The 115,343-nt window shown below is 61.1% G+C and carries 94 protein-coding genes and 4 pseudogenes (1 of these 98 running past the window's edge); 37 read left to right on the top strand and 61 right to left on the bottom strand.

All coding sequences use genetic code 11. The features are described from left to right. The 3 genes from VMP31_RS00260 to VMP31_RS00270 all read right to left on the bottom strand — a co-directional run. Window positions 1-916, bottom strand: a 916-nt coding sequence (locus tag VMP31_RS00260) for a zinc-dependent alcohol dehydrogenase family protein (RefSeq protein ID WP_325502896.1), incomplete at its 3' end; no start/stop codon positions are given. A gap of 154 nt (window positions 917-1,070) precedes the next feature. Then, a complete protein-coding gene (locus VMP31_RS00265) occupies window positions 1,071-1,373 on the bottom strand; it encodes a metalloregulator ArsR/SmtB family transcription factor (protein ID WP_325323537.1) in 303 nt (100 codons plus the stop codon). Between the two features lie 57 nt (window positions 1,374-1,430). Next, the gene (locus VMP31_RS00270; protein ID WP_325502898.1) at window positions 1,431-1,784 is read right to left on the bottom strand and encodes a hypothetical protein; all 354 of its coding nucleotides are present in this window, start codon (window positions 1,782-1,784) and stop codon (window positions 1,431-1,433) included. Between the two features lie 551 nt (window positions 1,785-2,335). Between VMP31_RS00270 and VMP31_RS00275 the strand changes: the two genes are divergently transcribed. Both VMP31_RS00275 and VMP31_RS00280 read left to right on the top strand, forming a co-directional pair. Next, window positions 2,336-2,620 (top strand): DUF4113 domain-containing protein, encoded by a 285-nt coding sequence (locus VMP31_RS00275; RefSeq protein ID WP_325502900.1) that lies wholly within the window; start codon window positions 2,336-2,338, stop codon window positions 2,618-2,620. Between the two features lie 29 nt (window positions 2,621-2,649). Then, window positions 2,650-3,397 (top strand): annotated as a pseudogene (locus VMP31_RS00280) (transposase); the annotation flags it as partial. Window positions 3,398-3,405: 8 nt separating this feature from the next. Here VMP31_RS00280 and nfsB read toward each other — a convergent pair. The 3 genes from nfsB to VMP31_RS00295 form a co-directional block, all read right to left on the bottom strand. Continuing rightward, window positions 3,406-4,059: an oxygen-insensitive NAD(P)H nitroreductase gene (gene nfsB, locus VMP31_RS00285; RefSeq protein ID WP_325502902.1), complete on the bottom strand. Its 654-nt coding sequence runs from the start codon at window positions 4,057-4,059 to the stop codon at window positions 3,406-3,408. A gap of 72 nt (window positions 4,060-4,131) precedes the next feature. Further along, complete coding sequence (locus VMP31_RS00290; protein WP_325502904.1) at window positions 4,132-5,313, bottom strand: L-dopachrome tautomerase-related protein; 1,182 nt, start codon at window positions 5,311-5,313, stop codon at window positions 4,132-4,134. Window positions 5,314-5,360: 47 nt separating this feature from the next. After that, the gene (locus VMP31_RS00295; protein WP_325502906.1) at window positions 5,361-6,371 is read right to left on the bottom strand and encodes a zinc-binding alcohol dehydrogenase family protein; all 1,011 of its coding nucleotides are present in this window, start codon (window positions 6,369-6,371) and stop codon (window positions 5,361-5,363) included. Window positions 6,372-6,482: 111 nt separating this feature from the next. On the opposite strand from VMP31_RS00295, the gene VMP31_RS00300 reads away from it, so the two are divergent. Beyond that, entirely contained in the window at window positions 6,483-7,409 is a 927-nt protein-coding gene (locus tag VMP31_RS00300) for a LysR family transcriptional regulator (RefSeq protein WP_325503066.1), read from the top strand. Between the two features lie 236 nt (window positions 7,410-7,645). Here the strand turns inward: VMP31_RS00300 and VMP31_RS00305 are convergent, their stop codons facing one another. From VMP31_RS00305 to VMP31_RS00325, 5 genes are all read right to left on the bottom strand, one after another. Then, entirely contained in the window at window positions 7,646-7,852 is a 207-nt protein-coding gene (locus VMP31_RS00305) for a hypothetical protein (protein WP_325502908.1), read from the bottom strand. A 38-nt stretch (window positions 7,853-7,890) separates the two neighbouring features. Continuing rightward, entirely contained in the window at window positions 7,891-9,951 is a 2,061-nt protein-coding gene (locus VMP31_RS00310) for a pyridoxamine 5'-phosphate oxidase family protein (protein ID WP_325502910.1), read from the bottom strand. Window positions 9,952-10,001: 50 nt separating this feature from the next. Continuing rightward, the gene (locus VMP31_RS00315; RefSeq protein ID WP_325502911.1) at window positions 10,002-10,631 is read right to left on the bottom strand and encodes a glutathione S-transferase; all 630 of its coding nucleotides are present in this window, start codon (window positions 10,629-10,631) and stop codon (window positions 10,002-10,004) included. 179 nt (window positions 10,632-10,810) lie between these two features. Continuing rightward, window positions 10,811-11,713, bottom strand: a complete 903-nt coding sequence (locus VMP31_RS00320; protein WP_325502913.1) for a LysR family transcriptional regulator — start codon at window positions 11,711-11,713, stop codon at window positions 10,811-10,813. Window positions 11,714-11,716: 3 nt separating this feature from the next. Further along, on the bottom strand, window positions 11,717-12,613 hold the full coding sequence (locus VMP31_RS00325; protein WP_325502915.1) for a LysR family transcriptional regulator: 897 nt from the start codon (window positions 12,611-12,613) through the stop codon (window positions 11,717-11,719). 436 nt (window positions 12,614-13,049) lie between these two features. Between VMP31_RS00325 and VMP31_RS00330 the strand changes: the two are divergent. Then, window positions 13,050-13,150: pseudogene (locus VMP31_RS00330) on the top strand (IS5/IS1182 family transposase); the annotation flags it as partial. Between the two features lie 225 nt (window positions 13,151-13,375). Here the strand turns inward: VMP31_RS00330 and VMP31_RS00335 are convergent. The 4 genes from VMP31_RS00335 to VMP31_RS00350 form a co-directional block, all read right to left on the bottom strand. After that, on the bottom strand, window positions 13,376-14,521 hold the full coding sequence (locus tag VMP31_RS00335) for an ATP-binding protein (RefSeq protein WP_325502917.1): 1,146 nt from the start codon (window positions 14,519-14,521) through the stop codon (window positions 13,376-13,378). A 497-nt stretch (window positions 14,522-15,018) separates the two neighbouring features. Then, on the bottom strand, window positions 15,019-15,609 hold the full coding sequence (locus tag VMP31_RS00340) for an antibiotic biosynthesis monooxygenase (RefSeq protein ID WP_325502919.1): 591 nt from the start codon (window positions 15,607-15,609) through the stop codon (window positions 15,019-15,021). Between the two features lie 211 nt (window positions 15,610-15,820). Further along, window positions 15,821-16,108, bottom strand: a complete 288-nt coding sequence (locus VMP31_RS00345) for an alpha/beta hydrolase fold domain-containing protein (RefSeq protein WP_325503068.1) — start codon at window positions 16,106-16,108, stop codon at window positions 15,821-15,823. Between the two features lie 313 nt (window positions 16,109-16,421). Then, window positions 16,422-17,051 (bottom strand): LysE family translocator, encoded by a 630-nt coding sequence (locus VMP31_RS00350; RefSeq protein WP_325502921.1) that lies wholly within the window; start codon window positions 17,049-17,051, stop codon window positions 16,422-16,424. Window positions 17,052-17,149: 98 nt separating this feature from the next. On the opposite strand from VMP31_RS00350, the gene VMP31_RS00355 reads away from it, so the two are divergent. Then, window positions 17,150-18,622, top strand: coding sequence for a PLP-dependent aminotransferase family protein (locus tag VMP31_RS00355; RefSeq protein ID WP_325502923.1), 1,473 nt, complete (start codon window positions 17,150-17,152; stop codon window positions 18,620-18,622). 200 nt (window positions 18,623-18,822) lie between these two features. Here VMP31_RS00355 and wrbA read toward each other — a convergent pair whose 3' ends face one another. From wrbA to VMP31_RS00425, 14 genes are all read right to left on the bottom strand, one after another. After that, window positions 18,823-19,422: an NAD(P)H:quinone oxidoreductase gene (wrbA, locus tag VMP31_RS00360; RefSeq protein WP_325502925.1), complete on the bottom strand. Its 600-nt coding sequence runs from the start codon at window positions 19,420-19,422 to the stop codon at window positions 18,823-18,825. Window positions 19,423-19,579: 157 nt separating this feature from the next. Next, window positions 19,580-20,194, bottom strand: coding sequence for an AraC family transcriptional regulator (locus tag VMP31_RS00365; protein ID WP_325502927.1), 615 nt, complete (start codon window positions 20,192-20,194; stop codon window positions 19,580-19,582). Between the two features lie 108 nt (window positions 20,195-20,302). Then, a complete protein-coding gene (locus VMP31_RS00370; RefSeq protein WP_349255720.1) occupies window positions 20,303-20,914 on the bottom strand; it encodes a response regulator transcription factor in 612 nt (203 codons plus the stop codon). Between the two features lie 23 nt (window positions 20,915-20,937). Next, the gene (locus VMP31_RS00375; protein ID WP_325502930.1) at window positions 20,938-24,111 is read right to left on the bottom strand and encodes a sensor histidine kinase; all 3,174 of its coding nucleotides are present in this window, start codon (window positions 24,109-24,111) and stop codon (window positions 20,938-20,940) included. Next, a complete protein-coding gene (locus VMP31_RS00380) occupies window positions 24,077-24,880 on the bottom strand; it encodes an alpha/beta hydrolase (protein WP_325502932.1) in 804 nt (267 codons plus the stop codon). The genes VMP31_RS00375 and VMP31_RS00380 overlap by 35 nt, the downstream gene beginning before the upstream one ends. A 24-nt stretch (window positions 24,881-24,904) precedes the next feature. Continuing rightward, window positions 24,905-26,503 carry an MFS transporter gene (locus tag VMP31_RS00385; RefSeq protein WP_325502934.1) on the bottom strand — a complete coding sequence of 533 codons (1,599 nt, stop codon included), beginning with the start codon at window positions 26,501-26,503 and terminating at the stop codon, window positions 24,905-24,907. Window positions 26,504-26,505: 2 nt separating this feature from the next. After that, on the bottom strand, window positions 26,506-28,344 hold the full coding sequence (locus tag VMP31_RS00390) for an amidohydrolase (protein WP_325503070.1): 1,839 nt from the start codon (window positions 28,342-28,344) through the stop codon (window positions 26,506-26,508). A gap of 143 nt (window positions 28,345-28,487) precedes the next feature. Then, window positions 28,488-29,063, bottom strand: a complete 576-nt coding sequence (locus tag VMP31_RS00395; protein WP_325502937.1) for an antibiotic biosynthesis monooxygenase — start codon at window positions 29,061-29,063, stop codon at window positions 28,488-28,490. Window positions 29,064-29,383: 320 nt separating this feature from the next. After that, complete coding sequence (locus VMP31_RS00400) at window positions 29,384-30,514, bottom strand: low temperature requirement protein A (RefSeq protein ID WP_325502939.1); 1,131 nt, start codon at window positions 30,512-30,514, stop codon at window positions 29,384-29,386. 106 nt (window positions 30,515-30,620) lie between these two features. Next, window positions 30,621-31,307, bottom strand: coding sequence for a hydrolase (locus tag VMP31_RS00405; RefSeq protein ID WP_325323833.1), 687 nt, complete (start codon window positions 31,305-31,307; stop codon window positions 30,621-30,623). A 372-nt stretch (window positions 31,308-31,679) separates the two neighbouring features. Continuing rightward, window positions 31,680-32,573 carry a pirin family protein gene (locus VMP31_RS00410; protein ID WP_325502941.1) on the bottom strand — a complete coding sequence of 298 codons (894 nt, stop codon included), beginning with the start codon at window positions 32,571-32,573 and terminating at the stop codon, window positions 31,680-31,682. 406 nt (window positions 32,574-32,979) lie between these two features. Further along, a complete protein-coding gene (locus VMP31_RS00415) occupies window positions 32,980-33,684 on the bottom strand; it encodes a glutamine amidotransferase (RefSeq protein WP_325502943.1) in 705 nt (234 codons plus the stop codon). Next, window positions 33,681-34,709, bottom strand: coding sequence for a homoserine dehydrogenase (locus tag VMP31_RS00420; RefSeq protein ID WP_325502945.1), 1,029 nt, complete (start codon window positions 34,707-34,709; stop codon window positions 33,681-33,683). Before VMP31_RS00420 ends, VMP31_RS00415 begins: the two co-directional genes overlap by 4 nt. Before the next feature lie 19 nt (window positions 34,710-34,728). Next, a complete protein-coding gene (locus VMP31_RS00425; RefSeq protein WP_325502947.1) occupies window positions 34,729-35,151 on the bottom strand; it encodes a VOC family protein in 423 nt (140 codons plus the stop codon). A gap of 103 nt (window positions 35,152-35,254) precedes the next feature. Between VMP31_RS00425 and VMP31_RS00430 the strand changes: the two genes are divergently transcribed. Beyond that, the gene (locus VMP31_RS00430; protein WP_325502949.1) at window positions 35,255-36,175 is read left to right on the top strand and encodes a LysR family transcriptional regulator; all 921 of its coding nucleotides are present in this window, start codon (window positions 35,255-35,257) and stop codon (window positions 36,173-36,175) included. Window positions 36,176-36,233: 58 nt separating this feature from the next. Here the strand turns inward: VMP31_RS00430 and VMP31_RS00435 are convergent, their stop codons facing one another. Beyond that, the gene (locus tag VMP31_RS00435; protein ID WP_325502951.1) at window positions 36,234-36,500 is read right to left on the bottom strand and encodes a helix-turn-helix transcriptional regulator; all 267 of its coding nucleotides are present in this window, start codon (window positions 36,498-36,500) and stop codon (window positions 36,234-36,236) included. Then, entirely contained in the window at window positions 36,500-37,825 is a 1,326-nt protein-coding gene (locus VMP31_RS00440; RefSeq protein ID WP_325502953.1) for a type II toxin-antitoxin system HipA family toxin, read from the bottom strand. Before VMP31_RS00440 ends, VMP31_RS00435 begins: the two co-directional genes overlap by 1 nt. Before the next feature lie 604 nt (window positions 37,826-38,429). Between VMP31_RS00440 and VMP31_RS00445 the strand changes: the two genes are divergently transcribed. From VMP31_RS00445 to VMP31_RS00495, 12 genes and pseudogenes are all read left to right on the top strand, one after another. Then, on the top strand, window positions 38,430-38,630 hold the full coding sequence (locus VMP31_RS00445) for a hypothetical protein (protein ID WP_325502955.1): 201 nt from the start codon (window positions 38,430-38,432) through the stop codon (window positions 38,628-38,630). A 76-nt stretch (window positions 38,631-38,706) separates the two neighbouring features. Beyond that, on the top strand, window positions 38,707-39,132 hold the full coding sequence (gene cdd, locus VMP31_RS00450; protein WP_325502957.1) for a cytidine deaminase: 426 nt from the start codon (window positions 38,707-38,709) through the stop codon (window positions 39,130-39,132). 44 nt (window positions 39,133-39,176) lie between these two features. Continuing rightward, window positions 39,177-40,436, top strand: a complete 1,260-nt coding sequence (locus VMP31_RS00455; RefSeq protein ID WP_325502959.1) for a NupC/NupG family nucleoside CNT transporter — start codon at window positions 39,177-39,179, stop codon at window positions 40,434-40,436. A 107-nt stretch (window positions 40,437-40,543) separates the two neighbouring features. Then, the gene (locus VMP31_RS00460) at window positions 40,544-41,329 is read left to right on the top strand and encodes an outer membrane protein OmpK (protein WP_325502961.1); all 786 of its coding nucleotides are present in this window, start codon (window positions 40,544-40,546) and stop codon (window positions 41,327-41,329) included. A gap of 83 nt (window positions 41,330-41,412) precedes the next feature. Then, on the top strand, window positions 41,413-42,186 hold the full coding sequence (gene deoC / locus VMP31_RS00465) for a deoxyribose-phosphate aldolase (protein WP_325502963.1): 774 nt from the start codon (window positions 41,413-41,415) through the stop codon (window positions 42,184-42,186). Between the two features lies 1 nt (window position 42,187). Further along, a complete protein-coding gene (gene deoA / locus VMP31_RS00470; RefSeq protein ID WP_325502965.1) occupies window positions 42,188-43,510 on the top strand; it encodes a thymidine phosphorylase in 1,323 nt (440 codons plus the stop codon). After that, a complete protein-coding gene (locus VMP31_RS00475; RefSeq protein ID WP_325502967.1) occupies window positions 43,507-44,727 on the top strand; it encodes a phosphopentomutase in 1,221 nt (406 codons plus the stop codon). The genes deoA and VMP31_RS00475 overlap by 4 nt, the downstream gene beginning before the upstream one ends. Before the next feature lie 15 nt (window positions 44,728-44,742). Further along, window positions 44,743-45,453 (top strand): purine-nucleoside phosphorylase, encoded by a 711-nt coding sequence (deoD, locus tag VMP31_RS00480; protein ID WP_325502969.1) that lies wholly within the window; start codon window positions 44,743-44,745, stop codon window positions 45,451-45,453. A gap of 48 nt (window positions 45,454-45,501) precedes the next feature. Then, window positions 45,502-45,576, top strand: a pseudogene (locus VMP31_RS23305) (hypothetical protein); the annotation flags it as partial. A gap of 15 nt (window positions 45,577-45,591) precedes the next feature. Beyond that, the gene (locus VMP31_RS00485; protein WP_325502971.1) at window positions 45,592-45,759 is read left to right on the top strand and encodes a hypothetical protein; all 168 of its coding nucleotides are present in this window, start codon (window positions 45,592-45,594) and stop codon (window positions 45,757-45,759) included. A 362-nt stretch (window positions 45,760-46,121) separates the two neighbouring features. Further along, the gene (locus tag VMP31_RS00490) at window positions 46,122-50,372 is read left to right on the top strand and encodes a PAS domain S-box protein (RefSeq protein WP_325502972.1); all 4,251 of its coding nucleotides are present in this window, start codon (window positions 46,122-46,124) and stop codon (window positions 50,370-50,372) included. Further along, a complete protein-coding gene (locus VMP31_RS00495) occupies window positions 50,350-50,979 on the top strand; it encodes a response regulator transcription factor (RefSeq protein ID WP_325502974.1) in 630 nt (209 codons plus the stop codon). The genes VMP31_RS00490 and VMP31_RS00495 overlap by 23 nt, the downstream gene beginning before the upstream one ends. Before the next feature lie 47 nt (window positions 50,980-51,026). Here the strand turns inward: VMP31_RS00495 and VMP31_RS00500 are convergent, their stop codons facing one another. The 6 genes from VMP31_RS00500 to VMP31_RS00525 are packed head-to-tail and all read right to left on the bottom strand — an operon-like array spanning window position 51,027 to window position 57,699. Continuing rightward, window positions 51,027-51,494, bottom strand: coding sequence for a type IV pilin protein (locus VMP31_RS00500; protein WP_325502976.1), 468 nt, complete (start codon window positions 51,492-51,494; stop codon window positions 51,027-51,029). Next, window positions 51,494-55,270 (bottom strand): pilus assembly protein, encoded by a 3,777-nt coding sequence (locus VMP31_RS00505; RefSeq protein ID WP_325502977.1) that lies wholly within the window; start codon window positions 55,268-55,270, stop codon window positions 51,494-51,496. The genes VMP31_RS00500 and VMP31_RS00505 overlap by 1 nt, the downstream gene beginning before the upstream one ends. Before the next feature lie 44 nt (window positions 55,271-55,314). Continuing rightward, window positions 55,315-55,764, bottom strand: a complete 450-nt coding sequence (locus tag VMP31_RS00510; RefSeq protein ID WP_325502979.1) for a pilus assembly PilX family protein — start codon at window positions 55,762-55,764, stop codon at window positions 55,315-55,317. Window positions 55,765-55,772: 8 nt separating this feature from the next. Continuing rightward, window positions 55,773-56,768 (bottom strand): PilW family protein, encoded by a 996-nt coding sequence (locus VMP31_RS00515; RefSeq protein ID WP_325502981.1) that lies wholly within the window; start codon window positions 56,766-56,768, stop codon window positions 55,773-55,775. Beyond that, window positions 56,765-57,226, bottom strand: coding sequence for a type IV pilus modification protein PilV (gene pilV / locus VMP31_RS00520; protein ID WP_325502983.1), 462 nt, complete (start codon window positions 57,224-57,226; stop codon window positions 56,765-56,767). The genes VMP31_RS00515 and pilV overlap by 4 nt, the downstream gene beginning before the upstream one ends. Beyond that, on the bottom strand, window positions 57,223-57,699 hold the full coding sequence (locus tag VMP31_RS00525; RefSeq protein WP_325502985.1) for a GspH/FimT family pseudopilin: 477 nt from the start codon (window positions 57,697-57,699) through the stop codon (window positions 57,223-57,225). Before VMP31_RS00525 ends, pilV begins: the two co-directional genes overlap by 4 nt. A gap of 1,316 nt (window positions 57,700-59,015) precedes the next feature. On the opposite strand from VMP31_RS00525, the gene VMP31_RS00530 reads away from it, so the two are divergent. From VMP31_RS00530 to VMP31_RS00550, 5 genes are all read left to right on the top strand, one after another. Further along, on the top strand, window positions 59,016-60,821 hold the full coding sequence (locus tag VMP31_RS00530; RefSeq protein WP_325502986.1) for a diguanylate cyclase: 1,806 nt from the start codon (window positions 59,016-59,018) through the stop codon (window positions 60,819-60,821). A 269-nt stretch (window positions 60,822-61,090) separates the two neighbouring features. Then, a complete protein-coding gene (locus VMP31_RS00535) occupies window positions 61,091-61,501 on the top strand; it encodes a GGDEF domain-containing protein (RefSeq protein WP_325502988.1) in 411 nt (136 codons plus the stop codon). Between the two features lie 297 nt (window positions 61,502-61,798). After that, window positions 61,799-62,440: a response regulator transcription factor gene (locus tag VMP31_RS00540; RefSeq protein ID WP_325502990.1), complete on the top strand. Its 642-nt coding sequence runs from the start codon at window positions 61,799-61,801 to the stop codon at window positions 62,438-62,440. Between the two features lie 285 nt (window positions 62,441-62,725). After that, window positions 62,726-63,820, top strand: a complete 1,095-nt coding sequence (locus tag VMP31_RS00545) for a hypothetical protein (RefSeq protein ID WP_325502992.1) — start codon at window positions 62,726-62,728, stop codon at window positions 63,818-63,820. Window positions 63,821-64,659: 839 nt separating this feature from the next. After that, window positions 64,660-67,527 carry a bifunctional diguanylate cyclase/phosphodiesterase gene (locus VMP31_RS00550; protein WP_325502994.1) on the top strand — a complete coding sequence of 956 codons (2,868 nt, stop codon included), beginning with the start codon at window positions 64,660-64,662 and terminating at the stop codon, window positions 67,525-67,527. A 37-nt stretch (window positions 67,528-67,564) separates the two neighbouring features. On the opposite strand, the gene VMP31_RS23310 is transcribed toward VMP31_RS00550, so the two are convergent. The 8 genes and pseudogenes from VMP31_RS23310 to VMP31_RS00585 form a co-directional block, all read right to left on the bottom strand. Further along, a complete protein-coding gene (locus VMP31_RS23310; protein ID WP_414705410.1) occupies window positions 67,565-68,446 on the bottom strand; it encodes a methyl-accepting chemotaxis protein in 882 nt (293 codons plus the stop codon). Then, window positions 68,423-69,523, bottom strand: a pseudogene (locus VMP31_RS23315) (HAMP domain-containing protein); the annotation flags it as partial. The gene VMP31_RS23310 and the pseudogene VMP31_RS23315, both read right to left, overlap by 24 nt. A 131-nt stretch (window positions 69,524-69,654) precedes the next feature. Beyond that, on the bottom strand, window positions 69,655-70,392 hold the full coding sequence (locus VMP31_RS00560; RefSeq protein WP_325502997.1) for a hypothetical protein: 738 nt from the start codon (window positions 70,390-70,392) through the stop codon (window positions 69,655-69,657). Then, entirely contained in the window at window positions 70,393-72,801 is a 2,409-nt protein-coding gene (locus VMP31_RS00565; protein ID WP_325503072.1) for an efflux RND transporter permease subunit, read from the bottom strand. Window positions 72,802-72,844: 43 nt separating this feature from the next. After that, entirely contained in the window at window positions 72,845-73,870 is a 1,026-nt protein-coding gene (locus VMP31_RS00570; protein ID WP_325503074.1) for a WD40/YVTN/BNR-like repeat-containing protein, read from the bottom strand. 147 nt (window positions 73,871-74,017) lie between these two features. Further along, window positions 74,018-75,379, bottom strand: a complete 1,362-nt coding sequence (locus VMP31_RS00575) for a DUF1329 domain-containing protein (protein ID WP_325502999.1) — start codon at window positions 75,377-75,379, stop codon at window positions 74,018-74,020. Window positions 75,380-75,397: 18 nt separating this feature from the next. After that, window positions 75,398-77,044: a DUF1302 domain-containing protein gene (locus VMP31_RS00580; protein WP_325503001.1), complete on the bottom strand. Its 1,647-nt coding sequence runs from the start codon at window positions 77,042-77,044 to the stop codon at window positions 75,398-75,400. Window positions 77,045-77,247: 203 nt separating this feature from the next. Beyond that, window positions 77,248-78,015 (bottom strand): coniferyl-alcohol dehydrogenase, encoded by a 768-nt coding sequence (locus tag VMP31_RS00585; RefSeq protein WP_325503003.1) that lies wholly within the window; start codon window positions 78,013-78,015, stop codon window positions 77,248-77,250. Between the two features lie 282 nt (window positions 78,016-78,297). Between VMP31_RS00585 and VMP31_RS00590 the strand changes: the two genes are divergently transcribed. From VMP31_RS00590 to VMP31_RS00600, 3 genes are all read left to right on the top strand, one after another. Next, complete coding sequence (locus tag VMP31_RS00590) at window positions 78,298-80,136, top strand: sigma-54-dependent Fis family transcriptional regulator (RefSeq protein ID WP_325503005.1); 1,839 nt, start codon at window positions 78,298-78,300, stop codon at window positions 80,134-80,136. Between the two features lie 568 nt (window positions 80,137-80,704). Continuing rightward, the gene (locus VMP31_RS00595) at window positions 80,705-81,787 is read left to right on the top strand and encodes an aromatic ring-hydroxylating dioxygenase subunit alpha (protein WP_325503007.1); all 1,083 of its coding nucleotides are present in this window, start codon (window positions 80,705-80,707) and stop codon (window positions 81,785-81,787) included. Continuing rightward, window positions 81,784-82,737: a PDR/VanB family oxidoreductase gene (locus VMP31_RS00600; protein ID WP_325503009.1), complete on the top strand. Its 954-nt coding sequence runs from the start codon at window positions 81,784-81,786 to the stop codon at window positions 82,735-82,737. Before VMP31_RS00595 ends, VMP31_RS00600 begins: the two co-directional genes overlap by 4 nt. 176 nt (window positions 82,738-82,913) lie before the next feature. Here VMP31_RS00600 and VMP31_RS00605 read toward each other — a convergent pair whose 3' ends face one another. The 4 genes from VMP31_RS00605 to VMP31_RS00620 form a co-directional block, all read right to left on the bottom strand. Then, the gene (locus VMP31_RS00605; protein WP_325503011.1) at window positions 82,914-83,645 is read right to left on the bottom strand and encodes a GntR family transcriptional regulator; all 732 of its coding nucleotides are present in this window, start codon (window positions 83,643-83,645) and stop codon (window positions 82,914-82,916) included. A 54-nt stretch (window positions 83,646-83,699) separates the two neighbouring features. Continuing rightward, window positions 83,700-84,359, bottom strand: a complete 660-nt coding sequence (locus VMP31_RS00610) for a TetR/AcrR family transcriptional regulator (protein ID WP_325503013.1) — start codon at window positions 84,357-84,359, stop codon at window positions 83,700-83,702. A 246-nt stretch (window positions 84,360-84,605) separates the two neighbouring features. Next, window positions 84,606-85,541 carry an alpha/beta hydrolase gene (locus tag VMP31_RS00615; RefSeq protein ID WP_325503015.1) on the bottom strand — a complete coding sequence of 312 codons (936 nt, stop codon included), beginning with the start codon at window positions 85,539-85,541 and terminating at the stop codon, window positions 84,606-84,608. Window positions 85,542-85,564: 23 nt separating this feature from the next. Beyond that, window positions 85,565-87,007 carry a coniferyl aldehyde dehydrogenase gene (locus tag VMP31_RS00620; protein WP_325503017.1) on the bottom strand — a complete coding sequence of 481 codons (1,443 nt, stop codon included), beginning with the start codon at window positions 87,005-87,007 and terminating at the stop codon, window positions 85,565-85,567. Window positions 87,008-87,345: 338 nt separating this feature from the next. On the opposite strand from VMP31_RS00620, the gene VMP31_RS00625 reads away from it, so the two are divergent. Next, a complete protein-coding gene (locus VMP31_RS00625; RefSeq protein ID WP_325503019.1) occupies window positions 87,346-87,837 on the top strand; it encodes a MarR family winged helix-turn-helix transcriptional regulator in 492 nt (163 codons plus the stop codon). 128 nt (window positions 87,838-87,965) lie between these two features. On the opposite strand, the gene VMP31_RS00630 is transcribed toward VMP31_RS00625, so the two are convergent. The 10 genes from VMP31_RS00630 to VMP31_RS00675 form a co-directional block, all read right to left on the bottom strand. Beyond that, entirely contained in the window at window positions 87,966-89,213 is a 1,248-nt protein-coding gene (locus VMP31_RS00630; protein ID WP_325503021.1) for a thiolase family protein, read from the bottom strand. 2 nt (window positions 89,214-89,215) lie between these two features. Further along, window positions 89,216-91,021, bottom strand: a complete 1,806-nt coding sequence (locus VMP31_RS00635; protein WP_325503076.1) for a feruloyl-CoA synthase — start codon at window positions 91,019-91,021, stop codon at window positions 89,216-89,218. A 354-nt stretch (window positions 91,022-91,375) separates the two neighbouring features. Then, on the bottom strand, window positions 91,376-92,824 hold the full coding sequence (locus VMP31_RS00640; RefSeq protein WP_325503023.1) for an aldehyde dehydrogenase: 1,449 nt from the start codon (window positions 92,822-92,824) through the stop codon (window positions 91,376-91,378). 94 nt (window positions 92,825-92,918) lie between these two features. Further along, window positions 92,919-93,749 (bottom strand): p-hydroxycinnamoyl CoA hydratase/lyase, encoded by an 831-nt coding sequence (locus VMP31_RS00645; RefSeq protein ID WP_325503025.1) that lies wholly within the window; start codon window positions 93,747-93,749, stop codon window positions 92,919-92,921. A gap of 516 nt (window positions 93,750-94,265) precedes the next feature. Next, window positions 94,266-94,661 (bottom strand): 4-carboxymuconolactone decarboxylase, encoded by a 396-nt coding sequence (gene pcaC, locus VMP31_RS00650; protein ID WP_325503027.1) that lies wholly within the window; start codon window positions 94,659-94,661, stop codon window positions 94,266-94,268. 119 nt (window positions 94,662-94,780) lie between these two features. Next, window positions 94,781-96,133 (bottom strand): 3-carboxy-cis,cis-muconate cycloisomerase, encoded by a 1,353-nt coding sequence (locus VMP31_RS00655; protein ID WP_325503029.1) that lies wholly within the window; start codon window positions 96,131-96,133, stop codon window positions 94,781-94,783. Between the two features lie 36 nt (window positions 96,134-96,169). Beyond that, window positions 96,170-96,778: a protocatechuate 3,4-dioxygenase subunit alpha gene (pcaG, locus tag VMP31_RS00660; RefSeq protein ID WP_325503031.1), complete on the bottom strand. Its 609-nt coding sequence runs from the start codon at window positions 96,776-96,778 to the stop codon at window positions 96,170-96,172. Window positions 96,779-96,788: 10 nt separating this feature from the next. After that, on the bottom strand, window positions 96,789-97,508 hold the full coding sequence (pcaH, locus tag VMP31_RS00665) for a protocatechuate 3,4-dioxygenase subunit beta (protein ID WP_325503033.1): 720 nt from the start codon (window positions 97,506-97,508) through the stop codon (window positions 96,789-96,791). A 118-nt stretch (window positions 97,509-97,626) separates the two neighbouring features. Then, window positions 97,627-98,559, bottom strand: a complete 933-nt coding sequence (gene pcaQ, locus VMP31_RS00670) for a pca operon transcription factor PcaQ (protein ID WP_325503035.1) — start codon at window positions 98,557-98,559, stop codon at window positions 97,627-97,629. A gap of 29 nt (window positions 98,560-98,588) precedes the next feature. Next, on the bottom strand, window positions 98,589-99,458 hold the full coding sequence (locus tag VMP31_RS00675) for a helix-turn-helix domain-containing protein (protein ID WP_325503037.1): 870 nt from the start codon (window positions 99,456-99,458) through the stop codon (window positions 98,589-98,591). Between the two features lie 138 nt (window positions 99,459-99,596). Between VMP31_RS00675 and pobA the strand changes: the two genes are divergently transcribed. The 4 genes from pobA (at window position 99,597) to VMP31_RS00695 (ending at window position 105,437) form a co-directional block, all read left to right on the top strand. Next, window positions 99,597-100,781 (top strand): 4-hydroxybenzoate 3-monooxygenase, encoded by a 1,185-nt coding sequence (gene pobA / locus VMP31_RS00680; RefSeq protein WP_325503039.1) that lies wholly within the window; start codon window positions 99,597-99,599, stop codon window positions 100,779-100,781. Between the two features lie 261 nt (window positions 100,782-101,042). Continuing rightward, a complete protein-coding gene (locus VMP31_RS00685; protein WP_325503041.1) occupies window positions 101,043-101,906 on the top strand; it encodes an MBL fold metallo-hydrolase in 864 nt (287 codons plus the stop codon). A gap of 10 nt (window positions 101,907-101,916) precedes the next feature. Next, window positions 101,917-103,659, top strand: a complete 1,743-nt coding sequence (locus tag VMP31_RS00690) for a TIGR01244 family sulfur transferase (protein ID WP_325503043.1) — start codon at window positions 101,917-101,919, stop codon at window positions 103,657-103,659. Further along, the gene (locus tag VMP31_RS00695; RefSeq protein WP_325503045.1) at window positions 103,656-105,437 is read left to right on the top strand and encodes a SulP family inorganic anion transporter; all 1,782 of its coding nucleotides are present in this window, start codon (window positions 103,656-103,658) and stop codon (window positions 105,435-105,437) included. Before VMP31_RS00690 ends, VMP31_RS00695 begins: the two co-directional genes overlap by 4 nt. Window positions 105,438-105,524: 87 nt before the next feature. Here VMP31_RS00695 and VMP31_RS00700 read toward each other — a convergent pair whose 3' ends face one another. Further along, window positions 105,525-106,421 (bottom strand): GIDE domain-containing protein, encoded by an 897-nt coding sequence (locus VMP31_RS00700; RefSeq protein WP_414705409.1) that lies wholly within the window; start codon window positions 106,419-106,421, stop codon window positions 105,525-105,527. A 3-nt stretch (window positions 106,422-106,424) separates the two neighbouring features. Then, complete coding sequence (locus VMP31_RS00705; RefSeq protein WP_325503047.1) at window positions 106,425-106,997, bottom strand: LemA family protein; 573 nt, start codon at window positions 106,995-106,997, stop codon at window positions 106,425-106,427. Window positions 106,998-107,200: 203 nt separating this feature from the next. On the opposite strand from VMP31_RS00705, the gene VMP31_RS00710 reads away from it, so the two are divergent. The 6 genes from VMP31_RS00710 to VMP31_RS00735 form a co-directional block, all read left to right on the top strand. Then, window positions 107,201-108,538 (top strand): imelysin family protein, encoded by a 1,338-nt coding sequence (locus VMP31_RS00710; protein WP_325503049.1) that lies wholly within the window; start codon window positions 107,201-107,203, stop codon window positions 108,536-108,538. Between the two features lie 388 nt (window positions 108,539-108,926). Continuing rightward, the gene (locus tag VMP31_RS00715; RefSeq protein ID WP_414705411.1) at window positions 108,927-110,366 is read left to right on the top strand and encodes a di-heme oxidoredictase family protein; all 1,440 of its coding nucleotides are present in this window, start codon (window positions 108,927-108,929) and stop codon (window positions 110,364-110,366) included. Between the two features lie 10 nt (window positions 110,367-110,376). Beyond that, window positions 110,377-111,438, top strand: coding sequence for an imelysin family protein (locus VMP31_RS00720; protein ID WP_325503053.1), 1,062 nt, complete (start codon window positions 110,377-110,379; stop codon window positions 111,436-111,438). 9 nt (window positions 111,439-111,447) lie between these two features. Next, window positions 111,448-112,542 carry a DUF1513 domain-containing protein gene (locus VMP31_RS00725; protein WP_325503080.1) on the top strand — a complete coding sequence of 365 codons (1,095 nt, stop codon included), beginning with the start codon at window positions 111,448-111,450 and terminating at the stop codon, window positions 112,540-112,542. A 355-nt stretch (window positions 112,543-112,897) separates the two neighbouring features. Further along, window positions 112,898-114,523: a methyl-accepting chemotaxis protein gene (locus tag VMP31_RS00730; RefSeq protein WP_325503055.1), complete on the top strand. Its 1,626-nt coding sequence runs from the start codon at window positions 112,898-112,900 to the stop codon at window positions 114,521-114,523. A gap of 192 nt (window positions 114,524-114,715) precedes the next feature. Next, window positions 114,716-115,343: the 5' portion of an efflux RND transporter periplasmic adaptor subunit gene (locus VMP31_RS00735; protein ID WP_325503057.1), read on the top strand. It continues 503 nt past the right edge of the window; the window shows 628 of its 1,131 coding nt (coding positions 1-628); the start codon lies at window positions 114,716-114,718; its stop codon lies beyond the right edge, outside the window.

The raw sequence follows: 115,343 nt of genomic DNA on the forward strand, positions 1-115,343 counted from the left end.
GGCTCTCCAGCCGCGCATGGGCGAGCCCAAGGTCGGCCAGCGAATAGACCGCGCCAACGTGCGGGCGCAGCTGACCGCGCTCTACCAATGTGCTCAACTCATCCAGCTTGCCGCGATTTTGTCGGGTGAACACGAAGTGATAACTGGCGTTCTTGCCCCAGGCCTGCACCAGGTTTTGCGGCTTTGCAATGTCCACAATCGAGACCACACGGCCCAGTTGCGCGAGCGCGTCGGGGCTACGCGTCAGTGTGTCGCCGCCGATGGTGTCGAACACCACATCCACGCCGTGGCCGCCGGTTTCCCGAAGGATGGCGTCGACGTAATCTTCTTTTTCGTAGTCGATCAGCACATCGGCACCCATGCTGCGTGCGAACTCAAAGTTGGCTTCGCGCACGGTTGTGAAGACCCGCGCCCCAATGGCTTTTGCCAACTGGATCGCGACATGACCGACGCCTCCCGCGCCGCCGTGGATCAGAATGCTTTCCCCCACCCTGAGCGCCACACGCCCGATCAGTGCTTCCCACACCGTTCCGCCGACCAGGGTCAGACTTGCTGCCTCAAGATGGCTCAGTGATTGCGGCTTATGCCCGATGATGTTTTCGGCCGCAACGTGGTACTCGGCATAGCTGCCTGGGCCGTCGAATATTTGCGGGGTGTACCAGACCTCGTCTCCCGCAGCGAAGCTCGTCACACCCGGCCCGACTTCTTCGACAACGCCCGATACGTCGTGTCCGGTAATAGCCGGCAGTGGCACCAGGTCGGCATAGTCGCCACGTCGAACCTGATAATCCAACGGGTTGATGGAGGTTGCGTGTACACGCACCAGGACTTGTCCCGCACCTGGCACTGGCTTGGGCACGTCGCTAAGTTCGAACGACTCCGGGCCGCCAAATGATTTCAGTATCATCGCTTTCATTGTAAAACCTCGCTTCTGAAAAAAGGGATATAGGGATTTTTCGATATACAAGAGCAAAGAAATTCAGGAGTTTTTCCTATGATCTCAGTTCATTGTGAATCCTCGCTTCGGCAAAAAGGGATATCGAGAAATCCAGATATGACAAGTTAAATAATTACAGCTCCTTGCCTATGAGCTCGGCAAGAGCCCTGATGTTTGCTTCATTGCGCTTGTAATAGGTCCACTGCCCGATGCGACGGACTTCGACCAGACCCACTCGCTGCAGCGTCGCAAGGTAATCGGACACCGTCGACTGCGACAGGCCGACGCCTTCTTGAATACTGCTGACACAGACGCCCACCGTATGAACGTCCCCTTCGTCCTGTGGAGGGAAGTTCTTCACCGGGTCCTTCAATCCCTTGAGGATTTCAAGGCGAGTACGGTTTGAGAGGGCTTTGAATACATCGATCATGTTCATGGCCGTGATGATATCGACATTTTCCGATATGTCAATACACAAGCAAACCCTTTCGCGTCAGCCATGAGCATGCCCGGTGCGATCACTGCCAAATACTGCCAGTAGCTTACCCAGTGGCGTGCGCTCGAAACCACCTTCAGCAATACGTTCGCCGAGGGGGGTACGCTCGAAGCCACCTTCAGCAATACGTTCGCCAAGAGGGGTACGCTCGAAGCCACCTTCAGCAATACGTTCGCCGAGAGGAGTACGGTCGAAGCCATTTTCCGAAACTTTACGGTCGAAGGCTGTTGCTTCCTGGACGGTCGCAGCGCCTTGCGCTTCCCCCAGCAACGGCTGTGGGCTGGATGGCGGAACGGCGAATGCAGACGAAGCCACGTTGGCCAGGATGACACTTGCTAGTAACTTTCTCATGATGTTGTCCTCGGTAGGAGTGGTTACGGAACCTAGGCTACAGACGAGGACGAGATGGACAAACGCGAGCGTATCAATAGTAATATTTGACAATCGTGATAACGGATTGCTCGCCGTTAATTAATCTTGTAATCCAATAATATGATTCGATGGAGCTGATAGATAATGGCTTTCAAGGTTTGAATTAACCGGACGAGAGGAGAAACTGTTGGCGGTTATAGATCAGTCCCGGAGTCGGACCACTGCCGCGCGGTGGGGATAAAGATAGGGAGCTGTTCGCCGTAGCTACACAACTGCCGGTTAAGGTCCAAGTCGCTGATGACTGGCAGGCCAAGGTTAACTATAAAGGCCGCGTTACCCTACGCCCCGTGTCGGTGCCCACCGACGATACCCGAGAGACTCTGGCGTTCGCCCAGCAGGAGCTGGTGCAGATCTAGCGGCCCGGCTGTCGGTATTCGAAATGCACCATCCTGCTCATGGATCTGAGTCAACGCGGTAAGCTATCCCCTGACCTGTTCGCGCCAGCAGCATGCTGCGGTGCCGAGCGCCTGATGGCCGTGATCAAGCAGGTGAACCGAAAAGAGGGCCGCGGCACCCTGCGCATCGGCAGTGTTCCGACACCGCAAGCTGGGGCGATGCGCCGTGAGATGCGTAGCCAGCGCTTCACCACGCGCGGGGAAGAAGTTATAGGGGCGTGGATAGAAGAGCTATTCGCTTCCGGCCCTGGTCAGGGCGTCGGCATGGGGCGGCTGTCGGCTGATACAGTTGAAAAAGTAGCAGCTCCCCATGCATTCGGCAGAATTGCTCTGCCAGCGGGCGCGGAGCGATCAGCATGATGTGACAGTTACCGGGAGGACAGCAGCGCCTGTTCTGCTCGCTCAATCTGGATGATCACGTCCCAGCCCAACACCGCCTGCGCAGCATCGACCGGTGCCTGGATCTCTCTGACCTGCGCCCTCACTTGGCCGCCTTCTATAGCCCCATTGGGTGCCCCTCGATAGATCCGGAATTGATGGTGCGCATGCTGGTCGTCGGCTACTGCTATGGCATCAGTTCCGAGCGGCGATTGTGCGAAGATGTGCACCTGAACCTAGCCTATCGCTGGTTCTGCCGGCTGGGTCTGGAAGACGAAGTTCCTAATCACTCGGCCTTCTCGAAGAATCGCCACGGCCGCTCCCGTGGCAGCGGCCTTTTCCGCGGGGTGTTCAATAAGGTACTGCGGCGCTGCATAGCGGCCGGGCTGATCAAGGGTGAGGGTTTCGCCGTCGACGCCAGCATCATCAGGCAGATGCCAGCCGGCAACGTGGGGTGGCGGGAGATGAGGTCGATTGGCGTGACCCAACTCTTAGCAGCCGCGCCGTGCGTGAGTATCTTGAAGTTCTTGATGAAGAGGCGCAGCCTGAAGTTCTTCCCAAGCAAATTTCGCTCACCGATCCTCAGTCCCGTTGGACAGCAACTCCAGGCGACCCGGCCTACTTTGCCTACTCCACGAATTACCTGATCGACACTGAACACGGCGTGATTGTGGATTGGAGGTGCCCCCGGCACATCGTACCGCCGAAGTCGATTCGATCAGGACGATGGGCGAACGTGTCGAAGCGCAGTTCGACCTAAAGGCACCTCAAATGTAAGTGAACACCTTCGCAGCCGACAGGCGCGACTTGGGCAAGTCGGCGTTGAAGTCGGCTTCGTCACGGTAGCCAAGCGCGACCAGCACCAGGCTGGTTAGCCCCTGTGCCCGCAGTCCCAATTCCTCGTCGAGCCTCTTAAAGTCGAAGCCTTCCATAGGCGTAGCGTCCAGACCAAACGCGGCAGCGCCTAGCAGCAGGGTTCCTAACGCAAGATAGGTCTGCTTTTCCATCCAGTGCTGCAGGTCCTTCTGGTCGTAGCGATGCAGGGCGACGTAGCCGCGGCGGGCGTTGTCCTGCCCTGCCTTGGCGTCTTCGCTGTGGAAGCGGCCGTCACGGGCTTCTTGCTCCAGCAACGCCTGCAGATGTGCTTCAGTCATGTCGTTGCGACTGCAGAGCACGACAACGTGAGAGGCCTTGAGAACCTTGGGCGCATTATAGGCGAAGCCACCTTCGGTTCCCTTGGCAATACGCGCCTTGCCCTCGTTGGTGGATGCAACAACAAAATGCCAAGGCTGGGAGTTGACCGATGATGGGCTGTGGCGCAGGTGCTCGAGCAACGCGTCGATGGACTCCTGCGGGATCTTGCGGCTGGCGTCGAAGGCTTTGGTGGTATAGCGGCGTTTGGCGAGGCTTACGAATTCCATGTTGTCAGCTCCAACTACGTGTTGTGATTAGGGATTACCAGCAGGCGTCGGCGGCCTGCTCGCAGCAGGCTCTCAGTGAGTGGGTGCGGGCGCAGCGTCAATCTTCACCCGCAGCAGGCTGTAGGGCTTGCTGCGCAGGTCCTGACCATTATTGAAACCAGGCGAGCGATGGAGCTGGTTGACAGTGAAATACAGGTAGCCGTCCGGGCCGATGGAAAGGGTGTCCGGCCAGAGCACCCTCGGGTCATGGACGATGGTCTGCCACGTTCCGTCGGCCAGACGCTTGCGAATCCCGTTGTGCTCATAGCCAGTGGCGTAGATGGCACCCTCGGCGTCGGCCTCGAGGCCATCGGCGGCACCCTTCTCACCCAGATCACGTACGGCCGACTGCAACTGTGCCTCGCTCACGTCAGGGTCGCGCAGCAGTGCGGTAGGCGCGGCGTATAGGTGGCGGCTGGACAGCGGAGAGAAATAAAGGACGCTACCATCGGCAGACAAAGCGATGCCATCGGAAGCCACACTTAGTGCTTTTGGCTTGCCGTCGGCCCCCTTACTCAGCAGTGCCGGCTTACCTTCTACGACCGGTACGAAAGCCGGATCGACGGACGTCTGCGCCGCACCGCTCAGGCGACGGCTGGCTTTACCGGTGGCGATATCCATGACAATGATGCCGCCGGGGCCGGACACGGGCGAATCGGTCACGTACACCGTCCCTTGCTTGCCCACCCGGAAGTCGAAGCGCATGTCGTTAACATAGGTGCTCGGCAAGATCACTTCAGGCGGAAACACCAGGATCTTGACCACCTGGTTGCTGGCAAGATCAATGGCCACCAGCTTTGCGCCGCCAGGGCGCGGCGTGGAGAATTCCGGCGCGGCGGTATCCAGCACCCAGACACGCCCCTTGCCGTCGGCGACCACGCTTTGCACGCTGATAAACCTCTTGGCCGGGTCGTACGGATCTTCGGTATTGATGGCTGCATTGGGGTAGGGCTGCACCTTGCCGTCTCGAATTTCACCAACGGTGAAAGGCACGGCGTCGCCCCAGCGTGGGAAATTGACGAAGATGCGTCCGGTCTCGCTGACGGTCACGCCGGTGGGCATGGCATCATGGAAGGCAAACACCTGGTCAATCACACCGACCGGCCGGTCCGCTGCAGCACTGGCCGGCAGCGGCTGCAGCTGCGTGGCAAAGGTTGCTGGGCTGACAAGCGTCAAAGCTAGGATGGTGCGGCGAAACCGAGTTTCGATACACATTGTTGGATCTCCTACCCGCCCTGCGGACGCTGGGATGCATGGATAATTTAAAAGCCTTCTAGGACGATCTTGCCCCTGGCCTTGCCGCTTTCGATCAGTGCATGCGCACGCCGCAGGTTCGCCGCCTCGATGCGCCCGAAATGCTCACCGACAGTCGTCTTCAGTACACCGCCGTCGATCAGCTCCGCCACGCGGTTAAGCAACTGGTGCTGCTTGATCATGTCGTGCGTCTGGTACAACGAGCGGGTGAACATTAGCTCCCAGTGCAGCGCCAGCGATTTGCGCTTTAGCGGCACTACGTCGAGCACGGCCGGATCGTCGATGAGTGCCAGATGACCCTGAGGCCGCAAGATCTCGATCAATTGTGGGAGGTAGCTGTCGGTATGGGTGAGGCTGATGACATGATCCACCGCCTCGATACCGATGCGCTGTAGCTGTTCAGCCAGCGGCTGACTGTGGTCGATCACATGGTGCGCGCCCAGGGAGCTGACCCACTCCTGCGTTTCCGGGCGCGAGGCGGTGGCGATCACGGTCAATTCAGTCAGCTGACGGGCAAGCTGCGTCAGAATCGAACCCACGCCACCCGCGGCACCCAGGATCAATAGATTCTGACCAGCGCCACCGTGCTCATCGATGCCCAGGCGATCGAACAGCAGTTCCCAAGCAGTGATCGACGTCAGCGGCAATGCGGCGGCACTGGCATCATCCAGGCTGCGCGGCTTGCGTCCCACGATGCGTTCGTCGACCAGGTGCAACTCGCTATAGCTGCCGGCGCGATCGATGGCACCGGCATAGAACACCTCGTCGCCGGGCTGAAACAGCGTCACTTCGGCACCCACGGCGCGAACCACTCCGACCGCATCCCAACCGAGCACTCTGGGCTGCTCGGTAGCGCCTTTTCCGGAGCGGACCTTTGTATCGACCGGATTCACCGCTATGGCCATGACCTGCACCAGCAGGTCGCGCGGTCCCGGGGTAGGTTCCGGCAGCTCGCTGTCGAACAGCGCCCGAGGGTCGTTGATCGGCAGGCCGTGTTCGGTGAAGACGATGGCTTTCATATGAGTAATCCTTGGGGGTCTGGTACAAGCGAAACGTGCGGTCATCTTCGTCTTCCCATACTTCTCGAAAAAGATCCAAAATCCACCAACACCTTCACCGCAGGAATGAAAATGGTTCGCTTCGAAGACCTCCAGCTGTTCGTGCGCACAGCCTCGCTGGGCAGTTTCTCCAATGCCGCCCGCGAGGTCGGCCTGCTACCGGGCCAGGTGGCCGCGGCGATCAAGCGCCTTGAGCGCGCCCTGGATGTCCGTCTGTTCGCTCGCTCCACGCGCAGCCTGCGGCTGACTGCCGAAGGTGAGCAGTACCTACCGTTCGCCCGCGAGGCGCTGGATACGTTGCGCGAAGGCCAGGATCGGATACGCCGGGAAAGCACCCAGCTGCATGGTTTGCTGCAGGTCTCCGCGCCGTCAGACCTAGGGCGCAACCTGCTGCTGCCATGGATTTCCGAGTTCCGTCGCCAGCATCCAGCGCTCAGCCTTCGCCTGCTGATATCCGATCAAGTGGCTGATGTATTTCGCGACCCGGTGGACGTTGCCCTGCGCTACGGCGTGTTTGACGATGCGAGCTGGGTGGCCTTGCCGCTGGCTCCCTGGAATCGCCGTGTCCTGGTGGGCGCTCCGGATTATTTGGAGCGTAACGGCAGACCTCAAAAGCCCGCCGATCTGAGCCAGCACCGCTGCCTGCTTTATTCGCTCAATGGACGCGCGCATGACCGCTGGCGGCTAGGTGACCAGACAGTGCAGGTCGCCGGCCCACTGTTCAGCAACGACGCAGACATCGTGCGACGCTGGGCGGTCGCGGGTGAAGGCCTGGTCTACAAATCCTGGCTGGACGTACGCGACGATATCGAGGCGGGACGGCTAGAGGCACTGCTCGCCGAGTATCAAGGTGAGCCCACACCACTGAAACTAGTGTGCCCGCATCGCAAGCAGTATTCGCCGGCCGTCCAGCAATTGCATGCACTGCTGCGAGGTCGTCTCGACCCGCTGAAGCATGAACTGCCACCTCTCGCGTCTGATCCTGGTTCAAACGCATGACTGGGGGCTGAAAACCGCCTGCCAGAACTAGCAGAGCATCGCATAGGCCTGGCCGCCGAGAAGCTGCAGCTTCAAACCAGCTGCGATAGCTTCATCACGTCGAGCGCTATATGCCCCTCAGCGTCCACGGGAAGCGTTGTCGGCTGAGTAATCGAAGCACTTCCCCCCGTTCCACAAACCTATGTGCACATGCACCATCGCCAATAAATACTTGCCCACATCCGCCACGCCAGTGTTCAGACCACCCCCTGCGTGCCATTCAGTAGGAGCGCCTGCGCTTCGGCACGGCTGGTGATGAACTCCGGCCGTTGCGCCATTTCGTGCCCAGGGTATAGGCCAAGGCCACTTTTCCGGATCACGGCTGTTTCAGCCCTGCGGACTTTCAAAGTGGCGGACTCACGGGTAAAGGGCAGCAACGGTAAACACGCTTCAACGCTGGACATGGCGGTGGCTCGTGTTATTGAGGGAGCGGAATAGCCGACTAAAGATCAAGCACCAGGGGTTGGACCCCGCCTTCCTGCTCTGCCGGTACAGCACAGCAGATCAGCACGCTGCCGCTCTCCGGCATTTGCGCCGGTAGATTGGGGTAATGCACGTTGCCGCTGACCAAGCGTGTTTTGCAGGTGCCGCAAGAACCGCCACGGCAGCTGAAGTCGGGGTTCAGGCCACGACCTTCCGCCAGTTCCAGCAGGCTGCCACTGCTCGGTGTCCAACGCGCCTCTTTCGCCGAGGAAGCGAAATAGACAGGTACGGGCGTGCTGGCGGCGGGTAGCTGAGCCGGTGCAGCAAGCTGTTCGACCGCCAGGCGTTGCAGTGTAGAAGGGCCGAATGCCTCGGCGTGGATGCGCTCATCAACAATGTTCAGTGCACGCAACCCGTCGTACATGGCCTGAAGAAAGCCGCCGGGGCCGCACAGGTAAAAATCGTAATCATCCAGCGGCAGCCGCGCCTTTACCTGGGCAAAGTCGAGGCGACCTGTTATGTCGAAATCGCGGCCAGCAACGGCGTCCGAACCTGGGTTGCTTAGTGCGCGGTGGATATGCAGCCGCTCGGTATCGCGCGCCTGCAGCGCCTTGAGTTCTGCCTGGAACGGCAGGTCCTCCAGGGTTCTGGCGCTTTGAAACAGATGCACATGGCGTTGCCGCTGCTGCTGAACATTCTGCGCGGCCAGCTCCCGGAACATCGAGAGCAAAGGCGTGATGCCAACCCCGGCAGCGATCAACACCACGGGGCGCTCGGTTTCCTCGGTCAGAGTGAAGCTGCCCATAGGCGGGCGAACCTCCAGCACATCGCCCACCTGTACATGGTTATGCAGGTGATACGAGGCTGGCCCCTGTGCCTTGACGCTGATGCGGATATGCCCGTCCGACGGCGCGCTGGAGACGCTGTAGGTACGGATCAGCGGCGCCTCAGCGCCAGGTACGTGTAGGCGCACTGGCACGTGCTGCCCTGGAGTGAACGCCACCGCTGCTGTCTCCAGCGGTTGGATATAGAACGAGCGGATGTCCTGACTCTCTTGCTGCACCTGGGTCACGCGCCATTGTTGCCACTGCCGGCGTTGCTCGTTCTGACGCAGCTTCTCGTCCGCCTCAGCCCAGGTGCCGGTGGCCAGGCTGGTCGGTGCGTAATCGTGAAATTCCCAGCGCAGCGATGTTGCAGCCGGACGTAATACTGCCTGCTCGACATCGAAGGTCCAGAGGCGCTCGGCACTTTCAAACGCAGTGATCATCGGGCCATCGAGAATCAGCTCGGTACGGCCGGTGAGTTGCAGCATGTCGCCGCTGGTGAAATCGACAAACAGCAAGCCGGCGACAGGATTGACCTGCAGGTTGCCCAGGGTGTTGAAGAACAGGTTGCCGGCGTAATCGGGGATGGTCAGCCGGTTGCCTTCGACTTTGACAAAGCCGGCGCGGCCGCCGCGATGTGAAACATCCACCGAGCGACTGTGCGCGTCATGGTCGAAGTAGCTGGCGATAAAAAAGGTGTCGGCCGCGCGGATCATCTCAGTGGTGCGGGCATTCAGTGCGTTGAAGTCCTGGCGCATGGCGCGGTTCTTCAGCGGCTCCGGCGTGCGGCTATAGCCGCGTGCCTGGATGTACTTGGGGCAGTTGCCGTAGGAGTGTTCGACCGCAACGGCAAGTCTATCGGCAGAAACCTGCTGGATCACCCCGTTGATGCGATTGCGCCGACGCGTATGCAGTTCGATACCGAGCAGGCCGATGGCCTGGCCGGGTTGCAGGCCGCTGGCGGCAGGGTCCTGCGCCTCGGGTTGTACGGCCAATAGCAACTGCTGCGGGTCGGGCGAAGTGACGAAGCCTTCCGGTCCCTCAAGCAGAGTCGCCCAGGGCCGCTGCTCTGCATCGACCGCGCCGACCACCATAAATGGCAGTTGCTGGTAGAACTCGCGGTGCTGGTCGGGCATGTAATCGCGGATGACTTTCTGCCCAATCACCTCCATGCGTTCGGAGACGCCGTAGATGTCCTGCAGCGTTTTTTCCCCGGCATGCCAGGGCGAGTGACGGTGCTTGGGCAGATGATCCATGGAACGCGCTCCTCAAGAGGGCTGCCGGGCACCCGGCAGCCAGTGCGGGCTCAGTTGGTTTGCAAGCCGGCTGCAGTACGCTGCATGGGCACGAAGCAGGGAAGCGCTTCTACCCGTTCCAGCCAGGCGCGCACATTCGGGTAGGCCTGCAGCGAGACATTACCTTCAGGCGCATGGGCGATATAGGTGTAGTTGGCGATATCGGCGAGGGTGGCGGTATCGCCTGCCAGGAAAGGACTGCTGGCCAGTTCGCCGTCCATCACCTTGAGCAGGGCATGGGAACGGGCGATCACCTCCTCGGCATTTAATGGCGCACCAAACACCGTGATCAGCCGCGCAGATGCCGGGCCGTAAGCCAGCTGACCTGCCGCCACCGAGAGCCAACGCTGAATGCGCGCGGCAGCCAAAGGCTCTTCAGCCAGCCACTTACCGTCGCCATATTTCTTCGCCAGATACACAAGAATGGCATTCGAGTCGCTGAGGATGGTGCCGTTATCATCAATTACCGGCACTTGCCCAAAAGCGTTGAGGGCCAGGAATTCGGGCTTTTTATGTGCCCCATTGGGGATGTCGACAAATACCAGCTCGGTGGGCAGTTGCAACAGTGAGAGCAACAGCTCGACGCGATGGGCATGGCCTGAAAGAGGGACATGATAGAGCTTGATGGCTGGCTGAGACATGGGGTGGCTCCGTGTGGGGTCAGGGAAGTCAGCGCGGCGTCAAACCAGGTCGGTGGCTCTTGCGCTGGTCGAGCAATGCTGCGCCTGCTCGCGGCCAAGCAGAACCCCCATGCAGAGCAATGCATAATTTCGTTTTCTAAAATAATGCGGTGGTCAGCTGAGGCGACGACCTTGCGGCGTTAGCCAGTGAATGCCGGATGAGCGCGCAGCCTTGGCGTGGCGAAATCGATAAAGGTGCGCACCCGCGCCTCGGCCCGGCGAGCATCGCGGTAGATCAACTGCACGGGCAGGTCCTGGCTGGCAAAGTTGCTCAGTACCGGATCGAGCAAGCCGCTCTGCAATTCATCGTGCGCCTCAAAACTCATGCAGCGAATCAGACCCAGCCCCAGGGTTGCGGCATGGATGGCGGCGCGCTGAGTCGTGCAGGTCAGCACGGGCGCGGGCTTCACCAGGCGCGTGGCGCGCTCGCAACGAAAGCGCCACTCGTTGTGCTGGCCTGCCTCCGTGGTCAGCACGCTGCGGTGTGCTTTTAGGTCGTCCGGCGTCTGCGGGCGACCCCACTTTGCCAAGTAGCCGGGAGCGCCGCAGACAACCGGTCGTACCCTGCCCACCGGCATGGCGAAGCCGGAAGAATTCGGCATATGCCCCACTACCAGGGCGATATCAATTCCCTCCTCAAGCAGTTTGGGCACGCCTTCGCTGGCCCGGGTGACCAGCTGCACGTCGGGGAACGCCGCCAGATAGTCGAGGGCGATAGGCATCAATACCTGCTGATCCATCAGCAGCGGTAAAGATAGGGTCAACCGACCGGCAGGGCACGCATGCAGGCCGGCGGCAGAGCGTTCGGCAACGGCGGCTTGTTCGAGTATTTGCCGACAGCTGACGGCGAACTGCTCGCCCGCCGGGCTCAGATCAACGCCGCGCGGCCCGCGAATAAGCAGACTGTTATTCAGCCGTGCTTCCAGTGCGGCGATGCTGCGCATGATGGTTGCGGGCGACTGATCTAGCAGGCGCGCGGCCGCTGCCAGGCTGCCGGCTTGCACCACGGCGGCGAACACCTGCATCTGCCGATAACGGCTCATGGGTTAAGCACCCTCGCCTCTTTGCAGAGCAGGGTCTTGCAGGAAGCGGCTGGTACAGAAATCGACAAAGGTGCGAACCTTGGCGGGCACTCGTCCGCCGCCTTGATGGAGCACATGCACCGGTATTGCCGCTGCCTCAAAGGTATCGAGGATAATCTCCAGCTCCCCTTTCGCGACCAGCTCGGCCACCTGATACGACAGCACCCGCGTCAGCCCCCAGCCCAGGCGCACGGCATTGATCGCCGCCTGATTGGAACTCACCATCAGGCGCGGTTTGGGGTGCAGGGTAAGAGAGCTTGTGCCCAGGTTGAACTGCCAGTCGGTGAGCAGGCTGCTGGCCGAGGACATCACGATGGGCGCGGCCATGACCTCCTTGGGCTCCAGCGGCCGACCAAAGCGCTCGAGAAAGGCCGGCGAGGCGCAGATAACCGGGCGAATATGCCCAACCTTGATGGCCTGCAAGCCGGTTTCCGGCAACTGGCCAATGCGGATGGCCACGTCCACGCCCTCTTCCACCATATTCACCAGGCGATCCACCAACAGCGCATTGATCGCCACCTGCGGATGCGCCGACAGGTACTCGGTAATCAGCGGAATCAGGTACAGCTCGCCGAACATCACCGGTGCCGTCACGGTGAGGTTACCCCGTGCACGAATACTGCTGCCGGTGGCCAACTCTTCGGCTTCGTCCAGACCCAGCAGGATGCGCTTGCAGTCTTCCACATAGCGCCGACCCGCCTCGGTCAAGCGCAGGCTACGCGTGCTGCGCGCCAATAGCAGCGTGCCCAAGCGCTTCTCCAGCCCGGCAATCAACCGGGTCACGCTGGGCGGCGACATGCCCACCAGCTTGGCACCGCCGGCAAAGCTTTCCGCCTCAGCAACGGCCAGCAGTACCTTCATTTCCTGAAACCTGTCCACACTCACCGCCCAGCTAAGAGACACTTATTAGGAATCAGCGTACCCGATATGCGAGCTGTAGCCTGATATCCCGGGGTCGCAGCGGATTTTCTGCCCAATAAGCTTTCCTTATCCTAAGGCTCATGGCTGTAGGTAGCGCTGGTGTTCAGCTGTTTGCTCATTGGACAGTGCGGTCATGGATACTCTATTCAGGCAGGTCGTTCATGGTGTCCCTGGTTCGATTCCCTTTAACAGAAAGGTTGACAGCAAGTGCCGCATGATTCATCGGGTCAACTGACGTTTGAGTTCACTGACCCGATATCCCCTAGCAAAAAATATCATCAGCCCTGCCATGTACGACCTCGCCCCTACTACCCAGACAGTTACTGGCTACGAGAAGCCAGCGGAGGCATGCGTTTCTTTCTAGGGAAGCGCCGGTTACAAGAAGCTGAGCAAGCATCGCTCGCGGTACAAAGCCAAGCGCAAGATCGAGAAAGCCAAGGCCCAAGTGCGCGATTCAAACATCCGTTCCGGGTGATCATGTAAAGAGGCTGCGCCCATTCCCCTGTCATCCATTCAAAAAAGTGATTCGCCAAGCGAGCTCTGCACGGGTGAGCTGCACATCACAGTAAGCCATGTTGATACCTCCGATCCCGCATTGTGTAGCGGATGTTGGTTGGGCATGCCATGCCGGTGGTCGTCAGGAATCCTTAACGAATAGGAGGAATGCGGCAGCGACTAGGACGCGAACTAGGTGTACGGCTGTCATCGGTGTGAGCTCATTGCGAGTCTTTCCCAGTGAAGCCAGCGACGTCTGCGAGTTTGCTTTTGGCGGTAGGCCAGCGGTCCGGTCAGTGTCAGTTGAACGTGACTACCCCGGCCCGGTGCGCTGTGGACATTGAGCGTACCGCCGATCTTAGCGGCGTGCTCGTACATGCCTTTCAGGCCCCAGCGGTCACCCGATTTAGTAGCTTGCAGATAATCAGGGAGAATTCCACAGCCGTTGTCGATCACTCGCATTTCAAACTGTCGCGGGTTGTAGTCCAGCTCAACCCGCACCCTACTGGCATGGGCGTGACGAAAGGCGTTGCTAACGGCCTCTCGTGCCAGTTGATAGAGCTCGTCGCAGACCACAGGGTGCAGCACGTATGGCTCGCCGGCCACCACCACCAGGTAGCTAATATCTTGATGAGCTAGTGACTGCTCTAGATTGCGCAGTACATGGGCCAGGTCGACAGAGTCGTGCTGCACGTTGCGCAGGTCGTACACCCTGTCACGCCCTTCGCTAAGCATCTGATCGGCACGGTCCAGGGCCCTTTCTAGCTGACTGCGGGCAGGCTGATCGGCGGGAAGGCTTTCTGCCACGGCCTGCACATGCAGTATCAACCCATGTATACCCTGTAGCAGAGTGTCGTGCAGCTCGCGGGCGATGCGTTCTCGCTCGCTATGGCGCTCTTGCAGGCAAGTACGCAGGCGATTAGCTACTAGCCGCATGTTGATGCGATAGATCAGATGCAGCACGCAGAGTAGTGTGCCCCCAGCGAATACCAAGAACATCGGATGACGATGGAGTACCGGGGCGATGCTGAAGTCCAGTTCGGCGTCCTTTACGCTGGGCACACCATTCTGGTTGAGAGCCCTGACTCTGAACCGGTACTCGCCTGCTGGTACGTCGGTGTAGATCGCTTCTCGCTGGAGGCCAGCGATGTGCCAGTCGTGGTCGTAACCGTCGAGGCGATATAAAAAGTGTAAGCCATCGGTAGTGGACAGGCTGTGGGCGCTGTAATAGATAGCCAGCTGTTGACTCTTTGCCTGCAATTCTGGTTTTGGCTTGAGTGAGACCGTTTCGTCGTCGACTACCAGTGATTCGATACGCACTTTAGGTGGAGAGCTGCTCTGCAGTGTACGCATGGGGTCGATGCCGACAGCTCCTTTTTGGGGCACGAACCATCGCTGGCCTTGGCTGGTACTTACCGCAGTAGGCAGAGCCAGAGCGAGATGGGGATCATTGGCCAGGCCGTACGACGCTTGTGCCAAGGCGTGGATCGCCTCTCGGCCCAGATCGACGGGAGGTGCCCCCCGGCCTGGGATGGAGCGGAGGCCGTCGTTGCATAGTCCACCCCATAGGCCGTCGTCGCTGCTCAGCAGGCCAGGGCTGCTGTCATTTAGCGTCCAACGACGATGTTCTAGTTGCTCCAGGTCGCGCCTGTCCGCCAGACCGCATGTGCAATATAGCAATAGGTATAAAGCAACCAGCGCCATCAGCGGTTGGCGCAGAGAAGCGACTGACTGATTAGACGCGTTCAAGCTGATTTTGCGCCCACTCGAATTTGTAGTCGGCAATTTACCCCCGGCCGGGTTAGCTGCTCAGCCAGTTGCTGGGCATGGCATGGCCTACTCACCTCCAGCTAACTAGACATCGAGTTTGCGTTCTGGCTTTTCTGGACAGCGAAGAGCCGCGTGGTGATGGGCATGAACAGATACACCACGAGCAATACGATGCTCAGGGTGATCACTACGTTGCTCGGCAGATATCCTTCGAGCCAGGGAATGCGTTGAGACAGCGGTTGCCAGAGCAACGGTGCGAGTATGCTCAGCGCCAAAGTCACCAGTAGGATCACCAGAAAGTTCATGCAGGTCTGTTTCCAGCGTGGTAGCGGCTCTTGGTCTGAATGCGGCACGAACCACAAGGTCTTGTCCTGAGCGATTTCCAGCTGGTCGCCGGAGTGCAGTAGTGGCTCGACTTCGGCGATCAACTGGCGTCTTTGTTCCGAATTGATCCAGTTCTGCAGCTGTTCCAGGCTGGCAAAGCGCAGCACGCAGATAAACTCTGCCATGGAGGTCTGGCGGCTGCTCGCCACGTTCACGCCCAGGTGGCCGGGGTACTGGCTGGCAGTAGTGATGATGCGCCGCAACCAAGCTTCGTAACGTGATACACGGCACGGACGAACCTGATGGCGCACCACCAGGGTGACTGTTTCTGACTGCGTCTTTCTCATTCGGGAGACTCTGCTCGACGTCTCGTTTTTGTCGATCCAGCAGCGCGCTTCGATGAGTGCTGCTGGTTGATAAAGATCATCTGGCTGTTCTGCGGGGTCAGGACTTCGGTTTTCGGATTGCTCATAGAGGCTGCCTGTCAGTGATGCAATGGTCTTTGCAAGCGCCCTTCCGGCTTTCTGTCGCGGTGCCTTCGGGTAGGCGAGAGGACAATTACAGAGCGGGCGGCACCTGGATTGGACGGTTTTGCTGCTTTGGTATCAGGTTGCGGTTATCAATCCAGGTGCTCGCGTAGCGCAGCAGTGACCGTTGCGCCGGAGGCGTCCAGACTGGGCCATAGGCCTCGCCCTCATAACGCAGCACGTTCATCTCAGTGGTCCGTATTAGTGTTGGCGGCAGCTGATCCGGGCTGGTGCGCAACGGTGATACAACCATCTTGGTTTGCAGCTTCGAGTCAGTGGTGTAGTTGCTCCAGAACCATTCCATTATGCCGCGGAGCAGTAAGAGCTTTCTGTAGCTGGTTAAGAAGGTGTTGTTGAAACCTGCATCTTATTGGGGGGTATGTAACTCGATGATTTGCTACTAACTGCACCTCTATTCGTGAGGCCGCAGAATAGATCTTCTTTTGGCATTGCTGTCCCACTTCGGCATGCATGCGAACATTTCTCTAAGTGACCGTTTTGTGAGGCGGCCTGACAATGCAATACCGAACCACTTGGCTAAGCGCGCCTGTAACGTCCAGAGCGGGTTACTCTCCTGCCAAATACCTACCAGAGCGCCTGAGATGAAAGTGGTGGTGCCGACAATCCGTAGATCATTCAAAAGCACTAATACCCATGACTACTCCACTAATAATTATTACACCACCGCTAGCGCGCTTACTCCAAATAGCCACAGAAGGGGCAGCCAACCGCCCTGCCACCTTGCCTGCCGTTAAAACGTAAACGCTTGACGCCAAGAGCTTGACAAGAACAAATAGCAGCACGAGTGAAAACAAGTTTCCGACTTGCAGGCTCTGAGGATTTTCCACAAACTGTGGTAGTAACGAGGAGAAAAAAAGAATTTTCTTCGGCTTACTGATCCCTGCCATGAAAGATCTTCCCCAGAGTACTGGTATACGCTCACCGGTTACTTGCGGCGCGCAGCCTACTCGATTACTTTTGACTATTAGGAGAATATGTAAACCTAACCACAGGAGGTATATCGCACCTGCGAACTTTATGAGTGTGAGAATGTTTGGATTTGCTAGTAGTAATGAGCCGATACCCAGCAGCGAGCAGCTCGCAAGCACTGCAACAGCTAATAGATTTCCTGTGTAAATCAAGATTACCCGGCCTGGGCTATATATCAGGACATTATTCACTAAAAAAATTGTCGATGGACTAGGTGACCCAGCCTGAGTGGCAGCGATCATCGTGAACAGCAAATATTCCGTGAGCGACATATCAAGCACATTAGGGATTTCTTTGGGGCGGTTCGCTACAATATGTGCAAGGTGGCCCAGCAGATAGGGCCATATTAGAGAGATTTATATGGACCATTATGGGCAAAGGTAAGCTTCCATCTGGTGTGGACCTTCCGCTTCCAGTGAGCTCGCCCGGCGTAACAAAGCAAGATCGGGCTTACCAAGCTATACGAGATGCGATCCTGAAAGGTCTGCTGCAGGCGAATGATCGGTTACCGGCGACACGAGCTCTCTCGAAACGTTGGTGTGTAGCGCGCGGCACTCTGGAGAGCGTATTCGAGCGGTTGCAGCTCGAGGGTTACATCGTTCGCAAGGTTGGTTCTGGTAGCCATGTCAGTGCAATTATGCCGGACAGCTATCTGAGGGCCGTCAGCGATGGCGAAGCTGCTCTGAATGAGCCGATAGAGGCCGAGGAAGTGGTCGTCCGGCAGGTACGGGATTATCGGGCACGGGTCGGGGTTCCTTTTGTCGCACGCTTGGCCAGCCCTTTGCTTATTTCGCCTGCTGAATGGGCTGCGCACCTACAGCGGGCAGTGGCTACGATAAAGCCCGAGCAGATGTGCAATGTCGAACCACAGGGTGCTTCGGTCTTGCGCCACCAGATAGCTAAATACTTGCGCAATCATCGTGGAGTTGACTGTCGCGCCGAGCAATTGCTCATTACCAATGGCATCCGTCATAGCATTGACCTGGTGGCTCGCTGCGTACTAGAAAAAGATGATTATGTATGCGTCGAAGACCCTGGTTACCCTGCAGTCCACCGGATATTTGAGAAAGCAGGAGCCAACCTGTTGTTTGCCCCTATCGATCATGAGGGTGTCAACTTGCGTGGCATATCTAGGTCAGCTAAATGTCGTCTTGCCTATGTCACGCCAGCTCATCAGTCACCTCTTGGAGTGATCATGTCGGCCACCCGTCGCCTGGAACTGCTTGACTGGGCGCAGCGCCAGAATGCTTGGATTATCGAAGATGATTACGACAGTGAATTCAACTATCAAAGTGCACCACTGCCCGCATTGAAATCTATTGATTCGACGAACCGTGTCATCTACTGCGGCAGCTTTAATCAGGCGCTATTTTCAAACTTGAGGCTGGGTTATATTTTGGCTCCACCGGAACTACATCATCGTATCCTGGCTTTGTGGCATACGATAGGACGTAGTGTAGGAGTATCAGAACAGTTTGGTCTGGCGGAGTTCATGCGAGGCCCCGCGTTCTTGAGGCATATACGCCGTGCTCGCAAAGAGTATCAAATTTTGCGTGACATTGTTCTTGATACGTTGGTTACTGAAGCGCCGGGCCGCTATCGCATTACTGGTGAACATGCTGGTTTTCACTTAATACTATGGTTGTCCCCGGACCACGACGAAGAAGTATTAGCCAATGGAGCAGAAAAGCTGGGATTGGTACTCCAGCCGCTTCGAAACTCCTGCCACGAGATCGATTTGCCCTCTGCATTTATATTGGGTTTTGCAGCTTTGACTCGAACGCAGGCAAGGTACGCTGCTCATCAACTTGCACGCCTACTGATTGCTACTCCGTTAGCATGAAAACGTTCGAGTAGGCTTGTCACGCTTACAGGGGCGAGCTGAAGCTAAGCTTGTACTCACCTGTTATCTCACGGTCGCCTATGACCGCTTTTTGGGCAGTTCTTGGTTTTGCGCATCTGGGGATTGCGCATACCTTCCTTAGTATGGATGTTGTTTTAGAGCTTCCCTAAGGAAGCTCTAAGCGGGGAATGAACTTGGTTTTAGCCGTGCAGCTTTGATGCGATTCGAGCAACGTGCTCGCCCTGATGGCGTGCGATTTCCAGCTCACGGTCATCCGGCTGCCGAGAACCATCGCCACCGGCGATGGTAGACGCACCATAAGGCGTGCCGCCTCCTACTTTCGAGATATCGAACAGTGCTGGGGTGGTATAGCCGATTGGCACGATGATCATTCCGTGATGAGCAAGTGTGGTCCAGGTGGAGGCAATGGTCATTTCCTGGCCACCGCCCGTGCCGGTTGAGGTAAACACGCTGGCGACCTTTCCAGCCAGAGCGCCCTTGGCCCAGAGGCCACCGGTTCGGTCGAGGAAGTTGCGCATTTGTCCGGACATATTGCCGAAGCGAGTCGGAGTGCCGAAGATGATTGCATCGAAATTTTCCAGTTCCGACGGCTGTGCCTCTGGTGCGCTCTGATTGGTCTTGCCGCCCGCTGCAGCGAAGGCTTCTGGGCTCATCGTTTCAGGGACCCGCTTTACCACAACCTCTGCCCCTGGAACGCTGCGCGCCCCTTCGGCGATCTTGTTCGCCATGGTCTCAATGTGGCCATACATGGAGTGATAGAGCACTAAAATTTTAGCCATTGCTAGTTCCTCATTTCTGTAAGTTTGCGCTGCCTGAAACACCCGTGATTCGGATGTAAATCTATTTAGTTCGCCCCTCTCTCTAGGCTCCGCCATACCACACAGCACAGTTTGGATTAGCGCTGGCGGCAAGCCCTTGAGCTTCGATAGCCCTGCGCTATGCGTTGCACACTGAGGCCCTAACAATGGCCAGTGCTCTGGGGGTGGAACTGGTCTGTTCCTCGTATAACCCGGCATCGCACAAGCGTCGCCAAGCCTGAGGTGTAACCCCGATCTGGCGGCGGAAGGTACGGATGAAATGAGATTGGTCACAGAATCCATGGCTGTGGGCGATGTCGGTCAGCGAGGAGTCGGTCGTGAGCATGATCTGTCGCGCAGATTCGATGCGGCGACGTGCGACGTAAACCAGCGGCGTTACACCAAAGGTATTTTTGAAAGCATGCGAGAAGTAGCTGACACTCAGGCTGAGAACAGCAGCCAACTGATTTGTGCGTATTGATGAGTCGAGGTTCGCGTCGATGTAGTCAACCACCCGTTTAGTTTGCCAACTGGATAGGCAGCCATGGCGGCTTTTTAACTGACTATCGCTCTTTTGCAACATGACCAGGGCGCGGGTCAGGCATAGGCAGGCTGAGTCACGGTCAATGCTCAGGTGCGCTTGAGCATCGCTAAGCAATTGCATGACGCCGTCATAAGCTTCGTCGGAAATACAGCGCTGAGTCTGGCTGTCTACTGCGGTTGCCGGGGTAACGGCATGCAAGGTGGCACGCATGGCGGTGCTCCACTGTGGATCTATATGTCCATGACACCATGCTATGCCGTGCACTGATCGTGCATAAGACAACAATGGGGGGGGCGCGCACCCCTCAAAAGTGGGGTATTACACAGTGATGATGCCGCGCTGAATGCCGAGAGTGACCGCATGGGTGCGATTGCTGGCACCCAACTTGTCCATGATGCTTCTTAAATGCCCCTTGATAGTGTCCTCCGTGATCATGAGTTCCGCGGCGATTTGCTTGTTGGGTTTACCCATAGCCACACATTGCAGAACCTGGATTTCACGAGCGGTCAGGCAGTCGTGGCTTAGGTGATCAGCCAGTTCAACAGCTATCTCTGCGGGGAAATGGCTGTTGCCTGCAGCAATAGAGCGGATGGCATCCAGCAACTCCTTGCGCAGGCTACTTTTCAATAAGTAGCCGATAGCTCCCGCCTTGATTGCATGTAATGCCCGTACATCACCCCGATAGGTGGTCAGAATGGCAATGCGCGCGCAAGGAAACTCGGCGCGAATGGCATGAATCGCCTCGATGCCATCCATCTCGGGCATTTGTAGATCCATCAGGGTGACGTCCGGGCGCAGCGAGCGAAATAGCTGAAGCGCTTCGCAGCCATTGGTCGCCTCGCCGACCAGCGCTATGTCTGATTGGGCTTCAAGGACGGCGGCTATACCCTCGCGCAGCAGAGGGTGGTCATCGACGACCAGCACGCGTATCTGTTCATTCTCTGGGTGCACACTTAGGGCCTCAATTGGGTCAATACACGTAGCCACTGGCTGAGACGTCGCGGGATACGTCGATAGGCCGTTAATGCGGGTACAGTCAGTTGAATTTCAGTGCCACTGTGGGCGCCTCTTTGAATAGACAACCGCCCGCCGATTTTTTCGGCCCGTTCCAGCATGCCGTGTAAACCCCAGTGATTGGGGCGGATATTGGGCGGCAGATACTGTGGGTTGATGCCGCTACCATTATCGCCAACGCTCAGCTGAAATGCGTGTTTGGTGTAGACGATCTGGATTTCCACGTTCTGCGCATTGGCATGTCGAAAGGCGTTCATGATCGCTTCACGGCCTATCCGGTAGCTTTCTTCACCGACTATAGGGTGCAGTGGCAGTGGCGTGCCGTGGCTGCTCAGGGTAAAGCGCGTACTGCCTTCTAGCTGCAGCTCACTCGTGACAGCGGCAAATGCATCGATCAGGTTCAGAGCCGGCTCGTTCAGATCACGCAGATTATTCACCCGCTCTCGCGCCTCCACCAAAACCTGATCTGCGCGGTCTAGCGCTCTCTCCATTTTGGATCGTGCTGGATGAGTGCTGGGGATTTGCTCAGTGGCGGCCTGGAAACTCAACATAAGGCCCTGCACACCCTGAAGCAGGGTGTCATGCAGTTCACGGGCGATTCGCTCGCGCTCGGCATGTCGTTCCTCAAGGCGGTCACGCAGATGTTGTGCTGCACGGCGAATATTGAAGCGATGCAGCATCCACAAGATGCTCGCTACTGCCAGACCGCTCAGTATCATGAATAGTGGAGTGCGGTAGAACACGGGTCGAATACTGAAGCTCAGCACGGCCTCCTCGGTGCTCAGCAGCCCATCCTGATTGGAGGCTAATACGCGAAATCGATAGTCCCCAGGGCCGAGCTCCGTGTAGATGGCGCTACGTTCTGAACCCGCGTGCTGCCAGTCCGTGTCGAACCCCTCCAACAGATAGCGAAAGTGCAAGCCTTGCATGCCTGAGAGGCTGAGCGCTGTATAAGAGATTTCGATGCTTTTAGGCTCTGCTCCCAGCTGTGACAACTCACTGGGTTCGGGTTCCTTACCATCCACGTTGAATGATTGGATGAACACCTTGGGCGCGGCTTTACTCTGCACATAGCGTGTTGGATCAATCGAGGTCACGCCCTTGCTGGTGCTAAACCATAGACGTCCATCCGTACTGCGCACGGCAGTGGGTAGTGGGAGCACTTGGTGTGGGTCGTTGGCCAGGCCACCCATCACCTCATAGCTGCGGTAACCTATGTGGTAGTGCGGGTCAGCGATAGCGCGCTTTAATTCAGGGGCGGTCAACTGGTAGACCCCGGCTTTGCCATGCAGCCAGAGATCATAGCCACCATCGCCTTCGGGTTCTCTGGGAGGCACGGCTAGAATCGCGTAGATATTGTCGAACAGCCCATTGTCCGGTAGATGAAGGCTGTGGAAGCGCTCACCATCGAAGAAGGCTACTCCACGCTGGCCACCCACCCAGGTGAGACGGCCCTGATGCAGCATCGCGGTGACATGACCCACCTTTAAGCCTTCGTCTGCTCCCCAGTGCCGCTGTCCCTTGTCGTCCTGAGTCACGATCAGGTTATTGCGGTAGCCGAACCAGAGCCTGCCAAGAGGATCGGTGGTGGCGGTAACAGGCATGGATTGGCTTGGTTCTGCACTAGGCGGCGCAACCATTGACCAGTGCCCGCCTCGAAGAACGAACAGCCCCTTGCGGTTGATCGAGACCCACAGGTTGCCCGCTGGATCGAGCGTCATCGCGCGGACGGCTGAGTCCAGCGCATCCTGGGTTGGCAATGAGGCGACTCGCTCGATTTTGTCTCCTTGCGCACGCCAGATACCTTTGCTGCCAGCCATCCAGATATCACCGTTAACATCACCGAAGGCATTACTAATCGGTGCCGGTATATCCAGAGTAGCCAACCCTGTGCTGCTCAGGCGCATTGCCGGTAAGTTGCTGGTACCTGCCCAGATACTGCCTGCCGCACCGGCAACCAATGCGAAATTCTGAGCGTTGTGTGGAAATGCGGCCGAGACCATCGCACTTGGCCGAAAACGGTCTAGACCGGCGCTAGTGCCCACCCAAATATTGCCGTCGACATCTTCGAGTATTGGGAGAACGTTATCTGCACTCAAGCCATCCTTGGCCATAAACGCTTCTTGGTGATTGAGGGCGTCAGTTATCGATAGCACGTTGAGGCTGGCAGAGGCTGGCACATAGCGAACGCCCTTACCGCTGGTACCCACCCATAGCGCCCCGGCGCTGTCGAATAACAAACCATTAGCACCCTCTATTACGGTCACCTGGGTCGCCGCATCGCCTTCGCTTGGCACGATTCGGCGCAGCGAACCACCATAGCGTTCGGCCATCCAGATGGCCCCATCTGGAGCCTGAGCCATTTGACTCACCCAACCAACCGCAATGCCTGCATCGACAAACGCTCGGGCACCCGACGGCAGGTAGAACAGGCGGTCTTCATTGGCTGCCCATAGCGTTCCATCGCGGTCGAGGAGTACCGCGCGGGCATGTCGTCCCGGAAAGTTCCAGTCGCTACCGATACGTTGCCAGGCGTTACCGTCAAACCGTGCCAAACCATCATTGGCGGCGATCCAGACTGCGCCACTGTGATCCTTGGCGATGCTATAGACCACTCCGCCAGGCAACCCTGCGCTGACTGGGTAAGTGGTTATGCCCGTGTCGGTGATCAGGCTTATGCCACCCGCACGAAGACCGGCCCACAAGCCTTCGTCCGCCGCCTTGAGGGCAGAAATAATGCCAAGCGGACTGCCGTCAGGCGGGGCATAGCGCGCGAAGTCCAGGCCATCAAAGCGATAGAGCGAATCGTTGGTTCCGAGCCAGAGATAACCGTCTCGGGTCTGAGCCAAAGCCCCGACCTGGCTAGGGCCCTCATCGGCGACGGTCCAACGGTGGTGCTCCAGCTTGTCCAGTAAGTAGTCGGAGGCCATTACCGCCGAACTAACCCATTGCAGGCAAACCAATAGCGCACAGCATGCCAATGCCGTGCGGGTGCGCCAGCGTTTTCCTGGGGTGACCATCTGCTGATGGGTTGGGGAAGAGCCCAATACGCTAATCACCGCGCGAACCTGAAACAAATCAAAAACGACCCAGCTGATTTTGCGCCCATTCAATTGTGTAGTCAGCTATTTGCTCCCAACCGGGTTCGACGATAAGCCAGTGGCTGTACCCGGCAAAGCACTTGAACGAGGTGCTGGCCGCAGAGCGGTTGTAGTGCCGATAGTTCGACGTCACCACGCATGGCCGTATGCTGTGATCGTTCTCGGCGGCGATCAACAGCAGCGGTGCTCTGCGGTCATTGGCACAATCGACATAGGTGCCAATGCCGAAAGCCGCTTCAAAGAAAATCCGCCCCGGTGCCGGCACGATATGGTTTGCATATAGCCGCGAAAGATCCTGGATCGCCATAGCCTGGGTAAGTTCTCGTAGCGGAAAATATATGACTCGCTTCCAGCTGCCCCAAGCCATGCGCATGGGTATCGCCCTGTAGAGAACGCTCAGGCGAGGTATTACCCCGCGAGGGGGGATCGCTGCAATCGAAACGCCGGCACAGCCAAGACCACGATCCAACAGCATCTGCACGAGCAGACCGCCCAGCGAGTGGCCAATCAGCAAGGGCGGCTGAGGCATGCGCCGAATCAGCGCTGCATAGTGCTCAATAATTTGTCTGATCCCAAGCCGTGGGAAGTCGATATGTGGCGCGTTGCGCAGCCTCTCTGGCGGCCCCTCCGATAAGGGCCAGGGGGGTGCAGTACAGGTGTAGCCGCATGCCCGATAGCGTCTGGAGAAATTATCCCAGACGGCGGCAGACAGCCATTCGCCATGTATGAATAGCACGGTTGTATTCATCCCTGATCCCATGCGCATGTGATTGCGGTTCATGCGTTGACTCCTTGGTGAATGCGCTCAGGTGTGGGACTTAGTGGGGGTCAGGTAGTGATGAATGTGTATGGCGACTCCGACAGCCTGGAACTGGCGAGCCGCAGCCTCGATGCGTTGTTCGGCACGGGTTACCCGGCCGTGGTGGCGCAGATGTTCAAGCCAGGACTCATCAAAGAAAAACTCCAGCCAACGTTGCGGATGCTCACTGTCCTGGACCAGCCCCCAGGAAAAGGCACCATTGCGCATGCGCATGCTGCGTACATCCTGCATGGCAAGGCGAAACTGTTCTGCCTGCGACGGGTCGATTTGGTACTCAAGGGTGACCATTACTGGGCCGCGTTCCTGGTCCTGCTCGTCGCTCAGAATGGGTGCAGGCCAGTGCAGGGACGGCGCCAGGTCTTCGGCCTCGGTGACCGGCAAATGGAAGTGCAGGGTCAGCACGATGCCCACCAGCAGAACCCCGCCTGCGATCAGCAGGGTGAGGCTGATCGACAGGTGGCTGGCGACGAAGCCCCACAGCGCGCCCCCGGCCGCCATGCTGCCGAAGAACACCAGGATGTATACCGACAGTGCCCGCGCCCGCACCCAGTTGGGTACGGAGGTCTGTGCTGCCATTTGCAGGCTCGACAACACGGCGATCCAGGCCGCGCCACTGATCATCATCACCGGTATCAGCCAGTACAGGTTGCGCACCCCGGCCAGCGCGGCAAGCACCAGGGCGTAGAGCAGGCTGGAGCCGGCCACCAGGTGATCGGGGTTCACCGCATCACGGATGCGTGGCAGTAACGTAGCGCCGAGCACTGCACCGATGCCGACACTGCCGAGCAGCAGGCCGAAATCGCTGGCGCTGCCGTTCAGTTCAGCGCGCACGATCAGCGGCAGCAGCGACATGCCGGCACTGGCACCGACGAAGAATGCCGCCGACCGCACCAGCACCGCTTGCAACGGCCGAGAGCTGCGGCTGTAGCGCCAGCCTGCGCGCATGGCTCCGAGCAGCCGTTCCGCCGGGAACAACGCAGGTGTCTGTTCGCGTTTCCAGGTGTACAGCACCGCCATCACCGCGAAGAACGACACGGCGTTCAGCGCGAAGGTGGCCCAGGGGCCGCTCATGCTGACCAACACCCCAGCAATCGCCGGCCCGATAGCGCGGGCGACGTTGATGCCGAGGCTGGACAGGGCGATGGCCGAACCGAGGTCGCGCTTATCGACCAGTTCGGGCGTCAACGCTGACCATGCGGGCATCATCAATGCAGTCCCCACGCCCATGCCCAGGGTCAGGAGGAGCAGCAGCGCGACGGTCATCATGCCGTTGAGCGTGAGCAAAGCCAGGAGCATCGCCACCGCGGCCATCCACACTTGCACCATAAGCAGGTAGCGACGCTTGTCGACGATGTCGGCCATGGCTCCCGCTGGAAGAGCAAGAAAGAACATCGGCGCTGAGCCTGCAACCTGCACCAAGGCAACGTGCATGGGGCTGGCTGACAGCGTCGTCATCAGCCAGCCGGCCCCTACCTCGTGCATCCAAGTGCCGATGTTGGAGGCAATGCTGGCCAGCCATAGCCAGCGGAAAGTGCTATGGCGCAGCGCGCTCCAGGGGGAGCGCTTTTCGATAGTCGTGTCCATGCTCAGAAAGCGAAGCAGGAGCAGCCGAAGGCACCCCAGAAGCCTTGGTAGTCACTGACGGGGACGGATGACCGGCGCACCTTGTCATGGCTGTGCGCATGCACCGCGCAAGGGCCTGAGCATTGGTGCACCTGAGTCAGCAGCGGTGAAGCGGGACGCCAGTGGCCGGGTACCTTGGCAACCGGTGACCAGTCCGGCATGACCGGCAGGCTCGGCGGCGACAGCTGGTCGAATTCCGCGGCACCGTAGACCACTTTGCCGTCGACGACGGTCAGCACCGATTCGATCCACTTGATCGCCTCCTCCTCGACACTGAAGAAGTCCGCCGACAGGGCCGTAAGGTCCGCCAGTTGCCCGACCTTGATCTGGCCCTTCTTGCCTTGCTCTGACGAAAACCAGGCACTGCCATGGGTAAACAGCTGCAGGGCGGTGTCACGGGATAGCCCGTTGGGGTAAAGCTCCAGCCCTCCGACAGTTCGGCCGCTGACCAGCCAATAAAGCGAGGTCCAGGGGTTGTAGCTGGAGACGCGAGTTGCATCAGTCCCCGCACCAACGGGTACGCCTTCGGCCAGCATGCGCTGAATTGGCGGAGTCTGTTCGGCGGCCTTGCTGCCGTAGCGGTCGACGAAATACTCGCCTTGGAAGGCCATGCGATCCTGAATGGCAATGCCACCGCCAAGGGCGCGTACCCGCTCGATATTCTTCGGGCTAATGGTTTCAGCGTGATCGAAGAACCATGGCAGGCCGTTGAAGGGAATGTCGCGATTGACCCGCTCGAACACATCGAGCATCCGCGAAATGGATTCGTCGTAGGTCGCGTGCAGGCGGAACGGCCAACGCTGCTCCACCAGGTGACGCACCACGGGTTCCAGGTCCTGCTCCATAGTCGGCGCAAGGTCTGGGCGAGGTTCGAGGAAGTCTTCGAAGTCTGCGGCAGAGAACACCAGCATTTCGCCGGCACCGTTGTGCCGGAAGAAGTCATCGCCATCGCCAGGCTTGACCATGCCGCTCCAGTTCTTGAAGTCGGTCAGCTCTTCCTTGGGTTTCTGGGTGAACAGGTTGTAGGCGATGCGCACGCTCAACTGGTTGTGCTTGGCCAGCTCGCGAACCACTTCATAGTCGTCCGGATAGTTCTGAAAACCACCGCCAGCATCGATGGCACTGGTCACGCCAAGGCGGTTGAGTTCGCGCATAAACTGGCGTGTCGAGTTGACCTGGTATTCCAGCGGCAGCTTTGGCCCCTTGGCCAGGGTCGAGTAGAGAATCATCGCGTTAGGTTTGGCTACCAGCATGCCGGTGGGTTCGCCATTGCTGTCGCGGACAATCTCGCCGCCCGGCGGGTTCGGCGTGTCGCGGGTATAGCCGACAACCCGCAATGCCGCACGGTTTAGGAGGGCGCGGTCATAGAGGTGCAGGACGAATACCGGCGTATCGGGTGCGGCCTTGTTCAATTCGTCCAGGGTAGGCAGGCGGCGCTCGGCGAACTGGAATTCATTCCAGCCCCCCACGACCCGAACCCATTGCGGAGCAGGCGTGCGATCAGCCTGATCCTTGAGCATCCGCAACGCGTCGACGAGAGATGGAACACCCTCCCAGCGCAGTTCCAGGTTGTAGTTCAGCCCCCCACGAATCAGGTGCAGGTGCGAGTCATTGAGACCTGGGATCACCGTGCGCTTTTGCAAGTCGACAACCTGAGTTGCATCACCGCGGACCGCCATGGCCTCTGCGTCGCTGCCCACGGCAATGAATTTCCCGTCCTTGATGGCCACAGCTGTTGCTTGCGGCTTTTCACGATCCACGGTGTGCAGACGGCCGTTATAAAGGATCAGATCGGCTTTCATGGAACCTCCCGGAGGGTTGGCGAAAGAGCTGCCGGCGGCACCGGCAAAAGGCAGGGCAGACCAGAGTGCTCCCGCTGCGCCGAGAACTGAGCTGGTAGCGAGAAACTGGCGACGGCTTTTGTCTGACAGATCTTCACTCATGATCATTCCTCGCGGCGTTGCGGGTTGAGCCAGGCAGCTAACCAGCGGGTCATCATCGGCATGAAGAAATAGACCACCAGCAGCACGATACTCAGCGTGACCACCACCGCGCTGACGGGATAGGTGCCTAGCCAGGCAATGTGTTTAAAGATGGGCTGCCACAGCTGGGGCACTATCAAACTGAGCGGCATAATGACCAGGAAGGTCACACAGGCCTGCTTCCAGCGTGGCGGAGGCTGATGCTCTGAGGCAGGTACGAACCAGAACTCACGGGCGCTCGATACTTCGATCTGATCGCCGTCGGCGAGCAAAGGCTTTACCTCGGCGATCAACGCCTGGCGATCACTCGAATCCAGCCAGCCCTGCAAGTGCTGCTTGCAGGAAAAGTGCAACACGCAGGTGAACAGAGGCAGTCCATCGCTGTGGCTGCGGAATACATCAATACCCATATGCCCGGCATAACGGCTTGCCGTATCGATGATGCGCCGCAGCCACGCTTCGTATTGCCGCTCATGTCCGGCCTTAACCCTGTGCCTGACAACCAGGGTGGCCGCCTCATTGACCGTATCTACGTCCATATGGACTCCTGTAATGGATGAACGCCTTGTGGCACCTGGTGTGAAGGGACTCACATCCCCCAAGGTCTATTGCAGGTGGTCGTTGAGCGCGGTGCCTGCCTGGAGCATGGATGCGCGTACGGCAGGGACCTGGGTGTTACGGCGGGTAGACCCGAACTCGTTTATCCGCGGTGGTACGGTGCTGGTCTCACGGCATGTAATTTCATATTTATGGGGTTTATGTTCGCGTAGGACTTTGGAGGGGGATTGTACGAATGTGCGGTTTTGGGACGGCACTGCTGCTGTATGGGCGAGGGATATGACTAAGCGCATAGCAGGAGCTAATGGCAGTTGGCTTCAGAGGCATAACGGTTGCGCAACAGCACGCTGAGGATGGTAAGCACGGCGACTATCTCCAAAGAGAGAAATAGCGGTGCCAGAAGGGTAAGAAGGGCAAAGCCGGGCAGTATGAGTCTGGATATCCCGCGGAGCAGGAACAGGTCACGGATGAGCCAGATGCCAAATACATACATGCTGATCGGCACACATATAGCGTAGAGCGCCAGCGTGTTGCTTATCGAGCTACTGCCCGTCTCGCGGTCAACGAGCACTGCAAAGCCGCAGCCTAGTGCGGCCCCAGCCATATAAATCAACGCGTGCCCATACCCCCAATACAAGGCGTGAGGTAAAGCCCTGTCCTTGATTTGCTCCTGCTTGGAAAAATACAGCCACCACAGCGCAAAAATAATCAGCAGCGATAACAGAGTAATGCGCAGCAGTGGTGAGCTGATGCGGCCGGAGTCGGCTGCTGACAATGCCAGGGAGCCGGCCAGTATGGTTTCACCCATGACGATGATATTGAACAGCCCATACCGTTCTACGATGTGGTGCTTGTTCCAGGGTGTTTCGCCCCTGCTTTCAGCGATGACGGGAACGCAGAGCTCGAGCAGCGCGCCTACTGCAAAACCTACGAAGAACAATCCAGTCCCGCCCTGCGGCATCAGCATGAATGCCAGCCAGTAACCTTGAACCAGCAGCAAGCCAGTGGCGTAGAGTTGGGTGGTGGTTTTTCTCGCGCTGTCGTGTCGGCGCGCCCTTAACCAGAGCGCAGCCAGCGGCACTCGCATGATCACGAATCCGACGACAATCAGGTCTAGATCCCGCGAATCGAAAAGGCGCTCTACACCGACCGCAACGGTCAAGGCTCCTGCCATGATGATGAGCGTCAGTGCTCGGTAAAGTGCATCGTCATTGTCGTAGGCCGATGCGAACCAGGTGAAGTTCATCCAACCCCACCAGATGGCAAAGAAAGCCGCGATGAAGGTGGCAATGCCTTGGGTAATGTGTCCGGCCGTTATTGCATGGTGCAAACCAGCGGCTGCAGAGGCGATAGCGATGACGAACACCAGATCGAAGAGTAACTCCAGCGGCGTGGCTGTGCGGTGAGGTTCTTCAGGGTCGCGAGGATGCATGGGTAGCACCCCGGAGAGCAAAAAACGGCGTATACCCATGGTGTAGCCGCTACCGGAGTCCATTGATTTGAAGTCGGGTCGACCTGTCGTGCCGACCCGGCAGAGGTCAGATCTTCGCCGCAACAGGCTCCAGCGTCGGTCCGTGTGTTACGCGCTCTGGCGCCTTGTGCACCATGGTGTAGGCGTAGTCGACGCCCATTCCATATGCGCCAGAGTGCTCTTTGACCAATGCCATAACGGCGTCGTAGGTGTCGCGGTTCTTCCAGTCACGCTGCCACTCCAGCAGAACTTGCTGCCAGGTAACTGGGACAACTCCAGCCTGAATCATGCGTTGCATGGAGTAATCGTGCGCAGCTTGGCTGGTACCACCCGAGGCGTCGGCCACCATATAAATTTCATAGCCGGCATCATGCATCGCGGACAGTGCGAAGGTTGTATTACAGACCTCGGTCCACAAGCCAGAGACGATAACTTTGTTACGGCCATTCTTTTTCAGCGCATCGCGTACTTTCTGGTCATCCCAGGAGTTCATCGAGGTGCGCTCAAGAAGCGGTGCCTCAGGGAACACGGCCAGTAATTCCGGGTAGGTATGGCCCGAAAAGCTTTCTGTTTCGACCGTGGTGATGATGGTTGGGATAGAGAAAATCTTCGCAGCCTTGGCCAGGCCGACCGTGTTGTTCTTCAACGTCTGCCGATCAATGCTTTGTACCCCAAATGCCATTTGTGGCTGCTGATCGATAAAGATCACTTGGCAATTGCTGGGTGTCAGCACTTCGAGTTTTGGATTGGTCATTTCAGTCACCTGATGTGTGTTCGCGCGTGAATGCTGATGATCGCCATGGCGTAAACACAGGGCTGAAGCCATGGCGATGCCGTAGAGAGGCCAACTTTTAGTAGGCCCTCAGTCCCTCAATCCTGCTGAAAGGCATAGCTACTATCCCCAGAGCGGCTGTCTGCGAATTGGACAGGCTTACGGTTCTGGAACATTTATGCGGTTAATGGATTGGGGGCGCGAAATTGGTTTCTGCAAGCCCTGCTACCGCCTATGCCTTTTCTGGTTGATGGCGATGCGTTCCTTCCGTGGGATCGAGCATGTTGCGCTCATCTGCAGCCGTCTGGGCGTTGGTATCTATTGCCAGGCGACTGTCTTGGGTCATGCGGCCGCTTATGGCATGGCTGGCGCAGGCGGGGTTGGATCGTCCGGCAGCGGGATAAATTCCGCGTCGTCTGCGTCCGGAAGCTTCATCCTTCCCGCCTTCCAATCTGATGCCGCCTGAGCGAGTCGATCCTTCGAGGATGACACGAAGTTCCAGTAGATGAACCGTTCGCCAATCGGCTCGCCGCCAAGGACCATCACCGTAGACTGCTTTAATGCCCGGACGCGCGATGCGGCAGGACCGAGTACCAGCATCTTGCCGGTCTCGTAGCGTTGTCCGTCCAGCTCCACCTCGCCCATTGCGACGTAGAGCGCACGCTCCTTGTGGCCGTTGGGAATCTCGGCGGTTGCGCCCGGCACCATGTCAAGATGGGCGTAGAACAGCGGCGAATGTGTCTCGGTAGCAGCCGTCAGGCCATAGGCGCTACCTGCAATCAGCCGACCTGTAATGCCGGCGTCGCTCCATTGCGGCAGATCAAGCCCCGAATGATGCGAGAAAGACGGGGCGATCTCCTCCTGTTCGGTCGGCAGGGCGACCCAGGCTTGAATCCCATGTAGATGATCGCCTTGTGCCCGCCCGCGCTCCAAGCGCTCGCTATGTGTGATGCCGCTACCTGCGGTCATCCAGTTGACTTCCTGTGGCCGAATCGCTTGCTCGTAGCCGAGGCTATCACGATGCATCACCTCGCCAGCGAACAGGTAGCTCACGGTCGAGAGGCCGATGTGCGGATGCGGGCGAATATCGATGCTGCGATCGCTACCCGGTGCCATATCGAATGGCCCCATATGATCGAAGAAGATGAAGGGACCGATCATGCGCTGCGTGGCGGACGGCAATACGCGGCCGACCTCGAAGCCGCCGCCGAGGTTGTGACGTCGCTGTTCGATGATCATTTCAATCATGTTGTATCTCTTGATGGATGCGGGTACATCCCGGTAGACCCTGACTTGCAGGTATCGGCCGACTCTGTTGAAAAAGTTGGCCTCGGTTACCACGATAGAAAGATGGCACCTGAGGTTGAAGTCTTGAAAACCAGGAGGTTGTGCAGCATTGCTACTATCTCCAGAGCGGCCGCCTGAGAATTGGACAGGCTTACTCTTCTGGAACATTTATGCGGTTAGTGGATTGCGCTAGCGCAATGGGTTTCTGCAAGCCCCTCTACCGGCTGTGCTTTTCTGGCTGAGCGCGATGCGTTCCTTCCATGGGATCGAACATTAAGATGCCACCAAGGGCCGCCTTTAACAGCAATACGCCGACATTGATCGGCTTGGCCAGCCCTTAGGGGGCAGCATTTAAGTGCGTTCGAAACTATTGTTCTATCCCCGCTAGCCATTGCTCCAGAAGGATGCCCCCGGCTTTCTCGAGGTCGTGTGCATAGAGCTTTGCATCGCGACGCAGGGTGACGGGGTCGATGCCTGACGTGGCCAGCTCACTCGCATGCCCCAGTAACCAGTGCTCGAATCGTGCGCCACGGACTTCGGGATGAAACTGCAGACCGAGTACGTTTGGCCCGCGGGAGAAGGCCTGATTGCGGCACAGTGGAGTGGAGGCAAGCAGGCTGCAGTCTTCCGGTAGATCAAACGTGTCGCCATGCCAGTGCAGAACGGGCACGTCGCGCAACGCAGCGAGGGGCTGATGTTCGAGGGCGGGTGCCAGGTCAAGGGCTGACCAGCCGATCTCCTTGGCCGGCCCAGGATAGACGCGCGCACCCAGAGCGGCGGCCATCAACTGCGCGCCGAGGCAGATGCCGAGCGTCGGTCGGTCAGCCGCCAGGCGTTCTCGCAATAGCTCTAGCTCGTCGGAGACGAGCGGATAGCTGGCGTGGTCGTAGACGCCAATCGGGCCGCCAAGGACCACCAGAAGGTCTGCATCAAGCGGGTCGAGCAGGCCGAGATCGCGCTCCGCCGCTTCGACGTACTCGATGGCGTAGCCGGCTGTGCGCAGGGGCGCCTCGAAGCTGCCCAGATCTTCGAAGCCGACATGGCGGATGGCTTGCACGGTACGCAGGGTCATGATGAGTGTTCCGCAACAGAGGAGGACCGCGCAGTCCTGGCCATGAGAATGTGTTCGAAGTCCTTCAACGCGGCCGCTGCGGTGGCGACCGGCTCAACGCCGCAGCCGATTGCCAGCGTCTCGCCCATGGCGTCGCTGCTGATGCGGATCGCCTTGCTCTTTCCGCTGACGTGGGCGAACGGGTCGGACAGTGGATAGGTCTTGATGCCGACGCTGGCGCGAATCGCACCGTCTGCGCGGGTGAGGCTGCCGACCAGCTTGGGAACGAGCCCCCTCTCTCGCCACGCCTCGATGCGCTCTGCCGTGACCGACTGAATACCCTCGACCACCAGGTCGTCCATCGTCAGGTCAGCACCAAGACCAAAGTTGGCGAGCAGCAGGAGCTTGCACGCGGTATCCCAGCCTTCCGTGTCGTTGCGCGGGTCAGCTTCGGCGAAGCCTCCCGCCTGCGCTTCACGCAACGCCGCATCGAAGCCGAGGCCCTGCGTGCTCATGGCGTCAAGCAGGTAGTTGGTGGTGGCGTTGAGGATGCCCTCGATGGCGAGCACCTTGCAGCCGGCCAGGCTATGGTCGAGCAGATCGAGTGTCGGCAGGGCGGCGGCCGCCGCACCACTGAGTTTGAGCATCGCCCCCGAGGCCTGCGCGAGTTCGCGCAATTGTCGCCCACTGTGAACCAGGGCACCCTTCGATATAACGATGCAGTCCTGGCCGGCCGACAGCGCCGTACGAAGGTAGGCAAGACCCGGCTCGCCGCTGCGAAAATCGCTCGGCCCGGCCTCGATAAGAACGTCTGCGCCGCTCGCCATCACAAAATCCGGCCCTGAAAGACCCGCCTGTAGCGCATCCAACTGGTTCGCTTGCAGGCCGTTCGCGTCAGCCATACCCGCACGTGATCCGCACACCGCGACCAGGCGAACGTCCACGCCGTAAACCTGGCGATAGCGCTCGCGTCGGGACAGGAGCAGGTCGGCTGTGGCACGTCCGACGCCGCCGAAGCCGGCGATTGCAACCTTGAGCGTTTGCATGAGTTCGCTCCTTTCGCCTCTACTTGGCAAACAGATTGTTGATGTCGGCAAACGCCTTCATTTCGACCGCGTTACCGCTTGGGTCCTTGAAGAACATCGTGGCCTGCTCACCCGGCTCGCCCTTGAAACGGATATAGGGTTTGATGATGAAGTCGACACCCGCCGTGGTAAGCCGCTCGGCTGCCGCTTGCCAATCCTGCATCGGCAAGATCACGCCGAAGTGGCGGACCGGCACACCATGCCCGTCTACCGCGTTCGCCGGTACGGCGCTGGCTTCACCGGGCGTGAGGTGGGCCACGATCTGGTGACCATAAAAATTGAAGTCGATCCATTCCGACGAACTGCGACCCTCGGTGCAACCAAGCAGGTTGCCGTAAAAGTCGCGGGCGGCTGCCAGGTCATCAACCGGAAACGCCAGGTGGAAGGGGCATAGCGCAGTCATTTAGGTATCCCTCGTTGGTGAATGGGATCAGCGTATCCGGCGACAATATTCATGAAAAACGATATGTTCTGATCACGAGCAAAACGAAAAGTTATCAATCACCATGATCACCGAACTTCGTACCCTGATCGCTATAGCACGCCATGGCACATTCAGAGCCGCAGGTGACCGGGTCGGGCTGACCCAGGCTGCTGTCAGCGGCCATATGCATAGACTGGAGGAAACACTCGGCTTCACTCTGTTCGACCGCACGGGGCGCTCGGCTACGCTGAACGCCGCCGGCCTGCGCACGCTTGCCCGCGCCGAGGCGCTGGTTGCCGGTTTCGATGCGCTTGGGGAGCCTACAAGGGACGAGGAGTGGGCCAAACCGCTGGAGATTGGAGCGATCTCCTCGGTGCAGGCGACTATCCTGACGCGGGCACTGGTGCCATTCCGTCAGCGCTTTGCGAACTGTCGAGTAAACCTGTCACCGGGCGTCTCGCTACGCCTGATGGATCGGGTTGAAGCGGGCGAGCTCGATTTGGCCATCCTCATCCGCCCCGCCTTCGAGCCACCCCGGGAGCTGGAGTGGGTACCGCTGGCATGCGAGAACTATGTCCTGCTGATTGCCCAGGGTGTGGTGGGCGACGATTGGCGGGCCGTGCTCTCCGAGCAGCCCTTTATCCGCTATAACCGCTCTTCGTTCGGCGGGCGGCAGGTAGAACGCTTTCTGCGCGATAGCTCACTAGCGCTTCAGGAGTGGATAGAGGTCGACGATATCCAGGCAATGCTCTCGATGGTTGAAAGCGGCCTCGGGGTCGCCGTGGTGCCGTTGACGGAGACGATCCTGCCGCTGCCGCCAAGCGTTCGTGCAATCCCCCTCGGCCCCGAACCAATCCATCGCGAGATCGGCGCCCTTTACAACAAGGTCAAACACTCGACTGCCGTGGCGGGCTTTATCGAATGTTTGCAGGGCGCAGGTGTGGATTTGAACCTGCCAGCTAGTGGACCCCAGCCTGTCTGTGATCTTAAAGGGAAATTGTGAGCCTATTGGCTATCTGGTTTTTGATGGTGAGAGCTTAATTTAAGCAGCTACCCAACGTTCAGCGCGAGTTCCTTGGCACGATACCAACCTGCATACCGAACGGGTTAAACACGCTATTCAAGGTCTGAACGGTCGGGTTGCTTTCGTCATGTTCGAGCTGACGCAACGCACGTAGGGACAGCTTACACATCTGTGCGAACCTTGCCTGCTGCAACCCCGTCACGTCCTTGCGTAAACGCCTAACTGCCTCGCCGATAGTGATTTCGCCAGAAGCCAGCTGCTTCTGTAGCTCGATGAGAATCCGATTTCGTTCGAGAATATCCATTAGATGAGCCCCCAGTTTTTGAGCCGCTGAGGCAGATCTCGCAACGCTATGCGCGGATGGTTCATTGTCGCCGCGGGCAATTCATCAGCACTCAGCAAGTCAGGCAAAGCCAGGAATGTTTGTGCTGCGGCCCTGAGCCGCTGAAATAGCTCATCAGGCTCGATCCACTCAGCAGCTTCATCGCAGGCAGCTTTCCAGTCGACCTGACCGGCCACCTCAATCTGCTTTGGCCATTTTGTTGTTCGCGTTACGCCTTCATCATCCATGACCATGGGAGCCAGATCATAGATTGGGGCCAGGCTCACGCCTTGCGCCGTCCTAATGATGGAGGTGTTTCGGCCATGATTATCTGAGTTCCCAAGAATCTGATTCAGTAAATCACGCCGCATGTACTCGAATACCAAATCACCCACCTGTTCGGCCTGTCCAACGCTTTGCCATAACGCGACCAAGTTTCGTAGCACATCCGAATGCGACAGATAACTGCCAGCTTCGACTACGCCTGACAGTGAATACATCGACTCAACAGCGACACGATTCACGCCGCCAGGACCAACCCCCCGATCAAAGCGATGCATCCACAGGCTGGGCTTCTTTCCTTCCTCCAAAGCCAACCCTTCGGCGGCTATGGTATCGAGCCCCAACTGCTGAACCGCTCGATAAAAGCAGTACTCGCTGCGGAGGATGTCCTGATCGGTCTGACTGGCTTTGTTGCGTGCGAATTTCACAAACCAGTGCTGGACAGCATCTGCATCGGGCAATACAGCGTCGGGATGCAATGCGCCATGGCGATCTTCAGTTAACAGTAGCTTTGGTGCCTCACCGCCTGCTCCAGTAGCACCGCCAATTGCAGCTCCCTGCTCATAGGCATACTCCAAAAAACGTGAGTCGCGGCTGACCACTTCGTCTCGCGTAAAACCCAACACAGGACCGCCTGCGATTGCGCCTGCCGACTCCTTGATGCGCAAAGTTCCAATAGGCGCAGGCGTACAGCGCCCCAACAGAAACAAATCCAGGCTCATGCCCTCCGGTCGCTCACCACTCAAACGCTTCAGCAAAAAGCGTCTAGCCGCTCCAGCAGGCAAGATATCGAAGAGAAAGGCCGGAGCCTTCTTACTCCGCCAAGAGTCCCAACCCAAAGGTAAAGTGGCACTGACCGCGCCATTCAGACGCGTGCTAATCGAGTCGAGGGAGCCCACTAGATAGCCCTGCTCGTACCCATACGTACAAGGACCATCCAACCCTAGATCAGGCTGCTCGAAACCAATCCCCATGGCGTCCTGCCATTCACCACCCGCATAGATTTGTAGAGTGAGCTTGTACATAGCGATCACCGGCAACTTAATGCCTAAAACCTTAGCCAAGCCACAACAAAAAGGCAATTAACTGCCGATAAAGGCCATGAAACAGTCGAAAATAGGCACTTTAATACCCATGAAACTCTATGCTTAGTAGGCATACCCCCCAGCACAGCGTAGGCTCAACTCCGTAATGAGAATTTGAACCCGCAATTTGGATTCGCTACGTGCCTCTTGACGAAGGGCTCAAGGTTTCTATTCTCGGGGCCGTGACTGTATGAATTCCAACAAATCACTGGCGAAAGGCAACTGGCCTAGAAGCAAGACATTGGTGAGCGTGTGTGCGCTATCCAAGGAGTCCATCCTTACTCCATTCAATAAGCGGCTCAGCCGGATGAAGTTTCGTTAGCGCAAGCGCGTATCCGAAGCGCAAGCACATCTGGCCTTTGACAACTCATTAGCACCTCCCCGCCCCTCGTCGTGGCGCAGATCATCAAGAACTGCGCCACATTCGCAATCAAAAATGGCGCAGTTCTGAAAACTGCGCCAATAGATTGCATGAAGGTGTGCTAGCGGGCTACGGGCTGCGACCATCGGAGTTCATGTCCTGGAAATCGCTCCAGGGATACTGATGAGTTCAAGGTTTGCCAAAGCAGCCCCATACGCCCATTGCCATCGGCAAAGGGTAGGCACCTTCGGCCCCGACTCTATTTTTTCTGCTATTACTTACGCCTTCGCACCAAAAGCTGTCTCTCCTGACAGCTTTTCTGTTTTGGTGCACGCTTTTGGCTACGGCAGCACGGCGCGTGGTGAGGAAGTGCAGCAATACTGAGCCTCTCCGAGTTGGCACGCGGCTTGCTAATTCTGACCTTACGGACAAGTTATGTAGATTTTATTAAGGACAGTCAGTGAACAATAACGACCCAATACTCGATTCCCATCCCCGCCTGAAGGAATTGCTCGCGGTCGCCATTCAGGCTTCCGAGCGGGCCTACTGCAAGTACTCCGAGTTTCCCGTGGGTGCCGCGCTGCTGACTGCCGATGGGCAAATCATCAGCGGTTGCAACGTGGAAAACGCCTCCTACGGTCTGACCAATTGCGCCGAGCGTACCGCGCTGTATGCCGCCATCGCCCAGGGCCATGCGCCGCGCAGTTTCAAGGCGCTGGTGGTCTACGCACCGAAAATGGCCGAGATCTCTCCCTGTGGTGCCTGCCGTCAGGTGATCAGTGAGCTGCTGGCCGCCGATTGCCCAGTGTATTGCTGCGGCAGCAGCGCGGACGCTTACCGGCTCTGGTACAGCGAGCAGTTGCTGCCCGGCGCGTTCAGCTTCTAACTAATCCCCCTTTATTTCCCTACTGATTGCGGGAGCTCAGCCCTATGAGCCTTATAGGTATTGTCGTTCTGTTGGCGATCGCTATCGCCTTCTCCAGTAACCGCCGGGCGATTCGCCTGCGCACCGTGATCGGGGCCTTTCTGATCCAGGCAGGCCTCGGGGCCTTTGTGCTCTACGTGCCTTGGGGCCAGGATGTGCTGTCGGGTATTTCCGGGGCGGTGTCGTCGCTGCAGGGCTATGCCAACGAGGGCATCAGCTTTCTGTTCGGCGGCCTCAGCAGCGACAAGATGTTCGAGGTGTTCGGCAACCAGGGCTTCGTTTTCGCCATCCGGGTGCTGCCGCTGATCGTGTTCTTCAGCGCCTTTATCGCCGTGCTCTACTACCTCGGCGTGATGACCCTGGTGATCCGCGTGATCGGTGGTGCGCTGCGCTGGGCGCTGGGCACCAGTCGCACCGAATCCATGTCGGCCACTGCCAATATCTTCGTCGGCCAGACCGAGGCACCGTTGGTGGTGCGGCCGTTTATCCCGCGCATGACCCGCTCCGAGCTGTTCGCAGTGATGGTCGGCGGCCTGGCCTCGGTGGCTGGTTCGGTGCTGATCGGCTACGCCAGCCTGGGCATCGAGCTCAAATACCTGATCGCTGCCAGCTTTATGGCCGCCCCCGGCGGTTTGCTGATGGCCAAGCTGATGGAGCCGGAAACCGACCAGCCGCAGGACGACCCGCGCGACATCGACGAGTTGGTGCAGGACAAGCCGATCAACGTGCTCGATGCCGCCGCCAGTGGTGCGTCCAGCGGCCTGATGCTGGCGCTGAACGTGGGTGCCATGCTGCTGGTGTTTATCGCCCTGATCGCCGTGTGCAACGGCCTGCTCGGCTGGGTCGGGGGCTGGTTCGGCTATCCGGAGGTGAGCTTGCAGGCACTGCTCGGCTATCTGTTCGCGCCGCTGGCTTTCGTGCTCGGCGTGCCCTGGAGCGAAGCGGTGCAGGCCGGCGGCTTTATCGGCCAGAAGCTGGTGCTCAACGAGTTCGTCGCCTACATCGATTTTGCCCAGTACATCGACCCGATCAGGGCCGCCGAACGAGGCGTGGAGGTGCTGTCGGCGCAGACTCAGGTGATCGTCACCTTCGCCCTCTGCGGCTTCGCCAACCTGTCGTCGATCGGCATCCTGCTCGGCGGCCTCGGCGTGATGGCCCCCAACCGTCGCCAGGAACTGGCCCAGCTCGGCCTGCGCGCGGTGCTCGCCGGCAGCCTGTCGAACCTGATGAGCGCGGCCCTGGCCGGCGTCTTCGTAATGCTCTGAACCCTGACCGAAGCCTGCCCGGCGCTCCCCAGGGGCCGCCGGCCAGGCCCCGTTTTTCCCACAAAAGCCTCGCCGCACCGGCGCAGCCCGTCAACAAGGAGAACATCGTGCTGAAAAGAACCCTGATTGCCGCACTGACCTTGGCCATTCCCACCGCCCACGCCGATGGCACCTGGGAGCCGATCTGGTCGTTCGCCAACGTGTCGCTGAACTACCTGGACTGGTCGCAGGGCACCGAAGAGCGTACCGCCAGCAATGCCAGCAAGGGCGACTTCTTCTTCCTCGAGCTGGAAGGAGGCGCCGGCTACAAGTGGGGCGAGTTCTACGGTTTCGTCGACCTGGAGAACCCCGACAGCGACCGCAGCGAGCACGATGGCCGCGACAACCGCCGCAGCGCCGCCAAGGTGACCTCGCACATGTATCTCGGCGATTCGCCGTTCTCGCTCTACCTGCACGTCTACGACTTCCGCGACTACGGTTTCGACGTACGCGAGCAGGACCAGATTATCGGCCTTGGCTACCGCCACACCTTCGCCAATGGCCTGTGGTTGAAGTCCTTCCTCGGCGCGGCCCACGTCAACAGCAACAGCTACAGCGGCCAGAACGGCTATATGCTCGGCTGGGTCGCCGGCTACGACTTCACCCTGCTGGAGCAGAAGCTCAGCGTGACCAACTGGCACGAGCAGACCTTCAAGCGCGACCGCGGCTACATCGAGGACAACTACGTCAACGGTAGCGCCGGCGAACTGGGCACCAACGGGGCCGTGTCGCTGTGGTGGCTCCCGGTTCCGGCAATCACCGCCGGTGTGCAATACCGCTATGCGCACAACAAGCTGGGCACCCCGGACGCTTATCAGAACGCGATGATCTACACCCTTAAATACAATTTCTAATAACCTCGATACTCGAAGCACGGGTGCCCTGCCGCTGCGGGGCAGCCAACACTTCTATTTTGCTGCCCAAAGAGATTTCCGCCATGGATATGGAACTACAACTGGCTCGCCAGGCGATCGGCCTGCTAGACCTGACCTCGCTCAACGACGATGACGACGAGGCGCGCATCCGCGACCTCTGCCGGCGTGCCCTGACGCCCGCTGGCCCGGTGGCGGCGGTGTGTGTCTACCCGCGCTTCGTCACCCTCGCCCGGCAAACCCTGAACAGCCTCGGCGGCCAGCAGGTGCGGGTCGCCACAGTAACCAACTTCCCGGCCGGTGCCGCGGATGTGGACGCCGCCGCGGCGCAGACTCGCCAGGCGGTGGCAGCAGGCGCGGATGAGGTGGATGTGGTCTATCCCTATACCGCGCTGCTCGCCGGCGATGCCGAGGTCGGCCGCGCCCTGGTGCGCGCCTGCAAGGCGGCCTGCGGCGAGGCTGTGCTGCTCAAGGTGATTCTGGAAACCGGCGAGCTGCGCGACCCGGCGCTGATTCGCCAGGCCAGCCTCGATGCCATCGCGGCCGGTGCCGACTTTATCAAGACCAGCACCGGCAAGGTGACGGTGAATGCCACCGCGGAGGCCGCGCGGCTAATGCTCGCGGCCATCGCCGAGAGCGGTGGCACGGTAGGCTTCAAACCGGCCGGCGGCATCCGCACCCTGGCCGATGCGCGGCTCTATATCGAACTGGCCGGCGAGCATCTGGGCACAGAATGGGTGACCCCTGCGCACCTGCGCCTGGGCGCATCCAGCCTGCTCGACGACCTGCTCCAGCACCTCGGCCGGGCAGCCGCGGGCAGCAGCAAGGGAGGTTATTAAGATGTGGTTGCCCCAGGAAATAATCCGTCGCAAACGCGATGGCAAGGAACTCGACCCGGCGGATATCCAGCGCTTTGTGCAGGGCATCCAGGATGGCAGCCTGAGCGAGGGGCAGATCGCCGCGTTCGCCATGGCCGTGCTGCTCAAGGGCATGAACCTCGCTGAACGCATCGCCCTCACCCAGGCCATGCGCGACTCCGGCCTGGTGCTGGCGTGGAATCTGCCCGGCCCGGTGGTGGACAAGCATTCCACCGGCGGCGTCGGCGATTACGTCAGCCTACCGCTGGCACCGCTGCTGGCGGCCTGCGGTTGCTATGTGCCGATGATCTCCGGGCGCGGCCTGGGCCACACCGGCGGCACCCTGGACAAGCTGGAGAGCATCCCCGGTTACTGCACCCAGCCGGAGCCCGAGCGGCTGCGCCGGGTGGTAGCGGAAGTTGGCTGCGCAATTATCGGCCAGACCGCCGATCTCGCCCCGGCGGACAAGCGCCTGTACGGGATTCGCGATGTCACCGGCACGGTGGAGTCCATCGACCTGATCACCGCCTCGATCCTGTCGAAGAAGCTCGCCGCTGGGCTCGATGTGCTGATCATGGACGTCAAGGTCGGCAATGGTGCCTTTATGGCCGACCCGGACGATGCCCAGGCCCTGGCCGAAAGCATCGTGGCGGTGGCCAATGGTGCCGGGGTGAAGACCCGCGCGTTGATCACCGACATGAACCAGCCGCTGGCGCGCAGTGCCGGCAACGCCCTGGAGGTGGAAGAGGCCCTGGCCCTGCTCAGCGGCGAGGTGCGCAGCCCGCGCCTGTGGCAGGTGACCCTGGCCCTGGCCGAGGAAACCCTGGTGCTCGCCGGTCTTGCCGCCACCCAGGAGCAGGCGCGCGAGCAGCTGCTCGAAGCCTGGCGCAGCGGCGCGGCCCTGCAGCGCTTCAACGATATGGTGGTCGCCCTCGGCGGCCCAGCCGATCTGCATCAGCAGCCCTGGCAGCACATGGCCGTCGCGCCGCTGGTGCAGCCGGTATATGCCGAGACCGCGGGCGTGGTGCAGGCGGTCGATACCCGCGGCGTCGGCCTGGCGGTGATCGGCCTCGGTGGCGGACGCCTGCGCCCGGAGGACGCTATCGACCACGCGGTCGGCTTCAGCCAGCTGGCGCTGCCGGGCGAAACCGTTGATGACGAGCGACCGCTGGCCATGATCCATGCCCGCGACGCCGCCAGCTTCGCAGTGGCCGCCCAGGCCCTGCGCGCCGCTTATAGTCTGGGCGACGCCGCGCCGGCGCAAAGCGCGCTGATCAGCGCCCGCATCCTGGAGAACGGACAATGAGCAAGGCCCTGCTGCTGGTTCTCGACTCCTTCGGCATCGGTGCCAGCGCCGACGCCGAGCGTTTCGGCGACACCGGTGCCAATACCCTGCTGCACATCGCCGAAGCCTGCGCCCGTGGCGAGGCGGACAACGCCGAGCGCCAGGGCCCGCTGCAACTGCCCAACCTGGCGCGCCTCGGCCTGGGCCACGCCGCCGCGCTAAGTGGCGGCAGCTACCCGCCCGGCTTCAGTGCGCAGCAGCCAGTGATCGGTGCCTACGGCTACTGCCGCGAGCTGTCCAGCGGCAAGGACACCCCCTCCGGGCACTGGGAAATGGCCGGCGTACCGGTGCTATCAGAATGGGGCTACTTCGGCGCGCAGTTCCCGCCGGAGTTGCTCGAAGCATTGATCGCACGCGCAGGCCTGCCGGGCATCCTCGGCAACTGCCACGCCTCCGGCACCACCATCCTCGAGCAGTACGGCGAGGAACATATCCGCAGCGGCAAACCGATCTGCTACACCTCGGCCGACAGCGTGTTCCAGATCGCCGCCCACGAGCAGCACTTCGGCCTGGAGCGGCTCTATCAGATCTGCGAGATCGCCCGCGAGCTGTGCGACGCCTACAACATCGGCCGGGTCATCGCCCGACCATTTGTCGGCGAGCACGCCACCAGTTTCCGCCGCACCGGCAACCGTCACGACTACGCCGTGCCGCCGCCGGCACCAACCCTGCTCGACCGTCTCTGCGCGGCCGGCGGCCAGGTCTACGCGGTGGGCAAGATCGGCGACATCTTCTCCCATCGCGGCATCAGCAAGCTGTACAAGGCCGACGGCAACCACGCGCTGTTCGACACCACCCTGCAGGCGCTGCACGACGCGCCGCCGCGTACTCTGGTGTTCAGCAACTTTGTCGACTTCGACATGCTCTATGGCCATCGCCGCGATATCGCCGGTTATGCCCAGGCTTTGGAGGCGTTCGACCGCCGCCTGCCCGAGCTGTTGGCGGCGATGGCCGCGGACGACCTGCTGATCCTCTCCGCCGACCACGGCTGCGACCCGAGCTGGCCGGGCAGCGACCATACCCGCGAGCATGTGCCGCTGCTGGCCATAGGTGCCGGCGTGCGACCCGGCAGCCTGGGCGAACGCGGCAGCTTCGCCGACATCGGCCAGAGCCTGAGCGATTTCTTCGGTCTGCCGCAAGGCAGCTACGGGCAGTCCTTCTGGCCTGCCAAAACCTGATTTCTGGAGCACCCCATGGCAACCCCTCATATCAGCGCCCAACCGGGCGATTTCGCCGAAACCGTCCTGATGCCCGGCGACCCACTGCGGGCAAAGATGATCGCCGACACCTACCTGAGCGAGGTGCGCCAGGTCAACGGCGTACGCAACATGCTCGGTTTTACCGGCCTGTACAACGGCAAACCGATTTCGGTAATGGGCTCGGGCATGGGCATTCCCTCGCTATCGATCTACGCCCACGAGCTGTACAGCCAGTACGGCGTGCAGCGCATCGTGCGGGTCGGCAGCTGCGGCTCGGTGCAAAGCCATGTGCGCGTGCGCGACCTGGTGATCGCCATGGGTGCCTCCACCGACTCGGCGGTAAACCGCAAGCGCCTGGGCGGCTTCGACTTCGCCGCCATCGCCGACTACCGCCTGCTGGAACGCACCGTGCGCAAGGCCGACGAGCGCGGCCAACAGGTGCATGTGGGTAACGTATTCTCCGCCGACCTGTTCTACGAACCCGACCCGGAGCTGTTTGCGCGCATGACGCGCATGGGCATCCTCGCCGTGGAAATGGAAGCCGCCGGTCTCTACGGCGTCGCCGCCGAACTGGGCAAGCAGGCGTTGTGCGTGCTGGCCGTCAGCGACCACATTCTGGAAGGCGAACACCTGAGCGCCGAGCAGCGCCAGGAGGATCTGCACGACATGCTCAAGCTGACCTTGGAAGCGATGACAGACTATTAGACACCGCTCCCCGACAGCCGGGCTTAACCGGCTGCGGGGGACGAAGGAGACCGTGAAACGGCCAAGGAAATCGGCAAGTTCATGGACCAGCACCCGGAAATCTTCGGCAAGCCGGAATACTAGAAGGACGGGGGATCGGTGAAGACCGACACCAAGTCCTGGGCCGAAGCCCTGAGCAAACCGGACGATGACGGTATGAATAAACTCATGGACGCCTGGAACCTCATTGAGTACGTCATGGCCGCAGACACCAGGTTGGCCGCTAGCAGCATCGCAGGCCAGAGCCTCGACACGTTATCCAGCTAATCCCCCCACAAGCGCCCCTCTACCATGCAAACCGCGGCAAGCCCGTGCCATCAAGTTATGCGTGGCCGCTCAGGCACTAACCTTTAGTCCTTTAGTCGTAGAAAGCTCATACAGGCCGAAAAACAGGGTAGTAATGGTAGAAACCTGCTGGGCTAACGCGATTTTCGAACGATTACTCTGCCAACGGCGGCAACGTCAACAGATACTGCGGAGCGTATGACCAATCAAGAAGCTCAGCAAAAAAACGCCGTTCACGGAGGTGCCGGCACAGGGATCGTCAGGCGTTAACTTAGCATTTCTTCGGCATCGCCCCAGGGTCTGGCAAGACGCGGTGGCACCGGCGAAACCAAAGGCGATTTATCTTGAACGAAGTACAGAGGCGGTTCTCTACGAAAGCTGATGGCCTAGCCGCACCGGCACCAGCAGCGCAGTTGTTCGAAGCCACCTTCGATCTGGCTTCATCCGCCTTGGTTCTACTCGATCAGCAGGGCCGGATAGTGCAGGCCAACGACGCCTTTGCCGAACTGTTCGGTTATGTCCGCGCAGCATTGCCCGGCATCCCCTTGTGCAACTTCCTCCACCCTAGCGACCGTGACAGGCTGCAGCCCCCGAACCCCGCAGATTTTCCGCTTGAGCTGCGCTACCAGCACAAGGACGGCAGCCCATGGTCTGGGCGCAGTAAGCTGGTTGCCGCAGGCGAGCTGTTGCTGGGCGAAATCGTTCGGATCGAAGCGCCTAAGAATCTGGATGAGCAGCTCGAGCAGAATCAGTGGCTGCAGCGCATCGTCGAAACCGCACCTGGCATTATCGGTACCTTTCGCCTGTCCAGTGATGGCGAGGTTTCCATGCCTTGGGCCTCGCCGGGGTATGAAAAATACTATGGCGTGACCGTGGAAGAGCTGAAGCGCGACGCCGGTATTCTATTCGAGCGCATCCACTACGAAGATCTCGCGCGGGTACAAGCATCGATCGCCGAATCGGCGCGCACCCTAAGTCCCTGGCAATGCGAATACCGGGTGCGTCATCCGCAAAAAGGCGAAATCTGGCTCGAAGGCCGCTCCAAGCCGACGCTTGAGGACGATGGATCAATACTCTGGTTCGGCTTCCTGCATGACATCAGCGAACGCAAGCGTATCGAGCAAGCTCTACGGGAAAGCGAGGAACGCTTCCGCAAGGCCTTCGACTCCGCCGCCATTGGCATGGCCCTGCTGAGCCTCGACGGTCGCTGGCTGCGGGCCAACCGATACCTCTGCGAGCTGCTTGGTTACAGCGAGGAAGAGCTGCTGCAGATGTCCAGCCAAGCCCTGACCCATCCAGACGAGCTTCCCGGGGAGCTCGCCGCTAGCCAAGCCCTGCTAGCCGGGGAAGTACCCTACCTGCGCCTGGAAAAGCGTTACCGCAACCGCGACGGCCAGTATCTGCGGATGCGCTTGACCGTCAGTGCGGTACGCGCGAGCGACGACGCACCTCTGTATCTAGTCGCTCAAATCGAAGACCTCAGCCGCCTCCTCAAGGCCGAGGAGCGCCTCTCGCTGATGCACCTTGCCCTCAGCCACGTGCATGAGGCCGCCTACCTGATCGACCGTCAGGCGCGTTTCCGCTATGTCAATGAAGAGGCCTGCCGAAGCCTGGGTTACAGCCGTAAAGAACTACTCAGCATGACGGTAGCCGAAATAGATCCCGACTGGACCAACGAGCAGATCCTCGCAGATTGGCACGACGCCGCAGAGCGCCCGCCGGAAATCATCGAAAGCCGCCACCAGACCAAGGACGGCCGTATCTTTCCAGTCGAACTCAGTATCACCTATCTCGAGTATGGCGGTGAGAGCTACAGCTTGGAGCTGGCTCGCGACATCACCGAACGCAAGCGCCTGCAGGCAGCCCAGCAAGACAGTGAGCAACGCTTCCGCGAAATCTTCGAATACACATCGGACAGCCTCTATCTGTTAGAGGTGACTGCGGATCAACGCTTTCGCCACATTGAGGTCAATACAGCCTTCGAGCACGCCTCAGGGATGCGCCGCGAGCAGTTGATCGGCCGATATCTCGGCGAGCTCGCTCCCAAAGCCAGCGACAGGGTTATGGCGAGTCTCAAGCATTGCCTAGCCAGTGGTAAACCAGTCGAATGGGAAGGCGACATAGAGCTACCAACTGGACTCATAACCATCCACTCAAGCTTCATTCCCATATGCGACGCACACGGAAACATCTACCGCATCGCGGCCATCAGCCGCGACGTCAGCGAACGCAAACTAATGGAAACCCGGCTGCTGACCAGCGAGCAGCAATTCCGCTCCCTGGCGGAGAACTCGCTGAACCTGATCGTGCGCTATGACCTGAACTGCCAACGCACCTACGTCAACCCGGCGTTCGAACGGGAAACCGGTATCCCAGCCGTCGAGGCCCTGCATTGCCCACTCGAAGACAGATGGCAGGGCGACATTACCGCCGCCGAACATAAAGCGTTGCTGCGTCAGGTGATCGCCTCCGGGGAACCTCTGGAAACCGTCCAGGAATGGCTATGCCCACAGACCGGCGAAGTGGTCGTACATTCCATCCAACTGATTGCCGAACGCGGCGTGGATGGCCAAGTGGTCAGCGTTCTGGCCAAGGGTCATGACATCACCGCCTTGAAACGCCACGAACGTTTGGAGGAAGCCCGACTGCGGATTTTTGAGCAGCTGGCGCAAGGAGCCCTGCTGCCGGAGGTTCTGGAGTTAGTAACCCAATATGTCGAGCAAGCGCGTCCGGACTTCCTGGCCAGCATCATGCTGGCGGACGAGGACGCCCGCTACTTGATCCCTGGTTCGGCCCCCAGCCTGCCGCTCGATTATCTCGAGGCCCTCGGTCATATCGAAATCGGCGAAGGCATCGGTATCTGCGGCACCGCCGCCTGGCGCGGGAGCACGGTGATCGCCGAAGACCTACTCACCCACCCGGATTGCGCCGCATTCCGCGAACCGGCTAGCCAGGCCGGGTTGCGTGCGTGCTGGTCGGAACCGATCATGGACTCCGCTGGAGAGGTACTGGGGACCTTCTGTATCTATTTGCGCAAGCCGGGCTTGCCGACCGAGGACGACCTCAGGCTGGTTCACCAAGCCAGCCACCTGGCCGCCATCGCCATCGAGCGTAAACGCGCCGAAGCGTTGTTGCTCGAGAGCGAACAACGCTATCGGGACATCTTCGATAACTCCCAGGACCCACTTTTTTTGTTAGAGGTTGTCGAGGATGGAGGCTTTCGCATTATCGAAGTCAATCCGGCATTCGAGCGTTGCGTGAGCCTGGAGCGCGCCGAACTGATCGGCAAGACTGCCGAGGAACTACTGCCAGCGGCTACGGTGGCCAGCGCCATTGCCAAGTTTCAACATTGCGTAGACAGCTGGTCGTCAATCGACGAAGAAATGCAGCTCGACCTGCCCATCGGCCAGCGAGACTTCCACTCGACCTTGATCCCGGTATGCGGCGCTTACGGACGTATCCAGAGGATCGTCGGCATCTTCCGCGACATCACCGAACGCAAGCATGCGGAGCGCATCCTGCACGTCCGCGAGCAAGAGTTCCGCGCGCTAGTGGAGAACAGCCCGGATGTCATCGCCCGCTTCGATTTGCAAGGCCGCTTCATCTACGCCAATCCGGTGACCCAAGCCATTCTGGGTAAATCCCTGGACAAACTGCTCGGCAAAGGCCCGGATGAAGTATTGCCCTGGCTGAATGCGACCCACGTCTTCCGCAAAACGCTCGCGCACATCGCCCGAACCGGCGAAGCCGCTGAAGAAGAAGTCGTCATCGATGCCGAACCGGGCGCCGATGCAGCCCGGTTCGAAGCCCGCCTGCTGCCTGAGCGCGATCGACAGGGAAAAGTCGTCAGCATTCTCGCAATCGGTCGAGACATCAGCGCCATGCGCGCGGCGGAACGACGCTTGAAGGAGTCCCATGCGCAACTCCGCCTGCTCTCCAGCCGCCGTGAAACCACCCGAGAGGAGGAGCGCAAACACATGGCTCGGGAAATTCACGATGAACTGGGCCAGCAACTCACCGCGTTGCGCATGGGCATTTCCCTGCTACGCCTGCAGTTCGGCAAAGACCAGCCGCTGCTGATAGAAAGCGTCCAGGCATTGATGGCGCGGACCGACGAAACCATCCAGGTAGTGCGCAACGTGGCGACCAACCTGCGCCCTGCCGCACTCGATATGGGGCTAACCTCGGCACTCGAATGGCTGGTATCCGAGTTCTCCCGCAATACCGGTATTGCTTGTAGGTTGAAAGCACCAGAGGCTCGCCTGGATCTCGATAACGAGCGTGCGACTGCAGCCTTTCGGGTCATTCAGGAGTCCTTGACCAATGTCGCCCGACACGCACTGGCCAGCCAAGTGGAGATCCGCCTGAAACCTAGCCGCGATCAGATTCTGATAGAAGTGCGCGACGACGGCAGGGGGTTCGATCCGAAGCAAACGCGCCAAGGCACGCTAGGAATGCTCGGAATGCGTGAACGCGGCCACATGCTAGGGGGGGCAGTGACCGTAGACAGTACCCCTGGGCAAGGTACTTGTGTTCAATTACATATCCCTTTGCATATATCACCGAGGACTCATGATTCGACTAATGATCGCTGATGACCACGCCATCATGCGCGAAGGGTTGAAACAGCTTTTCGCCCTCGCCTCCGACCTGCAAGTAGTCGGCGAAGCGGAAAACGGTGCCGTGCTACTCGAACAGCTGCGCCAGAAAGATATCGACCTGCTGTTGCTGGACATGAGCATGCCGGGCATCAGTGGCGAGGATCTGCTGTTTCGCATCCACAACCATTACCCGCAACTGCCGATTCTGGTACTGAGCATGCACAATGAAGTACCCATCGCTCAGCGTGCGCTCAAGGCCGGTGCATCCGGCTATCTGACCAAAGACCGTGACCCGGAAACCCTGCTGGTGGCCGTCCGCCGAGTAGCTGCCGGCGGGCGTTTCATCGACGCCGAGCTCGCCGAACAAATAGCCTTCGCCGCCACCGCCCCGACCGCAGAGAACCCGCATGACGGGCTCACTAACCGCGAACTGCAGATCATGCGCTTCCTCGCCCGTGGCCTGAGCGTCACAGGGATCGCTGCGGAACTGGCGATCAGCCACAAGACGGTCAGTACCCACAAAGCACGCCTGATGGAAAAGATGGGCTTTACCAGTACCGCCGACATCGTCCGCTACGTAATGACGCAAGGGCTGTCCTGAGCACAGCCATTCAACAACTATCGGGAGGCCGCTAGGCATCTGAGCCCCTAGCGGCGCCAGCACGCAGCGAGACTGGCTCCCGCGGCCTGCCCTTTGGCCCCCGTATTGTTCAGGGTCAATGTCCCGCAGGGATCGCTTGCCATGGATCCCGTGGGCACCGCCTGCAGGGTATAACCGCTGGCTGTCGGCGTACTGGCAAAGCTCAGGTCGTAGTTCTTTCTGCTGCCGTCCTTGGGGGCAATGCTGAACGGCAAGGCGGGAGCCTCCTTAGCGGCCGTCAGGTAGGTACCGTTTGCGGTGTAGTGTCGCTCCATAAATTGCGCCAACTCCAGCAGTACGGTTTGCGCGTCCGCACGCTTGGCCTTGCGCATGTACTCCTCGTACGAGGGGTAGGCAATAGCGGCGAGAATGCCGATGACGACGATCACGATCATAAGCTCGATCAGGGTAAAGCCCCTGCTCCGCGATGCCGACGTCTGATGCCCCATGTCGGGCCGACCGATAGCCTGCGTCATCAGTTAACCCTCACTTCATGCCAGGATTGCCGACCTTGTCTGCGTGTGTCGGGGGTTTCGATGCATCTTGGCGTGGCACCGTTGGAGCCAGCGAAACAGAGCAGCGTAGCGTCATCCGCCTCGATCTGTGCTGTGCCTTTAAGCACACCGGCATCCTCATCGGAATAGCCTGACCAGGGAATGCCGTCGCCGTCATCGGTGAGAGTAGTTAGATCTTTGCTATCCAATATGCCGTCACCATTGGTATCGAAATACACGTAGCTGAGTCGGCCGCCGCTGCCCAAGGCAACGGCCATGATCCAGCTGGTTCCGCCGGAATCGCAGGGATCCGCAGAAGGAGTCATGGTGGTGAAAATCACCCGATCATTACGCAAGGAGGCCTTGGCAACCACGCGCTCGCCCAGGGCACCAGTGGCACCCTCCCCCGCCTGCCAGGCAAGATCCAGATACCAGCCTTTGTCGCCATCCTCCAACTCATTCTGGGTAATGGCGCGAAACTTGTCGCCGCTGCTCAGCTTGGCTTCCTTGATGATCTGCTGTTCCAGCAAGTCATCGCGCCCGTCGATCAACAGCCCGTTGTCGATAATCCCATAGAAACTCTCTACAGCCGGGTTCACTGGAACCTCGTTATCGCCGGTACGGTAAAAACTACCGGTACCGAAAAACACCATGGGCTGTTTCTTGTCGTTGAGGGCGGCGGTCAACGGCGCAGTAATGGCTTGCCGCGCTCCCGCATCATTCTTGGCGATAAATAGCGGGTTGGCGTTGAGCGTGCTGGGGATACCCCAACTGACGGCGCTGTTACCGCTCAGATCCAACCGCCAGAGGTTACCCAGAGTGTCAGCGACATAGACTCGGTCGGCCACCTGATCCAAGTCCGTATCGGAGACTAACGGCGTACCCAGGCCACCCTTGGTGGCAAGGGTGAACTCCTTGATCACACTGCCGTCGGCAACATCCAGAATCCAGACCTTGCCATTGGCCGGGGTACTATCGTGATAACCACTACTGACGATCACCCCGAATTTCTGGTTGGGCAGCGCGACCAATGCAGGTTGGCCCATGGTGTAACCCATGCTCGGGTGAGTGAACTCCCACAGCACGCTGTCACTGGACATGTTGTCAGGGTCGGTGACATCCAGGGCGAACACGCTGTTACCGCCAGCACCGGTCGCGCCCACAGCCACAGTACGCCAGCCGCCATCGCTGCCCAGCCAGGCATCCGAAATGCGCGGGGTAGCATCGACGTAGTATTGGTGAGAGTAGGCCGGCTCGGCCAGAGCGCTCAGCGAAGCCAATACATTGTTGGGCACATAGGCGAACAGCTCGCTGCCACCATTTTTCGCAGAGTCTTTGCTGACCCTGGCATCGAAGCCATGCAACATGCCATCGTTGGCACCAACCACGATCATGGGGGTGCGTTTTTTATAGGCATCGGCTGCACGGAATGCAGCATAGGCCTTGCCCACGGCACCGTCGCTCCAAGCCAAGGCCGAGTAACCAAAGTTTTGCTGATGGATAAACTGGGGGTCCGAATTGACTATGTCCCCCAGGCGGCTGGCGCGCTGGCGAAAAGGCTTACCGGGATCCGCATCGGTGATTTCCAGCGAGCGATCCCCCCGCAGAAAGGCCACACGCTGCTGCGCAACAGAGGTATCCACTTCACCCTGTTTGATAAATCCGGCGCGCTGGCTGTCCTTCAGATCGCTCCATGTGAAGTCGATACCCTTGATCGAACGCAGCGGGCCCTTGGTCGAGTCTGCGGTGGGCGGCACGCTGGTGAAGATTTTCCGGCTGGTCACATCGCTGAGCGCATCCAGCGCGCTGGCGGCACTCCAACTGGCCTCAACCCCAACCTCGTCGTCGACGATTAGTCGTGCCAAAAGATCGCCACTCCAGCGCTTGCTATTGAGTTGCGATTGAAATACAGCCGTATCGGTATCCATCCGAGTGGAGTTGGCCGCCAGCGACGCCGTAGTGCTTTCCACCTCTTTGGCGATTTGAGCAAATGCCAACTCCAGGCTTTCAATCATTTTTGCGGCATCGCTCGCCACATAGAAATTATCGGGCCGGGGATAATCTGTACCCAACATGTCTGAGCTGGTGTGCCACCACGACTCAGGAAGCGTCTCGCTACGCGTGTAAGGATCGAAATCTTTAGGCACCTTGAAACCACCGTACTTGGCAGCAAGCCAGTACTGGTTGTTGGCTTTTCCAGCCAAGGTCTCGTTCTCGCGGACGTCAACCCAATGGGTAGAAACGGTCTGCTCGCCCTTCCAGTCTTTACGTAGATCCTTGGTATGGGCGTCGTAGGCGAGGCCTGCTATATAGGCCGAGTTATGCTGCCCCGTAGCCGTGAATGGGGTACTGATGGTGATGCCTTCAAGCGCCGCTACTTTTTGCGTCGCAGTTACAACATTGACCGTTTTATCCGAACTGACCTCACTTGGCACTGCAGGTTCGTCGCCCGCAGTGAGGTTACCGGGGAGATTTTTATCGCGGTGCGTATTGGTGTCGCCAATACCCAAAATCACGTTTTTCTGACAGGCATATTGGATAGGGTCATCCCAGGCGGTAATAACCGGAAAACCGTCGGCCGATTCGTAGCGCGTGGCCGCGTCACCGGCGATGGTGGAATAGGCCGAAACATTGCCTTGGTTCTTGAAATAGCGCAGCGCCGTATAGAACAACTCGCTGACCGGGTCTTTGCTTTTATGGTTTTTGGTGGTCATCTGACCAAATTTATTTAGATAATTTATAACCCCGCTATCGACAATCGCGGCATTTGTAGCGGACGCATCCGCAGCGTTGGGATTTTGTATGAAAACGCCCGTGGTTGCATCCCACTCGTTCGCAGCGTTACTTTGGTTGCCGGCCTCCCCAGGAACACGAGTGGTCTGACCGACAAATTTCTGCTTGGCGCGCAACACGCCACCATCACGCAGGACATCGTGATCGTTTAAATAGCTGAAAACACTGTAACGAATATCACTGGAATACTGTTGTATCAACCCTTCAGGTTTATAGCCCTGCGAGTACTGCTTGCAGTTCTGCTCCAAGCCCACCTTGGAGTCGCATACTTTTACCCGTATATAAACTTCATATACGGTGCTGCCGCTAGTGGAAAGGTCAGTGTTTGATGTGTAAGCGCTGACTGTTCCGTTCAGGTTACCATCTAAGGTAAAACGCATGCGATTACCCAAACCTGCAAGGCGCGTCTTAAAAGTGCTCCAATTCGCGGGCGTTGCATTGCCTACCAACGTACTGACCGACACAACTCGTGCGCCACTGCTGTTTTGACCTGTATGCCTGGCCTTTTCCAACCAGGTCTCTGTAGGCGTGTCCCTGACTCGATAACCGCCGGTCAGCGCACTGCGAAACGGATCAATGGTCTGGGTCGCCGCCCAGTTAAGAAAATTACCGCTCCATAGCTGCCCGGCACAGCTACGGTTACTGGTCTTGGACTTGGGAAAAAAATGGCTATCGCGACGATCGCTGTTCACCGCATCATGACTATAGTCATAGCACTTATCCGAATCGAAATAGCCGACATATTTATTACTAACAGAGTAAGTGCCAAGATTGGCCATACTGACAATGGTCGGCCACTCCACCGAAGGCACCAGCGCCAGATTACCCGGCACACTGCCGCCGCCCAACAAGAGTGGCGACTGGGAAACATCCGCCTGGGCGGTCGAGGCGAATGCGATTGCTAACGACATGGTGAAAGCCACACCTGTATGCAGCAGTTTGTATCGACGCGCGTGGCTGTTCATCACTACGACTCCCGAAGAGGGCTTATAAAGCGGTTGGCCATTTATCACTCGACCAGGAAGACCGAACGCAGTTTGATTTCGGAAGCGGTGCTGGCGTTCGAATTAAGTGCCATGCCGAAACCATCCGCCTCCACCCGCACAAGAACACCTTCAATGGGATCCTGTGGATCGAGACTGGTACGTATCTCGGTCAGCGTTGTGATGCGGAAAGTGGGTGCAGTCGCAACGCCTGGAAAGCCGGTATAGGTACCGTCCAGCGCAACTATGTCGCGCAGTTCATCGAAGCCTTTCCCATCGACCATCCCTTCCCCCTGGCGCAGCGCCGCTTCCGCGGCCTGAAAGGCAAGGTTGCTGTCACGCAGATTGCCGGCCATGCTTTCCTGCAGCGAAGTACCACGCATGCTGCTCAAGCCGATGATCGTCAGCAACAGCAACATGATCAGGGCGATAATCAGAATCGCGCCGCGTTGGTTATTTCTCGGCAATGCGGTCATGGGTCGATTCATGGCAGGCGATTCCGAATTCCGATGGTGGCCGAGAACACTTGCGCAAGACGACGATTCTGAATGGTCACAGCTGTTCCGTTGAAATCTATGACTTGATTCTCCGCCACCACATTGGCGTCGGCACTCACGAGCAATAGATAGACGCGAACGGATACGACGTTATCCCAATTACTGACTTCATTTGCTGGCACATAACTTTCAACCTGCCTGTTACTGCCAGCAATGCCATACAGAATCTGCATATCCTGAACGCCCTCGACCAACTCCTCATCGTTTTCAGTGCCGGTACTAAAACTGATTCGCCGAAGTGAAGGTGAGCTGTTAGCGCCGCCTCCTATGTAATAGGTCGCACTTTGCAACGTGAGAATTTCCATGGTTGAATCATAGGCATGACTGAAATCATTTTTGCCGGGGTTCTTATTCCCCGGTACCCCACTACTACCACGGGACAATGCGTTCGCATTTGTGTTGCTGCGATTCTGGAACATATCGCAGCCGCTATAATCAGAGACAATAACAATGGTATCTTTTGCGACACCGCTCTCCGCCGTCAGGCTGATAGCGTTTGCGCCGGCAGTAGTGCTCCCACTTGCCGTTGCCCCCGGAACATTGGCTGCATATTTGACATGAATTACATCGCCTGCGGTGCGTTTTTTCACCCATGACGGCGAGGCATTGGCTTTGCCGCTTATAGGCTGGTCCACGTCAAAATAATCAGCTTTATAACCCTTACCGCTTTCATCAAGTAAATTATTCAGCGGTGCCATACATTCGCCCCTGTAGCCGACGTTGCGAATATCATTGGTAATAAACTCCATGGCAAAGCGACCGCTTTCCTGTACGCGGGAAAGTGCATTATTGGCGCTGTAGGTCTGCTTGCTCGCCAGGAATGTCTGCATTACACCCGCCATCAGTAACAGGCCAAGCGTCATCGACACCATTAATTCAACTAGCGAAAAACCTTGCTGCCGCGGGATTAATAAAGGGGTCATATTTCGGTCCGGTAGACGAAGATTTCAGGGCCGCTGTCGGTGCCGTCGGTTGCCTTTATCCGCCCACGGCTATCGTTCCAGCGCACCGAAATGGTTACCAGACGGTCGGCTTTCTCGACCTGGCCGGTCCCTTCCGGGAGCGTCAGGGCAAGCGTGTTCAGCCATTGGGCGATGTCTTTCTGCGCTTGCGTGCCACTCACCGAGTGGTCGCTGGATGAGACAGGAAAATCGAATTTGTAGGCGTCGTTCAGCGCCTCCGTACGATTGGCCCGCATACGATCGGCCATATCGCTGGCAAGCAGGGTCACCTGCGAACGGTAATAGGCGCTGTGGTTGCTCTGCACACTGGTGACCTGCAGCAGCGCCATCCCGAGCAGACCGATGGCGAGCACAATCATGGCGATAAGCACTTCGATCAGCGTGGTGCCGCGCTGGGCTACGGGAGAGAAGACGCTCATTGGCATACGTCCTTACTCAGGGTGCTGGAGCCGGTCACAGAGACGGTAACTTTCTGCATCTGCTGACCGCTGCAGCCGCTGGGCGTCACCGAAAAATTGCCGGCGGTACTGGCCATGCCATTGCTGCGGTAACTCACTCCAGCATTCGGGCCAACAACCACCAGGCCTTGTGCGCTGTCCCAAACCTTGATCACGTCGCCACCGGTTTGCTGCACCAACCAACCGCCGGCCCAGTCCGTTCCGTCTTGGCAGACGCTTTCATCAGGCTTTCTGCGGCACACCACAACGCCCTGACGGCGCTTGATGGCCTCCGAACGAGCAAGTTGCAACGCCCCTTGCAGCTCGCTGGCCAAGGTCGAGGCGCGACTGTCACGCAACATGCTGCTGAACGAGGGAACGGCGATACCGAGCAAGATGGCCAGGACGGCGAGAGCCACCATCAGCTCGATCAGGGTGAAACCTTTCTGCGACATCGCCCCACTCCTACTTGTCATCGAGTAGCACACACGAAATTGGCATCGGCTTTCCCTGATAAAGGTCTGAAACTCCAGTTCGGCGGCTCTTTCGCCCCGGGGACACCCAGGAACAACGCTCTGCGCAATATCGCTATGGCAAAGAAACTGCGGCCGCACACCACAGTGGGATATGGCAAGCATCGGCTACCCGGACTGCCACGGGCGCACAGTTATGTCCGCATAGCGTTGCTTAGAAAATCTGCGCGAAGCCCACTCGGCATCGAATTCCGACACTGCAGTGCAAGCGCCTAAAAAGAATGCATGCCCCCCCGCTCGGCAACCATCGGCCGAGGCTGAAACTCAGGTAGGGAGAGACCCGCAACAGGTAAGGGAATGACTGACAGAACCGCAGCTAACTACGCTGACAGGCTATGCGGTTAGCTGCGGAGAAGAGCTGCGAGGCCGGCAGGCGCAGCCGCCTCGCAGAGCGCATAGAACGAGACAGGTTAATAATATTTGCTGGCCCCTGAACTGCTGACAGAGGCTCACTCGAGGGCGGTCGCACATCACCCCACGCAGTCAAGTAGAGGGGGTATCTCCTCATCAAAGGGAACGACAGCAAGTGCAAAGAGCATCAAATCTGGTGAATGACAGCCAGAGCCCCAGCCATCCGAATATCTACCAGCCGCACTCGCCACAGCGGTGCAGACGTCTCCAGAGCCCCTCCCCCGGAAACCCCCTACTCGCCACGAACAATTCCCTACGCAAATATCAGCCCCCAACCGATGGGCACCGCGTAAGCGCAAATGCATCCTTACATCCGCCACGCCAAGACATTCGCTCATACAGGCTTTAGGGCGAATCGGCAGGTAATTTGCTGCTCCTGAAAATGGAGTCCGTGTCTCGCTGGCTAAGCGCCCCCGTCTAGCCAGATCGACCATGGATCCCCGCTTAACGCGGGGATAGCATCTTTTCCTTTTCCCCAAAGTACCTTGACGCTCAAGCTGAAAGCCTATTCTAGGCCGGTAATCATCAGCCGAACTCAAAAAAGGCCGAGAATATGAAGAGCAGAACGAGGCGCTACGCGATCCCGACAAGCTTCATTCCGGGTGCCTTTGCCTGTTTTATCTACCAATACGACAAAGGCCAAAACTGCGTAACGACCTTCGCCGCAAGCGGGATAACGCACAGGCCGAACCGAATCCCCCAGATTCATGGTGCCCGCCGCGACCTTCAGCAAAAACAATATGCGCTCTATGGCCAACAGCAGTAAGTGCCCGAGGCATAAGGCTTTCTGCCAGAATCGAGGCACGCCTCCCCCTCGGGCAGCTGCCATGCACGTCGCCAGCCCTCTTCACTCCTTCACCCTGGCCCCTCGACTGCGCTGGCTGCTGGTCCTTTGCCTGCTCCTGACGAGCATGTGGAGCGGCGCAGCGACACGCCTGGGCGACAACACCGAAGCCCAGGACCTGTATGCACTGGTCGATTTCCTCGTCGACGCCAAGGGCAACCTCGGGCTCGATCAGGTCAGCCTGGCGGACGCCCCGTTCCGCCCCGCGCGCGCGCGTCGCGACCTCAGCTTCGGCTACCGCCACGGCGCAGTCTGGCTGCGCCTGCCGCTGCAGTCGACGGCGCACGAGACGCGCAGCTGGCGCCTGGAACTGAACTATTCGTCGCTGGACGAGGTGCTTCTGTACGACCTCGGCAGCGATGGTGCCCGCCTCTCTCGCAGCGGCGACACCGTGCCCTATGGCGAGCGCAGCGTCGGCCACCGCAACCCAGTGTTTGAGCTCGTGCTGCAGCCCGGTGAGCGGCGCACGTTGTACCTGCGCGCCGCATCCCAGGGCAGCCTGACCCTCAGCGGGTCGCTGATGTCGGCACGCGACTTCGAGCAGCACAGCCAGATCGGCTACGCCGTGCACTCTATCTACTGCGGCTTACTGATCGCCCTGGGACTGTACAACCTGCTGCTGTTCCTCGCCCTGCGCGAGCGACCGTTCCTCTACTACGTACTGTTCATATCCACCTTCGCCCTCGGCATATTTTCGTCCAACGGACTCGGCGCGCAGTATCTCTGGCCGCAGGCCGAGCCTTGGAGCAGTCGCATGCTAGCGGTCAGTCTGACCCTGGCCACCCTGTTCTCGGCAGTATTCGCGCGCAGCTTCCTCGACACTCGCAAGTGGCTGCCGCGCTGGGATCGGGTCCTACTGGTGCTGTGCTTCGCCACCGCGCTGGCGGTGTTGGCGGCCCTGCTGCTGCCGATGCAACTCGCATTGCAGACCTTATCCGTCATCAGCCTGCTCGTCACCCCGGCGCTGCTGATCACCAGCTTCGTCTGTGTCGGCTACCGGGTCCCCGGCGCGCGCCTGTTCGCCGTGGCCTGGCTGATGTTACTGAGCGGTGCGGTGCTGCTGGCGCTGCGCAACTTTGCCCTGATCCCCACGAACTTCCTCACCCTGCATGCCATGCAGATCGGCTCCGGGCTGGAGATGCTCCTGCTGTCCTTCGCCCTAGCGGCACGCTTCAACGAGCTCAAGCGCCAGCGCGAAGCCACCCTGCAACTCAACGAGAAGGTTCTGGCGCAGCGGGTGGCCGAGCGCACCGAGGAGCTGGAACAGGCCAACCGACTGCTCAGCGAGTTAGCCCTGCTAGACCCACTCACTGGCCTGGCCAACCGCACGGCACTGCAGCAACAGTTGAAGCGGGCGTTGACACGCACCCAGCGGCGCGGCGAACAGTTGGCGGTGATGCTGATCGACCTGGACGGTTTCAAGCCGATCAACGACCAGCACGGCCATAGCTGCGGCGACGAGGTCCTGGTCGAAGTGGCTCAGCGTCTCAAGCAGTGCTTGCGCGACACCGATTTCCCCGCCCGCCTCGGCGGCGACGAGTTCGTGGTGATCTGCGAGAGCGTGCAGTCAGCCGAGGCCGCTGGGCAGTTGGCCGAGCGCCTGTTGCAGGAGCTGGGCAGCTCCATCCAAATGGAAAGCGACACCGTGCGCGTCGGTGCCAGCATCGGCATCGCCCTGAGTCGCGGACAGGACGACGCCACCACGCTAATCCGCCGCGCCGATGCGGCGATGTACAGAGCCAAGGCCGCCGGGCGCAATCGCGTGCATCTGGCGCAGGCACATGCCTGAGCTTCTGGGCAGCAGCGCTGTCGGCCTAAGATAACCGTAGCCCCTGATTCGGTGAGCACGCCATAGACAAGAATCTGTTGCTGCAAGAAGTGCTCGCCCAACTGCAGTCCGGTATCGACCGGGCCCACCAGGCTGATCCAGGCAACACATCACTTCCAGTACAAAACCTCCAGAAGCCAATGAATCGGTCGCGGTAGGACTACACCCCAAGACGGCGGGTCAACGACAGGCGCGACGAAATCGGTAGCCTGTCGCGCACCTTCGACAAGATGTTGTCGGACGTCCACGAGCGCGACCGCAAACTGAGCCAGATGGCCTATTACGACAACGTCACAGGGCTGACCAATCGTGACTACTTCATGGAGCGCCTGGATCAGGCGGCGAGCAACGCGCTGCGTTACGGCAGCCACTTTTGCCTGATGTTCATCGACCTAGATAATTTCAAGATCGTCAACGACACCCTAGGTCACCAGGTGGGCGATGAGCTGCTGCGAGAAGTGGCCAGACAACTGACCGAGGTATCGCGCAACAGCGATGTCCGCTGCCGCATCGGTGGGGACGAGTTCGCCGTAATCCTGGAAAACATCCAGGACCTAGAGGGGACCGGTGTCCTGGCACAGAAAATCATTGATAACCTGTCCTGGCCGATCAATTTGCATGGCCTGGAAATCACCATATAAGTGGGCATTTGACTCGTCTGACCCGCTTCAGGGCCATGCTCAAACAGCCTTCGGCAGCAAACTACCCTCCTCCCGGCAGGCTATCGCGTATCGCAGACACGGAATAAACCCAGACACCAGAGTATTTCCGCCTATTACCGAGACATCACGCAGGGCACCCACCTACGACACACCAGCAAGCCCCTACCCTAAAACCAGCCACGGCCGATGGCCTTATCCAAACGCGATAGACACCCTAAGCGGATGCCGGCCCGTCAGACCTCTCGCCAGATGCCCTCATACTTGCAGCCAGAATCCATGCCCAATGCGATCCGCTTACTGATAGCCGACGACCACGCCATCATGCGGGAAGGGCTAAAACAGTTATTTGCTCTGAGCAGTGATCTTCAAGTTATCGCCGAAGCCGATAGCGGCCCCATGGTTCTAAAGCGGTTGCAACAAGGCGATATCGACCTGCTACTGCTTGATATGAATATGCCCGGACTCCACGGCGAAGACCTGATCCTTCATATACGCAACCTCTATCCGGCACAGAAAATTCTGGTGTTAAGCATGCACAACGAGCCGCAATTCGCCCAGCGCGCGCTCAGAGCCGGAGCCACCGGCTACCTGTGCAAAGAGTGCGACCCGGAAACCCTGTTCTACGCCATCCGGCGCGTCGCAGCAGGTAACCGCTATATCGATCCACAGATTGCAGAGGGCATAGCCTTCGAAGCCAGCGGGCTAAGACCTCAGTGTCACCATGACAAACTCACCTCCCGGGAGTTTCAGGTCCTACGCCTGCTCGCCAGCGGCAACAGCGTGACCGCAATCGCCGAGAAGCTGACCATCAGCAGCAAGACCGTCAGCACCCACAAGGCTCGCCTTATGGATAAGATGGGGCTGCCCAACAATGCCGCCATCGTCCGCTATGCCGTAAGCCAAAGCCTTATCGAGTGACGCGGTAAACACCTGTTGATCGCAGCTAAGTGCGAGACCATCACGGCACGCCCTGCCTATCCCTTTCCGATTTCACTCATCGGCACACCCAAATAATGGCACAACGCCAGATAGGCAACCGCCTACCTGAAGCACCGTCATGCCTACAGCAAAACCAGCATAGGCCGATGGCCGCTCCACTCGCACGGCCTGCACCATGCTGCCTCTACCGGCACTCCACGGCCGGCCCTTCATACAAACGAACCGGTCCGGCGCTGCCGTCATACCGATCACCGGAGAATTCGATTGAGCGAAGCCATCGACACCTCAGAGCAATCCCCAGCAGGGGTATCTTCGGTCATTCTGACCATCGCAGCACTCGGTGCGATCTGCGTGCTGGCTGCCGGGGGGGCCCAACCCCTGGCTGTCGGGCTCGCCTCGCTACTTCTCGGGTTGGGCGCAGTGGCCACGTTGCACTACCGCTCGTATAACCGCGTCCTGCGCTACGCCCACCAGACGATCAGCGCAAAACTGCACGCGACCGGGGCTCGGGATGATCAGGCTATCTGCGCTTGCGCACAGGCACCGGCATACCGCTACATACTGCCAATCTGGGCCGGACAGATAGAGGCTACTCGCACGCTTACCGCAGAGGCCATTAGCACTCTGACCAAGCACTTCAGCAGGATGTCCCAGCGGGTCGAGAGAGCCACCGCCGCCGCCCAGAGCGGCACCACGATGAGCGGCGGGCTGACGCTGCTCCTCGGTAGCAGTCGGCAAGAGCTGGAAGAGACAGTCGTGTCGCTGCGCGCGGCCCTGGCCACCAAAGAAGTCCTGCACTATGAAGTGACGGAACTGTCCAGGCTTACCGAACAGCTGCAAACGCTGACCCAGGATCTCGGCAATATTGCCGAGCAAACCAACCAGGTAGCGCTTAACGCCAACCAGACCAACCAGGAAAACCAGGGTTTGGCCGCGGTCACGGATGAAATCTGCAGACTCTCCAGCCTGTGCAGCGAAACCGGTAAACGTATCGGCGAGACCGTGGACGCGGTGAACACGACCATCGCCAGCTCCTTGTCGACCTCCTGCCAATATACCGAGCAGAATGGGGCCACGGCGCTCAACGCCGGAGAGGTCATCGAGCACGTTATCAAGCGTTTTCGCAGTGCGACCAACACGCTTCTCAAGTCCTCCCGCGAGCTGCACGAGGAAAGCCAAGCGGTTGGCCAGGACATTACCCAGGTGCTGGCCAACCTGCAGTTCCAGGGGCGCGTCACTCAAGTGCTCGATCTGGTCCGCTGCGATCTGGAAAAACTGCATCTGACTCTTGTCCAGGCCGACACTCTTCGACGCCACCCTCTGGCCCGCCCCACACCGGCACATAGCCGTCCGGCATGAGGCGCACTGGCGCAATAGCCTGAGCGCTAGCTGCAACCGACTCAGGCTCAGCGCCCCCAGGGCGCTGTTGCGGTTTTATCGCACTGTCACCAACGAAACGGCAACACACCCAGGACTCCAGCCGTCAAACACTGTCGATCTATCCGCCAGTCCAAACGCCCTGACCCGGGCGCAGACAGCTAAGGAACCACCTACCCAAGCCGCCGCCACACCTACCTAAAAACCAGCATCGGCCGATGGCTGGCCACTCCTCACAACCAGCAACATGCGCCCGTACTGGCATTGTGCCGCCCCGCCTTACAACGCAAGACAAACCGGCGCGTTGCTAGCTGCAAGGCCGGAGCCGGACGGAGATTCCGCATTGAATGCAACAACCAACGCCTCCTCCCTTCCGCCTCCCAGCGGGACCAGCCTTGGCATTGCTGACCCTGGCTGGCCCCAGCGCCACTTGCTGCCTGCGGCGCTGGGCGCACCAGTCCTGGTGCCAGGTACGCCTGACGCGCTCTATTACCACTCACGCAAACGCGCCCTGCAAACACGCGCAGAGGCGCTACGGACAGCCAAGAACCGCGGCAACCAGAACATCTGCCGCCATGGCTTGAAGCCTGTATGCCGGGATGTGCCGCCGATCAGGGCCAGAACGCTCGGGGCGGACATCAACCCTATCGAAGAGGCCATGGCGAGCCGCACCGGCAGCGCGTGTCGCCCCCACGGCGGGCAAACAACGCGCATGCCGCGCTTATCCATGCGCCATGCCGCAAGCGCACTCCTTATCGGCCAAAGCCTATTTGAGCCATGCAGCACGGCTGCTCACGCACTCGCCAAACAAGGTGGTACGCATGAATGACACGCTTAACTTCCCCTGCCCGGTCAATGGTCACCTGCACACCGACCTCAAGACCAATTGCCTTGGCCTCTACCGTGAAGCATTCGAAAGAAGTACCGACTGCCAGGCCATTTACCGGTTCGACCCTGCCAACCGACTGCGTGTCGATGAAGCCAACCCGGCGTTCGAGTGGCTACTCGGGTTGTCCCGAAGCGAACTGCTCGGCCGCTACGTAGACGAATTGCTACCCGCCACCATGGCTCAGCAAGTACTCAACGACAGTCATGTTTGTATCAATAGCGGCCAGGTACTCAACGCCGAGTGCGAACTCAACCTGGCAGTTGGCCGCTGCTACTTTCTGCACAACCTGATTCCGTTACGCGATAGCGCCGGGCAAATTAACTGCCTTCTGCACATTGCCCGCGACATCAGCGCAAGCAAGCGCTACGAACAGCAGCTGTTAAGCGACAAGCTGACCTTTCGGACTCTTGCCGAACATACTCCGGACACCATCGCTCGCTACGACCACAACTGCCTGCGCACCTATGCCAACCCAGCCCTCTCACGCATTACCGGTGTACCCATAGCGGCCCTGCTGGGTAAAAACCCCGGCAACGGCAACAACAGCGCCGAGATGCTCGCCTACGAAGCCTCTTTGCGAGAAGCACTGCGCACTGGCCAACCTGGCGAATATGAATTGACCTGGGTAACAGCCGAGGGTCAGCCGATAATCAGCCAGATCCGCATCGTGCCTGAACGAACGGGTGACGGTGAAGTGGCCTGCGTACTGGCAGTAGGCCGAGACATCACCAATCTGCGCCGTGCCGAGCAGGAGCTGAGAATACGGGAGCAGGAGTTCCGCACCCTGGTAGAGAATTCACCCGATGTCATCGTGCGCTATGACCGAGAAGGCCGCCGCACCTACATCAATCCTGCCTATGAACGCCTCTACGGTTTCTCCCGCAGCGAGATTCTGGGCACCTCCATCACGCAGAAAAGCGCCCTGCCAACAGATTTGGCAACGCAGTACCACAACAGAATAATGGCCATTCTGGACAGCGCTCAGCCCGACATGATGGAGGCCGTCTGGACCAAGATCAGCAATGAACAGATTTTCCAAGATGTCCGAGGAGTGCCCGAATTCGACCCCCATGGACGGGTCACCAGCGTGCTGACCATCGCACGCGACATTTCCGCTCACAAGGCCACCGAACGCCGCCTGGAGCAGGCCGAAGCCCTGGCCCGTCTCGGCCATTGGCAACTGGATTTTCGACTCGGCACCCTGCAGCTCTCGACGGAGCTTTGCCGTATTGCCGGTAAACCTCGCGGCTGGTCACCGCGACCGAGCGAGGCGCTTGCTCTGCTCACGGACGCAGACCGGATCAGGGTCATCGCAGCCATCGAGCAGGCCCTGGCCAATCGCAGTGAAGAACTGCAGTTGGACTACTGCATCGAGACAGACCCGCACAAGCGGCACATGCAGTCCCACCTGCGCATCGAGTACACCCCAGACGGCCGCCCCCTGCAAATGCTTGGCACCGCCCAGGACATCAGCGAAATCAAGGCCTATGAGCAACGACTGCATACCCTGGCCTTCTACGACGCCCTAACCGAGTTGCCTAACCGTCAGCTGTTCAAAGACCGCCTGCAGCAGGCAATAGCCCAGGCCAAACGGTACGGTCGCCAAGTGGCCGTGATGATTATCGACCTCGACAATTTCAAGATCATAAACGACACCCTCGGCCATAGTGTCGGCGACGAACTGCTGCAGGAAACCGCCAAGCGCCTGCAGCGGACGGTTCGCAGCAGCGATACGGTGGCGCGACTGGGCGGGGATGAGTTCGCCCTGATCCTGAACCAGATAACACCGGGCACCAATCTGGACAGATTGAGCAACAAACTGCTCCAGGCCATAGGCGGCACTTACTCTGTCCAAGGGCGAGAGCTGTTCATATCGGGCAGCATCGGTATTGCCTGCTACCCAGACGATGCCGACAGCATCACCGAACTGCTGCAATATGCCGACGCGGCCATGTACCACGCCAAGGAACAGGGCCGTAACAATGTCCAGCTCTATACCCCACGCCTCACCCAAATAACTACAGAGCGTCTGGCCTTGGCGGCCAGCCTGCGCCAGGCGCAGCAAAATGGCGAATTGGCACTGCACTATCAGCCACAGATCGACCTGAGCAGTGGACGCCTGATCGGTGCAGAAGCCCTGCTGCGCTGGAACCACCCCGAACTCGGCCTGGTGCCGCCAAACAAATTTATCCCCATCGCCGAGGAAACCGGATTAATTGTCGAAATAGGCGAATGGGTACTGCGTACGGCCTGCCGCTGCGCCGCCGCATGGAACCACAGCAGCCGACATCCCTTGAAAATCGCGGTGAATCTGTCACCCAGGCAGTTCAAGATGAATGACCTTCTCGCCTCAATCCGCCTGATCCTGCAGGAAACGGGTTGCGCGCCGCACTGGGTAGAACTGGAAATCACCGAAGGCCTGCTGCTGGACAACAACGCGGCCGTACGCGAAACCCTTGAGCAGTTGTCGGCCATGGGTTTCACCATCGCCATCGACGACTTCGGCACAGGCTACTCGGCATTGAGTTACCTGAGTCGTTTCCCGGTTGAAACCTTGAAGATCGACCGCTCCTTTATCCACAACATCCCCCAGAATCAGAACAGCGCCGAATTGGTCAAGGCGATTATTTGCATGGCCCACACCCTGCGTCTGGTGCTGGTAGCGGAAGGCGTAGAGGAGCCCTCTCAAGAAGCCTTCCTGCAGCGCTATGGTTGCCATAGTGCGCAGGGTTGGCTGTATGGCAAAGCCATGGCACAAGATGAGTTTGAGCAGCAACTGCGCAATACAGTCCAAGATTGAGGAGCTCACTCAACGAGTCAGTCCGATAGCGGCTCATTCAGGCCCGAAACTGCGCAACAGCCGCCAACAGCTCTCGCTCCAGCCCTGCCAGTTCGTCACTGGCCACGACCATTTGCTGGTTGGCATCGGCAAAGCGTTCCGCTTCATCACGCAGCTGCATGACGTTGCGGCTGACCTCTTCGGCGACGATGCTTTGCTGCTCGGCACTTGCCGCGATCTGCTGGTTCATCTGTTCGATCACCGATACCGCGCCGGTAATGCCGCGCAGAGCGGAGCCCACCTGATCGGACAGGCCGACGCTGGACTGCATGCTGCGCGCGCACGCCTGGATCTGCGCAACGCTGTGCAGCGAAAGGCTCTGCAGGCCCGCTATCAGGGTTTCGATCTCACCTGTGGACACCTGGGTGCGCTTGGCCAGGGAACGCACCTCGTCGGCCACTACGGCAAACCCGCGGCCCTGTTCGCCGGCCCTGGCGGCTTCAATCGCGGCATTGAGCGCGAGCAGATTGGTCTGCTCGGCCACCGACTTGATCACGTCAACCACCGTGCCGATGCGCAACACCTGTTGCTGCAGTGATTGCACGGCCTGCTCGGAAAGCTGCATATCCTCGGCCAGGCGATAAATATGCTCGCGGGTCTGCTGCACGATCTGATCGCTGTTGCGCGCTTGCCGATCAGCCTCCAGCGCAGACTGCGAAGCCTGCTCGGTATTCTGCGCCACCTGCTGCACCGTTGCGGCCATCTGCTGCATGGCCGTGGCCACTTGCTCGGTCTCGACCCGCTGGCGCTGCGCGCCATTGTTGCTTTGCTCGCTGAGCCCACCCAGGGTCGCCGTCGACTGCCCAAGGCCAGCAACGCTTGCGCCGATACGGCTGACCAACCGCCGCAGGTTGGCGGTCATCTCGACCATCGCCGCCATCAGTTGCCCCAACTCATCGCGGCGCACACCCCCGCTCTGCATCTCCAGGCTCAGGTCGCCGGCGGCAATCCGCCGAGCGACCTGCAGGGTTTCCCGCAGCGGAGCAACGATCAGATTGCGGATGGTCAACGAGGCCAGCAGCGCCAGGGTGACAATTACCAAGGCCCCCACGGCCTGCAGCAGCATCACCGAGCGACCGCGCTGGTCCATCTGATTCTGCCGCTCGGCGGCGGCCTGTTCGACCTGGTGCAATACGCTTTGCGCCTGGGTATCCATCTGCAGCGCCGTTTGCGTGCTCAACGTCAGGCTATCGCGATAACGCTGAAACGCCTGGCGATACTCCACCAGCGCCGCCAGGGCAGCGGTCAGGGACGCCTCGGAGTTTTCGTCGACCCGGCCCTGGAGCAACTCCAGGGCGTTGCTCATTTCCTCGGTCGACTCGCGCCAGCGTTCGAGAGCGGCAGGCTGGCCCGCCTGCACATAGAGGAACTCGCTATTGCGGGTGACCAGCAACTTGCGCTGCAACGCCGAGGCCTGTTCGGCCAGGCTCAGCGGATCCCCCTCCAGGGCCTGGCCACTGTTGAGAACGCCGCGCACCTGGTCGTACATATCCAGCTCGACCATCTCGAACTGCAAGCGGGCCTGCTCGGCCTGCTCCTGCATATGCTGCAGCGCCTCGGTCGCCAGCCGCTGATGGCCGACAAACTGGGCGAACAACTGCTGGTAGCCGTCGATGGATTGCTGCATGGCAACTAGCATGGCTAAACCATCGGCCGTGGCTTGCGCCTGCATAGTGCGAAACTGGCTTTCGAGCGCACGCACCAGCTCCTCGACCTCTTGCGTGGCCGCAGCTGAGGGCTCAAGCGCATAACGCTTCTCGGCATTACGAATCTGCAAGGTCAGGCGATTGACCGCCGCCATGGCGCTGACCTGGCGGCCGTGTTCGAGCAGGCTGGCCGTGGCATACAAGCCCTGAGCAATGGCGACCACCGCGAGCACAGACACCAGGCCAAAACCGAGCAATAACTTCTGCCCCACCGAACAGTTGGCGAGCAGCCGGGCGATGGGCTTCAGCATTATTTTTATCCTTATATCTGAAGGCGGGTTTCGTAGGGTGCGCTGTGCGCACCAGCGTCGGCTGCGGATTGTTGGTGCGCACGGCCTAGGCAGCCCCGCGCACCCTACCCATTCATATGGCAGCCAGGTCGTTAGCGCGCCGCTATTTCATCAAGCACCACGACGATGCCGGCCAGGTAGCGCTCCAGGCTGCCGGTCACCCGTCCGGGGTCGCGGTCGAGCAGACGCTGGCGTACAAAGCGGTAGGCTAGGCGCTGTTTGTGCAGCCGGGCGGCCTGCTCCGGCAGCAGCGCCATCAGCTGGGTAAAACCCTGTTCAATCGCCTGGTCACGGGCGGCGAACTCGACCTCGGAATAGGCCAGCGAGTGATCGCCGAGCACCCGTGCGCTACGCGCCTGGGCATGCAGCAACAGGCTGGCGATATCCAGGCTCTGGCGGTTGAGCAAGCGCACCACGGGCTGCAGATCGGCCTGCACCTGCTGATAGGCCAGATCGCTCTGCCGATCCAGCTGCGCCCGGGTGTCGAGCAGGCCGATCAAGAGCTGCGGGTAACGCGGTGCCTCGTCCCGGCGCACGGCCTGCAAATCGTCCAGCCAGGCATTCAGGCTGGCCAGGGAGTCGCCCATCTCCGCCGGCAGGTCGAGTTGCAGCGCCAGGGCATCCAGGCGCTGCTGCGCTTCGCGCAAGGTCGAGAGATGACGCGCATCAGGCTGCGCGCGCGGGTCGGCATCGAAGTAGAGCAGCGCGTTCACCGCCAGCAGGGTCGCCTGGCTGCGCAGCTGCTGATACTGCTGCGCCGGCGCGGCGGCCCAAAGCGTCGAGGAGGCCAGCAACCACAGGCTCAGGCAGCCACCCTGCAGGGCGCGCACTCAGCTCACCACGCCCGGCGGCACGGCAGAAGCGTCGCCCGGCTTGGCACCGAAGACCTTCTGCGGCATCAGGAAGTAGGCCAGGGCCGGCAGCAGGATCAGCGCGCCGAGCATGTTCATCAGGAACATAAAGGCCAGCAGGATGCCCATATCGGCTTGGAATTTGATCGGCGAGAAGACCCAGGTCGCCACGGCAATCGCCAGGGTGATGCCGGTCAGCACCACCACCTTGCCGGTGAACAGCAGCGCCCGGTAGTAGGCCTCGGACAGTGAGTCGCCGGCACGCATACGCGCCAGAATCACGCTCAGTACATAGAGCGCGTAGTCGATGCCGATGCCCACGCCAAGGGCGATCACCGGCAGGGTGGCGACCTTGACGCCCATGCCCAGGCCGACCATCAGCGCTTCGGCGAGGATCGAGGTGAGCATCAGCGGCAGTATCGCCACCAGCACCGCGCGCCAACTGCGGAAGGTGACCCAGCACAGCAGAATCACCGCGCCATAGACCCAATAGAGCATGTCCTGCATGGCCTGCTCGACCACGATATTGGTCGCTGCCTCGATCCCGGCTGAGCCTGCGGCGAGCATAAATTTCACTTCAGGCAGCTTCTGCTCGGCGATAAAGGCTTCGCTGGTGGCCACCACCCGGCTCAGGGTTTCGGCTTTGTGGTCGGCGAGGTAAACGTACAGCGACAGCAGCGAGCAACCCTGGTTAAACAGCTCGCGCGGCGCGCGGGTCTGTACCGCGCCTAGGGCACCATCATTGGGGGTCAGCTCGTACCACTTGAAGTTGCCTTCGTTGTAACCGGCGGTGGCGATCTTGCTCAGCGCCGCCATGGAGTTGGTCGACTCCACACCCGGCAGTTGCTCCAGGCGCCAGGCCAACTGGTCCACCGCCGACAAGGTGCTGTAGCGGGTGCACTGGTCCTCGGGGGTGCGGATCATCACCACGAAGATATCGGAGCTCGCGGCATAGTTGTCGTTCATAAACTGCACGTCGCGGTTGTAGCGCGAGTCTGCACGCAGCTCCGGGGCACCGGGGTCGAGGTCGCCGATCTGTAGATTGCTCGATACCTGGTTGCCAAACACCGCCAGCAGCAGGCCCACCAGTACGGCAGCGACGGCCCAGCTGCGGGTGGTAAAGCGGTCGAGCAGACGCCACAGCGGATGACGGGCCACGCCGGCGCGGTCGTCCTGCTCCGCCTGCAGGCTGCGCTGTGCGGCCTTTGGACTGACGCCGGTGTAACTCAAGAGCACTGGCAGCAACACCAGGTTGGTCAGGATCAACACGGCGACGCCAATACTGGCGGTGATTGCCAGATCCTGAATCACCTGGATTTCAATCACCATCAGCACGGCGAAACCCACGGCGTCACTGATCAGCGCGGTCAAGCCGGCGAGAAACAGGCGGCGGAAAGTCAGCCGGGCGGCGATCCAGGGCAGCATGCCGCGGCCGATGTCCTGCATGATGCCGTTCATCTTCTGCGAGCCGTGGCTCATGCCGATGGCGAATACCAGAAACGGCACCAGGATCGAATAGGGGTCCAGCTCGTAACCCATGGATGCGAGCAGGCCGACCTGCCAGAGCACGCCAACCAGCGAACAGAGCACCACGACGAAGGTGCTGCGCACGCAGCGGGTGTACCAGAACAGCACGGCGATGGTCACCGCCACAGCGGCGACGAAGAACAACGCAACCTGCAGCAGGCCTTCGATCAAGTCGCCAATCAGCTTGGTAAAGCCGGTGATATGGATGCGCACCTGCTCGTTCTGGTACTTGTCGCGCAAGGCCTCCAGACGCCGCGAGAACTCGCCGGCATCCAGCGTTTTGCCGGTTTGCGGGTTGATCTCCAGCAGCGGCACGTAGATCACGCTGGATTTGAAGTTGGCCGCCACCAGTTGGCCGATCTCGCCGGAGCGGGCGACGTTGGTGCGCACCTCGTCCAGGCTCTCGGGTGAGCCGTCGTAGCTGCCGGGAATTACCGTGCCGCCGTCCAGACCGTCCTCGGTCACCGCGGTCCAGCGCGTGGTCGGCGTCCACAGCGACTTCATATAGGGTTTGTCGACACCCGGCAGCAGGTAGATTTCATCGTTGAGCTTGGCCAGGGTGTCGAGGTAGTCGGCGCTGAAGATATCGCCCTGCTCCGCCGTCACGGCGATCCGCAGGGCATTGCCCAAGCCGCTCAACTCACTGCGCTCGGCAAGGAAATTGACCACGAAGGGATGCTTGGTGGGGATGGTTTTCTCGTAGCTGGCGTTGACGCCGATACTCGCGGCCTGCCAGCCGAGCACCAGGGTGGCCAACAGGCACAGCAGCATCACCCAGGGCCGGTGGTTGAAGATCAGCCGCTCCACCCGGTTGCCCGAGGTGCGGTCAAAGTCTTCCAGGTGGCCGATCAGGCTGTGCATGGCGCTCGACGGTTTTTCGTATTTCACATCTGACTCCTAACGCTCAAGGGCGGGCCGCAGCCTGGATATCCTGGCGGGCGGACAAGCCGCCCAGACCGACGCTGGTCAGGCTGCCATCGGCCGCCTGCTCAACGGCGGCGACCGTCGCGCCCTGGTGGGTGCGGCGGTGTTCAAACTGCATGCCGCCATCGCCGCTCAGCAGCAACTCGCCGCTTTGGCTGGCCAGCAGCAGGCGGCCGTCGTTTAGCTCAAGACCAGCGGACAGGGCCGACTCCACCCCGGTGTCCAATTGACGCCAGCTGTCGCCGCGGTCGCTCGACCACCAGGCGTTGCCGCGCAAACCGTAGGCCAGCAGGCCGCCACTGCGGCTGGCCAGCAAACCGAAAAAGCTGCCCTCATAGGGCGACTCCAGTGCCTGAAAGGACTGCCCGCCATCGCTGGAGCGCAGCAGCAAACCGCGCTCGCCGGCGATAAACAGCTGCTCGCCCTGGGCACGAATGGCGTACAGGTTGAGGCCCTCGGGGTTTTCCACCTGGCCCATCCAGGCCTGCCAACTGCTGCCGCCATCGCTGGTGCGCAGGATCAGGCCGTAGGCACCGACCACATAGCCGTGCTGGCGATCACTGAAATACAGGTCGAGAAAGGGCTTGTCCGGGCCATCGGCGACCAGCCATTCGGCGGCCTTCACTAGCTTGGCATCGCCACCCTGCTGGGCAGCCTTGAGCGCCAGCTGCGCGGCCTGAATGCCATCCAACTGTTTGCTCCAGGTCTCGCCGCCGTCCGCGCTATGCAGCACAACGCCGAGATGCCCCACCGCCCAGCCCTGCTCGGCATCGACGAACTGCACCGAAGTCAGACTGACGCTGGCCGGTACCTGGGCCTGCCGCCAGTTCACCCCGGAATCGTCCGAAAGCAGAATAATCCCGCGCTCGCCAACCGCCACCAGCCGCTCACCGGCACGGGTCACGGCCAGTAGCACCGAGCGCGGGGCCTTGGCGCTGTGTAGCGCCGGCTGGTCGAGCAAGGGGATCTGCGCGCTGGCCGTCGATTGCGCCACCGTTTGCGCCATAGCCCAACCGGGCAGCAGCAGCGCGCTCAATAGCAGGGGCAAAGCCCGGGTGAATAAAAATTTACTGCTCATATGCGCTCCAACCACTGCAGAAGAGTTAGCCAGACAACACGCCAGAGCCTTGGCCCCGGCGTGCCGGTAAATGGCTTAGCGCATGCTGTCGCTGGCCATGGCATCAGGGGTAAAGAACGACGCCGACGGACGCGGGTAGTCCTGGTACTGCACCTTCAGATCGTTGGCCGCGGCGTTGAGGAAGTAGGCACCGGTTTCCAGGTTGTAGCTGCCCCACATGACCTGGGCGGTCAGCACCGGCATTTCCGGCGCGAGCAGGGTCAGCGAGTAGTTGTGGCGGCCGAGCTTGCCCTGCGCGTCGTAACCGTCGAGCAGCAGTACCTGCCAGGAGTCCTCATCCACGTAGTAGGTGCGCTTGGGCACCACATGGCGCTTGCCGGCCTTGAGGGTGGCCTCGACGACCCATACGCGGTGCTTCTCCCAGCGCACCAGATCGGGGTTGAGAAAGCCCGGCTTGACCAGCTCGTCGCTGCTCGCCGCCGCGGCGCGGTTGTTGTTGTAGGGCACCAACAGCTCCTTCTTGCCGACCAGCTTGAGGTCGTGGCGGTCGGTCGGGCCGAAGATCATAAAGGCCTCGTCGAAGAAGCCGACGCCGGAGGTGACAAAGTCCGGAGTGTCGTAGGCGACGTTCGGCGCACGACGCACCCGGCGTTGGCCGACCAGGTACTGCCAGGCGGCGCGTGCACTCGGGTCCATATCCCAGTGGGTCATCAGGCCTTCACCGGCCTTGGACGATGGCTGCTCGGTGAGCAGCTTGCCGATCAGGTGCTTGCCGCCATAGGTGTCCAGGCTACCTTCCTTGAAGTAGTAAGGGTGCTGGTACCAGAAGCGCGCGCGGGTGGCCTGCAGCTTCTTGCCACCGGCGGTCATCAGCCAGGTGTCAAAGGGCGCGTAAAAGGTATCGGCACCCTGCCAGGACAGTCGGTAGTTCCACAACACTTCCGCGCCGTTCTGCGGTATCGGGAAGGGAATACCGCCATAGGCCCCGCTGACTTTCTCGGTGGCCTCTTCGAGGGTGGCGCGGGTGGCGTTCTGCAGGGTGTTGTCGTACACCCATTGCGGCGCGGCGGCGCTACGGTGGGTCGGGTAGACGTCCAGGCGGTAGTCCGGGTACTTCTTCAACAGCGCCTGAGTGCCTTCGGCCAGTTGCTCGGCGTACTGCGCCATATTGCCCGCGCTGACCGAGAACAGCGGCTTGTCGGCGGCGAAGGGGTCGGCGCGCTTGTCGCCGCTTTTGTAACCGGCCGGCACCTGGGTGTAGCCACCGGTCCACTCTGGGATGCTGCCATCAGCATTGGCGGCGCGTTCAGCCCCCATAGGTGTGAGGTCGGCATTGAGGCGCGCGGCCTGATCCGGGGAGACCGCCGCATGGGCGAAACAGCTGCCCATCAGGGCTATCGTCAGGACAGAGAGACGCAAGGAAAATTGGCTTTGCATGGCGAATAAAACCTCTTATTAGAATGTGGTTTTCACGTAGACGGAGACGAAATCGCGGTCAGCCAGCGACTGCGCATAGCTGAAGTTGCCGTCCTCGCGCAGCCCCGCGCCCTTCTTGCCGAAGAAGTTCACGTAGTTGACGCCGAAGTCCCAACGCTGCAGGTAGGTGGCCTTGAGCCCGACGCTCCAGTCGCCAGCATGGGTGTTGCCGAAACCGGCCTTGCTCACCGCAGAGGAACGCCCGTCGAGCACCACGCCCAGGCCCACCGGTACGCTCAGGTCGAGACCGTCAGCCACTTGGAAGTAGGCCGGCTCGGCCAGGATGCGCAGCGCCGTGGCATCGCGGGTGGTGTTGGAGTCCAGTGCCGCACGGTTGTCGGTAACGCTCAGGGTACGGTTCCAGGCCAGTTCGGCGATCACCGAACCGCCGTCCCAGATCGCGTTGGGCGACAGCAGGTAGATGGTCGAGAGGTTGATATGCGCGGTCTTGCCCTTGGCATAGAGCGCGTCATCGCTGTTGTCCGCGGCCACGCCGGGGAATACCACCTGCAGGTTGCTGACCAGCGGCGCATCCCAGCGCAGCGAGGCCTCGCCGGCGAAGTTGAACGGGCCGGAAGCGGTGGAGAAGCTGGCACCAAGGGTCTTGATATCTTCGGCATAGACCTGGCGGTAGGAACTGAGGAACGGCAAGCCAGTGGCACCGAACGCCGCGCCGTCCAGATAGGCATAGAGGCCGCTGGGCGCCTTGTCGTGGTACTTGGCGGCATAGAAGCCGAGTTCCAGTTCGGTGCCTTCGGGCTTGTAGCGCAGTTGCATACCGCCCTGCCCGGAGTCCTTGGCGCTGATGTCGCCGCCGTTGACCGTGGCGTTGCCGAACACCTGCTGCAGGTCGCCGGAGCCATGGCCGATGGCGTCGACGTCGCTCAGGTAGCTACCAGCACCCGGTACATTGGAGCGCTCCCATTCGAACTGGTAATAGGCACCGACCGACACTTGCGGGTTGATCTGCAATTGCCCGGACACTTGATTGACCGGCCGCAGGATTTCCTTGAACTGGGTGCCCGGCACGCTGAGCAGCTTGACCACGTCAATCGGCCCCTGGGCATTGGCAATACCGTTGCCGCCGTAGAACAGGCTCTCGCCATAGATCAGGCTGTGCTGGCCGAGACGCAGGGTACCCTGGCTCGACTCGCCGATGTTGCCACGCACAAATACAAAGGCGTCGAGGATCTCGGCGTCGCGCCCATGCAGATCGCGGGTCGCGTCGAGGAAGTCACGCTGCAGGCTGCTGTCAGTGTCCTGGTTGTAGATATCGTCGTACCAGGCCGCACCACTGACGCGCAGGCCATAGTTCTGGGTGCTCAGGTCAAACTCGGAAAACACATCCAGACGATTGGAAATCAGCCCGCGGTCGAAGTTGTTGTCGCCCTGACTCTGGATATTCTGATAGAGCCCGCCGGCGGTCGGCGAATCGGTGATGGCGCTGTCCTGCCCTTGCAGGCGGTAAGCCATGCTGTATTTGATGGTGTTGTCCCAGCGCGCCCGCCACTCGGAATCACCCAGGTCGAATTGCATGGCACTGGCACTCGACAGAGGCAGTGTTGCGCAGATGGCGGTGGCCAGTGCGGCACGCGTGAAAACGGTAACAGCTCTACTCTTTTTCATGGATTGCCTCATTGTTCTTATTATCAATTTCGCCCGTCGGCCAAACAGCCTGGCGGGGTTCGATGGCTTGATTCAGCTCATGTGCTGTGGACTTGCTCCGGCTACAACGCCTTGTTCGATCTCCCGAGGTTCAGCCGCCGTTAAATTCCAGGCCCGTTGCCGGCACAACAGCACCGGCGTAGCGAACCCACCCAGTGCTGCGATTAGAGATAGGTCGAGGCCAGGCCGCCATCCACCGCGATGTTCACGCCGTTGATCCAGCGCGACTCGTCGGCGCAGAGAAAAGCGATCACCGGAGCGATCTCGTCAGCATAGGCCGGGCGCTTCATACGATGGGCGTCGGCCTGGGCACGCTCGGCACCGAGCATGGTCACGAATTCGTTGAGGATCGGGGTGAACACCGGGCCCGGTGCCACGCAGTTCATCCGCACCGAGGTGCGCATAAACCAGGGCTGCGCCTGGACCTGGGTCCAGACGATCAGCGCTTCCTTGAAGTACTGGTAGCAGGTCTTGTCAGCCACCGGGTTGTCGCTGAGCCAGGCTTCGCCCGCGGCGAAACCGCTGACCAGGCCGAGAGCGCGATGCAGGGCCAGGCGCTGCGGCCATTCGGCACCGAGCACCGAGGACACGTTGACGATCGCCCCGCCCTCGCGGATGCGCGGCAACACCGCCTCGCTCAAATGACGCAGGCCCAGGTAGTTGACCCGCGCCACCAGTTGCGGGTCGGCGGTGCCGGGCACCCCGGCGATATTGCACAAGCCATCGACCTGCGCCGGCAGCTGCTGCACGGCAGCATCGATGGTATCGGGATGACTGAGGTCGGCCTGAACGAAGCCATCCAGGGTCAGGCTGGGTTCGTTGCGGTCCACACCTATAACGAAGGCACCATGGGCACGCAAGGTTCGGGCAGTTTCGGCGCCGATGCCCGAGGAGACCCCGGTCACGACTATCGTCTTGTTGCTCAGCTTCATACGGGTTTCCCAATTCAGTCGTGCTTGTGCTGCTGACGCTAGGGCGGTGGCAGCCAAGCCATGTTGTTATTGCCGAATTAGTTAAAGTCGGTAACTAGTTCTAGCAATCGATATGCCATGTACTGACCACAACACAGCAACCCCTCTAGCACGCATATTTGCGCTAAACCTAAGGAAATCAGGCCTACCAAGCAAGACGAAAGTCGCCTTAAAAAAGTGATGATTTCAGCAAAATCATGCTGCACTATGCGGAATATGATTAATCCGATTAAGAGGTTCTCGATGGCGAACAAGTTGATCTCCCTGGCCGAACTCTCCCGCGGCACGCAAAAATCCCCTGCCCGCGGTGCCAGCGAACAGCTACCGCCCGGGGCCGCGCCGACCCTGCAGGATCTGACCGAATGCCTGCTGTTCAGCCCTGGCGACGGACGTATCTGGCTCAATGGCGCGCGCATGCTGCTGATGCACAGCAGCGGCCTGGGCGCACTGCGCCGCGAGTTGATCGAAAGCATGGGCCTGGCCCGCGCCCGCGGCATCATGCTGCGCACCGGTTACCACTGCGGCGCGCGGGATGCGGCGTTGATCAAGGAACGCTTTCCCGAGTCAGACACCCTGGCGCTGTTCGCCGCCGGGCCACTGATCCACGCGATCGAAGGGGCGGTGAAGGTCGAGCCAGTGCACTTCGAGTTCGATATGAACCTGGGCACCTATTACGGCGAGTTCCTCTGGCATCACTCCAGCGAGGACGACGAACATATCGCCCACTACGGCATCGGTACCGAACCGGCCTGCTGGATGCAGACCGGTTACGCCATCGGCTACACCTCGGCCATGGTCGGCCGCCTGATCCTCTACCGCGAGGTCGAGTGCCGCTCGACCGGCTCCAGCATCTGCCGCCTGATCGGCAAGCCCGCCGAAGAATGGGACGATGCCGAGGAAGACCTGGCCGACCTTAATGCCGAACCCTTTGTCGGCAGCGGTGGCAGCACCGCCGCACGCCAGACCAGCAGCAAAGGCGGCGATAAAGGTTCCCTGCCGAGCGCCCTGCAGGTCGAGCCGGCAACGGCCCAGGACAGCGATATGGTCGGCATTTCCTCGGCCTTCAACGCCGCCTGCCATATGCTGCGGCGGGTCGCGCCGACCCAGGCAACCGTGCTGTTTACCGGAGAATCCGGGGTCGGCAAGGAGATGTTCGCGCGCATGCTGCACCGCATCAGCCCGCGCACCGACGCACCCTTCGTCGCGATCAACTGCGCCGCCATCCCGGAAAACCTGATGGAGTCGGAACTGTTCGGCGTCGAGCGCGGGGCCTTTACCGGTGCCACCCAGTCACGCGCCGGGCGCTTCGAACGCGCCGATGGCGGCACCCTGTTCCTCGACGAGATCGCCACCCTCAGCCTGGTGGCCCAGGGCAAGCTGCTGCGCGCCCTGCAGGAAGGCGAAGTCGAGCGGGTTGGCGGCAGCCGCACACTGAAGGTCGATGTGCGAGTGGTCGCCGCGACCAACGTCGACCTGCGCGCCGCCGCCCTGCGCGGCGAGTTCCGCGAGGACTTGTTCTTCCGCCTCAATGTATTCCCGATCCACCTGCCGCCGCTGCGCGAACGCAAGGAGGATATCCCGCTGCTGATGACCCACTTCCTCCACCGCTTTACCCAGCGCCACGGCCGCCAGCTCAGCGGCTTTACCCCGCGCACCGCCGACACCCTGCTGGCCTACGACTTCCCCGGCAATATCCGCGAACTGCAGAACCTGGTGGAGCGCGGCGTAATCAGCGCCCCGGACGATGGGGCCATCGACCTGGCGCACCTGTTTACCAGCGGCGAACGCCTGGCCCATCCGATGTTTTCCATCGGCATCCGCGGCCAGCTGGCCGCCGCCCCCCACGACCCGACGCAGCCCCAGCAGACCAGCAGCGCGCCCCCAGCCCGAGAGCCCGAAGCCCTGCACGCCCTGCTCGGCGACAAAAACCTGAGCCAGCTGTCGTTGCAGGAAGTCGAAGACGCGATGATCGACCACTGCATGAGCGAGGCCAAAGGCAACGTCTCCGAAGCCGCCCGCCGCCTGGGCCTGACCCGCGCGCAACTGTCCTATCGGCTGTCGCGGCGGCCGACGGGCGAGTAATGGCGTCTCTCTTTATCTCCGCGCGCCGTAGCTGACGCGTCGCCCCAGGGAATGTATTGCCACCTGGAATGCCGCTCACTTTTACCAAGTGCACGGCATTTCCGTAGCCCGGATGACAACTAGCAAATCGCCCTTGTGGGGTACGCCGCACGCACCATGGCCGCGATCACCCGGTGTGCGCAGCGCCCCCCTACGGGAGGTCGCGCGGCCGCGCTGGAACCATAAGGCAGCCCCTGATCGCACCCATCCAGCAGCACCAAAATGCTCAATCACTTCCTCTCCAGCCCACCACCCCCGTAGGGTGCGCCGTGCGCACCAGCGTCACCCCCAGACACGCCTGGGAAAGGCTCGGTCTACCGCTGAAACTGGATCCATAAAAGACATAACCAAGCGTTAAGTATCCGCCCTTCACGTCGTTCATCCCTGCAAGATCCATAAAACCTGCTTAAACGTTCGATAATCGGCCAAAAATCACGCCTAACGCCTATTTTTACTTTGACACTCAGCTACGCCAGTGCGAACAATTGGATCCAATAAAAACAAACAAGGCCCACTCAGGAGAGCCTCCATGTTCCCGAAAAACACCTGGTATGTAGCCTGCACCCCGGACGAGATCGCCGACAAACCCCTTGGCCGGCAGATCTGCGGAGAGAAAATCGCCTTCTATCGCGGGCCGCAAGGCAAGGTCGCGGCGGTCGAGGATTTCTGCCCGCACCGTGGCGCGCCGCTGTCCCTGGGTTTCGTTGAGGACGGCCAATTGATCTGCGGCTACCACGGCCTGGCCATGGGTTCCGACGGCAAAACCCAGCACATGCCGGGCCAGCGCGTGCGCGGCTTTCCGTGCATTCGCAGTTACCCGGTTGAGGAGCGCTACGGCTTTATCTGGGTCTGGCCGGGCGATGCCGCGCAGGCCGACCCGGCGCTGATCCATCATCTGGAATGGGCCGACAGCCCGGACTGGGCCTATGGCGGCGGCCTGTTCCATATCAACTGCGATTACCGTCTGATGATCGACAACCTGATGGATCTGACCCACGAGACCTATGTGCACGCCTCCAGCATCGGTCAGAAGGAAATCGACGAGGTCGCCCCGGTGACCACGGTCGAAGGCGACAACGTGGTCACCAGCCGGCATATACAGAACATCATGGCCCCGCCGTTCTGGCGCATGGCCCTGCGCGGCAACGGCCTGGCCGACGATGTGCCGGTGGACCGCTGGCAGATCTGCCGCTTTACCCCGCCAAGCCATGTGCTGATCGAGGTCGGTGTGGCCCACGCAGGCAAGGGCGGTTATGACGCAGCCCCGAGCGACAAGGCGGCGAGCATTGTGGTCGATTTCATCACCCCGGAAACCGAGACCTCTATCTGGTACTTCTGGGGCATGGCGCGCAGCTTCAAGCCCGAGGATCAGGAACTCACCGCGAGCATCCGCGAAGGCCAGGGCAAGATTTTCAGCGAAGACCTGGAGATGCTCGAACAGCAGCAGGCCAATCTGCTGGCCCATCCAGAGCGCCAGCTGCTCAAGCTAAATATCGATGCCGGCGGCGTGCAGTCGCGACGCGTCCTCGAACGCCTGATCGCTCAGGAACGCGCGCCAGCTGCGACGCCCGAGCTGATCGCCAGCAGCTCCAGTGCAAGGAGCGCCCCGTGATCGAAGTATCTGTAGTCGCACGTAACAACCAGGCCCAGGATATCTGCAGCTTCGAACTGGCCCGCGTCGACGGCGCGCCGCTGCCGGCTTTCGACGCTGGTGCCCATATCGATGTGCACCTGCCCGGCAGCCTGATCCGCCAATACTCGCTGTGCAACCCGCCCTGGGAAAACCAGAGTTACCTGATCGGCGTACTCAAGGACCCCGCCTCCCGCGGCGGCTCCAAGGCCATGCACGAGCAGATGCAGGTGGGCCAAAAGCTGCTGATCAGCGAACCGCGCAACCTCTTTGCGCTAAGTGAAAATGCCCAGCGCAGCCTGCTGTTCGCCGGCGGCATCGGCATCACCCCGATCCTCTGCATGGCCGAACGTCTGCATCAGCTCGGTGCCGATTTCCAGCTGCACTACTGCGCCCGCTCGATCGAGCGGGCGGCCTTCGTCGAGCGCCTGCAGGCCGCGCCCTTCGCCGAGCGCGTGCACCTGCATTTCGACGACGGCCCGGCCACGCAGCGCCTGGATGCCGCCGCCCTGCTCGCCAATCCCGATGCCGACACGCACCTCTACGTCTGCGGCCCGGGCGGTTTTATGGAGCATGTGCTGAGCACAGCCAAGGCCCAGGACTGGGACGATAAACGCGCACACCGCGAGTATTTCGCCGCCGCACCCATCAATCACGATAACGACGGCAGCTTCGCCGTACAGCTCAACAGCAGCGGCCAGATCATTCAGATCCCCGCCGACAAAAGCGTCGCCGAAGCGCTCGAAGCCTCCGGCATCCTGATCCCGCTGTCCTGCGAGCAAGGTATCTGCGGCACCTGCCTGACCCGCGTACTGGCCGGCGAACCAGAACACCGCGACCTCTTCCTTACCGAAGCCGAGCAGGCGCAGAACGACCAATTCACCCCTTGTTGTTCGCGGGCGAAAAGTCCGTTGTTAGTGTTGGATTTGTAGGGTGGATCGGGACGCGTAGCTGACGCTTCACCCATCCACCAACCGCGATTGGTGGATGAAAAAGGCGTCATCCACCCTACCTCGCCGGAGGGCCACAAACTGTAGGAGCGGGCCATGCCCGCGATGCTCTTGCCTTGCCCGTTTCGCGGGCATGGGACTTGGCGTCGCCCCCGCTACTACGACCGCTCTTCTGCCACGCCCTTCTGAATCACCTTCACCCCTTCACTGGCGACCTGGGTCGGGCCGAAGATTTCCGCGTAGCGCAGGGTCGCATTGGCGTGTTCGCGCATAATCGCTTCGGCCCTCGAGCCCTGGCCGTTGACCAGGGCGTCGTACACCGCGTGGTGTTGCATATGGGCGAAATTGAAGCGGCGGTATTCGCGGGCCATATCGTGCAGATCGACCGCCAGCGAGCTGACCGAGGCGAACGGCAGGTGGTCGTTGCGCGCCAGGGCCTCGGCGATGGCCGGGTTGCCGCTGGCGGCGATGATCAGCTGATGGAAGCGCATATTGAGGTCGTGGTAGCGCTCCAGATCCTCTTCCACAACATGACCTTTGTGGAACAGCCGGTCGCCCTGCTCCAGGCATTCGAGCAGGGCCTCGCGCACTTCAGCATCGATGCCGCGCTCCGCTGCTTGACGTGCGGCCAGGCCTTCGAGCACCCCACGCACCTCCACCGCACCAGCGATATCGGCCGGGCTGACCGCGCGCACCGTGTAGCCACGCCCGGCGCATTTGACCAGCAGGCCCTCCTGCTCCAGGGTGCGAAAGGCAATGCGCACCGGCGTGCGCGACACCTCGAGCAATTCGGCGGTGGGAATCTCGGCAATGCGCTCGCCCGCCGCCAATTCCCCGGAGGCGATCATCTTGCGCAGTGCGATCAGAACACGCTGACCCGGCTTACTCATAACTGTCCCCAGCCAGTCTCCAATGCGCGCCATCATAGCGCAGCCAGGAAGTGATCAAGGCAGGGGGCCGCGCGACATAAAACACCTGCCAAACATGCCCAAGGCCACCTCGACCCGCTCGCCGATCTGCTCGTCGGACCAGCTCTGCTGCACCCCCAGGGTGAACAGTTTGAGCGGCTGCGAGATCAGCAGCGCGTCGATCAGCTCGACCGCCGGTTCGACATCCTCGCGCGCCAACAGGCCTTTGTTCGCGGCCTTACCCAGCCAGCCGCGGAGCAAATTGAGGCAACGCTCGGCACCTTCCTGGTACCAGATCCGCGCGATACCCGGCGCATTCTCGCGGCCCTGCGCGGCCATCAAATAGATGCCCAGGGCCAACGGCGAGAGGGTCAGGCGCGCCCACAGATACAGGTACATGCGCAGTTCGCTAAGCAGACCTTCGGCGCAGTCGATGCCACTTTCCAGCAGCAGCTCAAGGGTGGACAGGTCGCGAGCCACCAGCTGCGACATCAGCTCTTCCTTGCTGGCGACCAGTTGATAGAGAGTCTTTTTCGAAATACCCGCCGAACGCGCGATGGCGTCCATGGTGACGTTGGCGAAATTGCCGCTGCCGATCTCGGCCGCCGCGGCGTCCAGCAACAGGCTCATCTGCTCGTCGCGACTGCGCAGCGGTGGCCGGCCGCGCCTGGGGGACTGAAGGGTGATTTCAGACATAAGGGTTTCTGCTGATCGACATGGTGTTGGATTTTGGCGGCGAGCTTGCTGGAGAGCCGCCTAGCTTACAGCGGCATGCAGGTAAACGCCTGTGTCGCCGCGTCAGCACCACCAGATAGGAACCAGAGGGACGCCCAGTCCTTGCTGGCGATCCGAGACCCCAACGCCCTAGAAACCGTGGAGTCTGTAGATTGATCGCCAGCAAGCTGGCTCCTACAAGTGTGGGGTTATTTCCGCATTTGGACGTTAGGCCAGCGCGCCGCCACCGCTCACCTCGGCCACTGCCCCAACCCGAAACGCCCCACGCAACGAATCCTCCATCAACTGCCAAGCCTGCTCTGCCGAGTCGTCCGGCCCCAGGTGGGTAAACATATGGTCGCAGCCGGCGAACATCTGCTCGGTCACCACCACCCCGGCCTGGCGCAGCTTCTCAGCGTAGGCTTCACCTTCAAGCCGCAGGATGTCGTACTCGGCGGTAATCAGGGTGGCCGGCGGCATGCCGCGCAGCTCATCGACCGTCGCCAGCAGCGGCGAAGCCAGTGGATCACGGGCCTGGGCCGGGTCGCTCAAGTAGCAGCTATTGAAAAAGCGCACCAGACCGGCACCGAGTAGGGGTTTGTCGAGACTAGAGACTTTCAGCGCGGGATCCTGGGCCAGATTCAGCACCGCATAGTCGATCAACTGATGCACCACCCGCAGGCGCTGATGCTCGCGCGCCAGGTTGGCCACGCCGGTGGCCAAATTACCCCCGGCGCTATGCCCGCCGACGGCAATGCGCTGCGGATCGATGCCCAACGTTGCGGCCTGTTCGGCCAGCCATTCGAGTACTGCGAAGGATTGCCGCAAGCCGGCGGGAAAAGGATGCTCAGGCGCTAACACGTAGTCGACATTGACCACCAGACAACCGAGGTTATGCGCCAGGCGGCGGCAATAGCTGTCGTCGTGCTCGGGCACCCCGGCGACAAAGCCTCCACCATGGAAATTCACGTATACCGGCAACTTTTCCAGGGTTTGCGAACCGGGCCAGTAGAACAGCGCCCGCGCCGGCCCCCAGGCGCTCGGAATAAATTCCTCGGCGACCGTGCGCAACGGATACCGCGCCGCGTCGTAGACGAATTTACCTTTCATGCGCTTGGCAAAGGCGCGCAGCAGCTTGGCCTTAAGGTTTTTTAGCAACGACATAATTGGACTCCTTAAAGGCTCAATTAATTAGCGGTCAACAGCTGATCCAGCAGACCGTGAATCATCTCGCCGTAAGGCGCGCGCATCGCCAGGTTGGATTCGCCAATCGGGCTCTGTACCACCACCGCCTTGGCGTGGCTGAAGGTGCGGAAACCATAGACGCCATGGTAGGCACCCATGCCCGAGTGGCCGACGCCGCCGAACGGCAGCTCCTCGAACAGCACATGGCTCATGCAGTCATTGATTACCACTGCGCCCGAAGTGGTGCGCTCCAGCACCTGCTGACGCTCGCCGGCATCCTCGCCGAAGTAATAAGCCGCCAGAGGCCGCGGCTGCTGGTTGACGTAGTCGATGGCCGCGCTGAAGTCGCGGTAGGTCTTGATCGGCAACAGCGGGCCGAAGATTTCCTCGCGCAGCACCTGCATCTGCTCGTTGGTATCGAGCACCAGGGTCGGGGCGATCTTGCGGGTCTCGCGGTCGCTCAGGTCCTCCTGTGCCGGGTTGATCTCGACCAGGTACGCCCCCTTGGCGTGGGCATCGGCAAGGTAGCTGCGCAGGCGGTCGAAGTGACGCGGGTTGATGATCGAGGTGTAATCGGGGTTGCTGCGCAGGGCTGGATACATCTCGCTAACGAAACGCACTGCCTCGGCGACGAAATCGTTCAGCAACTCCTCCGGCAACAGCAGATAGTCCGGCGCCAGGCAGATCTGCCCAGCGTTGAAGGTCTTCACCGTCATCACCCGCTGCACCACGGTGGCGAGATCAGCGCTACGCGAGACCAGCACCGGCGACTTGCCGCCCAGCTCCAGGGTTACCGGTACCAGGTTGTCCGCGGCGGCGCGCATGATATGCCGCCCTACCGCGGTGCCGCCGGTAAAGATCAGGTGATCGAAGGGCTGCGCACTGAACAGCGCACCGGTCTCGGCGCTGCCCAGCACGGTGCTCAGTTCGTTGGCATCGAAGTAACGGGCGATCAGCTCGGCAAGCAGCGCCGAGGTGCACGGGGTCAGCTCGGATGGCTTGAGCATGGCGCGGTTGCCGGCGGCGAGGATGCTCGCCAGCGGGCCGAAGGCCAGGACAATGGGAAAGTTCCACGGGCTGATCACCCCGACCACGCCCAGCGGCTGATAGTCGACCCGCGCTTCGCAGCCGGGGAACGGTGCCGGATGGGATTCAGCCTGCATCCACTCGGCCAGGTGCTCGCGGCAATGCTTGAGGCTGGCCACCGAGCCGGCGATATCGGACAGCAGGGTCTGCTCGCGGCTGCGGTTGCCGAAGTCCGCGGACACCGCCGCAACTATCTCTTCACGGTTTTCCAGCAACAGGGCGATGGCCCGGTCGAGGCGGTCGCGGCGCAGCTCCAGGCTGGCCGGGCCCTCGGCCAGATGGGCCTGTTTCATGGCGGCGAGGGCCGCTGCGAGTTGTTCGGCGCTGACCGCCGCAGCCTGGTGACCGAGAATGCTCATGGGGTAATTTTCCTGCTGGTTAAATTGTTATTAGCCAGCACTAAGTGCTGGACCAGCCGGCACCTCTGCCGACTCGATGGCTGGAGTATGGCAAAAAACACAACAAAGGAAACTACTAGGTTTCCTTATTTTTAAATTTCTGACTAAAGGCTTAACAACCCATAACCAACGGGCCAATGAATACTTCCAGGCAACACCAAGCCCGCCAAGGGTTTGCCCCGAAACGCAGCCAGCGGTTTAAGCAACTGGCCAAAACCTGGCTATTGGTGCGAAACTGATTATGTTTATTAACCAGTAGCCCATTTCGGCAACCCATAGCGAGCACCCGGTTCCAGCCAATGGCCAAGAAAAGCCCCCCCACCCCAGAAGTGAACAGCCCAGCCACGGAGCCGAGCGACACCCTGCTCAGCCAGTTGATCGGCTACGCCCTGCGCCGCGCCCAGCTAAAGGTCGCGCAGAATCTGGTCGAGCAACTCAACCCCTTCGACCTGCGCCCCGCACAGTTCTCCGCCCTGCTGATCATCGAAGCCAGCCCCGGCCTGATGCAGACCGACCTGGCCAGCATCCTCGCCATCGAGCCACCGCAGGTGGTGACCCTGCTAAACAAACTGGAAAAACTCGGCCTCGCCGTGCGCGTGCGCTGCAAGCCGGACAAACGCTCCTACGGCATCTTCCTTAGCAAGGCCGGGGAAACCCTGCTTAAGCGACTCAAGGAAATCGCCGCCGCCAGCGACCGCGAAGCCACCGCCGCGCTCAGCGACGCGGAACGTCAGCAGTTGCTGCAGTTGCTGCACAAGGTCTATCGGCAGGACAGTACCGCCACGGACTAAGTGCCTGGTCGTAGGGTGGACATAGCGCAGCTTTGTCCACCGTTGCCCGAATGGCGGACAAGCCTTCGGCATGTCCGCCCTACGAGTTCTCGGGTATTGCAAATAAACATCGGGCTGCGGCAGCTCTGTTAACCCCGCGCGAACGCCGGATTTTCGATCAAAACCGCCATACCCTGACCGCCGCCGATGCAGGCGGCGGCGATGCCGTAGCGTTGGTTGGCCGCGCGCAGTTGCCGGGCCAGGCTCAGGGTCAGGCGCAAGCCGGTGGCGGCCAGCGGGTGGCCGAGGGCGATGGAACCGCCCTGAGGGTTTAGGCGCTGCAGATCGAGCTGCAATTCACGCTGCACCGCCAGCACTTGGGCGGCCTGGGCTTCGTTGATCTCGAAGCGGGCGATATCGTCCAAACGCAGACCACTACGCTCCAGCAACATGCGGATCGCCGGGGCCGGGCCGATGCCCATCAATTCCGGCGCCACACCGACCACCGCAGTCGCCAGCAAACGCGCCAATGGCCTGCGCCCCGCCGCCGCACTGGCAGAGGCAACCAGGGCCGCCGCCGCGCCGTCGACCACCGCGCAACTGTTGCCGGCGGTTTGCACGCCGCCGGCATGGATCGCGCGCAAGCGTGATAAAGCAGCCAGGCTGGTCGGCCGCGGATGGCTGTCCTGCTCAAGCGATTCGACGCCACGCGGCAAGGCGATACCGCGCGACTGATAGCCGTCCAGCGCGAAGGATTCGCTTTGCACACTGACGATTTCGTCGGCGAACACGCCCTCGCCCTGCGCCGCCAGGGCCGCCTCGAAACTGCGCAAGGCGTAGGCATCGGCCTCTTCGCGGGCGATGCCATAACGCCGCGCCAGATTTTCCGCGGTGCCGATCATGTCGACGCCCGCAGCCGGGTCGAACAGCGCTTCCCAGAGGAAATCCTTGAACTCCACTCCAGCACCGAGACGGAAACCGCCGCGGTGGGTATAGGCGGCGATCGGGTTGCGCGACATCGACTCGCCAGCGACGCACAAGGCCAGCTCGCTGCCACCGGCGGCGATCTGTTCGCCGGCCTGGCGCAGCAACTCGAAACCGGTACCGCAGATACGCTGCACACCCAGGGCCGGCACCGTCTGCGGCACGCCGCTGTACAGGCCGATATGGCGCGGCAACAGGTAGGCATCGAAACTCGCCTGGGCCACACAACCGGCCAGCACCGAATCCACCGCCGCCGGATCGATCTCGGCGCGGCGCAGTACTTCGCGGCCGACCTTGATCCCCAGGTCGGTCGGCGAGACCAGGCCCAGGGCGCCGCCGTAATCGCACCAAGGTGTGCGCACGGCCTCAAGCATCAGCACATCGTCGAACGCCGAATAGAGGCCATCGGTCATGTTCAGCGCTCCGCCGTTACACGTTGCGGATCTGCGCCCTGATAGAGGGCGTCGATTCGCTCGGCGCGGCAGCTGAGAATCACCCGCTGGTTGAGCGAACCCTTGTCGGTGACCTCGCCCTTGTCCAGCGACGGCGGCTCGCTCATCAGGCAGGCCCAGGCCAGGCGCGAAGCGCTGCCGGTGGCGTGCTGGTTGAGGCGTTCGAGCAACTCGCCCAACCAGGCGCGTACCCGCGGCGCGGCCAATACCTGTTCGGCCGTGGCGTCGGGCGCCAAACCGGCCAGCTCGCGACAGGCCGGCAATTGCGGAAATACCAGCAGACCGATGCATTCGCGGTTCGGCGCGGTCACCACCACATCCTGAATATAGGGCGCGCCGGCCATGATCACCCGGGTGCGCAGCGGGCCGACGCTGACAAACACCCCGGTATTGAGCTTGAAGTCCTCGGCGATACGGCCATCGAACATCAGGCCCCATTCAGGGTGCTCGGGGTCGGCCAGCTTCAGCGCATCGCCGGAGCAGTAGAAGCCCTCCTCGTCGAAGGCTGCGGCGCTCTGTTCGGGCGAACGCCAGTAACCCGGCATCACATGGGGGCCGCTAAAGCGCCCCTCCAGCTTACCGTCCACCGGCACCAATTTGACCTTGCACCCCGGGGCCGGCAGGCCGACGTAACCGGCCATGGACAAGGGCCCAGTGGTAAAGGTGCAGGACGGCGCGGTCTCGGTCATGCCGATGCCCGCCATCATGCGGATACGTTCGCCGCAGTGCGCCTCGGCCACCGCATCGAGGCGATCCCAGACCGCTTGCGACAACCCGGCACCGGCGAAGAAGAACAGCTTGATCCGGGCGAAGAAGCGCTCGCGCAGCTCGGCATCCACCTCCAGGGCGGCGACCAGCTCCTCCCAGCCCTTGGGCACGGTGAGGTAGGCGGTCGGCGAAATTTCACGCAGGTTGCCCAGGGTCTCGGCGAAATGCTGCGGGGTCGGCTTGCCGTCGTCGATATACAGGGTGCCGCCGTTGTACAGCACGATGCCGACGTTATGGCTGCCGCCGAAGGTGTGGTTCCACGGCAACCAGTCGACCAGCACCGGCGGTGCCTCACCGAACACCGGGAAGGTCTGCAGGAGCATCTGCTGGTTGGCGCAGAGCATGCGCTGGGTGGTGATCACCGCCTTCGGCAGCTTGGTCGAGCCGCTGGTGAAGAGGAACTTGGCAATGTTGTCGGGACCGGTCGCGGCGAAGGCCGCATCCGCCTTGTCGCAAGCCGCGTTGCCGAGCAGGCTGGCGAACGAGTGGCACTCGCGCCCCGCCACTGCGCCCGCGGTCAGCAGCAAGGGCGTGTCGACCGGCACCACCGCCTCGATCGCCCGGGCGAAGGCCTGGCCATCGGCGGCGAACACCAGGCCCGGCTGCAACAGCATGCAGATGTGCTGCAGCTTGGTGTAGTCCTGGGCCACCAATGAATAGGCCGGCGACACCGGGCAATAGGGCACGCCGAGATACAGGGCGGCGCAGGCCAGTTGCAGGTGTTCCAGATCGTTGCCGGAGAGAATCAGCAGCGGTCGCTCGACCGAAAGATCGAAGCCCAACAAACGTTGGGCGATGCTGCGCACCCGCCCAAGCATCTCGGCATAGCTGATGCGCTGCCACTGGCCATCGGCGCCGCGGCGGGCGATAAAGGTCTGCTCGGGACGCTCCTCGGCCCAGCGCAGCAGGCGCTCGAGCAGGCGCTGCGGATACGCCTGCAACGGCTCAAGCGCCTGCATATACAGCGTCTGCCCGACCTCGCGCAGTTGCACCGCCGGCATGCCGATCGATACCGGCCGGTAGATCGGCTCGACGCGACCGCTAGATGGGTTGTTCACCTGTGAAACTCCTCCGCAAAGCGCGCCCTGGGCGTCCGACCGCGCCACCCAATAGGTGCGCGGCCGGGCCTGGGCCGATTGTTCTTATAGTGCTGTTTTGCGCCGACTCTCAGAGCCTGCTACGAATCTACGCCCTCTGACCAACGAGCAGCAGGTCCTGGGAAAATCATCAAATTGCCATGTACCAACGATGTGTTGCGCAACGCTGATCAGTCCCCTCGCCCCTCTGGGGAGAGGGTTAGGGTGAGGGGAGTCAACCGGGCCTGGCGATACAACACGTAATTGGGACATAACCTTTCAGATCGGGTAGTGACGCGGCCCGTTCTGAATGGTCACCCAGCGCAACTGGGTGAAGAAATCGATCGAGGCCTTGCTGCCAAAGCTGCCGTAACCGCTGGCCTTGACCCCGCCGAAGGGCATCTGCGCCTCGTCGTGTACGGTCGGACCGTTGATATGGCAGATGCCCGATTCGACCCGCTGCGCCAGCAGCAAGGCGCGCGACACATCGCGGCTGAAGATCGCCGCCGACAGACCGAATTCCGAGTCGTTGGCCAGGCGCAGCAGCTCCTCATCGCCCTCGCCGCGCAGCACCACCGCCACAGGGCCGAAGGATTCTTCGTGGTACAGGCGCATATCCCGGGTGACGCCATCGAGCAGGGTCGCCTGCATGATGCTGCCGTCCAGCTGACCACCGGTTACCAGGCGCGCGCCCTTGGCCAGGGCATCGTCGACCAGCGCCTTGATCCGCTGCCCGGCCGAGGCGTCGATCAGCGAGCCGAGCACCGACAGGCTGTCACCCGGATCGCCGGCATGCAGACTGGCGGCCTTGCTCGCCAGCTTGTCGACAAAGGCATCGGCCACCTTGGCATCGACCACCAGCCGCTCGGTGGACATACAGATCTGCCCCTGGTTGAAGTAGGCACCGAAGGCCGCGGCCTCCACTGCCGCATCCAGGTCGGCGTCGTCCAGCACCAGCAAGGGGGCCTTGCCGCCCAACTCCAGCAGCGCCGGTTTCAGGTGCCGCGCCGACAGCTCGCCGATAATTCGCCCGACATGGGTGGAACCGGTGAAGTTGACCCGCCGTACCGCCGGGTTGGCGATCAGCCGGGCGACGATGGCCGGCGCGTCTTCCGGCGCGTTAGTGATCACGTTGACCACGCCATCGCCAAGGCCGGCGTCCTGCAGCACCTGGCCGATCAAGCGATGCACCGCAGGGCTCAGTTCGGATGCCTTGAGCACCACGGTATTGCCACAGGCCAGCGGCATCGCCAGTGCCCGGGTGCCGAGTATCACCGGCGCGTTCCACGGCGCGATGCCGAGCACCACGCCGCAGGGCTGACGCAGAGCCATGGCAAAGCTGCCGGGCACATCGGAGGGGATCACCTCGCCATAAATCTGCGTGGTCATCGCCGCCGCCTCGCGCAGCATGCTTGCGGCCAGGTGCACGTTAAAGCCGTACCAGTTGGCCATCGCCCCGGTCTCACCGGCCACCGCGAGGAATTCCGGCGCACGGTCTTCGAGCATCTCGGCCGCCTTGAGCAGGCGCGCGCGGCGCTCGTTGGGTGCCAAAGCGGCCCAGGCGGGAAATGCTGCCTGCGCAGCAGCCACGGCGGCATCGGCATCTTCCAGGGTAGCGGCGGCAACCCGCGACACCACTGCAGCGGTCACCGGGTTGCGACGCTCGAACACGCGGCCATCAGCCGCCGCGCGCGACTGACCGCCAATCAGCAAAGGCACCTCGAACATGGGGAATTCCTCTTATTGTGCTTATTCTGGAAACGCGCTCGACGCTTGGGTAAACATCGAGCGCAACATCAGCAGCAGTCGCAGTAGGCGAGCGTTAGCGCTTGTAAGCCTGCAGGCCCGGCTTGATGCTCTTCTCGTCGAGGAACTGCTTCATGCCCTGTTCGCGGCCGCCTTCGGTATCGAGCAGACGCGACTGGTCGAGCTTGGCGTACAGGTAATCCTCGTTCTGCTCCCAGGTCAGTTCGCGGCAGCGCTTGAAGCCGATCTTCGCCGCACGCATGACCACCGGGTTTTTCTCCAGCAGGTTACGCGCCAGCTCGATGGTGGTTTCGCGCAGCTGCGCCAGCGGCACGCTCTCGTTGACCAGACCCATTTCCGCGGCTTTCGGGCCGCCGAAGGTCTTGCCGGTCATGATGTAATACAGCGACTGGCGATGACCTACGGTATCGGCCATGGCCTTGCTCACCAGGTTGCCCGGTGGGATGCCCCAGTTGATTTCCGACAGACCAAAGGTCGCTTCGTCGGCGCAGATCGCCAGATCGCAAGCCACCAGCGGGCTGAAGCCACCACCGAAGCACCAGCCGTTGACCATGGCGATGGTCGGCTTGGTGTACATGCGCAGCAGTTTCCACTGCCATTGCGAGGCCTCGCGGCGGATCTTCTCCTGAAGAATCTCCGGGCCGGCGTCGATTTCACGGAAGTATTCCTTCAGGTCCATGCCCGCGGTCCAGGCTTCGCCGGCACCGGTCAGCACCAGCACGCCGACATCTGCATCCTGCTCCAGGGTCTCCAGCACCTCGACCATTTCGCGGTTCAGGGTCGGGCTCATGGCGTTGCGTTTTTCCGGGCGATTGAGAATGACCCAACCGATGCCTTCTTCGATTTCGACCTTGACGGTTTTCCAACGGTTTTCGTAACTGCTCATCTCTCACCTCTTGTTTTGGCTGTTAGCGCCTGGAGACAAAATTACCTCGCAAATATAGTTATGTCAATTAACTATATTTGCGAATTTCATCCTGCGCGAAAGAAGAAATATCGCCACAGCCATGGCTTAGCAGCTGACAAATCAAGGGACAGAGGGAGGCGCGCGTAAGCAGAAAGGAAATTACATTAATAAACATAACCTTATTGTCGTACCGCAGATTGGGGCGGAAAGACGCCTTGCTCCCAGCTCTCGTAGGAGCCAGCTTGCTGGCGATCGAACGCTGCCCCGGATTGCGCCAAGGCTATCTGGGCTACGAATCTTGGATTTGTAGGGTGGACATAGCGAAGCTTTGTCCACCGCTGGCACCCGGATGGCGGACAAGCCTGCGGCATGTCCGCCCTACGATGCCCCTGGTCTTATGACGACAGCTACTGGGCAGAAGGCCGAACGGCCAAAACAAAAAAACCGCCGAAACAGCGCAAAGGCTGCCGGCGGTTCGAGGGGAAGCGGTGGCGATCAGTCTTGCAACGACTCCACACCCAGCTCGCTCCAGACCTCTTCGGCCAGGTGAAAGCTGGCGTTGGCGGCCGGAATGCCGCAGTAGATGGCGCTGTGCATCAGCACCTCCTTGATCTCGTCGCGGGTTACGCCATTGTTCTTCGCCGCGCGCAGGTGCAAGCGCAGTTCGCCCTCACGGTTCATGCCGATCAGCATGGCGATGGTGATCAGGCTGCGGGTGTGCCGCGGCAGGCCGGGGCGGGTCCAGATATCACCCCAGGCGTGGCGGGTGATCATGTCCTGGAACTCTTCATTGAACGGCGTGATGTGCTGCAGGCTGCGGTCGACATGGGCATCGCCCAATACCGCGCGGCGTACCTGCATGCCGGCTTCGTAACGTTGTTTCTCGTCCATTTCCAGCTCCGGGTAAGAGGTGGTGCGACCGGGCGAATCGCGGCCCGGGTAGGGTGCGCTGTGCGCACCATAGTAATCACGGTTAACGGGCTATCCACTCCTGGCGGGATACGCGGCCTCTAATTATTCAACGCTCGGTGCTCGGCCAGGGCGCGTGCCACCCAGCGCTGCGCCTGACCCAGGTAATGGCCGGGGTCGAGCAGGCGATCCAGTTCGGCGGCGCTCAGCTGGGCGCAGACCTCGGCATGCTCGCCCAGCACCTCGCGCAGATGGCGCTGCTCGGCGATAACCTGGCGGCAACACTGCTCGATCAGGTGATGGGCCTTATCGCGGCCGATACGCTGGGCCAGGGCGATACTGACCGCCTCAGCCAGCAGCAGGCCGCGAGTCAGCTCAAGGTTGCTGCGCATCCGCGCAGCGTCCACCTCCAGCCCCGGCACGGCGAGCAACGCCTGTTGCAGCGCACCGGAAACCAGGCCACACAGCTCCGGCAGAGTCTGCCACTCGGCATGCCACAGGCCCAGGCTGCGCTCGTGCTCCTGGGGCATGGCGGCGAACAGCGTCGCGACCAGCCCCGGTGCGCGGGTGGCGGCCGCAATCAGCACCGCCGCGCCGACCGGGTTGCGTTTGTGCGGCATGGTCGAGGAACCGCCCTTGCCCGCCGCCGACGGCTCGAAGACTTCCGCCACATCGGTCTGCATCAGCAGGCTCAGATCGCGCCCCAGTTTGCCCAGGCTGCCGGCGATCAGACCGAGCAAGCTGGCGAATTCCACTAAACGGTCGCGCTGGGTGTGCCAGGGCTGATCGGGCAAGGCCAGTTTCAGCTCCTCGGCCAGCGCCTCGGACACCGCCCAACCTTGTTCGCCCAACGCCGCCAGGGTGCCGGCCGCGCCGCCGAACTGCAGCACCAGCAGACGCGGCTTGAGTTCGGCCAGGCGCTGGCGGTGGCGGCTGATGGCACCCAGGCTGCCGGCCAGCTTCATGCCCAGGGTTACCGGGGTGGCGTGCTGCAGCCAGGTGCGCCCGGGTAGCACGCAGTCGGCATAACGCTCGGCCTGCAGCGCCAGGGCCTCGGCCAGTTGCGCCAGATCGGCGTCGAGCAGCGCGCAGGCCTGACGCAGCTGCAGCACCAGGCCGGTGTCCATCGCGTCCTGGCTGGTGGCCCCGAGATGGACATAACGCTCGGCCTGCGGATCAACCGCGGCGATCTGCCGGCCCAGCGCCTTGACCAGCGGAATCGCCGAATTACCGGCCAGGGCAATGGCCTCGGCCAGCTCGGAAAAGTCATAACGCTCGGCGCGGCAGGCCGCCTCGATGGGAGCCACCGCGCTGAGCGGAATCAGGCCAACACGGGCTTCGGCACGGGCCAGAGCGGCCTCGAAATCGAGCATGCCCTGCACCCGCCCAGTGTCGGAAAACACCGCCCCCATGGCGGCGCTGATGAAGTAACGGTCGAACAGTTGGTTGCTCAAGAGCGCTTTTTCCTCACAGGTGCCTGCCTACGTTTTTTAGAAATCGAAGAACACCGTCTCGCCGTCGCCCTGAATACGGATATCGAAACGATAGGCGGTTTTACCGTCCAGCTCGCAACGTTTGGCGATCAGGGTTTCACGGCGCTGCGGCTGCTCGATCAGGTTAAGCACCGGATCCTGGGCGTTGGCCTCTGCCTCGTCGTCGAAATACAGGCGGGTCTGCAGGTGGATATTGATCCCCCGGGCAAACAGGCTGACGTTGACGTGGGGTGCCATGGCGACCCCGGCGGCATTGAGCACCACTCCCGGCTTGATCGTTTGCACGCTCCACTCGCTGCCGGCATCGAAGGTGGTGGCGGTGCGGGCGAAGCCGTTGAAGGGTTTTTCCAGGTCGAAGGCGCTGTCGTAGCAGCCCTCATGGTCGGCCTGCCACAGCTCCAGAAAGGAGTCGCGCACCAGATGGCCGTTGCCGTCGTAGACCTGGCCGACCAGGGTGATGTGCTCGCCCGGCGCGCCAGGCTTGGCCATCTGATTCCAGACTTCCTGGTCGCGACTCGGGTTGCCGGCAGCGGCCAGGGCCAGGCCGATATGTACATAGGGGCCGGCAGTTTGCGAAGGGGTTTCCGGCAGCAGTTCGATAGGCATAGAACGCTCCTTAGTGATTTTCGAAGTGAGTCTGACGCTGCCCGCGCAGCACGATATCGAAGCGATAGGCCAGACAATCCATGGGATTGGCCGCGCTCATGTCGAGCCTGGCAATCAGGCTCTGTACCGCATCCGGGTTGGCGATCGATTTGACGATCGGGCACATGGGGATCAGCGGGTCGCCTTCGAAATACAGCTGGGTAATCAGCCGGGTGGCAATCGACGGGCCGCTGATGGAGAAATGGATATGCGCCGGACGCCAGTCGTTCGGGCCGTTGCGCCAGGGGTACGGGCCGGGCTTGACGGTGCGGAAGCTGTAGCGCCCTTCGCTGTCGGTCAGGGCACGGCCGACGCCGCCGAAGTTGGGGTCAAGCGGGGCCAGGTAGCGGTCGTTCTTGTGCCGATAGCGGCCACCAGCGTTGGCCTGCCACATCTCCACCAGGGTATGCGGGATCGGCTTGCCGTACTGATCCATAACCCGGCCGCTGACCAGGATGCGCTCGCCCACCGGCAAGCCGCCGTTATTGAAGTTGAGCAGCAGGTCGTTGTCGTACTGGCCCATTTTCAGGTGGGAAAAATCCGGCCCGCTGGTTTCCGAGATCGACTGCGGGATGCTCACCAGCGCCTGGCGCGGCGAACGGGCAATGGAGGTCTTGTAGTCGGGGGTGAACGGCTTGGGGTGCCAGTTGCGGTCGCGAATGGCGAAGCGGCTGTGCTGCGCGTCGGACATATCGATCTCCTCTTGTTGGAATGGCTGCAGCGGCCTGCAGGCTCAGGCAGAGCCACAGTCTCCAGCAGCGCAACAAGGCTGAAAATTGAAAAGATCGCCGCCATCCATAACCAAATGGTTATGGATCAAGTCCATCGCGGTAGTCCGCCGCGGCCTCACGCAAGGCCTCGCAGCACCACTGCGCCGCCAGCGACAGCGCCGCCGTGGGGTTGCTGCAAATACCTACAGAGCCGCCCGGTTCACGCAGGCCGATATCCAGTTCCAGCAGCTCGCCGCGCGCCAGGTCCTGACGCACGGCATCCTGCGGCGCAATCCACACCGCATCGCTGGACTGCACGTAGCGCCGGCTCAGAGCTACCGAAAGGGTTTCCAAACGCTGTTGCGGCATCACGATGCCGCACTGCACATAGAGGCTGTCGGCATAACGGCGAATGGTGGTGCCGGCCAGCGGCAGCACCACTGGATAATCGCCCAACTGGCTACGGTCACGCAGGTCGGCCTGCAGCAAGGGGTGAGCGGGACGCACCACCAGGATCATCGATTCGCTGTACAGGTGCTCGAAGGTCAGCCCCTCGATCTGCGGGCTGTCGGTCATGCGCCCGACCACCAGGTCCAACGCGCCGACCCGCAGCTGGTCGAGCAAGTGGGCGCTGGGCCCGGTGACCACACTGACCACCAGGGCCGCGTGCTGCTTATGCAGGCGCCGCACCACCTCGGGCAGCAACGAACTTTCCACCGTCGACAGCACGCCGAGGCGCACCACCCCGGCCTCATGCTCGCCGCTACGCAGGCTGCGCACGCCCTCGCGCAGGGCCTGCACGCTGGGCCCGGCGTAACGCAGAAAGGCCAGCCCGGCCGCGGTCGGTGTAACGCCCTGCTTGCTGCGGTCGAACAGGCTGGCGGCGAGGACCTCCTCCAGTTCCTTGAGGGTCTTCGACACCGCCGGCTGGCTGATCGCCAACACCTCGGCGGCGCGCGCCAGGCTGCCCTGGCGCGCCACTTCGAGAAAACACAGCAGGTGGCGAAACTTGATGCGGTTGTCGATGTTCATACGGTTCTCTGCTTCAACGCTGCAGGGCTTCAACGCTGCAGGCGAAAGGCTTTGGGCGACAGCCCGCTGCCGCGCTTGAAGAATCGGGAAAAATACGCCGGCTCGGAAAAGCCCAGGCTGTCCGATACCTGATTGATGGTCATGGCGGTGTACACCAGGCAGCGCTTGGCTTCCAGCAGCAGGCGCTGGTTGATCAGCTGCAACGCCGACTGCCCGGCCAGGCGTCGGCACAGAGCATTCAGGTGCGCGGCGCTAATGCCCAGCTCGGTGGCGTACTGTTCGATGGGCCGGTGTTCGCGAAAGTGGCTTTCCAGCAGCCGGGTAAAGCGCTGCAAGTGTTCGCGGCCACGGTCCTGGCCCTGGGTCTCGGCATGCGCCAGGGCCTGGGAACGGCGGCCGACCCACACCAGCAAGGCGCTGATCAGCGACTGCAGCATCAGCTCGCGCCCCGGCTGCTGGGTGCTGTACTCCTCGGCAATGGAGTCGAACAAGGCATCCAGATAGCGCCGCTGCTCACCGGCCGGGTAGCAGGCGGCGCGCGCCAACGGCGGGCTGTCGAGCACCGTACCGAGCTGCTCCACCAGCGGCAGGGCCAGGCTCAATACATGGCCCTGAACGTCCTGGGAAAAGCGAAAGCCATGCACGCTAAGCGCCGGCACCACCTGCAGCGAGGGCTGCTGCACGCGGTTGACCACGCCCTCCACTTCCAGTTCGGCGCTGCCGCCCTGCACATACAGCAGCTGCACCAGATCGCCATGCCGATGGGGCTTGATCTCCCAGTCGTGCAGGCGGCTGCGCTCGGGAATCGACTCGCAATGGAGCAGGTCCGGCGTCGGCCAGGCCGCCGTCTCGCCATACAGCTTGAACACCGGCACCGCCGCGGCAGAGGCTTTATGCATCGCCAGCCACCCTCGAAAAGTCCATAAAGATAATCGGATAGTGCCTTCAAAGGTGCATTCAATCCACCAAAAATGCAGGGGAACCAACCAAGACCTCTCGACAGCAGGTGCCGCTGTCGCTCGCCAAGGACAATAACAATGAAGACCCAAGTCGCCATTATCGGTGCCGGCCCGTCCGGCCTGCTGCTCGGCCAGCTGCTGCTCAAGGCAGGTATCGACAACATCATCATCGAACGCCAGAGCCCCGACTATGTGCTCGGCCGCATCCGTGCCGGCGTGCTGGAACAGGGCATGGTCGACCTGCTGCGCGAGGCCGGCGTCAGCGAGCGCATGGATCAGGAAGGCCTGGTGCATGACGGCTTCGAACTGGCCTTCGACGGCCGCCGCGAACGCATCGACCTGCACGCGCTCACCGGCGGCAAGACGGTGATGATCTACGGCCAGACCGAAGTCACCCGCGACCTGATGGCCGCACGCCAGGCCAGCGGCGGCGTCACCCTGTACAACGTCACCGACGCCCAGTTGCATGAGCTCAAGGGCGAGCAGCCCCACGTCACCTTTACCCATAACAACGAAACCGTACGCCTGGACTGCGAGCATATCGCCGGCTGCGATGGTTTCCACGGCGTGTCGCGGCAGTCGATTCCCGCTGGCGTGCTCAAGGAGTTCGAGCGGGTCTACCCGTTCGGCTGGCTCGGCGTGCTGGCCGATACCCCGCCGGTCAACGAGGAACTGATCTACGCCAACCACGAACGGGGCTTCGCCCTGTGCAGCATGCGCTCGCCAACCCGCACCCGTTATTACGTGCAAGTCGGCAGCGAGGAGAAGGTCGAAGACTGGTCCGATCAGCGCTTCTGGGATGAACTGAAAAGCCGCCTGCCGAGCGAGACCGCCGCACGCCTGATCACCGGCCCGTCGATTGAGAAAAGCATCGCGCCGCTGCGCAGCTATGTGGTCGAGCCCATGCAGTACGGCCATCTATTTCTGGTCGGCGACGCCGCGCATATCGTTCCGCCCACCGGTGCCAAAGGCCTCAATCTGGCGGCCAGCGATGTCAGCACGCTGTATCGCATCCTGCTCAAGGTCTACCGCGAAGGCCGCCATGAGCTGCTGGAAAACTACTCCACGGTGTGCCTTAAGCGCATCTGGAAGGCCGAGCGTTTCTCCTGGTGGATGACCTCGATGCTGCACAAATTCCCCGACACCGACGCCTTCAGCCAGCGCATGCAGCAGACCGAACTGGACTACTTCGTCGGCTCCGAGGCCGGGCGCAAGACCATTGCAGAGAACTACGTCGGCCTGCCCTACGAAGCCATCGAGTAAGGGGCCCTAGCTCCCGGCGACGCGCTGCCATGGGCTCATTGCTCAAAGCATGCACCCGTGGCAGTCGCCGCCATCCATCACCCTACGACCAATGTCGAATCACTCCATAAAGCCTTTATTTTCAGCTAGTTGAAAAAGCATATGGCTGCCTGACGCAACACCGCCCAGGCATATGCCTTTTTAATCTATGCATAGAACTGAAAAATAGTTACGCTCTTCCTTAAATAAATACCCCAAGGGGTATCTGAGAGGAGCACCGTCATGCAACCCCAAGTCCAAGCGTTCTTTGATCCTGCCACTTACACCTACAGCTATGTGGTCACCGACCCCAGCAGCAAACGCTGCGCCATCATCGACTCGGTGCTGGACTACGACCCCGCCTCCGGGCGAACCTCATTCCAGAGCGCCGACCGCCTGATCGAGTACGTGAAGGCCAACCAGCTGCAGGTAGACTGGCTGCTGGAAACCCATGTGCATGCCGACCACCTCTCGGCCGCGCCCTACCTCAAGCGCGAGCTGGGTGGGCAGCTGGCGATTGGCGAGAACATCACCATCGTGCAGAACACCTTCGGCAAGCTGTTCAACGCCGGCACCGAGTTCGCCACCGATGGCCGCCAGTTCGACCATCTGTTCAAGGATGGCGACAGCTTCCAGGTCGGTGCCATCGAGGCCCGGGCCATCCACACCCCCGGCCATACCCCCGCGTGCATGACCTACCTGTTCGGCGATGCAGGCTTTGTCGGCGACACCCTGTTTATGCCCGACTATGGCACCGCACGCTGCGACTTCCCCGGTGGCGATGCCCATACGCTGTTCCAGTCGATCCGCAAGCTGTTCGCCCTGCCGGATGCAACGCGCCTGTTTATGTGCCATGACTACAAGGCACCGGGCCGCGATAACTATCTGTTTGAAACCACGGTCGCCGAGCAGCGCGAGCACAACGTGCACGTGCATGAGGGCATCGGCGAGGCGGATTTCGTCGCCATGCGCAGCACCCGTGACGCCACCCTGGGCATGCCGACGCTGATCCTGCCGTCGGTTCAGGTCAACATGCGCGGCGGGCAACTGCCGCCCGCCGAGGACAACGGCACCCGCTACCTGAAAATCCCCCTCGACCTGCTCTGAGGTGATGCCCATGGATTCGCTCAAGCGCCTGACCCCGTTTATCGCCGTGGCTGCACAACTGCAGCCCGCAGACATGGGTACCCTGGCCGCCGCAGGTTTTCGCAGCGTGATCAACAACCGGCCGGATGGCGAGGGCGAAGGTCAGCCCAGCTCGGCCGAGATGCAGGCTGCAGCGCAAGCCAGCGGCCTGGCGTACCACTACCTGCCGGTGATTTCGGGGCAGATCGCTGATGCGGATGTAGCGGCCTTCACCGAGTTGCTCGCCCAGGTGCGCGGCCCAGTATTGGCGTTCTGCCGCACCGGCACCCGCTCCACCAGCCTCTGGGCACTAAGCGAAGCCCATCACCTGGACCCGCTAACCCTTCTCGCCACCGCCAAGGCCAACAGCTATGACCTGCGCGGCCTGGCCCAGCGCCTGGAACAGCGCTGGCAGAACGCCCCCGTCGCGACAGCGCACGCCGCTACCACACCCACCCAACGCTACGACGTACTGGTGGTGGGCGGCGGCGCGGCCGGTTGTGCGGTAACCGCCAGCCTGTTGCGCCGCGATCCGCACCTGCGCATCGCCGTGGTCGAACCGCGCGAACAGCACTACTACCAGCCGGGCTGGACCCTGGTGGGCGCCGGCATCTTCGACCGCGCCCGCACCGAACGGCCGATGGCGCAGTGCATCCCCCTTGGCGCGCAGTGGATTCGCGCCGCCGTATCCGGCTTTGAAGCCGAGCAACAGCGGGTGGTGCTCGAAGACGGCAGCCGGGTGGGTTACCGCGCCCTGATCGTCTGCCCGGGTCTGAGCCTGCACTGGGACGCGGTGGAAGGGCTCAAGGAAACCCTGGGTAAAAACGGCGTTACCTCCAACTACCAGTTCGAGCTGGCCCCCTACACCTGGCAACTGGTGCAGAACCTGCGCCAAGGCCGCGCGCTGTTTACCCAGCCGCCGATGCCGATCAAATGCGCCGGCGCACCGCAAAAAGCCATGTACCTGTCCTGCGACTGGTGGCGCACAGAAGGTGTGCTGGAGGATATCGACGTAGAGTTCTGCTCGGCCGGGGCGGTGCTGTTCGGCGTGCCGACCTTTGTGCCGCCGCTGATGAAGTACGTCGAACGCTATGGCGTACAGCTCAACCTCAACACCACGCTGAGTGCGGTCGACGGCCCGACGCGCAAGGCCTGGTTCAAGCAGGTCGATGCCACGGGCAACACTCAGACCATCGAAAAATCCTTCGATTTTCTGCATGCCGTGCCCGCCCAGCGCGCGCCGGAGTTTATCCGCCAAAGCCCGCTGGCCAACGCTGACGGCTGGGTTGAAGCCGACCACGAAACCCTGCGCCATCCGCGCTTTGGCAATATCTTCAGCCTCGGTGATGTGTGCGCCGCGCCCAACGCCAAGACCGCCGCCGCAGTGCGCAAACAGGCCCCCGTAGTCGCGGAAAACGTTCTTGCCATACTCGCTGGCAAAGGGCCGCGGGCGCTGTACGACGGCTATGGTTCCTGCCCGCTGACGGTGGAGCGCGGCAAGGTGGTGCTGGCCGAATTCGGCTACGGCGGCAAGCTGCTGCCGACCTTCCCCCTCGACCCCGCCATACCGCGCCGCCTGGCCTGGGAGCTGAAGGTGAAGGCGATGCCCAGCATCTACTTCGACATGATGCTACGTGGCCATGAATGGCTGGCGGGGCCCAAGCGCCTGCCCCATGAGCCACTACCGGTAGAGGCCTCGGCCGCCTGCGACTTCGGCAAGGAACCGGGTAAATGAAACTGAGCCGCTGGCTGCCGTGCCTGGACTGGGGGCGGCGTTACGACCGCGCGAGCGCCGCCCAGGACGGCCTGGCGGCGCTGATCGTGACGCTAATGCTGATACCGCAGAGCCTCGCCTACGCCATGCTCGCCGGCCTGCCGCCGGTTACCGGCCTATATGCGAGCATATTGCCGCTGCTGGCCTATGCCCTGTTCGGCTCTAGCCGCACCCTGGCGGTCGGCCCGGTGGCAGTAGTGTCGCTGATGACCGCAGCGGCGCTGGCCCCGTTGTTCCCCGCAGGCAGCGCCGAATATATCGGCGCGGCAATGCTGCTGGCCCTGTTGTCGGGCCTGATCCTCGCCCTTATGGCGCTGTTGCGCCTGGGCTTTCTCGCCAATTTTCTCAGCCACCCGGTGGTTTCCGGCTTTATCAGCGCCTCGGGCATTTTGATCGCCGTTGGTCAGCTCAAGCACCTGCTGGGCGTATCGGCCTCGGGCGAAAGCCTGCGGCAGATCCTTCCACAGCTCTGGCAAGCGCTACCGGCTACCCATTGGCAAACCCTGCTGATCGGCCTGCTGAGCCTGGCCTGGCTGTGGTGGGCACGCGCGCGCCTGAAAACCCTGCTGCAACGCCTGGGGCTGTCCGCGGCCATGGCGGGCAACCTGGCCAAGGCCGGCCCAGTACTAGCGATTGTGGTCGCCATCGTCGCGGTATCACTGCTGCAGCTGGATCAGGTCGGAGTCAAAGTGGTCGGGGCCATTCCCCAGGGTTTGCCGGGCCTGACCCTGCCCACCCTGGATCTGAGCCTGGCCCTGCAACTGCTGCCGGCGGCGCTGCTGATCAGCCTGGTGGGCTTCGTCGAATCGGTTTCCGTGGGCCAGACCCTGGCCGCCAAACGCCGCCAACGCATCGAACCCGACAGCGAATTGCTCGGTCTCGGTGCCGCCAATCTCAGCGCGGCATTCAGCGGCGGCTTCCCGGTCACCGGCGGCTTTGCCCGCTCGGTGGTCAACTATGACGCCGGCGCGCAAACGCCCATGGCCGGCGTGTTCACCGCCGCCGGCATCGCGTTGAGCGTGATGCTGCTGACCCCCTTGCTGCACAACCTGCCGCAAGCCGTGCTGGCCGCCACTATCATCGTCGCGGTGCTCAGCCTGGTCGATCTCGGTTCATTGCGCCGCACCTGGCGCTATTCGCGGCAGGACGGCGCGGCGCAGCTGGCGACCATCCTCGGCGTGCTGCTGATCGGCGTGGAAGCCGGCATCCTGCTCGGCGTCGGCCTGTCGCTGCTGCTGTTTCTCTGGCGCACCAGCCAGCCGCATATGGCCGTGGTCGGCCAGGTGCCGGGCAGCGAACACTTTCGCAATGTCGAGCGCTTCGCCGTGATCGAGTCGCCCAGCGTGCTGTCGCTGCGGGTCGACGAGAGCCTGTACTTCCCGAATGCACGCTACCTGGAAGATCGCATTGGCGAGCTGATCGCCAGCCGACCGCAGGTCCGCCATCTGGTGCTGATGTGCTCGGGGGTCAACCTGATCGACGCCAGCGCCCTGGACTCGCTGGAAGCCATCGTCGAGCGTCTGCGTACGGCTGGGGTGCAATTGCATCTGTCCGAGGTCAAAGGCCCGGTGATGGACCAACTACGCCGCTCCAGCTTTCTCGACGACTTTGGCGGGCAGGTATTTATCAGCCAGTTTGAGGCCCTGAAAACCCTGGCCCCGCAAACCGCCCAGCAAACCCTGGCGCACGACCGTCAGCGCGCCGATGCTCAGCCTCACAGCGAAGGGAAAGTCTTATAAAAGGCCATGCCCCTGAACGCTGTTGCGCTCGGACATCAGAGCCCAGGTGCAGAGGGTCTGACCTCGTAGGGTGCGCCGTGCGCCCCCCTACACCCTCTCTACCCCCAGCAGCCAGGCCATGGCCAGCGCACCGGCCACACACAGCAGCGCCCCACCCGCCGCTTGCCAGTAGAACTGGCGCACCAGCTCATCCTCCCCCGCACAGGACAGCACAAAAGGCTGCGCCTCGTCTGGCTTGCCCAGGTGGTGCTGGGCGGGCTGGGCACTTTGTTGGCGATGCCGGTCTTCGGCCTCCAGGCTCGCTGCCAGACGCACCCGCTGCCATTCGCGCTCATCCAGCTGGCCATTACCGTCGCTGTCGAAGCGCTGCAGCAAGCCGGCAAAATCGCCCTTCCACTCACGAATCACCGCACCCTTGGCCGTGGCCAGATCCAGGCCCTGACGACCGCCGCCGCTGCTGCGAAAAGCGCCGATGGCATACAGCGGCTGGCCAGCGTGCAGCCGTTCTTCGCTGTAGCGATAGCGCTTGCCGCTGGTAAACAGTGCACTCCAGCCTCTTTTCGGCGGCCCCAATGGGTGACGCAGTTGCCCCTGCCAGACCACCCGGGTGGCCGGCCGTACCTCGGCCCCACTGGGATCGATCAGGCAACTGCCGGTGCCATCAGCCAGGCCCAGCCAGGCTTCGCTGCTGCCGCTTTCCAGGGTGCGCCAATTGCGGCTTTTGCCGCTGGAGCGGTACTCCTCGATCCGGTAACGCCACCACAGGCAGGGCGTACCAGTTAGCGGGGCGCTGAGCTGCGCTTCTGCGGTTTGCGCCAGGATGCCGTAGAACTCGACATAGCCCTGGGCCGCCGAACGGATCTTCGAGGTCGGGGTATCAAGCAGGTGTCTGGCCTGGGAGAAGCGCCGCAGAAACCACCAGCCGCCACCCGCCGTTGCCGCCACACTGCATGCCAGGCCGATAACCTGTGCCTGAATCTCCACGGCCTAGCCGAACAGAGTTTTGAGGTCGACGTCGGCCTTTTCCGCGTCACTGAACTCCAGCAGCACGGCCTCCTTGAAGGCAAACAGGCGGGCGATCAGTACATCGGGAAACTGCTCGATGCGCACGTTGTTGAGGTTGACCGCTTCGTTGTACAGCTCGCGGCGGTCGGCAATGCCGTTTTCCAGACCACTGATGCGCTGCTGCAGGTGCTGAAAGCTCTCATTGGCTTTCAGCTCGGGATAGTTCTCCGCCAGGGCGAACAACTGGCCGAGGCCGGCGCGCAAACCACTTTCGGCCTTGCCCAGCGCGCCCATATCGGTCTTTTCCCGAGCACTGGCCACCGCCTGGCGGGCGGCGACCACCCGCTCCAGGGTGGTGCGTTCATGCTGCATATATTGCTTGCAGGTCTCGACCAGCTTGGGCAGCTCCTCATGACGCTGCTTGAGCAGTACATCGATATTCGCCCAGGCCTTGCTGACCCCGTGCTTCAGCCGTACCAGGGCGTTGTAGAGCACCACCGCGTATGCGGCCGCGAGGATCAGGATAACGACTATGGCGACGCTGGTAAGGCTCATGCAGGGCTCCCCTGAGGCGGTGAATGGTATCTGTGCTGGCATTTTAGCCCCATCGCCGACGAGCGATGCGGAGCCTGCTCACGAGTTTGGATAAAACTCGGTGCAGCAACCCTTTGCACAAAATGCAAATCTTTCGCATTATGTTTTGGTTTCTTGTGTTCGCAACCCGAGCGCGCTTCATTTATCTCGTAAAGGACTCCGTCATGCTTCGTATGCCCCTGGCTTCCGCCAGCCTGCTTGCTATTGCCATTTCCCTCGCTGGCTGCGGTGAAGACAAAGCCCCGGCCAGCCAGGCCGCTGCTCCAGCAGCCCCTGCCGCCAGCAGCGCTCAGGTCGCCGCCGCCAGCCAGATCGACGAAGCTGCCGCCAAGGCCGTGGTCAGCCACTATGCCGACCTGGCCCTGGCCGTGTTCAGCGACGCCGCTAGCACCGGTAAAACCCTGCAAGGCGCAATCGATGCCCTGCTCGCCAACCCGAATGACGACACCCTGAAAGCCGCCCGCGAAGCTTGGCTGGCTGCCCGTGTGCCCTATATGCAGAGCGAAGTATTCCGCTTCGGCAACGCCGTAGTCGACGACTGGGAAGGCCAGCTCAACGCCTGGCCGCTGGACGAAGGCCTGATCGACTACGTCGCCAAGGACTACCAGCACGCCCTCGGCAACCCTGGCGCGCAGGCCAATATCGTCGCCAATACCGAGCTGCAGGTCGGCGAAGACAAGCTCGACGTCACCACCATCACCCCGGAACTGCTGGCCAGCCTGAATGAACTGGACGGCTCCGAAGCCAACGTTGCCACCGGCTACCACGCCATCGAATTCCTCCTCTGGGGCCAGGACCTGAACGGCAGCGGCCCGGGTGCCGGCGAGCGCCCAGCCAGCGATTTCGTAGTGGGTGAAGGCGCGACCAGCGGCAATAACGAGCGCCGCCGCGCCTTCCTCAAGGCCGCCACCGACCTGCTGGTCAGCGACCTCGATGCGATGGTTGTGCAGTGGCAAGCCGGCAATGCCGACAACTACCGCGCCAAACTGGAAGCCGAATCGGGCGAAAACGGCCTGCGCAAGATGTTGTTCGGCATGGGTAGCCTGTCCCTCGGCGAACTGGCCGGCGAGCGCATGAAGGTCGCGCTGGAAGCCAACTCCACCGAAGACGAGCACGACTGCTTCAGCGACAACACCCACAACTCGCACTTCTACAACGGCAAAGGTATTCGCAACGTCTACCTGGGCGAGTACAAGAAGGTCGACGGCACCACCCTGACCGGCCCGAGCCTGTCCTCGCTGGTCGCCAAGGTTGACGCCGCCGCTGACAGCACCCTGAAAGCCGACCTCGAAGCCACTGAAGCCAAGCTGCAGGCTCTGGTCAACAGCGCGGGCAACGGCCAGCACTTCGATCAGCTGATCGCCGCCGACAACAGCCAAGGCCAGCAGATCGTCCGTGATGCCATCGCCGCCCTGGTCAAGCAGACCGGCGCAATCGAGCAGGCAGCTGGCAAGCTGGGTATCAGTGATCTCAAACCGGATACCGCTGACCACAGCTTCTAAGCACGACGCTGCGTAACAGCAGCTGAAGCGCCCCAAGCCGCGACTCTCCAGTAGAGTCGCGGCTTTTTTGTGGCTAAGTAGGGTGCGCGTGCGCACCGAGGCTGGCTGCAGGTTCTTGGTGCGCGCCGTGCGTACCAACACCGGTGCCGCCACATACGCCTGGTGCGCACAGCGCACCCTACCGATTGCGGTCGCGGCAAGCTTCCCCAGGCACCCTATGCGACACGCAATAAATACATAGCTCTCTGCCAGCCACGCCTTCGGGGTCGTCGCAACGCGATATCAACAATCGCGCCCGGCGACTCTTATAACCTGCGACCTTTGGCCACCACTGGTAATGCAAATCCGTCTTATTAAAATTCACTCACACTGTTAAGATCCCGGCCTGATTGTTCTGCCCGGATCCCCGTTCATGCCCGCCCTGCTCCATCGCCTGCTGCTGTTAAGCCTCGCCCTGGGCGTGAGTGCCTGTGATCAGGCCCCGCGCTTTACCCAGGCAGAGCCCGGCGAAGCTCTGTCCGCCGGCAGCGCCACGGTGTTCAAGCGCGACCACAACGCCTTCTCCCTGCCCTCAGCCAATCTGTCGCCTTCGCGCCGCCTGGATTTCAGCGTCGGCAACAGCTTCTTTCGCAACCCCTGGGTAACAGCGCCAGCTACCACCACCGCGCGTGACGGCCTCGGCCCGCTGTTCAACACCAACGGCTGCCAGAACTGCCATATCAAGGACGGCCGCGGCCATCCTCCGCAGCCCGACGCCCTGAGCTCAGTGTCCATGCTGGTGCGTCTGTCGATACCAGCTGGCAACGAACACGCGCAGATCATTGAGCGCCTCGGCGTGCTGGCCGAACCCACCTACGGCGGCCAGTTGCAGGACATGGCCAACCCAGGCGTAGCGCCCGAAGGCAAGGTGCGCGTCAGCTACAGTACGCAGCTGGTCAGCTTTGCCGATGGCACACAGGTTGAGCTGCGCAAGCCTGCGCTTGAAATCAGCCAGCTCGGTTACGGTGCCCTGCATCCCGACACGCTGTTTTCCGCCCGCATCGCCCCGCCGATGATCGGCCTGGGCCTGCTCGAAGCCATTCCCGAGGCGGCCATCCTGGCCAATGCCGACCCGGATGACCGCAATGGCGATGGCATTTCCGGGCGCGCCAACCAGGTCTGGGACCGCGAGCAACAACGCACGGTGCTTGGCCGTTTTGGCTGGAAAGCTGGCCAGCCCACGCTCAATCAGCAGAACGCCGAGGCCTTTGCCAATGACATGGGCCTGACGACCACACTGATTGCCCACGACAACTGCACCGCAGCGCAGACCGACTGCCGCAATGCGCCCCACGGCGGCGAGCCCGAGGTCAGCGACAACATCCTCGCCAGCGTGCTCTTCTACAGCCGCAATCTGGGCGTGCCGGCACGGCGCGGTGCCGATACGCCACAGGTGCTCAAGGGCAAGGGCCTGTTCCATCAGGCCGGCTGCCAGGGCTGCCATACCGCGCAATTCACCACCGCAAGCGACGCCGCCGAACCCGAGCTGGCCAACCAGCTGATTCGTCCCTATAGCGACCTGCTGCTGCACGACATGGGCGAAGGCCTGGCCGACAATCGTCCGGAATTTCTCGCCAGCGGCCGCGAATGGCGCACCCCGCCGTTGTGGGGCACCGGCCTGACCGAGACCGTTAGCGGCCACACCCAGTTTCTCCACGATGGCCGCGCCCGCAACCTGCTGGAAGCCATTCTCTGGCACGGCGGCGAGGCCGAGGCGGCCAAGCAGCAGGTCATGACTTTCAATGCCGACGAGCGCACCGCGCTGTTGGCTTTCCTGAACTCGTTGTAAGGAGCCGCCGATGATCCGCTCACCCCTCACGCTCGCCCTGCTCGGCCTGGCCTTGGCCGGCTGTACCCCAGCCGACCCGCAGCAAGCCGTCAGCAGCGCCCTCGCTGATGGCGTCCTGCTGCCGATCTACAGCACCTGGAGCGAGGCGGACCGCCAATTGGCCGCCAGCGCCGAGGCCTTCTGTGCCGGCCAGCAGAACCTGGCGGACGCCCGCCAGGCCTTTGCCAGCGCGCAAAGCACCTGGGCCGCCGTACAACCGGTGGCATTCGGTCCACTGGCGGAAGGCAACCGTGCCTGGCAGGTGCAGTTCTGGCCGGACAAGAAGAACCTGGTAGCACGTCAGGTTGAGGCGCTGGTCAACAGCAAACCCGAGCTGACCCCAGCCGATCTGGATAAATCCAGCGTGGTGGTGCAAGGCCTGACCGCCTATGAATACCTGCTGTTCGACCCAGCCATCGACCTGAGCGTCGCCGAACAGAAAACCCGCTACTGCCCACTGATCATCGCCATCGGCCAGCACCAGCAAGTCCTCGCCGCCGATGTGCTGAGCCAGTGGCAAGCCAAGGACGGTATGGCCGCGCAGCTGAAAAACTTCCCCAACGCGCGCTACGCCGAAGCCCCGGAGGCGGTGGCGGAGCTGTTGCGTACTCAGGTCAGCGCCATCGACGGGCTGAAAAAGAAACTCGGCACCCCGCTCGGCCGCCAGAGCAAGGGCCTGCCGCAGCCCTACCAGGCCGAAGCCTGGCGCAGCAAGGCCAGCCTGGCCAACCTCGCCGCCAGCCTGGCCAGCGCCGAGCGCATCTGGCTGGGTGCCGAGCAGGATGGCATCCAGGCGCTGCTTGGCAGTGATCAAGCCGGACTGAAACAGCGCATCAACGTCGCCTACAGCGACACCCGCCAGCGCCTGACTGCGACCCAGCGCCCACTCGGCGAACTGCTCGGTGACGAAGCCGGCCGCGCCGAGCTCAACGCGCTGTATGACAGCCTCGACGCCCTGCACCGCCTGCACGAAGCCGAGCTGGCCAAGGTGCTGGGGATCCAGCTGGGCTTTAACTCCCATGACGGCGACTGAGCCATGGCGATAAACCGCCGCGCGTTTCTCGGGCTGGCCACCACGGCACTGGCCGCCGGCGCTTTCGGTGGCTGGACCCTGACCCACAGCGGCCCGCAGCCGCTGCTGCTGTCGGCGCGCAACGACAGCGCCGGCAAACACTTTGCGGTGGGCTACCGGCTGGATGGCAGCCAGGTGTTTGCCACTCAGGTCAGCGAGCGCTGTCACGATGTTATCGGCCACCCGTTCTTACCGATGGCGCTGTTTGTCGGCCGTCGCCCGAGCACCCAAAGTTATCTGATCGACACCCGCGACGGCCGCCTGCTGCAAACAATCAACTCACTCGAACAACGCCACTTCTACGGCCATGCAGTGTTCCACAAGGGCGGCGAATGGCTGTACGCCACCGAGAACGACACCTCCGTTCCCGGTCGCGGCGTGCTTGGCGTTTACCGCCTGCAAGGCGAACAGTTGCAGCGCACTGGTGAGTTATCGACTCACGGCATCGGCCCGCACCAGCTGCTCTGGCTGCCCGACGGCGAAACCCTGGCAGTGGCCAACGGCGGCATCCGCACCGAGGCCGATAGCCGGGTGGAAATGAATCTCGATGCCATGGACTCCAGCCTGGTGCTGCTGCGCCGCGACGGCAGCCTGATCAGCAAGGAACAGCTGCCCGAACGGATGAACAGCGTGCGGCATATGGCGGTGGCCAGCGATGGCACTATTGTCAGCGGTCAGCAATATATGGGCGAAATCAGCGATGTGGTGCCGCTGCTGGCGATCAAGCGCCCTGGCCAGCCCTTCCAGCACTTTCCGGTGGCCGAGGCGCAGCGCCAGCTGATGAACCAGTACACCGCCAGCGTGGCAATCCACAGCGAACTGCGCCTGCTCGCCTTGACCGCGCCGCGCGGTAACCGGGTATTTATCTGGGACCTGGACAGCGCCGAGCTGCGCCTGGATGCGCCCCTGGCCGACTGCGCCGGAGTGGGCGCGGTGGCCGACGGTTTTGTGGTCAGCAGTGGCGTGGGCCGGTGTCGCCTGTATAACTGCCGCGCCGAGCACATCAGCAGCAGCCCCCTGCAGCTCCCAGCAGGGCTATGGGACAACCACCTGCGCCTGGCCTGAGAACCTGTTTACGATCTGCTGCGCGTCGGCCCTGCGGCGTTAAAAACAGGCTCGGAATGCTCATGTACAAAAGTACACTCCGCTTCCTCGCCTGTTTTTGCCTTGCAGGTCTCTAGCTCGCGAGATCGTAAGCAGATTCTGAAAGCCCGGCACCAGGCTGTTCGCCTTCCCCTTCCCACATCTGTAACAGGCCTGCGGCAGGCTAAAGAACGCTGCCGCAGAGCCGATCTATACTTCCGACTAGCCACTGCTTCCCGGCAGCCCGGCCCAGCTGATACCAGTCGATAAGGATATTCGCAGACGCGCCATACGCGTCGCTGGAGTTCGCCATCTATCTACTCAGGGGCAACAACCCATGTTTCTGCAAAAATCCTTACGCGCACAAATTCTCGCCCTGCTCGGCGGCAGTCTGGCGCTGCTACTGATCACCGCCCTGGCCTGCTTCAGCTTTCTCTCCGGCGGCATGCAGGCTTACCGCAGCCTACTCGACGGCCCGCTGGAAGCCTCACGCCTGGTCGACCAGGCCAACCTGGAATTCAAGATCCAGGTACAGGAGTGGAAGAACGTGCTGCTGCGCGGCAGCGACAAGGCGCAACTGGACAAGTACTGGAGCCAGTTCGAGGCCCAGGAACGCAAGGTGCAGGATGTGCTCGCGCACCTGACCACCCTGGCCGCCGACGACAATGCCCTCAGGGCCAAGGTCGATGGCCTGCGTCAGGAACATCAGAGCCTGGGCAGCAACTACCGCAAGGGCCGCGAGGCCTTTCTCGCCGCCGGCGGCGATGCCAAGGTCGGCGACCAGGCGGTATCCGGCATCGACCGCGGCACCAGCCAGCAGATGAACGAACTGGTCGAGCAGCTGCGTAACCAGAGCCAGGAGCAGGCCAGCCAGATCAATGCGGCGGCGGACCGCACCATCCTCTTCGGCACCCTGATCATGCTCGGTGCCAGCCTTGTCGTCGCCCTGTTCAGCCTGTGGCTGGTCAACCGCAACCTGATCAACCCGATCCGCGAGCTGATCGCCCATATCGCCCAGCTCAGCCAGGGCAACTTCGGCAAGCAGGTAGATGCCAGCCGCCAGGACGAACTGGGCCGCCTGGCCGTGGCCGCGAATATTCTGCGCGACTTCCTCGCCGACACCTTTACCCGTTTGAAGCGCAGCACCGCTGATCTGGACAGCGCCAGCGGCGAACTTAATGCCATCGCCACCCTGATGTCCCAGGGCACCCGCGAGCAGTTCTCGCGTACCGACCAAGTGGCCACCGCCATGCATGAAATGTCCGCTACCGCCCAGGAAGTCGCGCGCCACGCTGCCGAGGCGGCGAATGCCGCGGACGAAGCCGACAGCGCCGCACGCCAGGGCGAAACGGTGATGCAGGCGACCATCAAGACCATCACCGATATCCGCAGCGAGATCAGCAACACCTCGGATGTAATTCGCCGCTTGGAGGCGGACAGCGGGCGCATCGGCAAGGTGCTGGAAGTGATTCGCGGCATCGCCGAGCAGACCAACCTGCTGGCGCTCAACGCCGCCATCGAGGCCGCCCGCGCGGGCGAGCAGGGCCGCGGCTTTGCCGTGGTGGCGGATGAAGTCCGCACCCTGGCCCAGCGCACCGCCGAATCCACCGCCGAGATCCACCAGATCATCGACACCGTACAGACCGGCGCGGTGAATGCGGTACGCGCCATCGAGAGCGGCCAGCAGCGCAGCGAGGAAGGCGTGACCCAGGTCACCGAGGCCGGTGCCACCCTGCACCTGATCACCGGCGCAGTGGAGGCGATCCGCGATATGAACAGGCAGATCGCCACCGCCGCCGAGGAGCAGACCTCGGTGGCCGAGGACATCTCGCGCAACCTCACCGAGATCACCGCCATCGCCACTGCCAACCAGGAGCACGTGCAGCGCACCGAAGTTGCCGGGCAGAACCTGCATCTTTTCTCCACCCAGCTCAGCGAGGTAACCCAGCGCCTGAGTGCCTGACACCACCGCAAAGCAGCAGACAAAATGCCAGCAAATGCTGGCATTTTTCTTAAAAAACACTTGATCAATCAGCCAGCTTTTGCACAACAATATTTTGCAAATGCGAATCTTTGACAGGCCTTGGCGCGCGGTCTAATGTGCCCTTCTTGCCTATTCCCAGGCTATCCAACCGCCTTGCCAAGGAACCGGAATATGTTGCTCCGCCGCATGCTGATCATGCTCGGCGCGGTACTCGTCGTGGTACTCGCCCTCGCCGCCTACAAAGGCTTTTCCATCTACCAGGAAGTGCAGATGTTCTCGGCCCCGCAGCCGGCCATCAGCGTCGATGCCGCGACGGCAGAAGAACGCCCGTGGCAGGGTCGCCTGCCGGCCATCGGCACCCTGAAAGCCTTCCAGGGCGTCGACCTGACGGTTGAAGTCGGCGGCACCGTACAAAAGGTGCTGTTCCGCTCGGGCGAGCAGGTCACCCTGCTGCAGCCGCTGATCCAGATGGACAGCGATGTCGAGCAGGCCAGCCTGGCCACTGTCCAGGCCGAACTGGGCCTGGCACGAGTCGAATTCGAGCGCGGACGCAGCCTGATCAACCGCCAGAGCATCTCGAAAAGTGAGTTCGACCGCCTCTCCGCCAGCCTGCAGAAAGCCAACGCCAGCGTTGCCCAGCTGCAGGCGCAACTGGCGAAGAAGCGCATCCTTGCGCCATTTGCCGGCACCATCGGCATCCGTCAGGTCGATGTCGGTGACTACTTGGCTTCCGGCACCACCATCGCCACCCTGCAGGACCTGAGCAAGCTCTACGTCGACTTCTTCCTGCCGGAACAGG

The organism is Pseudomonas sp. (assembly GCF_035512415.1).
Taxonomy (GTDB): Bacteria; Pseudomonadota; Gammaproteobacteria; order Pseudomonadales; family Pseudomonadaceae; genus Aquipseudomonas.

What these genes read in the sequence shown, in the direction of transcription:
- VMP31_RS00580 (WP_325503001.1), bottom strand. Translation starts at nt 77,044, where the DNA reads ATGAAAAAGAGTAGAGCTGTTACCGTTTTCACGCGTGCCGCACTGGCC.
- VMP31_RS00395 (WP_325502937.1), bottom strand. Translation starts at nt 29,063, where the DNA reads ATGGACGTAGATACGGTCAATGAGGCGGCCACCCTGGTTGTCAGGCAC.
- VMP31_RS00550 (WP_325502994.1), top strand. Translation starts at nt 64,660, where the DNA reads ATGAATGACACGCTTAACTTCCCCTGCCCGGTCAATGGTCACCTGCAC.
- VMP31_RS23310 (WP_414705410.1), bottom strand. Translation starts at nt 68,446, where the DNA reads ATGGCGGCGATGGTCGAGATGACCGCCAACCTGCGGCGGTTGGTCAGC.
- VMP31_RS00620 (WP_325503017.1), bottom strand. Translation starts at nt 87,007, where the DNA reads ATGAGCATTCTCGGTCACCAGGCTGCGGCGGTCAGCGCCGAACAACTC.
- wrbA (WP_325502925.1), bottom strand. Translation starts at nt 19,422, where the DNA reads ATGGCTAAAATTTTAGTGCTCTATCACTCCATGTATGGCCACATTGAG.
- VMP31_RS00585 (WP_325503003.1), bottom strand. Translation starts at nt 78,015, where the DNA reads ATGAAGCTGAGCAACAAGACGATAGTCGTGACCGGGGTCTCCTCGGGC.
- VMP31_RS00720 (WP_325503053.1), top strand. Translation starts at nt 110,377, where the DNA reads ATGATCCGCTCACCCCTCACGCTCGCCCTGCTCGGCCTGGCCTTGGCC.
- deoD (WP_325502969.1), top strand. Translation starts at nt 44,743, where the DNA reads ATGGCAACCCCTCATATCAGCGCCCAACCGGGCGATTTCGCCGAAACC.
- VMP31_RS00420 (WP_325502945.1), bottom strand. Translation starts at nt 34,709, where the DNA reads ATGCAAACGCTCAAGGTTGCAATCGCCGGCTTCGGCGGCGTCGGACGT.
- VMP31_RS00400 (WP_325502939.1), bottom strand. Translation starts at nt 30,514, where the DNA reads ATGCATCCTCGCGACCCTGAAGAACCTCACCGCACAGCCACGCCGCTG.
- VMP31_RS00290 (WP_325502904.1), bottom strand. Translation starts at nt 5,313, where the DNA reads ATGTGTATCGAAACTCGGTTTCGCCGCACCATCCTAGCTTTGACGCTT.
- VMP31_RS00405 (WP_325323833.1), bottom strand. Translation starts at nt 31,307, where the DNA reads ATGACCAATCCAAAACTCGAAGTGCTGACACCCAGCAATTGCCAAGTG.
- VMP31_RS00500 (WP_325502976.1), bottom strand. Translation starts at nt 51,494, where the DNA reads ATGACGCAGGCTATCGGTCGGCCCGACATGGGGCATCAGACGTCGGCA.
- pcaG (WP_325503031.1), bottom strand. Translation starts at nt 96,778, where the DNA reads ATGCCTATCGAACTGCTGCCGGAAACCCCTTCGCAAACTGCCGGCCCC.
- VMP31_RS00310 (WP_325502910.1), bottom strand. Translation starts at nt 9,951, where the DNA reads ATGGATCATCTGCCCAAGCACCGTCACTCGCCCTGGCATGCCGGGGAA.
- VMP31_RS00530 (WP_325502986.1), top strand. Translation starts at nt 59,016, where the DNA reads ATGCACGTCGCCAGCCCTCTTCACTCCTTCACCCTGGCCCCTCGACTG.
- VMP31_RS00305 (WP_325502908.1), bottom strand. Translation starts at nt 7,852, where the DNA reads ATGTCCAGCGTTGAAGCGTGTTTACCGTTGCTGCCCTTTACCCGTGAG.
- VMP31_RS00320 (WP_325502913.1), bottom strand. Translation starts at nt 11,713, where the DNA reads ATGAGCCGTTATCGGCAGATGCAGGTGTTCGCCGCCGTGGTGCAAGCC.
- VMP31_RS00705 (WP_325503047.1), bottom strand. Translation starts at nt 106,997, where the DNA reads ATGAGCCTTACCAGCGTCGCCATAGTCGTTATCCTGATCCTCGCGGCC.
- VMP31_RS00495 (WP_325502974.1), top strand. Translation starts at nt 50,350, where the DNA reads ATGATTCGACTAATGATCGCTGATGACCACGCCATCATGCGCGAAGGG.
- VMP31_RS00430 (WP_325502949.1), top strand. Translation starts at nt 35,255, where the DNA reads ATGATCACCGAACTTCGTACCCTGATCGCTATAGCACGCCATGGCACA.
- VMP31_RS00385 (WP_325502934.1), bottom strand. Translation starts at nt 26,503, where the DNA reads ATGGACACGACTATCGAAAAGCGCTCCCCCTGGAGCGCGCTGCGCCAT.
- VMP31_RS00350 (WP_325502921.1), bottom strand. Translation starts at nt 17,051, where the DNA reads ATGTCGCTCACGGAATATTTGCTGTTCACGATGATCGCTGCCACTCAG.
- VMP31_RS00365 (WP_325502927.1), bottom strand. Translation starts at nt 20,194, where the DNA reads ATGCGTGCCACCTTGCATGCCGTTACCCCGGCAACCGCAGTAGACAGC.
- VMP31_RS00440 (WP_325502953.1), bottom strand. Translation starts at nt 37,825, where the DNA reads ATGTACAAGCTCACTCTACAAATCTATGCGGGTGGTGAATGGCAGGAC.
- VMP31_RS00615 (WP_325503015.1), bottom strand. Translation starts at nt 85,541, where the DNA reads ATGTCGTTGCTAAAAAACCTTAAGGCCAAGCTGCTGCGCGCCTTTGCC.
- VMP31_RS00535 (WP_325502988.1), top strand. Translation starts at nt 61,091, where the DNA reads ATGTTGTCGGACGTCCACGAGCGCGACCGCAAACTGAGCCAGATGGCC.
- VMP31_RS00570 (WP_325503074.1), bottom strand. Translation starts at nt 73,870, where the DNA reads ATGGCGCAAACGGTGGCGCAATCGACGGCCAGCGCGCAGATCCCCTTG.
- VMP31_RS00315 (WP_325502911.1), bottom strand. Translation starts at nt 10,631, where the DNA reads ATGTCTCAGCCAGCCATCAAGCTCTATCATGTCCCTCTTTCAGGCCAT.
- VMP31_RS00690 (WP_325503043.1), top strand. Translation starts at nt 101,917, where the DNA reads ATGGATTCGCTCAAGCGCCTGACCCCGTTTATCGCCGTGGCTGCACAA.
- VMP31_RS00435 (WP_325502951.1), bottom strand. Translation starts at nt 36,500, where the DNA reads ATGGATATTCTCGAACGAAATCGGATTCTCATCGAGCTACAGAAGCAG.
- VMP31_RS00640 (WP_325503023.1), bottom strand. Translation starts at nt 92,824, where the DNA reads ATGTTCGAGGTGCCTTTGCTGATTGGCGGTCAGTCGCGCGCGGCGGCT.
- deoC (WP_325502963.1), top strand. Translation starts at nt 41,413, where the DNA reads ATGGATATGGAACTACAACTGGCTCGCCAGGCGATCGGCCTGCTAGAC.
- VMP31_RS00380 (WP_325502932.1), bottom strand. Translation starts at nt 24,880, where the DNA reads ATGAACCGCAATCACATGCGCATGGGATCAGGGATGAATACAACCGTG.
- VMP31_RS00590 (WP_325503005.1), top strand. Translation starts at nt 78,298, where the DNA reads ATGGCGAACAAGTTGATCTCCCTGGCCGAACTCTCCCGCGGCACGCAA.
- VMP31_RS00415 (WP_325502943.1), bottom strand. Translation starts at nt 33,684, where the DNA reads ATGACCCTGCGTACCGTGCAAGCCATCCGCCATGTCGGCTTCGAAGAT.
- VMP31_RS00645 (WP_325503025.1), bottom strand. Translation starts at nt 93,749, where the DNA reads ATGAGCAGTTACGAAAACCGTTGGAAAACCGTCAAGGTCGAAATCGAA.
- pobA (WP_325503039.1), top strand. Translation starts at nt 99,597, where the DNA reads ATGAAGACCCAAGTCGCCATTATCGGTGCCGGCCCGTCCGGCCTGCTG.
- VMP31_RS00355 (WP_325502923.1), top strand. Translation starts at nt 17,150, where the DNA reads ATGGGCAAAGGTAAGCTTCCATCTGGTGTGGACCTTCCGCTTCCAGTG.
- VMP31_RS00625 (WP_325503019.1), top strand. Translation starts at nt 87,346, where the DNA reads ATGGCCAAGAAAAGCCCCCCCACCCCAGAAGTGAACAGCCCAGCCACG.
- VMP31_RS00525 (WP_325502985.1), bottom strand. Translation starts at nt 57,699, where the DNA reads ATGTCGCAGAAAGGTTTCACCCTGATCGAGCTGATGGTGGCTCTCGCC.
- VMP31_RS00730 (WP_325503055.1), top strand. Translation starts at nt 112,898, where the DNA reads ATGTTTCTGCAAAAATCCTTACGCGCACAAATTCTCGCCCTGCTCGGC.
- VMP31_RS00610 (WP_325503013.1), bottom strand. Translation starts at nt 84,359, where the DNA reads ATGTCTGAAATCACCCTTCAGTCCCCCAGGCGCGGCCGGCCACCGCTG.
- VMP31_RS00265 (WP_325323537.1), bottom strand. Translation starts at nt 1,373, where the DNA reads ATGAACATGATCGATGTATTCAAAGCCCTCTCAAACCGTACTCGCCTT.
- VMP31_RS00515 (WP_325502981.1), bottom strand. Translation starts at nt 56,768, where the DNA reads ATGACCCCTTTATTAATCCCGCGGCAGCAAGGTTTTTCGCTAGTTGAA.
- pcaC (WP_325503027.1), bottom strand. Translation starts at nt 94,661, where the DNA reads ATGGACGAGAAACAACGTTACGAAGCCGGCATGCAGGTACGCCGCGCG.
- VMP31_RS00295 (WP_325502906.1), bottom strand. Translation starts at nt 6,371, where the DNA reads ATGAAAGCCATCGTCTTCACCGAACACGGCCTGCCGATCAACGACCCT.
- VMP31_RS00325 (WP_325502915.1), bottom strand. Translation starts at nt 12,613, where the DNA reads ATGAAGGTACTGCTGGCCGTTGCTGAGGCGGAAAGCTTTGCCGGCGGT.
- pilV (WP_325502983.1), bottom strand. Translation starts at nt 57,226, where the DNA reads ATGAGCGTCTTCTCTCCCGTAGCCCAGCGCGGCACCACGCTGATCGAA.
- VMP31_RS00340 (WP_325502919.1), bottom strand. Translation starts at nt 15,609, where the DNA reads ATGAGAAAGACGCAGTCAGAAACAGTCACCCTGGTGGTGCGCCATCAG.
- VMP31_RS00695 (WP_325503045.1), top strand. Translation starts at nt 103,656, where the DNA reads ATGAAACTGAGCCGCTGGCTGCCGTGCCTGGACTGGGGGCGGCGTTAC.
- VMP31_RS00445 (WP_325502955.1), top strand. Translation starts at nt 38,430, where the DNA reads ATGAGTTCAAGGTTTGCCAAAGCAGCCCCATACGCCCATTGCCATCGG.
- VMP31_RS00685 (WP_325503041.1), top strand. Translation starts at nt 101,043, where the DNA reads ATGCAACCCCAAGTCCAAGCGTTCTTTGATCCTGCCACTTACACCTAC.
- VMP31_RS00410 (WP_325502941.1), bottom strand. Translation starts at nt 32,573, where the DNA reads ATGATTGAAATGATCATCGAACAGCGACGTCACAACCTCGGCGGCGGC.
- nfsB (WP_325502902.1), bottom strand. Translation starts at nt 4,059, where the DNA reads ATGGAATTCGTAAGCCTCGCCAAACGCCGCTATACCACCAAAGCCTTC.
- VMP31_RS00675 (WP_325503037.1), bottom strand. Translation starts at nt 99,458, where the DNA reads ATGCATAAAGCCTCTGCCGCGGCGGTGCCGGTGTTCAAGCTGTATGGC.
- VMP31_RS00575 (WP_325502999.1), bottom strand. Translation starts at nt 75,379, where the DNA reads ATGCAAAGCCAATTTTCCTTGCGTCTCTCTGTCCTGACGATAGCCCTG.
- VMP31_RS00630 (WP_325503021.1), bottom strand. Translation starts at nt 89,213, where the DNA reads ATGACCGATGGCCTCTATTCGGCGTTCGACGATGTGCTGATGCTTGAG.
- VMP31_RS00390 (WP_325503070.1), bottom strand. Translation starts at nt 28,344, where the DNA reads ATGAAAGCCGATCTGATCCTTTATAACGGCCGTCTGCACACCGTGGAT.
- VMP31_RS00300 (WP_325503066.1), top strand. Translation starts at nt 6,483, where the DNA reads ATGGTTCGCTTCGAAGACCTCCAGCTGTTCGTGCGCACAGCCTCGCTG.
- VMP31_RS00505 (WP_325502977.1), bottom strand. Translation starts at nt 55,270, where the DNA reads ATGAACAGCCACGCGCGTCGATACAAACTGCTGCATACAGGTGTGGCT.
- VMP31_RS00540 (WP_325502990.1), top strand. Translation starts at nt 61,799, where the DNA reads ATGCCCAATGCGATCCGCTTACTGATAGCCGACGACCACGCCATCATG.
- VMP31_RS00270 (WP_325502898.1), bottom strand. Translation starts at nt 1,784, where the DNA reads ATGAGAAAGTTACTAGCAAGTGTCATCCTGGCCAACGTGGCTTCGTCT.
- pcaH (WP_325503033.1), bottom strand. Translation starts at nt 97,508, where the DNA reads ATGTCCGACGCGCAGCACAGCCGCTTCGCCATTCGCGACCGCAACTGG.
- VMP31_RS00455 (WP_325502959.1), top strand. Translation starts at nt 39,177, where the DNA reads ATGAGCCTTATAGGTATTGTCGTTCTGTTGGCGATCGCTATCGCCTTC.
- VMP31_RS00605 (WP_325503011.1), bottom strand. Translation starts at nt 83,645, where the DNA reads ATGAGTAAGCCGGGTCAGCGTGTTCTGATCGCACTGCGCAAGATGATC.
- deoA (WP_325502965.1), top strand. Translation starts at nt 42,188, where the DNA reads ATGTGGTTGCCCCAGGAAATAATCCGTCGCAAACGCGATGGCAAGGAA.
- pcaQ (WP_325503035.1), bottom strand. Translation starts at nt 98,559, where the DNA reads ATGAACATCGACAACCGCATCAAGTTTCGCCACCTGCTGTGTTTTCTC.
- VMP31_RS00510 (WP_325502979.1), bottom strand. Translation starts at nt 55,764, where the DNA reads ATGACCGCATTGCCGAGAAATAACCAACGCGGCGCGATTCTGATTATC.
- VMP31_RS00275 (WP_325502900.1), top strand. Translation starts at nt 2,336, where the DNA reads ATGGCCGTGATCAAGCAGGTGAACCGAAAAGAGGGCCGCGGCACCCTG.
- VMP31_RS00475 (WP_325502967.1), top strand. Translation starts at nt 43,507, where the DNA reads ATGAGCAAGGCCCTGCTGCTGGTTCTCGACTCCTTCGGCATCGGTGCC.
- VMP31_RS00710 (WP_325503049.1), top strand. Translation starts at nt 107,201, where the DNA reads ATGCTTCGTATGCCCCTGGCTTCCGCCAGCCTGCTTGCTATTGCCATT.
- VMP31_RS00335 (WP_325502917.1), bottom strand. Translation starts at nt 14,521, where the DNA reads ATGCGTACACTGCAGAGCAGCTCTCCACCTAAAGTGCGTATCGAATCA.
- VMP31_RS00635 (WP_325503076.1), bottom strand. Translation starts at nt 91,021, where the DNA reads ATGCCGGCGGTGCAACTGCGCGAGGTCGGGCAGACGCTGTATATGCAG.
- VMP31_RS00565 (WP_325503072.1), bottom strand. Translation starts at nt 72,801, where the DNA reads ATGCACAGCCTGATCGGCCACCTGGAAGACTTTGACCGCACCTCGGGC.
- VMP31_RS00595 (WP_325503007.1), top strand. Translation starts at nt 80,705, where the DNA reads ATGTTCCCGAAAAACACCTGGTATGTAGCCTGCACCCCGGACGAGATC.
- VMP31_RS00425 (WP_325502947.1), bottom strand. Translation starts at nt 35,151, where the DNA reads ATGACTGCGCTATGCCCCTTCCACCTGGCGTTTCCGGTTGATGACCTG.